91 protein-coding genes and 2 rRNA genes are annotated in these 96,765 nt (G+C 69.7%); 27 read left to right on the top strand and 66 right to left on the bottom strand.

What is annotated here, in order from left to right; genetic code table 11:
• From AC3A46_RS10705 to tyrS, 4 genes are all read right to left on the bottom strand, one after another.
• A 23S ribosomal RNA gene (locus AC3A46_RS10705) occupies positions 1-2,178 on the bottom strand; the annotation flags it as partial.
• Positions 2,179-2,611: 433 nt separating this feature from the next.
• Positions 2,612-4,133, bottom strand: a 16S ribosomal RNA gene (locus AC3A46_RS10710).
• 514 nt (positions 4,134-4,647) lie between these two features.
• Positions 4,648-5,469: a DUF4184 family protein gene (locus AC3A46_RS10715; RefSeq protein WP_487665158.1), complete on the bottom strand. Its 822-nt coding sequence runs from the start codon at positions 5,467-5,469 to the stop codon at positions 4,648-4,650.
• Positions 5,470-5,514: 45 nt separating this feature from the next.
• A complete protein-coding gene (gene tyrS, locus AC3A46_RS10720) occupies positions 5,515-6,816 on the bottom strand; it encodes a tyrosine--tRNA ligase (protein WP_487665159.1) in 1,302 nt (433 codons plus the stop codon).
• Positions 6,817-7,015: 199 nt separating this feature from the next.
• Here tyrS and AC3A46_RS10725 point away from each other — a divergent pair, with 199 nt between their 5' ends.
• Both AC3A46_RS10725 and AC3A46_RS10730 read left to right on the top strand, forming a co-directional pair.
• On the top strand, positions 7,016-7,615 hold the full coding sequence (locus AC3A46_RS10725; protein ID WP_487665160.1) for a DNA-binding protein: 600 nt from the start codon (positions 7,016-7,018) through the stop codon (positions 7,613-7,615).
• A 4-nt stretch (positions 7,616-7,619) separates the two neighbouring features.
• Positions 7,620-8,216, top strand: coding sequence for a hypothetical protein (locus AC3A46_RS10730; protein WP_487665161.1), 597 nt, complete (start codon positions 7,620-7,622; stop codon positions 8,214-8,216).
• A 27-nt stretch (positions 8,217-8,243) separates the two neighbouring features.
• Here AC3A46_RS10730 and argH read toward each other — a convergent pair whose 3' ends face one another.
• Positions 8,244-9,677 carry an argininosuccinate lyase gene (argH, locus tag AC3A46_RS10735; RefSeq protein WP_487665162.1) on the bottom strand — a complete coding sequence of 478 codons (1,434 nt, stop codon included), beginning with the start codon at positions 9,675-9,677 and terminating at the stop codon, positions 8,244-8,246.
• A gap of 817 nt (positions 9,678-10,494) precedes the next feature.
• Between argH and AC3A46_RS10740 the strand changes: the two genes are divergently transcribed.
• Entirely contained in the window at positions 10,495-11,076 is a 582-nt protein-coding gene (locus AC3A46_RS10740; RefSeq protein ID WP_487665163.1) for a hypothetical protein, read from the top strand.
• A 303-nt stretch (positions 11,077-11,379) separates the two neighbouring features.
• On the opposite strand, the gene AC3A46_RS10745 is transcribed toward AC3A46_RS10740, so the two are convergent.
• The 17 genes from AC3A46_RS10745 to infC form a co-directional block, all read right to left on the bottom strand.
• Complete coding sequence (locus AC3A46_RS10745) at positions 11,380-12,528, bottom strand: heparan-alpha-glucosaminide N-acetyltransferase domain-containing protein (RefSeq protein WP_487665164.1); 1,149 nt, start codon at positions 12,526-12,528, stop codon at positions 11,380-11,382.
• Positions 12,529-12,541: 13 nt separating this feature from the next.
• Complete coding sequence (argF, locus tag AC3A46_RS10750) at positions 12,542-13,465, bottom strand: ornithine carbamoyltransferase (protein WP_487665165.1); 924 nt, start codon at positions 13,463-13,465, stop codon at positions 12,542-12,544.
• Positions 13,462-14,673 (bottom strand): acetylornithine transaminase, encoded by a 1,212-nt coding sequence (locus AC3A46_RS10755; protein WP_487665166.1) that lies wholly within the window; start codon positions 14,671-14,673, stop codon positions 13,462-13,464. Before AC3A46_RS10755 ends, argF begins: the two co-directional genes overlap by 4 nt.
• The gene (gene argB / locus AC3A46_RS10760; RefSeq protein ID WP_310289958.1) at positions 14,670-15,569 is read right to left on the bottom strand and encodes an acetylglutamate kinase; all 900 of its coding nucleotides are present in this window, start codon (positions 15,567-15,569) and stop codon (positions 14,670-14,672) included. The genes AC3A46_RS10755 and argB overlap by 4 nt, the downstream gene beginning before the upstream one ends.
• Positions 15,566-16,723, bottom strand: a complete 1,158-nt coding sequence (gene argJ / locus AC3A46_RS10765) for a bifunctional glutamate N-acetyltransferase/amino-acid acetyltransferase ArgJ (protein ID WP_487665167.1) — start codon at positions 16,721-16,723, stop codon at positions 15,566-15,568. The genes argB and argJ overlap by 4 nt, the downstream gene beginning before the upstream one ends.
• Positions 16,720-17,793: an N-acetyl-gamma-glutamyl-phosphate reductase gene (argC, locus tag AC3A46_RS10770; protein ID WP_487665168.1), complete on the bottom strand. Its 1,074-nt coding sequence runs from the start codon at positions 17,791-17,793 to the stop codon at positions 16,720-16,722. Before argC ends, argJ begins: the two co-directional genes overlap by 4 nt.
• A gap of 340 nt (positions 17,794-18,133) precedes the next feature.
• The gene (locus AC3A46_RS10775; RefSeq protein ID WP_487665169.1) at positions 18,134-19,114 is read right to left on the bottom strand and encodes an NAD-dependent epimerase/dehydratase family protein; all 981 of its coding nucleotides are present in this window, start codon (positions 19,112-19,114) and stop codon (positions 18,134-18,136) included.
• Positions 19,115-19,250: 136 nt separating this feature from the next.
• Positions 19,251-21,785, bottom strand: a complete 2,535-nt coding sequence (pheT, locus tag AC3A46_RS10780; protein ID WP_487665170.1) for a phenylalanine--tRNA ligase subunit beta — start codon at positions 21,783-21,785, stop codon at positions 19,251-19,253.
• Positions 21,785-22,834: a phenylalanine--tRNA ligase subunit alpha gene (gene pheS / locus AC3A46_RS10785; RefSeq protein WP_487665171.1), complete on the bottom strand. Its 1,050-nt coding sequence runs from the start codon at positions 22,832-22,834 to the stop codon at positions 21,785-21,787. Before pheS ends, pheT begins: the two co-directional genes overlap by 1 nt.
• A gap of 76 nt (positions 22,835-22,910) precedes the next feature.
• The gene (locus AC3A46_RS10790; RefSeq protein WP_487665172.1) at positions 22,911-23,867 is read right to left on the bottom strand and encodes an amino acid ABC transporter permease; all 957 of its coding nucleotides are present in this window, start codon (positions 23,865-23,867) and stop codon (positions 22,911-22,913) included.
• On the bottom strand, positions 23,864-24,511 hold the full coding sequence (locus AC3A46_RS10795) for an amino acid ABC transporter permease (protein WP_487665173.1): 648 nt from the start codon (positions 24,509-24,511) through the stop codon (positions 23,864-23,866). The genes AC3A46_RS10790 and AC3A46_RS10795 overlap by 4 nt, the downstream gene beginning before the upstream one ends.
• Positions 24,512-24,579: 68 nt before the next feature.
• Complete coding sequence (locus tag AC3A46_RS10800; protein WP_487665174.1) at positions 24,580-25,449, bottom strand: glutamate ABC transporter substrate-binding protein; 870 nt, start codon at positions 25,447-25,449, stop codon at positions 24,580-24,582.
• Between the two features lie 84 nt (positions 25,450-25,533).
• On the bottom strand, positions 25,534-26,331 hold the full coding sequence (locus AC3A46_RS10805) for an amino acid ABC transporter ATP-binding protein (protein WP_487665175.1): 798 nt from the start codon (positions 26,329-26,331) through the stop codon (positions 25,534-25,536).
• An 88-nt stretch (positions 26,332-26,419) separates the two neighbouring features.
• Entirely contained in the window at positions 26,420-27,220 is an 801-nt protein-coding gene (locus AC3A46_RS10810) for a TrmH family RNA methyltransferase (protein WP_487665176.1), read from the bottom strand.
• 186 nt (positions 27,221-27,406) lie between these two features.
• Complete coding sequence (gene rplT / locus AC3A46_RS10815; protein ID WP_045297244.1) at positions 27,407-27,790, bottom strand: 50S ribosomal protein L20; 384 nt, start codon at positions 27,788-27,790, stop codon at positions 27,407-27,409.
• A 32-nt stretch (positions 27,791-27,822) separates the two neighbouring features.
• Entirely contained in the window at positions 27,823-28,017 is a 195-nt protein-coding gene (gene rpmI / locus AC3A46_RS10820) for a 50S ribosomal protein L35 (RefSeq protein WP_018172232.1), read from the bottom strand.
• A 71-nt stretch (positions 28,018-28,088) separates the two neighbouring features.
• Positions 28,089-28,796: a translation initiation factor IF-3 gene (gene infC / locus AC3A46_RS10825; RefSeq protein WP_487665177.1), complete on the bottom strand. Its 708-nt coding sequence runs from the start codon at positions 28,794-28,796 to the stop codon at positions 28,089-28,091.
• Positions 28,797-29,041: 245 nt separating this feature from the next.
• Between infC and AC3A46_RS10830 the strand changes: the two genes are divergently transcribed.
• Positions 29,042-29,458 (top strand): DUF1844 domain-containing protein, encoded by a 417-nt coding sequence (locus tag AC3A46_RS10830; protein WP_375872779.1) that lies wholly within the window; start codon positions 29,042-29,044, stop codon positions 29,456-29,458.
• A gap of 23 nt (positions 29,459-29,481) precedes the next feature.
• Here AC3A46_RS10830 and AC3A46_RS10835 read toward each other — a convergent pair whose 3' ends face one another.
• From AC3A46_RS10835 to AC3A46_RS10865, 7 genes are all read right to left on the bottom strand, one after another.
• A complete protein-coding gene (locus AC3A46_RS10835) occupies positions 29,482-30,873 on the bottom strand; it encodes a pyridoxal phosphate-dependent decarboxylase family protein (protein WP_487665178.1) in 1,392 nt (463 codons plus the stop codon).
• Positions 30,874-30,936: 63 nt separating this feature from the next.
• The gene (locus AC3A46_RS10840; RefSeq protein ID WP_056370049.1) at positions 30,937-31,728 is read right to left on the bottom strand and encodes an SseB family protein; all 792 of its coding nucleotides are present in this window, start codon (positions 31,726-31,728) and stop codon (positions 30,937-30,939) included.
• Positions 31,712-32,458 (bottom strand): bifunctional 1-(5-phosphoribosyl)-5-((5-phosphoribosylamino)methylideneamino)imidazole-4-carboxamide isomerase/phosphoribosylanthranilate isomerase PriA, encoded by a 747-nt coding sequence (gene priA, locus AC3A46_RS10845; protein ID WP_487665179.1) that lies wholly within the window; start codon positions 32,456-32,458, stop codon positions 31,712-31,714. The genes AC3A46_RS10840 and priA overlap by 17 nt, the downstream gene beginning before the upstream one ends.
• A gap of 72 nt (positions 32,459-32,530) precedes the next feature.
• Entirely contained in the window at positions 32,531-33,202 is a 672-nt protein-coding gene (gene hisH / locus AC3A46_RS10850) for an imidazole glycerol phosphate synthase subunit HisH (protein ID WP_487665180.1), read from the bottom strand.
• A complete protein-coding gene (hisB, locus tag AC3A46_RS10855; protein WP_310289914.1) occupies positions 33,199-33,807 on the bottom strand; it encodes an imidazoleglycerol-phosphate dehydratase HisB in 609 nt (202 codons plus the stop codon). Before hisB ends, hisH begins: the two co-directional genes overlap by 4 nt.
• Complete coding sequence (locus tag AC3A46_RS10860; protein ID WP_487665181.1) at positions 33,804-34,889, bottom strand: histidinol-phosphate transaminase; 1,086 nt, start codon at positions 34,887-34,889, stop codon at positions 33,804-33,806. The genes hisB and AC3A46_RS10860 overlap by 4 nt, the downstream gene beginning before the upstream one ends.
• Positions 34,890-34,956: 67 nt before the next feature.
• The gene (locus AC3A46_RS10865) at positions 34,957-35,367 is read right to left on the bottom strand and encodes a LysM peptidoglycan-binding domain-containing protein (RefSeq protein WP_487665182.1); all 411 of its coding nucleotides are present in this window, start codon (positions 35,365-35,367) and stop codon (positions 34,957-34,959) included.
• Positions 35,368-35,630: 263 nt separating this feature from the next.
• Between AC3A46_RS10865 and lexA the strand changes: the two genes are divergently transcribed.
• Both lexA and AC3A46_RS10875 read left to right on the top strand, forming a co-directional pair.
• Positions 35,631-36,311: a transcriptional repressor LexA gene (gene lexA, locus AC3A46_RS10870; protein WP_045297256.1), complete on the top strand. Its 681-nt coding sequence runs from the start codon at positions 35,631-35,633 to the stop codon at positions 36,309-36,311.
• Between the two features lie 114 nt (positions 36,312-36,425).
• On the top strand, positions 36,426-37,931 hold the full coding sequence (locus tag AC3A46_RS10875) for a hypothetical protein (RefSeq protein ID WP_487665183.1): 1,506 nt from the start codon (positions 36,426-36,428) through the stop codon (positions 37,929-37,931).
• Here AC3A46_RS10875 and metE read toward each other — a convergent pair.
• The gene (metE, locus tag AC3A46_RS10880) at positions 37,928-40,258 is read right to left on the bottom strand and encodes a 5-methyltetrahydropteroyltriglutamate--homocysteine S-methyltransferase (protein WP_487665184.1); all 2,331 of its coding nucleotides are present in this window, start codon (positions 40,256-40,258) and stop codon (positions 37,928-37,930) included. The two genes, AC3A46_RS10875 and metE, sit on opposite strands and share 4 nt — an antisense overlap.
• Positions 40,259-40,355: 97 nt before the next feature.
• A complete protein-coding gene (locus tag AC3A46_RS10885) occupies positions 40,356-41,318 on the bottom strand; it encodes a methylenetetrahydrofolate reductase (RefSeq protein ID WP_487665185.1) in 963 nt (320 codons plus the stop codon).
• Between the two features lie 274 nt (positions 41,319-41,592).
• Here AC3A46_RS10885 and AC3A46_RS10890 point away from each other — a divergent pair, with 274 nt between their 5' ends.
• Positions 41,593-43,533 carry a S9 family peptidase gene (locus AC3A46_RS10890; protein ID WP_487665186.1) on the top strand — a complete coding sequence of 647 codons (1,941 nt, stop codon included), beginning with the start codon at positions 41,593-41,595 and terminating at the stop codon, positions 43,531-43,533.
• Between the two features lie 24 nt (positions 43,534-43,557).
• On the opposite strand, the gene hflX is transcribed toward AC3A46_RS10890, so the two are convergent.
• Complete coding sequence (hflX, locus tag AC3A46_RS10895; protein WP_487665187.1) at positions 43,558-45,075, bottom strand: GTPase HflX; 1,518 nt, start codon at positions 45,073-45,075, stop codon at positions 43,558-43,560.
• 115 nt (positions 45,076-45,190) lie between these two features.
• Between hflX and AC3A46_RS10900 the strand changes: the two genes are divergently transcribed.
• On the top strand, positions 45,191-45,847 hold the full coding sequence (locus AC3A46_RS10900; RefSeq protein WP_487665188.1) for a class I SAM-dependent methyltransferase: 657 nt from the start codon (positions 45,191-45,193) through the stop codon (positions 45,845-45,847).
• 6 nt (positions 45,848-45,853) lie between these two features.
• On the opposite strand, the gene dapF is transcribed toward AC3A46_RS10900, so the two are convergent.
• The 17 genes from dapF to AC3A46_RS10985 form a co-directional block, all read right to left on the bottom strand.
• On the bottom strand, positions 45,854-46,726 hold the full coding sequence (gene dapF, locus AC3A46_RS10905; RefSeq protein WP_487665189.1) for a diaminopimelate epimerase: 873 nt from the start codon (positions 46,724-46,726) through the stop codon (positions 45,854-45,856).
• Between the two features lie 46 nt (positions 46,727-46,772).
• Positions 46,773-47,195 (bottom strand): GNAT family acetyltransferase, encoded by a 423-nt coding sequence (locus tag AC3A46_RS10910; protein WP_487665190.1) that lies wholly within the window; start codon positions 47,193-47,195, stop codon positions 46,773-46,775.
• Complete coding sequence (gene miaA, locus AC3A46_RS10915; RefSeq protein WP_487665191.1) at positions 47,192-48,133, bottom strand: tRNA (adenosine(37)-N6)-dimethylallyltransferase MiaA; 942 nt, start codon at positions 48,131-48,133, stop codon at positions 47,192-47,194. The genes AC3A46_RS10910 and miaA overlap by 4 nt, the downstream gene beginning before the upstream one ends.
• Positions 48,134-48,140: 7 nt before the next feature.
• Positions 48,141-49,706 carry a tRNA (N6-isopentenyl adenosine(37)-C2)-methylthiotransferase MiaB gene (gene miaB, locus AC3A46_RS10920; protein ID WP_487665192.1) on the bottom strand — a complete coding sequence of 522 codons (1,566 nt, stop codon included), beginning with the start codon at positions 49,704-49,706 and terminating at the stop codon, positions 48,141-48,143.
• A gap of 107 nt (positions 49,707-49,813) precedes the next feature.
• Positions 49,814-50,683 (bottom strand): regulatory protein RecX, encoded by an 870-nt coding sequence (locus AC3A46_RS10925; protein ID WP_487665193.1) that lies wholly within the window; start codon positions 50,681-50,683, stop codon positions 49,814-49,816.
• On the bottom strand, positions 50,683-51,732 hold the full coding sequence (recA, locus tag AC3A46_RS10930; RefSeq protein WP_487665194.1) for a recombinase RecA: 1,050 nt from the start codon (positions 51,730-51,732) through the stop codon (positions 50,683-50,685). Before recA ends, AC3A46_RS10925 begins: the two co-directional genes overlap by 1 nt.
• Positions 51,733-51,991: 259 nt before the next feature.
• Entirely contained in the window at positions 51,992-52,216 is a 225-nt protein-coding gene (locus AC3A46_RS10935; RefSeq protein WP_487665195.1) for a DUF3046 domain-containing protein, read from the bottom strand.
• A 21-nt stretch (positions 52,217-52,237) separates the two neighbouring features.
• Positions 52,238-52,546 carry a helix-turn-helix domain-containing protein gene (locus AC3A46_RS10940; protein ID WP_487665196.1) on the bottom strand — a complete coding sequence of 103 codons (309 nt, stop codon included), beginning with the start codon at positions 52,544-52,546 and terminating at the stop codon, positions 52,238-52,240.
• A 168-nt stretch (positions 52,547-52,714) separates the two neighbouring features.
• On the bottom strand, positions 52,715-53,200 hold the full coding sequence (locus tag AC3A46_RS10945; protein ID WP_487665197.1) for a CinA family protein: 486 nt from the start codon (positions 53,198-53,200) through the stop codon (positions 52,715-52,717).
• Entirely contained in the window at positions 53,197-53,769 is a 573-nt protein-coding gene (gene pgsA / locus AC3A46_RS10950) for a CDP-diacylglycerol--glycerol-3-phosphate 3-phosphatidyltransferase (protein ID WP_487665198.1), read from the bottom strand. The genes AC3A46_RS10945 and pgsA overlap by 4 nt, the downstream gene beginning before the upstream one ends.
• Positions 53,770-53,812: 43 nt before the next feature.
• Positions 53,813-56,557: an FtsK/SpoIIIE family DNA translocase gene (locus AC3A46_RS10955; protein ID WP_487665199.1), complete on the bottom strand. Its 2,745-nt coding sequence runs from the start codon at positions 56,555-56,557 to the stop codon at positions 53,813-53,815.
• A 98-nt stretch (positions 56,558-56,655) separates the two neighbouring features.
• Positions 56,656-57,150, bottom strand: coding sequence for an N-acetyltransferase family protein (locus AC3A46_RS10960; RefSeq protein WP_487665200.1), 495 nt, complete (start codon positions 57,148-57,150; stop codon positions 56,656-56,658).
• Positions 57,151-57,377: 227 nt separating this feature from the next.
• Entirely contained in the window at positions 57,378-59,054 is a 1,677-nt protein-coding gene (locus AC3A46_RS10965; protein WP_487665201.1) for a ribonuclease J, read from the bottom strand.
• 70 nt (positions 59,055-59,124) lie between these two features.
• Complete coding sequence (dapA, locus tag AC3A46_RS10970) at positions 59,125-60,102, bottom strand: 4-hydroxy-tetrahydrodipicolinate synthase (RefSeq protein WP_056370087.1); 978 nt, start codon at positions 60,100-60,102, stop codon at positions 59,125-59,127.
• A gap of 56 nt (positions 60,103-60,158) precedes the next feature.
• Entirely contained in the window at positions 60,159-60,923 is a 765-nt protein-coding gene (locus AC3A46_RS10975; RefSeq protein ID WP_487665202.1) for an SDR family NAD(P)-dependent oxidoreductase, read from the bottom strand.
• A gap of 21 nt (positions 60,924-60,944) precedes the next feature.
• Positions 60,945-61,469, bottom strand: coding sequence for a dihydrofolate reductase (locus AC3A46_RS10980; RefSeq protein WP_487665203.1), 525 nt, complete (start codon positions 61,467-61,469; stop codon positions 60,945-60,947).
• Positions 61,466-62,305, bottom strand: a complete 840-nt coding sequence (locus AC3A46_RS10985; RefSeq protein WP_487665234.1) for a thymidylate synthase — start codon at positions 62,303-62,305, stop codon at positions 61,466-61,468. Before AC3A46_RS10985 ends, AC3A46_RS10980 begins: the two co-directional genes overlap by 4 nt.
• Before the next feature lie 120 nt (positions 62,306-62,425).
• Here AC3A46_RS10985 and AC3A46_RS10990 point away from each other — a divergent pair, with 120 nt between their 5' ends.
• The 4 genes from AC3A46_RS10990 (at position 62,426) to AC3A46_RS11005 (ending at position 64,876) form a co-directional block, all read left to right on the top strand.
• Positions 62,426-62,863, top strand: coding sequence for a TlpA family protein disulfide reductase (locus AC3A46_RS10990; protein ID WP_056370097.1), 438 nt, complete (start codon positions 62,426-62,428; stop codon positions 62,861-62,863).
• Positions 62,856-63,398 (top strand): DUF4395 domain-containing protein, encoded by a 543-nt coding sequence (locus AC3A46_RS10995; protein ID WP_487665204.1) that lies wholly within the window; start codon positions 62,856-62,858, stop codon positions 63,396-63,398. Before AC3A46_RS10990 ends, AC3A46_RS10995 begins: the two co-directional genes overlap by 8 nt.
• Before the next feature lie 130 nt (positions 63,399-63,528).
• On the top strand, positions 63,529-63,954 hold the full coding sequence (locus AC3A46_RS11000) for an OsmC family peroxiredoxin (RefSeq protein ID WP_487665205.1): 426 nt from the start codon (positions 63,529-63,531) through the stop codon (positions 63,952-63,954).
• Positions 63,947-64,876 (top strand): TIGR01777 family oxidoreductase, encoded by a 930-nt coding sequence (locus AC3A46_RS11005; protein ID WP_487665206.1) that lies wholly within the window; start codon positions 63,947-63,949, stop codon positions 64,874-64,876. The genes AC3A46_RS11000 and AC3A46_RS11005 overlap by 8 nt, the downstream gene beginning before the upstream one ends.
• Before the next feature lie 13 nt (positions 64,877-64,889).
• Here the strand turns inward: AC3A46_RS11005 and AC3A46_RS11010 are convergent, their stop codons facing one another.
• Both AC3A46_RS11010 and AC3A46_RS11015 read right to left on the bottom strand, forming a co-directional pair.
• A complete protein-coding gene (locus tag AC3A46_RS11010; RefSeq protein ID WP_487665207.1) occupies positions 64,890-65,339 on the bottom strand; it encodes a hypothetical protein in 450 nt (149 codons plus the stop codon).
• Entirely contained in the window at positions 65,336-66,151 is an 816-nt protein-coding gene (locus tag AC3A46_RS11015; protein WP_487665208.1) for a 4-hydroxy-tetrahydrodipicolinate reductase, read from the bottom strand. Before AC3A46_RS11015 ends, AC3A46_RS11010 begins: the two co-directional genes overlap by 4 nt.
• Positions 66,152-66,223: 72 nt before the next feature.
• Here AC3A46_RS11015 and AC3A46_RS11020 point away from each other — a divergent pair, with 72 nt between their 5' ends.
• On the top strand, positions 66,224-66,697 hold the full coding sequence (locus tag AC3A46_RS11020) for a GNAT family N-acetyltransferase (RefSeq protein ID WP_487665209.1): 474 nt from the start codon (positions 66,224-66,226) through the stop codon (positions 66,695-66,697).
• A 12-nt stretch (positions 66,698-66,709) separates the two neighbouring features.
• Here the strand turns inward: AC3A46_RS11020 and AC3A46_RS11025 are convergent, their stop codons facing one another.
• The 3 genes from AC3A46_RS11025 to AC3A46_RS11035 form a co-directional block, all read right to left on the bottom strand.
• Entirely contained in the window at positions 66,710-67,312 is a 603-nt protein-coding gene (locus AC3A46_RS11025; protein ID WP_487665210.1) for a histidine phosphatase family protein, read from the bottom strand.
• 113 nt (positions 67,313-67,425) lie between these two features.
• Positions 67,426-68,478, bottom strand: coding sequence for an aldo/keto reductase (locus tag AC3A46_RS11030; RefSeq protein ID WP_487665211.1), 1,053 nt, complete (start codon positions 68,476-68,478; stop codon positions 67,426-67,428).
• Between the two features lie 289 nt (positions 68,479-68,767).
• A complete protein-coding gene (locus AC3A46_RS11035; RefSeq protein ID WP_487665212.1) occupies positions 68,768-71,047 on the bottom strand; it encodes a polyribonucleotide nucleotidyltransferase in 2,280 nt (759 codons plus the stop codon).
• 329 nt (positions 71,048-71,376) lie between these two features.
• Between AC3A46_RS11035 and AC3A46_RS11040 the strand changes: the two genes are divergently transcribed.
• Together AC3A46_RS11040 and AC3A46_RS11045 are read left to right on the top strand one after the other, a co-directional pair.
• Positions 71,377-71,559 carry a DUF5302 domain-containing protein gene (locus AC3A46_RS11040; protein WP_056370116.1) on the top strand — a complete coding sequence of 61 codons (183 nt, stop codon included), beginning with the start codon at positions 71,377-71,379 and terminating at the stop codon, positions 71,557-71,559.
• A 94-nt stretch (positions 71,560-71,653) separates the two neighbouring features.
• Positions 71,654-71,839, top strand: a complete 186-nt coding sequence (locus tag AC3A46_RS11045; RefSeq protein ID WP_487665213.1) for a hypothetical protein — start codon at positions 71,654-71,656, stop codon at positions 71,837-71,839.
• A 44-nt stretch (positions 71,840-71,883) separates the two neighbouring features.
• Here the strand turns inward: AC3A46_RS11045 and AC3A46_RS11050 are convergent, their stop codons facing one another.
• A complete protein-coding gene (locus AC3A46_RS11050; RefSeq protein WP_487665214.1) occupies positions 71,884-73,335 on the bottom strand; it encodes a cation:dicarboxylate symporter family transporter in 1,452 nt (483 codons plus the stop codon).
• 183 nt (positions 73,336-73,518) lie between these two features.
• Here AC3A46_RS11050 and AC3A46_RS11055 point away from each other — a divergent pair, with 183 nt between their 5' ends.
• Positions 73,519-74,784 (top strand): sensor histidine kinase, encoded by a 1,266-nt coding sequence (locus AC3A46_RS11055; protein WP_487665215.1) that lies wholly within the window; start codon positions 73,519-73,521, stop codon positions 74,782-74,784.
• Complete coding sequence (locus AC3A46_RS11060) at positions 74,781-75,473, top strand: response regulator (RefSeq protein ID WP_487665216.1); 693 nt, start codon at positions 74,781-74,783, stop codon at positions 75,471-75,473. The genes AC3A46_RS11055 and AC3A46_RS11060 overlap by 4 nt, the downstream gene beginning before the upstream one ends.
• Before the next feature lie 122 nt (positions 75,474-75,595).
• Here AC3A46_RS11060 and AC3A46_RS11065 read toward each other — a convergent pair whose 3' ends face one another.
• Positions 75,596-77,581: a GDSL-type esterase/lipase family protein gene (locus AC3A46_RS11065; RefSeq protein WP_487665217.1), complete on the bottom strand. Its 1,986-nt coding sequence runs from the start codon at positions 77,579-77,581 to the stop codon at positions 75,596-75,598.
• A gap of 31 nt (positions 77,582-77,612) precedes the next feature.
• Here AC3A46_RS11065 and AC3A46_RS11070 point away from each other — a divergent pair, with 31 nt between their 5' ends.
• Together AC3A46_RS11070 and AC3A46_RS11075 are read left to right on the top strand one after the other, a co-directional pair.
• Positions 77,613-78,329: a DedA family protein gene (locus AC3A46_RS11070; RefSeq protein WP_487665218.1), complete on the top strand. Its 717-nt coding sequence runs from the start codon at positions 77,613-77,615 to the stop codon at positions 78,327-78,329.
• Between the two features lie 45 nt (positions 78,330-78,374).
• Entirely contained in the window at positions 78,375-79,199 is an 825-nt protein-coding gene (locus AC3A46_RS11075; RefSeq protein ID WP_487665219.1) for a DNA/RNA non-specific endonuclease, read from the top strand.
• Between the two features lie 3 nt (positions 79,200-79,202).
• Here the strand turns inward: AC3A46_RS11075 and AC3A46_RS11080 are convergent, their stop codons facing one another.
• The 3 genes from AC3A46_RS11080 to AC3A46_RS11090 all read right to left on the bottom strand — a co-directional run bounded on the left by AC3A46_RS11080 (position 79,203) and on the right by AC3A46_RS11090 (position 82,341).
• Complete coding sequence (locus AC3A46_RS11080) at positions 79,203-79,853, bottom strand: FMN reductase (RefSeq protein ID WP_487665220.1); 651 nt, start codon at positions 79,851-79,853, stop codon at positions 79,203-79,205.
• A 1-nt stretch (position 79,854) separates the two neighbouring features.
• Positions 79,855-81,054: an LLM class flavin-dependent oxidoreductase gene (locus AC3A46_RS11085; protein ID WP_487665235.1), complete on the bottom strand. Its 1,200-nt coding sequence runs from the start codon at positions 81,052-81,054 to the stop codon at positions 79,855-79,857.
• A 171-nt stretch (positions 81,055-81,225) separates the two neighbouring features.
• Entirely contained in the window at positions 81,226-82,341 is a 1,116-nt protein-coding gene (locus AC3A46_RS11090; protein WP_487665221.1) for an ROK family protein, read from the bottom strand.
• A gap of 125 nt (positions 82,342-82,466) precedes the next feature.
• Between AC3A46_RS11090 and AC3A46_RS11095 the strand changes: the two genes are divergently transcribed.
• Genes AC3A46_RS11095 through AC3A46_RS11110 form a run of 4 tightly spaced genes read left to right on the top strand, consistent with a single transcriptional unit; the run spans position 82,467 to position 87,807 of the window.
• Positions 82,467-84,632: an alpha-galactosidase gene (locus AC3A46_RS11095; RefSeq protein ID WP_487665222.1), complete on the top strand. Its 2,166-nt coding sequence runs from the start codon at positions 82,467-82,469 to the stop codon at positions 84,630-84,632.
• Positions 84,633-84,666: 34 nt separating this feature from the next.
• A complete protein-coding gene (locus tag AC3A46_RS11100; RefSeq protein ID WP_487665223.1) occupies positions 84,667-85,953 on the top strand; it encodes an ABC transporter substrate-binding protein in 1,287 nt (428 codons plus the stop codon).
• A gap of 1 nt (position 85,954) precedes the next feature.
• A complete protein-coding gene (locus AC3A46_RS11105; protein ID WP_487665224.1) occupies positions 85,955-86,890 on the top strand; it encodes a carbohydrate ABC transporter permease in 936 nt (311 codons plus the stop codon).
• Positions 86,890-87,807 carry a carbohydrate ABC transporter permease gene (locus AC3A46_RS11110; RefSeq protein ID WP_376010651.1) on the top strand — a complete coding sequence of 306 codons (918 nt, stop codon included), beginning with the start codon at positions 86,890-86,892 and terminating at the stop codon, positions 87,805-87,807. Before AC3A46_RS11105 ends, AC3A46_RS11110 begins: the two co-directional genes overlap by 1 nt.
• Before the next feature lie 38 nt (positions 87,808-87,845).
• Here the strand turns inward: AC3A46_RS11110 and AC3A46_RS11115 are convergent, their stop codons facing one another.
• On the bottom strand, positions 87,846-88,727 hold the full coding sequence (locus tag AC3A46_RS11115) for an alpha/beta fold hydrolase (protein ID WP_487665225.1): 882 nt from the start codon (positions 88,725-88,727) through the stop codon (positions 87,846-87,848).
• Between the two features lie 180 nt (positions 88,728-88,907).
• On the opposite strand from AC3A46_RS11115, the gene AC3A46_RS11120 reads away from it, so the two are divergent.
• Together AC3A46_RS11120 and AC3A46_RS11125 are read left to right on the top strand one after the other, a co-directional pair.
• Positions 88,908-90,089: an acyltransferase family protein gene (locus tag AC3A46_RS11120; RefSeq protein WP_487665226.1), complete on the top strand. Its 1,182-nt coding sequence runs from the start codon at positions 88,908-88,910 to the stop codon at positions 90,087-90,089.
• A 125-nt stretch (positions 90,090-90,214) separates the two neighbouring features.
• On the top strand, positions 90,215-91,249 hold the full coding sequence (locus tag AC3A46_RS11125) for an isopenicillin N synthase family dioxygenase (protein ID WP_487665227.1): 1,035 nt from the start codon (positions 90,215-90,217) through the stop codon (positions 91,247-91,249).
• A gap of 84 nt (positions 91,250-91,333) precedes the next feature.
• Here AC3A46_RS11125 and rpsO read toward each other — a convergent pair whose 3' ends face one another.
• Both rpsO and AC3A46_RS11135 read right to left on the bottom strand, forming a co-directional pair.
• Positions 91,334-91,603 carry a 30S ribosomal protein S15 gene (gene rpsO, locus AC3A46_RS11130; protein WP_005048780.1) on the bottom strand — a complete coding sequence of 90 codons (270 nt, stop codon included), beginning with the start codon at positions 91,601-91,603 and terminating at the stop codon, positions 91,334-91,336.
• Positions 91,604-91,695: 92 nt separating this feature from the next.
• Positions 91,696-91,827, bottom strand: coding sequence for a hypothetical protein (locus tag AC3A46_RS11135; RefSeq protein ID WP_487665228.1), 132 nt, complete (start codon positions 91,825-91,827; stop codon positions 91,696-91,698).
• A 1-nt stretch (position 91,828) separates the two neighbouring features.
• Here AC3A46_RS11135 and AC3A46_RS11140 point away from each other — a divergent pair, with 1 nt between their 5' ends.
• Entirely contained in the window at positions 91,829-92,776 is a 948-nt protein-coding gene (locus tag AC3A46_RS11140; RefSeq protein WP_487665229.1) for a DMT family transporter, read from the top strand.
• Positions 92,777-92,810: 34 nt separating this feature from the next.
• Here the strand turns inward: AC3A46_RS11140 and AC3A46_RS11145 are convergent, their stop codons facing one another.
• The 3 genes from AC3A46_RS11145 to AC3A46_RS11155 all read right to left on the bottom strand — a co-directional run bounded on the left by AC3A46_RS11145 (position 92,811) and on the right by AC3A46_RS11155 (position 95,345).
• A complete protein-coding gene (locus tag AC3A46_RS11145; protein ID WP_487665230.1) occupies positions 92,811-93,374 on the bottom strand; it encodes a YceI family protein in 564 nt (187 codons plus the stop codon).
• 188 nt (positions 93,375-93,562) lie between these two features.
• Positions 93,563-93,931, bottom strand: a complete 369-nt coding sequence (locus AC3A46_RS11150; protein WP_056370156.1) for an FKBP-type peptidyl-prolyl cis-trans isomerase — start codon at positions 93,929-93,931, stop codon at positions 93,563-93,565.
• A 187-nt stretch (positions 93,932-94,118) separates the two neighbouring features.
• Positions 94,119-95,345 (bottom strand): PrsW family intramembrane metalloprotease, encoded by a 1,227-nt coding sequence (locus AC3A46_RS11155; protein ID WP_487665231.1) that lies wholly within the window; start codon positions 95,343-95,345, stop codon positions 94,119-94,121.
• A gap of 86 nt (positions 95,346-95,431) precedes the next feature.
• Here AC3A46_RS11155 and AC3A46_RS11160 point away from each other — a divergent pair, with 86 nt between their 5' ends.
• Positions 95,432-96,295 carry a fumarylacetoacetate hydrolase family protein gene (locus tag AC3A46_RS11160; protein WP_487665232.1) on the top strand — a complete coding sequence of 288 codons (864 nt, stop codon included), beginning with the start codon at positions 95,432-95,434 and terminating at the stop codon, positions 96,293-96,295.
• Between the two features lie 67 nt (positions 96,296-96,362).
• Here the strand turns inward: AC3A46_RS11160 and AC3A46_RS11165 are convergent.
• On the bottom strand, positions 96,363-96,765 hold a 403-nt coding region (locus tag AC3A46_RS11165), incomplete at its 5' end, for a DUF4190 domain-containing protein (protein WP_487665233.1).

The raw sequence follows: 96,765 nt of genomic DNA on the forward strand, positions 1-96,765 counted from the left end.
TTCGTGCAGGTCGGAACTTACCCGACAAGGAATTTCGCTACCTTAGGATGGTTATAGTTACCACCGCCGTTTACTGGGGCTTAAATTCTCAGCTTCGCCTTGCGGCTAACCGGTCCTCTTAACCTTCCAGCACCGGGCAGGCGTCAGTCCGTATACATCGTCTTGCGACTTGGCACGGACCTGTGTTTTTAGTAAACAGTCGCTACCCACTAGTCTCTGCGGCCACCACACCCTTTTCCAGGCAAGCTGGTATAAGTGGATGGCCCCCCTTCTCCCGAAGTTACGGGGGCATTTTGCCGAGTTCCTTAACCACGATTCTCTCGATCTCCTTGGTATTCTCTACCTGACCACCTGAGTCGGTTTGGGGTACGGGCGGCTAGAACCTCGCGTCGATGCTTTTCTCGGCAGCATAGGATCACCCACTTTTCATCCGCATCGTGTCTCAGCCTGTATGAGTCACGGATTTGCCTATGACTCGGCCTACGCACTTGCCCCGGGACAACCATCGCCCGGGATGGGCTACCTTCCTGCGTCACACCTGTTAATACGCTAACCGCACCAGAATGGGGTCGTACGCTAGGCCCCACGCCATCACCCGAAGGATCCGGTCATGGGGATTCAGATACTTAGCACTACTGGATTAGTTTGGGCGGTTCTTCGCCGGTACGGGAATATCAACCCGTTGTCCATCGACTACGCCTGTCGGCCTCGCCTTAGGTCCCGACTTACCCAGGGAAGATTAGCTTGACCCTGGAACCCTTGGTCTTTCGGAGGACGTGTTTCTCACACGTCTTTCGCTACTCATGCCTGCATTCTCACTCGTGTAGCGTCCACGGCTGGGTCACCCCGCCGCTTCACTCGCCACACGACGCTCTCCTACCCATCAACACGGCTGGACCACGAAGGCCTACCAATAATGTCAATGCCACAACTTCGGTGGCGTGCTTGAGCCCCGTTACATTGTCGGCGCGGAATCACTTGACCAGTGAGCTATTACGCACTCTTTCAAGGGTGGCTGCTTCTAAGCCAACCTCCTGGTTGTCTAAGCAACTCCACATCCTTTCCCACTTAGCACGCGCTTAGGGACCTTAGATGGTGGTCTGGGTTGTTTCCCTCTCGACTATGAAGCTTATCCCCCACAGTCTCACTGCTGCGCTCTCACTTACCGGCATTCGGAGTTTGGCTGACGTCAGTAACCTTGTAGGGCCCATCGGCCATCCAGTAGCTCTACCTCCGGCAAGAAACACGCAACGCTGCACCTAAATGCATTTCGGAGAGAACCAGCTATCACGAAGTTTGATTGGCCTTTCACCCCTATCCACAGCTCATCCCCTCAGTTTTCAACCTAAGTGGGTTCGGCCCTCCACGACGTCTTACCGTCGCTTCAGCCTGGCCATGGATAGATCACTTCGCTTCGGGTCTAGGACATGCGACTGAATCGCCCTATTCAGACTCGCTTTCGCTACGGCTACCCCACCCGGGTTAACCTCGCCACATATCGCTAACTCGCAGGCTCATTCTTCAAAAGGCACGCTGTCACACCTACCAGGGGTGCTCCAACGGTTTGTAAGCAAACGGTTTCAGGTACTATTTCACTCCCCTCCCGGGGTACTTTTCACCTTTCCCTCACGGTACTTGTCCGCTATCGGTCATCTGGGAGTATTTAGGCTTATCAGGTGGTCCTGACAGATTCACACGGGATTTCTCGGGCCCCGTGCTACTTGGGATACGCTCCACGTCAGAACACGCATTTCGACTACGGGGCTGGCACCCACTCTGGCCCGCCTTTCAAGACGGTTCGTCTATACGCTTCTGTCACGTCGACCACTCGGCAGAATGATCAGGAACGTCCCGCAACCCCCCACATGCAACGCCTGCCGGCTCTCACACACATGAGGTTTAGCCTGATCCGATTTCGCTCGCCACTACTCACGGAATCACGGTTGTTTTCTCTTCCTGTGGGTACTGAGATGTTTCACTTCCCCACGTTCCCTCTACCCGCCCTATATATTCAGGCGGGAGTCACTAGGTCGGCACGCCGCCCAGCGGGGTTTCCCCATTCGGACACCCTCGGATCAAAACTTGCTTATCAGTTCCCCGAGGCTTATCGCAGATTGCTACGTCCTTCTTCGGCTCCAGATGCCAAGGCATCCACCGTTTGCTCTTAAAGACTTGAAAACATGAGAATCAAAACTCAGCCACACTCCAAAAAGGAGCGCGACAGAAATTGACTAATGATCTTTAAGATCATCAACACAAAACAACCCCGAAGGGTCATCTTGCAAAGATGCTCGCGTCCACTGTGTAGTTCTCAAAGTACGGGCGGCACCCCCACCACACGACCAACCGGCCGGCAGCAGAAGCCCTAGAGAGTTGCACACCACCCACCCCCCAAAGAGGATCAAGCGGCGTCCGGTCCCTCAGGACCCAACAGCGTGCAGGCACCCCGCTCCCCAACCCCCACCCTCCAACCACACCCCCGAAAGGATGCGGCGTACTAGTAGGAATCAGCTGCGCTGATGCCATGTCAAATGTTCCACCCACGAGCCCCCGCAGAGACGTTCGCTCTGCTGAGGTTCCTGCAACCCCGAAGGGTTGAGGTGCTCCTTAGAAAGGAGGTGATCCAGCCGCACCTTCCGGTACGGCTACCTTGTTACGACTTAGTCCTAATTACCGATCCCACCTTCGACGGCTCCCTCCACAAGGGTTGGGCCACCGGCTTCAGGTGTTACCGACTTTCATGACTTGACGGGCGGTGTGTACAAGACCCGGGAACGTATTCACCGCAGCGTTGCTGATCTGCGATTACTAGCGACTCCGACTTCATGAGGTCGAGTTGCAGACCTCAATCCGAACTGGGACCGGCTTTTTGGGATTCGCTCCACCTCACGGTATTGCAGCCCTTTGTACCGGCCATTGTAGCATGCGTGAAGCCCAAGACATAAGGGGCATGATGATTTGACGTCATCCCCACCTTCCTCCGAGTTGACCCCGGCAGTATCCCATGAGTTCCCACCATTACGTGCTGGCAACATAGAACGAGGGTTGCGCTCGTTGCGGGACTTAACCCAACATCTCACGACACGAGCTGACGACAACCATGCACCACCTGTTCACGAGTGTCCAAAGAGTCCCCTATTTCTAGAGTGTTCTCGTGTATGTCAAGCCTTGGTAAGGTTCTTCGCGTTGCATCGAATTAATCCGCATGCTCCGCCGCTTGTGCGGGTCCCCGTCAATTCCTTTGAGTTTTAGCCTTGCGGCCGTACTCCCCAGGCGGGGAACTTAATGCGTTAGCTGCGTCACGGAATCCGTGGAAAGGACCCCACAACTAGTTCCCAACGTTTACGGGGTGGACTACCAGGGTATCTAAGCCTGTTTGCTCCCCACCCTTTCGCTCCTCAGCGTCAGTTACGGCCCAGAGATCTGCCTTCGCCATCGGTGTTCCTCCTGATATCTGCGCATTCCACCGCTACACCAGGAATTCCAATCTCCCCTACCGCACTCTAGTCTGCCCGTACCCACTGCAGGCCCGAGGTTGAGCCTCGGGATTTCACAGCAGACGCGACAAACCGCCTACGAGCTCTTTACGCCCAATAATTCCGGATAACGCTTGCGCCCTACGTATTACCGCGGCTGCTGGCACGTAGTTAGCCGGCGCTTTTTCTGCAAGTACCGTCACTCTCGCTTCTTCCTTGCTAAAAGAGGTTTACAACCCGAAGGCCGTCATCCCTCACGCGGCGTTGCTGCATCAGGCTTCCGCCCATTGTGCAATATTCCCCACTGCTGCCTCCCGTAGGAGTCTGGGCCGTGTCTCAGTCCCAGTGTGGCCGGTCACCCTCTCAGGCCGGCTACCCGTCGACGCCTTGGTGAGCCATTACCTCACCAACAAGCTGATAGGCCGCGAGCCCATCCCAGACCGAAAAATCTTTCCAACCCCCACCATGCGGTGAAAGCTCATATCCAGTATTAGACGCCGTTTCCAGCGCTTATCCCAGAGTCCAGGGCAGGTTGCTCACGTGTTACTCACCCGTTCGCCACTGATCCACCAAGCAAGCTTGGCTTCACCGTTCGACTTGCATGTGTTAAGCACGCCGCCAGCGTTCATCCTGAGCCAGGATCAAACTCTCCATAAAAAAATGATGCTGCAAACAATCGGAATAAGACCGAAAGCAGCGAGTTCAACCATGACCAAAAACGAATATCAAACTGACATCCATGAATTGATCCAAAAAAGACCCCCACCAACCAAAAAATGGTCGACAGAGAAAAAAATTGGCATTTGACAAGTGCACGCTGTTGAGTTCTCAAAGATCGGACGCACCCACGCTCCAGCTTCACAGCCATCACCGCAGGGCAACTTCACTATCTTATCCTGCCCGACCCGTCTGTCAAACCGACACGCCGTGATCTCCAGATCATCTGGCTCGACGGCGACCGCGGTCTCCGAGGCAGGACCCCATCCTCTACCCGCAAGCGGGACGCCCGAAAGAGCGTGGGAGGAAGGGAGTTTGTTCTCCGCGTGAGGGGGGAAGGCTCTCGGCCTCTCCGCTTCCCTGTGGGGCGAACGAGTAATACTCTACGTGCGCCCCGATGCCTCGTCGAATCGGGGCCGCGCCCCGGGCGTGTCGCACGCCCTCAGCCGCGGAATCACGCGGGAGTCGTCGCTGCCGCGGTGCGTCGCCGGAGTACCTGGACAACAGCGCACAGCGCGAGGGTGATCGCGCCCCACACCGCGCACGCCGGCGGAAGCACGCGGTAGCCCAGATGGGCGACGGTGAACTCCTCGTCGAGCGGGCCGAAGACGACGAGTCCCCACACCCAGGTGGCCAGCAGCATCACCGGCAGTGACACCCACCACACCCGGCGGACCCACGACGGCATCACACCCGCAGCGGGTGCCTCGGGGTCACGGCGTACCAGCCACATCAGCATCCATATCCCGAGGATCGCGAGCCCGATCGCGCTCGAGCCGTGCTGCAACCACTTGTAACCCGGGAGCGGTCCCCATTCGGACTCCAGAGCGGGGATCAGTGTCGTCCCCCACCGACCCTCGTGGGTGAACAGATCCCATGCGATGTGGCTCACGACGCCGATCGTGAGAGAGAGGACCAGCAGCAGCATCCCCGCCCACGACACCCGAGCGGGGGTCCCCGAGATCGCGAGCGTCTCACGGAGGGCTGGGCCGGCGCCGGCATCCCACTCCCCCGGCAGCCGCGCCGCCAGCCACTGCGGCGAGAGTTCGCGCACCGCCGGCCGCAGCAGCAGCCGCCAGACGAGGAGGAGGCCGAATGCCAGCACGATCGTCGCCGGCAGCCACCCGAGCGCATGCGTGACGCCGTAATGCAGCGGCAGTCCGCGGACGAACAGCGGCAGGTCCGGTGCCATCGCGCCGATCGCGACCGCCGCCGGCACCAGTGGCGTGCGCACGAACGGCAGCGCGACGACGGCATGGCTCGGGGTGAACGGCACCCGTCAGCCGTCCATCCGCAGAGCCACGCCGCTCGTCACTCGACGTCAGCCGACGAACACGCCCGCGAGCGTCTTCTTGCCGCGGCGCAGCACCGAGACTCCGCCGGGCAGAGTGCCCGACACGGTCGCCGACTCGTCCTCGACCTTGGAGCCGTCGAGAGACACACCGCCCTGGGCGATCGCCCGTCGGCCCTCCGAGAGGCTCGAGACGAGGCCGGTGTCGACCAGCGCCTGCACGACGCTCGTCCCCGAGGCGACGGTGGCGTGGGGCAGCTCTTCAAGCGCGTGGCGCAGCGTGTTCGCGTCGAGGGCGGCGAGGTCGCCCTGGCCGAACAAGGCCTCGGACGCCGCGATGACGGCGGCCGCAGCATCCGTGCCGTGCACGAAAGCCGTGACCTCGAGAGCCAGGCGCTTCTGCGCGGCGCGACGGAACGGCTCGTCGGCGACCAGGCGCTCGTAGTCCTCGATCTCGGCGCGCGTCAGGAACGTGAAGATCTTGAGCCGCTGGATCACATCGGCGTCATCCGTGTTCAGCCAGAACTGGTACATGCGGTACGGGCTGCACATCGCGGCGTCGAGCCAGATCGCGTTGCCCTCGCTCTTGCCGAACTTCGTTCCGTCGCTGTTGGTGATCAGCGGCGTGCCGATCGCGTGCACCGACACGCCCTCGACGCGGTGGATGAGGTCCGTGCCGCTCGTGAGATTGCCCCACTGGTCGCTGCCGCCGGTCTGCAGCACGCAGCCGTACTGACGGTAGAGCTCGAGGAAGTCCATCCCCTGCAGGATCTGGTAGCTGAACTCGGTGTAGCTGATGCCGGCCTCTGAGTTCAAGCGCGCCGCGACGGCGTCCTTCTTGAGCATCGTGCCCACGCGGTAGTGCTTGCCGATCTCGCGCAGGAAGTCGATCGCGCTCATGGGCGCGGTCCAGTCCAGATTGTTGACGATGCGCGCGGCGTTCTCGCCCTCGAAGCTGAGGAACCGCTCCACCTGCGAGCGCAGGTAGCCGACCCACTCGGCCACCGTCTCGCGCGGGTTGAGTGTGCGCTCCGCGGAGGGGCGCGGATCGCCGACGAGTCCGGTCGAGCCGCCGACGAGTCCGAGCGGCTTGTGGCCCGCGAGCTGCAGGCGGCGCATCGTCAGAAGCTGCACGAGGTTTCCGAGGTGCAGACTCGGCGCGGTCGGGTCGAAGCCGCAGTAGTACGTGATCGGGTCCCCGGCGAGAAGGGCGCGCAGCGCCTCCTGATCGGTGGACACATGCACGAGCCCACGCCACACGATCTCGTCCCACACGTTCTCGAACGTGGGGTCGATCGCGGGCGCAGTCGCGCTCACGACGGTTTCAGACACGCCCGCCAGGCTATCAGCGACGGATGCCTCGCCCCGCGCGCGCACGGCCGCCTCGGCGGTCCGCGCGTCCGACAGAAGCACGTGTGCTCGCTCTAGCCTCTGGGCTTAATATCTTTTGCATTTAGCATGCAGGCTTGTCTGACTGATGCCCTCAGGCTAAACTTCACATGATTTAAGCTCTCACGCATAAGGGACGACCATGTTCGTGATCACCAGCGACCAGCGCGACAGCCGGAGCAGCGCAGACCTCGTGCCGACGGCTCTGGCATCCGTCCACGCGAAGGGACATCAGGGCCTCGCGCTGGCTCCGGAGCGGACTGCGGGCGACGAGGTCCAGGTCGCCGTGGCCGACGCCGGAGCGCTGCTCGAGATCGTGCTCGACCTGACCCGCTCGGGTCGATGGAGCGTCGGGGTCGGCGTCGGAGAGGTCGAATCACCGCTGCCTGACAGCGTTCGGGCCGCACGCGGCGAGGCCTTCGTGAACGCGCGCGATGCGGTCGAGCGCGCGAAGAAGGCCGCCACCCGCGTCGCGATCACCGCGCCGGAGGGCGGGACGGACGCCGAGGCGCTCGTGCGCCTGCTGGTCGAGCTGCGCGATCGGCGCACTGCCGAGGGGTGGGAGATCTACGACCTGCTCGCCGAGGGGATCACGCAGCGCGAAGCCGCCGCGCGCCTCGGCATCTCGGAGGGCGCGGTCAGCCTGCGTGTGAAGGCGGCGGGCCTTCGGACCGAGGAGGCGGCGGCGCCTGCGCTCGTCCGCGTGCTCGCGCGGCTGAGTCCGGGGCCCGTGCCAGACTGACGCCATGGTCTCCCCGGACGTGATCCTCGTCGCCGCGCTCACGATCTTCCTGTTCCTCGCGCTCTGCGGCGCACTCGTGCTGGTGGTGATCAGCCTCCGGAAGCCCTCGACCATCCCGCTGGTGGTCGCGGGCGTGCTCGTCGTCCTGTGCCTGCTCGTGGTGACGGTGTCCCCCGTCGACGTGCCGCTGCTCCTCGGGCTGGGCATCGCCATGCTCGGCACCGCCCTCGGAGTGCTCGGCGGCAACCCGATCACGCGGCGGGTCCTCGAGATCGCCAGCCACGGGCGCGTCGAAGAGGGCGACAACGGCGGCATCCTCCTGCGCGCGCCCTCTCTGCCGGGAGCCGTCGCCGGCGAGGGCGCCGTGCGCGAGGTGATGCGCGGCGGCACCACGATCGGCTACCTCGAGCGGGTCGCGGTGACGCTGGGGATCATCGCAGGGTTCCCCGAGGCGATCGCCGTGGTCGTGGCGCTCAAGGGCATCGGCCGGTTCTCCGAGCTCGCGACCGCCGAGGCGCGCGAGCGCTTCATCATCGGCACGCTCTCGAGCCTCGTGTGGGCGTGCGTCGTCGCGGCCCTGGTGCGCCTCGCCATCTGGTGAGCGCGAGGGGACTTGCGCCGCTGAGCCTCAGAGCCCGAGGGCGTGCGCGGCGTCCTGCACACGCTGGACCAGCTCGGCCCGCTGCTCGGCGACCCGGACGGGAGCCGTGCCGCCGACGCCGGTGCGGCTCGCGACGGAGCCCTCCACGCTGAGCACCTCGCGGACCTCGGGCGTAAGGTGCCCGGAGACGCCGGCGAGCTGAGCGTCGGAGACCTCGTGCAGCTCGAGGCCGTTCTCCTCGCACACGCGGACCAGGTGCCCCGAGATCTCGTGAGCGTCGCGGAACGGGACGCCCCGCTTCACGAGCCATTCAGCGACGTCGGTCGCGAGCGAGAACCCCTGCGGAGCGAGCGCCGCCATGCGGTCGGTGTGGAAGCGCATGGTCGCGACCATGCCGGCGAACGCGGGCAGCACCGTCTCGAGGGTGCGGACGGAGTCGAACACCGGCTCCTTGTCCTCCTGCAGGTCGCGGTTGTACGCGAGCGGGAGGGCCTTGAGGGTCGCGAGGAGTCCGCTGAGGTTGCCGATGAGGCGGCCCGCCTTGCCGCGCGCGAGCTCGGCGATGTCGGGGTTCTTCTTCTGCGGCATGATGCTCGAGCCGGTCGAGTAGCCGTCGTCGAGGGTCACGAAGCCGAACTCGCGCGTGTTCCAGAGGATGATCTCCTCCGCGAAGCGCGAGACGTCGATGCCGATCATGGCCGTGATGAAGGCGAACTCGGCGACCACGTCGCGCGAGGACGTGCCGTCGAGCGAGTTCTCGGCCGGTCGATCGAGTCCCAGCTCACGTGCCACGAGCTGCGGGTCAAGCCCGAGCGTCGAGCCGGCCAGGGCGCCGCCGCCGTAGGGCGACACCGCCGCGCGCGCCGACCAGTCACGCAGACGCTCCAGGTCACGCACCAGCGGCCATGCGTGGGCCTGCAAGTGGTGCGCGAGGAGCACGGGCTGTGCGTGCTGCAAGTGGGTGCGGCCCGGCATGATCGCGTCGGGGTGGGCGTCAGCCTGGGCCACGAGTGCGTCGACGAGGCGGAGGATCTCGCGCGCGATCGTGCGCGAGTGGTCGAGCAGGTACATCCGCACGAGCGTCGCGATCTGGTCGTTGCGGCTGCGACCGGCGCGCAGCTTTCCGCCGAGCTCGGCGCCGACGACGCCGATCAGCGCCTGCTCGAGAGCACCGTGGACGTCTTCATCGGATGCCGCGGGCCGAAGCGTCCCGTCGGTCACGCCCCGTGCGAGCTCATCGAGGCCCTCGTGCATGGACTGCTCTTCGTCGGCCGTGAGGTACCCGGCCGCGGCGAGCGCCTTCGCGTGGGCGTGGGAGCCGGCGATGTCGTACAGCGCGAGATCCCAGTCGAAGTGGGTCGATCGGCTCAGCTCGGCGAGCGCTGGTGACGGCCCCGACGCGAAGCGGGCCCCCCACAGTGCGCCTTCGTTGGTCCCGCCGTCGCCCTTCGATTCACTCACTCGACCAGCCTACCGACGCGCCACCCGCCCGACCGCCGGTATGTCATCGTCTCCGATCGGGCAGCGGCGCCGCGTCCATCGGAATCGAGCGGCACCGAGTCGGCCCTCCGCGCCGCATCGGCCGCGCTTGACGACGTCAACGGCCGACCCGGCGTGGAGAATTCACCCGGTGTCGGCGCGGGACCGTGCCCAGTCGGCCCTCCGCGCCGCATCGGCCGTCCACAGCGACCACAGCGGCCGTCGAGCAGGCGTCGCCTGCTCCTCCACACGAGACCAGACGGGGTCGCTGTCCAGAGATACGGTCTGCCCGCGTCGTGCGGGACACCGCGCCAGGGACGATGACGATATGCCGCGCAAGCCCCGCCCCCTGCCCTCGTCGCTGGGTGACAGCTTCTCCGTCGCGACGGCGAGGGCGGCGGGACTGTCGTCGCGACGGCTTCGAAACGATGATCTCGACAAGCCTTTTCGCGGCGCACGAGCCCGGATGATCGAGCCAGAGCCCTGGGTGCCCGACGAGGGCACTGCTGCACGGGAGGCGAGGCTGCTTCGGGCTGCCATCGTGAGCCGGGCGCGCGCGTACCAGTCGATCGCTCCGTCCCACGCCTTCCTCTGGTCCGTCACCGCAGCCGTGATCTGGAAGTTCCCTCTCCCTCGCCATGTTCTGCGGGCGGCGGCATCGACGCCACGAACGGATGCTGCGACCACGGGTGTGGAGCGTTTGGGGCCTCGTCCTGTCGATGCAGGCGTGTTTCATCCGCACCGGTCCTCGAAGGCGACCGGAGTGCGAGCGCGGCAATTCCGCGCGGGAGTCACAGCCGTGACCGAGCGCGACGGCTTCCGGGTGACGGATGCCGCGACAACCTGGGCGCACCTCGCCGAGCTGCTCACGGTGGACGAGCTCATCGCCGTGGGAGACGCCATCGTCCGTATTCCCCGCGCGAGAGGCATGCGGCGCGGCCGCCCTTCGGACGCGCATGCGAGCATCGCCGACCTCGAATCGGTCGCCGCTCAGCCGCGCCGTGGGGCCGCCAAGCTACGGGATGCGTTGTCGCAGATCCGGGTCGGGAGCTCATCGGCGCGGGAGACCGAGCTGCGGCTCGCGCTCATCCGCGCGGGACTGCCCGAACCCGAGCTCGATGTGGACGTGATCGCCTCGGACGGCACGCCGATCGGCTACACGGAACTCGCGTACGCGAAGTACCGGGTGCTGATCGAGTACGAGGGCGATCACCACCGCAGGGATGCCGCGCAATGGGAGCGGGACATCCTCAAACACGCGGCGTGCGCCGCCGAGGGGTGGGAGGTGCTCCGGATCACGTCGGCGCAGATGAAGCCCACCCCCGCGGCGGCGGTCTCCCGGGTGCGCACCGCTCTCGCCCGCGCCGGCTGGCGGGGCTGATCACGCCCCGAATTCGCCGCCCCCTCGAGTCGGCCCGTCGCGCCGCAACCGGCGCGCGGACCGACCACAGCGGCCGACCCGACCCGCCTGCCCCGACCCCGGACGCCGAGCCGGCCCGCCAGCCCAGACCCCGGACGCGAGTCGGCCCGTGACGCCGCAACCGGCGCGCGGAACGACCACAGCGGCCGACCCGCCCGCGCAGCACCCGCCCCGCCAGCCCAGACCCCGGACGCGAGTCGGCCCGTGACGCCGCAACCGGCGCGCGGAACGACCACAGCGGCCGAACCGCCCGCAGGTGTCGCGTCAGCGGGGAACCCGATCGGCGGGAACGGCGAAGCGCGAGGCCGCGTCGAGAACCGTCTCGAGCGGGCCGCGGCCGACGAGGAGCGCCCACGCGGTGCACAGGACGACGGTGCCGATGGTGAGCGGCCAGAAGGGCAGCAGCGCGCGGAAGCCGATGAGGTCGCCGACCCGGTCGAGCACCGTGGCGGCGATGGCGGCCCACACCACGAGCTGCAGCGTGTACGCGGTCAGCGGCATCGCGCCTACGGCCCGCAGCGGCAGCACGACCCACACGAGGAACGTGCGGCATGCGAGCAGACACACCCCGAGGACGGCGAGTGCGAACCCGCCGGAGCCGATCACCTCGAGCAGTCCGGTGGAGTGCGGCCGGACGGTCCAGAGCGCTCCGAGATATGTCGATGCTTCGGCCTCGGGGTCTGCACCGGTCGCCGCCCCGAGCCCGTAGCCGAGCGCGGCGAGCAGGGTTCCGGCGACGACGAGCCGCACCTGCACTCGCAGCCGGGTCACGCCGGCACGCGCGACACCGAGGCCGGCCACGACGAACGCGATCCAGGTCGTGAACGGGTAGTGCCACCCGAGACCGAGCGACACCGGGCCGCCGATCGGGGTACGCCAGAACGGGAGCGCGTCGAGGACGATCTGGACGAACGGCATGACCAGTGCCAGCCCGGCGGCGAGCGGCAGCAGCACACGCGCCGGCAGGGACGTCAGCGGCAGCGCCAGCAGGAACATGAGCGCATAGGCCGGAAGGATCACGAACACGGGCACGCCGGTGGCGATGAGCAGGATGCCGAGCACCCAGAGCAGTCCTGCCCGCACGGCGAGCCGCCCTCGCGCGGTGCTCATCGCGTCTCCCGTGAGCGGCGCCCGCGCTCCGGTGACCAGGCCGACCGACACCCCGGCGAGCGTCGCGAACAGGATCGACGACCGGCCCGAGACGACGGCGATCCAGGTATCGGGCTCGAGCACGTCGAACGGCTCGGTGATCCAGAGCAGGTGCGCGGCGAACATGCCGAGCACCGCGAGACCGCGCGCGAGATCGACCCCGCCGATGCGCCGGGGACCGTTCAGACGTTCCCAGCGCGTGGCGAGCCAGCCGTCGGCGCGCGGCGCGGAGCGCGCGGTGTCACTCAGCTCTCGCCCGCTCACCGACCGGGCGCTCTCAGCCCTGGCGCAGGAGCCAGACCAGCAGAGCCTTCTGGGCGTGGAGCCGGTTCTCGGCCTCATCCCACACCACGCTCTGCGGACCGTCGATCACCTCGGCGTCGACCTCGTAGCCGCGGTCGGCGGGCAGGCAGTGGATGAAGATCGCGTCGTCCTTCGCGAGCCCCATGAGCTCCTGGGTCACCTTGTACCCGCCGAGGTCGCGGAGGCGCTCGAGCTTCTCCTCCTCCTTGCCCATCGACACCCACGTGTCGGTGACGATGACGTCGGCACCGGCCGCCGCCTCGTTGGCGTCGGTGTAGAGGGTGACCGAGCCGCCGGTCTCGGCCGCGCGGCGGTCGGCGTCGGCGATCACGTCATCGCGCGGGGCGTACGCCTCGGGTGACGCGACGCGCACATGCATGCCTGCGGTCACCCCCGCGAGCACGTACGAGTGCGCCATGTTCGACTTGCCGTCGCCGAAGAACGAGAGGGTGAGTCCAGCCAGTTCGCCCTTGTGCTCCTTGATGGTGAGCAGGTCGGCGAGCAGCTGGCACGGGTGGAAGTCGTCGCTCAGGGCATTCACGACCGGCACGCGGGTGCCCTCGGCCATCTGCTCGAGGCCGGACTGCGCGTACGTGCGCCACACGATGGCCGCCACCTGACGCTCGAGCACGCGGGCCGTGTCGGCGGGTGTCTCCTTGCCGCCGAGCTGGCTGTTCGCGGTGGAGATGATGAGCGGCGAGCCGCCGAGGTCGGCGATGCCGACCGCGAACGACACGCGCGTGCGGGTCGACGACTTGTCGAAGATGACCGCGACGGTCTGCGGCCCCTCGAGGGGCTTGAGCTTCCAGCGGTCCTTCTTGAGCGAGACCGCGAGGTCGAGGATCTCGTCCTGCTCGGCCTGGGTCAGATCGTCGTCGCGCAGCAGGTGGCGGGTCATGCGGGAACCTCCGAAGCATCGAGCACGAGCGCGTCCTGGACGGTACGGAGCGTCGCGGTGAAGAGCTCGATGAACTCGTCGATCTCCACGTCTCCGATCGTGAGGGCGGGGACGAGGCGGATGGTCTCGTCGTTCGGCGCGTTGATCACGAGACCATGCTCCTGGGCCGCGGCGACGAGGGCCTTCGAGACAGGATGCGTCAGCCCGATGCCGATCAAGAGGCCCGAGCCGCGGCATCCGTCGATCAGATCCGAGTCGATGCCCTCGATCGCCGCGCGCAGCTGCGCACCGCGCTCCGCGGCGTTGCGCACCAGCTCCGCCCGCTCGATCTCGCCGAGCACGGCGCCCGCCACGGCGGTGCCGAGCGCGTTGCCGCCGAACGTCGAGCCATGCGTGCCGGGGTAGAACAGCTCGCTCGCAGCGCCGAACGTGATGAGCGCGCCGATCGGGAAGCCGCCGCCGATGCCCTTGGCGACGGTGATCGCGTCGGGGGTGACGCCCTCGTGCTGGAAGGCGAACCACTCCCCCGTGCGACCGGCGCCGGTCTGGATCTCATCGACGATGAGGAGCGCCCCGTGGCGCTCGGTGATCTCGCGCGCGGCAGCGAGGTAGCCCTCGGGCAGCGGGATCACGCCGGCCTCGCCCTTGACGGGCTCGACGAACAGGGCGGCCACGCGGTCGTCGATCGCGGCCTCGAGCGCCTCGACCGTCGAGTCGATGAACTCGACTCCCGGCGTCATCGGGAGGAAGGGCTCCTGCATGTACGGCTTGCCGGTGAGGGCGAGCGTGCCCATCGTGCGGCCGTGGAACGCGTCCGTGAGCGCCAGGATGCGCGGACGCTCGGATCCGCCGTGCAGGCGGGCGAGCTTGAACGCCGCCTCGTTCGCCTCGGCGCCGGAATTGCCGAAGTACACGCGGCCCGCATCTCCGGTGCCGGCGAGGCGCTTCAGGGTCGCGGCGAGCGCGAGCTGCGGCGGCGTCGCGAAGTAGTTCGAGACGTGCGCGAGCGTCGCCGCCTGCGTGGCGATCGCATCGACGAACACCGGGTGCGCGTGGCCGAGCGAGTCGACCGCGATCCCCGCGAGGAAGTCGAGGTAGCGCTTGCCGTCGGCATCCCACAAGTACGAGCCCTCGCCCCGCACGAACATCTGCATGCGAGCACCGAAGCTCTTCACGAGGTCGCGCCCCGCATCGTCCTGCCACGTCATCCGAGCACCACCTCTGTTCCGATTCCCTTGCTGGTGAAGATCTCCACGAGTACCGAGTGCGGCACCCGCCCGTCGATGATGGCCGCGGTCTCGACGCCGCCCTCGACGGCCTCCAGGCACGCCGCCATCTTCGGGATCATGCCCGACTCGAGCGTCGGCAGCATCGCCTTCAGTTCCGTCGAGGTCAGGTGCGACACGAGCGAGTCGCGGTTGGGCCAGTCCGCATAGAGCCCCGCGACATCGGTGAGCACCACGAGCTTCGCTGCACCGAGTGCGACGGCGAGAGCGGATGCCGCGGCATCCGCGTTCACATTCAGCGAGTGTCCCGGGTGGTCGAGGTCGGGGGCGATGCTCGAGACGACGGGGATGCGGCCCGCCTCGATCTGATCGAGCACGGGCTGCGGATCGACCTCGACGACGTCGCCGACGCGACCGAGGTCGTGCTCGACCCCCTCGATGACGACTCCGCGGCGGCGGCCGCCGAAGAGGCCGGCATCCTCACCGCTGAGCCCGGTCGCGACCGGGCCGTGCGCGTTGATCTTCGACACCAGCTGCGGGTTGATCTGACCGGTGAGCACCATCCGCACGACCGAGATCGCCTCGGTCGAGGTGACGCGGTAGCCGCCCTTGAACTCGCTCGGGATCGCGAGACGGTCGAGCATCGACGAGATCTGCGGGCCGCCGCCGTGCACCACGACGGGCTTGACCCCGACGTAGCGGAGGTAGGCGATGTCTGCGGCGAAGGCGTCCTGCAGCTCTTCGCTGACCATCGCGTTGCCGCCGTACTTCACGACGACGATCTGGTCGCGGAAGCGCTTGAGCCACGGCAGCGACTCGATGAGGGTCACCGCCCGGGCGCTGGCTTCACCGGGATCGGTCTCTTGCAGGTCGGTCATGAGGAATACGCGCTGTTCTCGTGGACGTAGTCGTGGGTCAGGTCGTTCGTGAGGATCGTCGCCGTCGCCTCGCCGACCTTCAGGTCGATCACGAGGTGCGTCGCGCGCGGCGTGAGGTCGACCGCCTCGCGCGGCGCGTCGGGACCACCGGCGCTGCACACGCGCACGCTGTTCATCCACACATCGACGTCGTACGGGTCGAACGCGGCGCCGGTCGTGCCGATCGCGGCCAGTACACGACCCCAGTTCGGGTCGTTGCCGAAGATCGCCGCCTTGAACAGGTTGTTGCGCGCGACCGACCGGCCGACCTCGACCGCGTCGTCCTCGGACGCTGCGCCTGTCACCTCGATCGTGATGTCGTGGCTCGCGCCCTCGGCGTCGCCCTGCAGCTGCTGCGCGAGGTCCTGGCAGACCTCGGCGAGCGCAGCGGCGAACGCGTGAGGATCGGGGGTGACGCCGGAAGCCCCGCTGACCATGAGGGTGACCTGGTCGTTGGTCGACATGCAGCCGTCCGAGTCGAGCCGGTCGAACGTGCGGCCGGTGGCGGCGCGCAGCGCCGCGTCGGCCTGTGCCGAATCCAGCACGGCATCGGTCGTGATCACCACGAGCATCGTCGCGAGGCCGGGTGCCAGCATCCCGGCGCCCTTCGCCATGCCGCCGATCGACCAGCCGTCGCCGGTCGCGACCGCGCGCTTCGGCTTCGAATCCGTCGTCATGATGGCGAGGGATGCGGCGTCCCCGCCGTCGGCGGTGAGCTCGGCGATGCCCTGCTCGGTGCCGGCGAGCACCTTCGCGCGGAACACCTCGTCGCCGGTGCCGATGAGCCCTGTGGAGCACACCAGGATGTCGCCGGCGCTCACGCCGAGCAGCTCGGCGGCCTTCTCGGCCGTCTGATGCGTCGTCTGGAAGCCGAATGATCCCGTGAAGCAGTTCGCCCCGCCGGAATTGAGGACGATCGCCTCGACCACGCCGTCGCGGATGACCTCCTGCGACCACAGGATCGGATTCGCCTTCGCCCGGTTGCTCGTGAACACCGCGGCGCCGACCTTCAGCGGGCCTCGGTTGACGACGACCGCCACATCGGGCTTGCCTGTCGACTTGAGGCCGACGGCGACGCCGGCCGCCTCGAATCCCTGGGGCGCGGTGACGCTCACGGCGCGACTCCGTTCACGGTCAGCGCGGTGCCCTCGGCGAGCCCCAGCGCGATGTTCATGGACTGCACGGCGGCTCCGGCCGTGCCCTTGACGAGGTTGTCGACCGCCGTGACGACCGTCACGCGGTTCGCGGCCCGGTCGATGGCGAGGCCCATCAGCGCCGTGTTGGCACCCAGGACGTCGGCTGTTCGCGGGAACTGTCCCGCGGGGAGCAGCTGCACGAACGTCTCATCGCCGTACGCGGACTCCCACGCGGCGCGGATCTCATCGTCCGTCGCGCCCGGCGCGATCGGCGCCGTCGATGTCGCGAGGATCCCCCGCGACATCGGCACCAGGACCGGGGTGAACGAGATGCGGATTCCCTCGTCGGCGGTGCTGCCGGGGGCGGCGCCCGCAGCGCGCGCCGCGGCGAGCGCCTGGCGGATCTCGGGGATGTGCCGGTGCGACCCGCCCACCGCGTAAGGGTTCGCGGACCCCAGGATCTCGGCGGCGAGCAGGTTCGTCTTGAGGCTCTTCCCGGCACCCGAAGGGCCGACGGCGAGCACCGTCACGATGTCGGACGGATCGATGACACCCGCGGCCACGCCTGGCGCGAGGCTCAGGCTCACGGTGGAGGCGTTGCAGCCGGGTGCCGCGATGCGAGATGCGCCGACCAGCCTCTCGCGCTGCTTCGAACCCGCCACCGGCAACTCAGGAACGCCGTAGACCCAGGGGTCGTGGAAGTCGCCGCCGTAGAAGCGATCCCAGTCGGCGACCGATTCGAGGCGATGATCGGCCCCGGCGTCGATCACCAGCGGGGTGTCGCCGAGGGCGTCGGTGTACTGCCCGGATTGGCCGTGCGGCAGCGCCAGGAAGACGATGTCATGACCGGCGAGCACCTCGGGCGAGGTCTCGGCGAGGGTCAGGTGCGCGAGGGAGCGCAGGTGGGGCTGATGCTGGATGAGCGGCTGTCCCGCGTTGGAGTGCGCGGTCACGGTGCGGATCTCGACGTCGGGATGCGCGGCGAGGATCCGCAGGATCTCGCCGCCCGCATAGCCGGATGCGCCGGAGACGGCGACCGAATATGTCATGGATTCCACCTTAGAGTCTGGGGCTGAGGGCCGGAGACGGCGACGCCCACTCGCGACGGTCCATGACAGGACGGCGTGCGGGGTCGCCTAGAGTCGGCGCTCGCCCAGACGGCGTCGGCGCACGGGAACGACGCTCGGAACGAGCGTCGAGAGTCCCTGGGGCGCCGAAGGCATGGGCCGACGATAGCCGCCGGGTCGCAGCATCCGCAAATCGCGCTCGTCATGTTGCCCTTGACGCGACAGTGCTGTGCGCTCGAGGGCGGCTCAACCCCCGGCACGGCGGCGTCACGGCGACTCTGCCGACCGCGGTGTGGCTGTGCCGCCGTGCCGAGGGTCGCCGCTACCGCTGAAGCTCGCCGAGCAGCGCCAGTTCGTCGGTCCGGGTCAGCCCGGCCCGACGATCGCGGTCGAGGCCGCGGGCGCGCTCGTCGGCGAGCGTGCGGTCCAGTGTCTCGCTCACGGGACGGAGGCGGCCGCCGAGCAGGCGGTAGGCGGCGTTCGAGCGGGTCCAGAACCCCGGCATGCCGGCCGGCAGCCAGAGCGGCAGCGACCGCGCACCCATCCAGTAGGCGACCTCGTGCGCCGCGAGCCACTCGTCATCGGCCGCGGCGAGCGCGCCGGTGTGCCCGGCGACCTCACGCGCGTCCGCGAAGAGCCGGGCGAGTGCGACCGGATCGCCGACGGCATTCACGACGCCCGTCCATCGCTCGCGGCCGACGGCCCGCACGAAGTCCGCGAGGTCGTCGACATCGATCACCTGGGCGCCGCGATCGGCGGTGTCGGGCACCAGCACGTCGTCCGACCCGGCGAGGGCGAAGCGGCCCACCCAGTATCCGAACCGGTCGGTCGGATCACCGGGCCCCACGATGAGCCCCGGACGCACGATCGCCGCGCGGAACCCGAGGGTGGAGCGGACGGATGCCTCGGCCCGCACCTTCGCGCGACCGTAGTCCTCGTCGTCGTCGGGGCCGGCAGGCGTCAGCAGCTCGGCGGTCTCGTCGGCGCCCGGCACGTCGTCGGCGGCGTACACGGACACGGTCGAGATGTACGTCCAGTGCCGAGCGCGCTCGCCCAGCGCGGTGACCGCGGCGGCGACGTGCACCGGGTTCGACGAGACGTCGACGACCTCGTCCCACTCGCGTCGGGCGACCTCGTTGTACGCGTCCGGGCTGTCGCGATCGGCGACGACGAGCGTCGTCCCGTACGGCGCGTCACGTCCGCCTCGGGCGAGGCAGGTGACGGTGGCTCCGGCATCGGCCCACCGCGCGGCGATGCGCCCGCTCAGCCAGCCCGTCCCGCCCAGCACCAGTACGTCGGTCATGGCTCCACCCAACCAGACGCCCCGGGGCGAGGCATCCCTTCTCCGCCGACGGCAGAACGTCAGACCCGGCTGCGGATCAAGCCCGTGACGCGCTCCCCTGCGTCGGCCGCGTGTTCGAACACCTCCGCTGCGGATGCTACTCGCGCAGTGTCGCCCCGAAACGCTCGGTCGCGACGGCCACGCCCGCGAGCTTCGCCTCAGTCGCCTCGGCGGCCGTGAGCGTGCGGTCGGGGGCGCGGAATCGGAGCGCGAAGGTGAGGCTCTTCTCGCCCTCGGGAACGCCCTGGCCGCGATAGTCGTCGACCAGCCGCACCGACTCGAGCAGATCACCGGCACCCGCGACGAGGGCTTCTCGCACCTCCGCGGCCGGGACGTCGGCGCCGAGCACCAGCGACACGTCCTGCGTCGCAGCGGGGAAGCCCGACAGCGAAGCCGCGACGACCTTCTCCCCCGCGAGCGAGAGGACCACGTCGAGATCGAGCTCCGCGACGATGACGCGACCCGGAAGATCGGCTGCCTCGGCCACCGCCGGCAGCAGCTCGCCGACGTAGCCGACCTCGGTGCCGTCGACGGAGAGCACACCGGTGCGGCCCGGGTGCAGCGCGGCGCGCTGACCCTGGACGACATCGATCGTGACGCCCGCGGCGGCCGCGATCGTGCGGACCGCATCGAGCGCGTCCGCGAGGTCCGCCGTCACCGGCGCGACGCCGGGCTGCTTCGCGACCAGGGTGCCTGCGAGCAGCACGGCAACGTGACGGTGCTGCGGCGGGATCGAGGCGTCGAGCTCGGCAAGGGTCGCGGCATCCGGTCGCACCGCCAGCGGCGGTACGAACGGTGTTCCGTACTGCACGCCGACCTTCGGGAGGAAGACGACGCCGGTCTCGAAGAGCGACAGGTCGGTGAAGCCGCGCGACACATTGCGGTGCGCGACCTGGAGGAGTCCGGGCACGAGCGAGCGGCGCAGGAACGGCGCCTGCCCGTCCAGGGGGTTCACCAGCTTGACGCTGGGCAGGTGACCTCCCGACGCGGAGCCGTGGAGGTCGTTCTGCTCCTCGGTGGTGAACCCGAACGACGGCGTCTCGACGAAGCCCGCAGCGGCGAGCGCGTTCGCCACGCGACGGCGGCCCTGCTGCGCGGCGGTGAGACCACGGCCCGACGGCGGCAGGGGAAGCACCGACGGGATGCGGTCATAGCCCTCGATGCGGGCGACCTCCTCCGCAAGCGTCCACTTGTCGGTGAGGTCCGGGCGCCACGAGGGCGGGATGACCTGCCACCCTTCGCTGCCCTCGGCACCGACGACCTCGCAGCCGATGAGCCGCAGCGCGGCCTCGATCTGGCCCGGCGTGTAGTCGACGCCGATGAGGCTCTGCACGAAGGTCGGCGGAAGCTCGATGCCGGGGATGAACACCTCGGCGAACAGCGCTGCGCCGTACGCGTCGTCGCTGGTGCCGCCGGCGTACTCGACCATGAGGTCGGCCACGCGACGGGCGGCGACGAACGGCACGAGCGGGTCGACGCCGCGCTCGAAGCGGCGGGATGCCTCGCTCGGCAGCTTGTGCCGCCGGGCGGTGCGCGCGATCGACACGGTGTCGAACGTCGCCGCCTCGATGAGCACGTTGCGGGTCGCCTCGCCCATCTCGGTGGTGCCGCCGCCCATGACGCCGGCGAGGCCGATGGGTCCCGATTCGTCGGTGATGAGCAGGTCTTCGGGGTCGAGCGTGCGGACCTTGCCGTCGAGCGTCTCGAGCTTCTCGCCGGGCGTCGCCCGGCGCACGGTGATGCCACCCTGAAGCTTGTCGAGGTCGTAGCCGTGGATCGGCTGGCCGAGCTCGAGCATCACGTAGTTGGTGATGTCGATGAGGATGCCGAGCGACCGGATGCCCGCGAGCGACAGGCGCGAGATCATCCACGCGGGGGTCGGCTTCGTGGGGTCGACGTCGCGCACGACCCGGGCCACGAACTCGGTCACGCCCGCGCGGCCGCGGATGGGGGCGCGGTCGTCGGCGCTCACGGGGAAGCCGGCGCCCGGCGCGACGTCGTCCCACGTGCGATCCGCCGGGTCACGGAACGCCGCACCGGTGGAGTGCGAGTACTCACGCGCGACACCGCGGATCGACAGCGCGTAACCGCGATCGGGCGTGACGTTGATCTCGACCGCGACGTCGTCGAGGCCGAGCAGGGAGATCGCGTCGGTGCCGACAGGCGCGTCGATGCCGAGTTCGACGAGTCGGAGGATGCCGTTGTGCTCGTCGCCGAGGCCCAGCTCGCGCGCCGAGGCGATCATGCCGTCCGACACGTGGCCGTACGTCTTGCGCGCGGCGATCGGGAACGGGCCGGGGAGCACCGCGCCGGGAAGGGTCACCACGACCTTGTCGCCGACGAAGAAGTTGCGGGCGCCGCACACGATGCCGTGCACCGCCTCGCCGCCGTCCGCGGCGGTCTCGCCGTCGGGCGCGACGCGCACCTGGCACCAGCGGATCGTCTTGCCGTTGGACTGCGGCTCCTCGACGAACTCGAGGACCTCGCCCACGACGATCGGACCCTGCAGCTCGAAGCGGTGGACGTCCTCCTCTTCGAACCCGACGCGCACGAGCGCCGCGAGGACGTCCTCGGGCGCGGCATCCGCGGGGACGTCGACGTACTCACGAAGCCATGAGAGCGGGACGCGCATCAGACCACCATTCCGAACTGCTCGCTGAAGCGGACATCGCCCTCGGCCATGTCGCGCATGTCCTGGACGTCGCTGCGGAACATGAGCGTCCGCTCGATGCCCATGCCGAACGCGAAGCCCGAGTACTCCTCCGGGTCGATCCCCGCCGCGCGCAGCACGTTCGGGTTGATCATGCCGCAGCCGCCCCACTCGATCCATCGGGCGCCACCCTTGAAGGTGGGGTGCCACAGGTCGAGCTCGGCCGACGGCTCGGTGAACGGGAAGAAGTTCGCACGGAAGCGGGTCTTCGCCTCGGCGCCGAACAGCACCTTCGCGGCATGGTCGAGCGTGCCCTTGAGGTGCGCCATTGTGATGCCCTTGTCGACGACGATGCCCTCGAACTGGGTGAAGACGGGCAGGTGGGTCGCGTCGAACTCATCGGTGCGGTAGACGCGCCCGGGGCACAGGACGTACAGCGGCAGGTCGCGCTCGAGCATCGAGCGCACCTGGACGGGGCTCGTGTGCGTACGCATGACGAGGTGACGCTCCACCGGGTCGACGAAGAACGTGTCCTGCATCTGGCGCGCAGGGTGGTCGACGTCGAAGTTGAGCGCGTCGAAGTTGAACCACTCGTGCTCGAGCTCGGGACCCTCTGCGATCTCCCAGCCCATCCCGACGAAGATGTCGGCGATCTGCTCCTGCAGGAGGGAGATCGGATGCCGCGCCCCGACGCGCGCGCGAGCCGCGAGCGCCGTGATGTCGACGCGCTCCGCCTCGAGCTTCGCGGCGGTCTCGGCCGCGGCGAGCTCCTCCTCGCGGGCGGCGAACGCCTGGTTCACCCGGCCGCGGGCCTGACCGACGAGCTTGCCGAACTCGGCCTTCTTGTCGTTCGGCACGTCGCGCAGCCGCGCGTTGAGCTTCGCCAGCGGCGAGCCCTCCGCGGAGTGCGCGGAGCGCGCGGCCTTCAGCGCTGCGGTGTCGTCCGCGGCCGCGATGGCCTCGAGGGCGGCGTCGACGGCGGCGTTCACCGCCTCAGGCGTGATCTCGGTGGTTTTGGGAGCGTCGGACACGAGAGACGAGTCTACCGACGGCTCGCGTACGGCCCGGCCGCGAGGATCAGGTCGCGTGGGATCGGGCTCGTCGGGATCAGGTCGCGGTGCCGTCGTGCCGTCCGAGGCCCCGGTCCGCCGCTGTGCGCTCGGCTAGGTCCGCCCGCGCCTCGGCCTCGAGCAGCGCCGCCGGGTTCATGGGATCGACGGGCTTTCCGCGACGGACCTTGCCTCCGCCGCTCGCTGTCCGCCGAGCCAGCCAGCGCGCGAACCAGGACAGCGACAGGTTGATCGCGAGATAGATGACGAGAGTGACGACGAACAGCGAGAACAGGTACCTGTTGCCGTAGAACGAACCGAGGTTGTTGATGTTCGTGCGGATGATCTCGTTGTATCCGACGATGAACCCGAGCGACGTGTCCTTGAGCAGCACGACGAGCTGGGCGACGATGATCGGCAGCATCTGCCGGAACGCCTGCGGGAACTCGACGAGCATCTTCGACTGGAACTCGCGCATGCCGACGCTGAGCGCCGCCTCGCGCTGCCCGCGCGGGAGCGCCGCGAGCCCCGCGCGCAGGATCTCGCCGATCAGCGCCCCGTTGTAGAGGACGAGCGCGATGACCACGGCCCAGAACGCACCGGTGGATGCCACCAGCAGGATGAACAGCATCATCAGCAGCACAGGCATCCCGCGGAGGAACTCGAGGAGCCACGCGGTGGGCACCCGCACCCAGGCGATGAGCGAACTGCGAAGAAGCGAGAAGGCGATTCCGAGAGCGATCGCTCCGACGGCCGCGACCGCTGCGGCCTGGAGGGTGGCGACCACGCCGCGGCCGATCGCACCCCACACCTCGGGATCGGCGAAGATGTTCCACCGGGTCGGATCGAACATGCCGGGCAGGGTGATCCCACCCGATTCGCGGGGGGCGGCGAGGGTGAGGATCACCCAGATCGCACCGCCGATGATGAGCACGCTCGCGATGATCGACGCGATCAGCGAGGTGCGGCGCGCCCGGGGTCCCGGGGCGTCGAACAGAACACTTGCGCCGGTCATCGCTTCACCACGTACTTCTTCTCGAGCGCCCCGGCGATCAGCCCGAGCGGCACCGTCACGACCAGGTAGAGCGCAGCAGCGGTCAGAAGGATGGGTATGACCATGTTTCCGTTGTCATTCGCCAGCTGGCGGGTCGTCCCGAAGAGCTCCAGGACGAAGAAGCCGCCGGCGACCGAGGTGTTCTTGGTCAGCGCGATGAACACGTTGATGAGCGGAGGGATCGTCATGCGGAACGCTTGCGGCAGCACCACGAGGGACACCGTCTGGCCGAAGCCCAGCCCGATCGAGCGTGCCGCTTCGGCCTGCCCTACCGGAACACCGTTGATCCCCGACCGCAGAGCCTCTGCCACGAACGGAGACGTGTAGTACGTCAGCGCGACGAACGCGAGAACGATGAACGGCAGCCTGACTCCGAGCATCGGCATCACGAACGTCGTGAAGATGAAGACGAGGGTGAGAGGCGTGTTGCGCGCGATCTCGGTCCAGAATGCCGCGAACGCACGGAGCGCGCCCACGGGCGAGATCCTCATCGCCGCGATCAGCGTCCCGAACACGAGCGCGAGCACCCCGGAGACGGCGAGCAGCAACAGCGTCACCCGGAATCCCTCCAGGAACGTCGGCCACAGCGACAGGTACTGCTCCACTTCGCCTCCTCTCATCCCTCAGACGCCGTCCCGGACCCGGCCGGTGCCGGATCCGGGACAGCCTCGAATCAGTAGCGGTCCGGTGCCGGCGGCTCGACGAACGGCAGGACCGTCCCGGCCGTCGCATTCCAGGCCTCTTCGTAGCGACCGTCCTCGTACGCCTCCTCCAGCACGTCGTTGATCCACATCCGGAAGTCGGTGTCATCGAGCGCCAGGCCGATGCCGTACGGCTCCTCCGTGAACGGCTCGCCGACGACCTTGAACTCGCCCTCGTTCTGGGCTGCGAGACCCGCCAGGATCACGTTGTCGGTCGAGACCGCCACGACCGCACCGCTGCGCAGGGGCTCGAGGCAGTTGGAGTACGTGTCGGTCAGCACCGGCTCCGCGCCGATCTCGGCGAGCTTCGCGGCCGGGGTCGAGCCCGTGACCGAGCACACCGGCTGACCGACGAGGTCGTCTTCGCTCTTGATGTCGTCGTTGTCCGCGAGCACCAGGATCGACTGACCGGCCATGTAGTACGGCCCGGCGAACGAGACGACTTCCTTGCGCTTGTCGTTGATCGTGTAGGTCGCGATGACGATGTCGACCTCGCCGTTCTGGATGAACGGCTCGCGGTTGGCGGAGACCGACTCCTTCCACTCGATGTCGTCCTCGGCGATGCCGAGCTCGGACGCGATGATCTTGCCGATCTCGACGTCGAAGCCTTCCGGCACACCCGAGGGGCCCATCAGGCCGAACAGCGGCTGGTCGAACTTCGTGCCGATCGTGATCGTGCCCGCCTCGGCGAGCGCGGCCATCGTGGTGCCCTCTTCGAAAGTGGGGGCGGGCTCAGGAGCCGTCGTCTCCTCGCCGGCCGGCGTGCCGCCGGAGGCGCACGCCGACAGCGCCAGCGCGCCGGCGGCTGCCAGCGCGATCAGCGGAAGTCGCATTCGCTTCATGTCTTCATCCTTTGCTGTGAACGGACCGCTCGTGACGGTCCTCTCGGATCCCGACCCGCGTGGGGAGGCGGGCGGGAGTGTGTCTCAGTGCTCGAGGATCTTGGACAGGAAGTCCTTCGCCCTCTCGCTCTGCGGATTCGTGAAGAACTCTTCGGGCGTCGCCTCCTCGACGATCGCGCCGTCGGCCATGAAGAGCACACGATCTGCCGCCTTGCGCGCGAAGCCCATCTCGTGGGTGACGACGATCATCGTCATGCCATCGGATGCGAGGCCGATCATGACGTCGAGGACCTCGTTGATCATCTCGGGGTCGAGCGCGCTCGTCGGCTCGTCCATGAGGATGAGCTTCGGGTTCATCGCCAGTGATCGGGCGATCGCGACGCGCTGCTGCTGCCCGCCCGACAGCTGGTTCGGCATCTTCTTCGCCTGATTGGCCACGCCGACGCGGTCGAGCAGCTGCATCGCCTTCTCGTCGGCATCCTTCTTCTTCAGTCCCCGCACGCGGATCGGCCCGAGCGTGACATTCTCGAGCACCGTCTTGTGGGCGAACAGGTTGAAGGACTGGAAGACCATGCCGACATCGGCGCGCAGATGAGCGAGCGCCTTGCCCTCTTCCGGAAGGGGCACCCCGTCGATCGTGATCCTGCCCGAGTCGATCGTCTCGAGGCGGTTGATCGCGCGGCACAGCGTGGACTTGCCTGATCCGGACGGACCGATGACGACGACCACCTCGCCGCGGTTCACCACGGTGTTGATGTCCTTCAGGACGTGGAGATCGCCGAAGTGCTTGTCGACGTGGTCGACGACGACGAGCGGCTCACCGCGACGGACGTTGATGTTCGAAGTCCGGGGCGCCGGCGCCGGGGCATCAGGTGTCGCCATGCCCTCACACTAGGGGCGAGTCACGACACTCGGCCAGAGGCTCGATCGAGCCTTTACCGTTCCGTAACAGGGTGGGAACGAAGGGGCTTCACCGCGGCGCGCGCTGCGCGAACGCGGTCTCGTACAGGCAGACGCTGGCCGCGGTGGCCAGGTTCAGCGACTCGGCCGCGCCGTAGATGGGCAGGCGGAGCGACAGATCGGCGAGCGCCAGGGCGTCCTCCTCGAGGCCGCGGGCCTCATTGCCGAACAGCCACGCCGTGGGTCCCGCGAGCACGTCGCGGGACTCGAGGAAGTCCCCTCCGCCGACATCCGCCGCGATCACGCGCACACCCGCCGCGTGCGCCTTCTCGACCGCCGTCGTGAGATCGACGCCGACCGCGACCGGAACATGGAAGAGCGAGCCGGTCGTGGCGCGCACGACCTTCGGGTTGTAGGGGTCCACGGTGCGGCCGGTGAGGATGACGGCGTCAGCGCCGGCGGCGTCGGCCGCACGGATGATCGTGCCGAGGTTGCCCGGGTCGCGCACCTCCTCGCAGATCGCGACGAGGCGCGGCGAGGCGGCGAAGATCTCGCGCACCGACGTCGGCGACTGGCGCGCGACAGCCACGATCCCCTGCGGGGTCACCGTATCGGCCATCGCGTCGAGCACGGCCTCGGTCGTGTAGACGACCTCGAGTCCGGCATCCTTCGCGGCGTCTCGCACGTCGGTGTGCTTCTCGAGCGCGGTGGGCGTGGCGAAGATCTCGACGAGGGTGTCGGGCCGGTACGCCAGCGCCTCGCGCGCGGCCTGCGGACCCTCCAGCAGGAAGAGACCGGTCTCCTGGCGGGCGCTCCGCTTCGTCAGCTTCGCGACGGCGCGGACACGAGGAGAGCGAGGATTCTCGAGCACGGGATCAGTCTAGAGTCGCGGCCGGGCCCACGCGCCCAGGGGCCCGGGCGACGCGCCAGCGGCGTCCGGCGAGGGCGTGGGGACGCGTATCCGGCATGCGCATCTCGCCACCTGCCGCCGCGTGGGCATGCGAAAGGGGCGCCCTCCGTGAGGAGGACGCCCCTTTCGAGACAACGGATGCCGAGGTCAGGCGCTCTTGGGAGCGTTGACGTTCTCGGGCAGCGCCTTCTTGGCGGTCTGGACGAGCGACGCGAACGTCTTGGGCTCGTTCACCGCGAGCTCGGCGAGCATACGGCGGTCGACCTGCACACCCGCGAGGCCGAGGCCCTGGATGAAGCGGTTGTACGTGATGCCGTTCTGACGGGCAGCCGCGTTGATGCGCTGGATCCACAGGCGGCGGAAGTCGCCCTTGCGCTTGCGACGGTCGCGGTACGCGTAGACGAGCGAGTGGGTGACCTGCTCCTTCGCCTTGCGGTACAGGCGCGAACGCTGGCCACGGTAACCCGAGGCGCGCTCGAGGATGACGCGACGCTTCTTGTGGGCGTTGACGGCCCGCTTGACTCTAGCCATTTCTTGATGTTCCTAACTTGCGTCGGCGCGCGTCAGCGGCCGAGGAGCTTCTTCGCGACCTTGGCGTCGCCCGGGGCGAGGACCTGCTCCTGCGACAGGCGGCGGGTACGGCGGCTGGACTTGCCCTCGAAGTTGTGGCGGAGGTTCGCCTGCTGCTTCATGAGCTTCCCGCTGCCGGTGACCTTGAAGCGCTTCTTGGCGCCCGAGTGGGTCTTCTGCTTCGGCATCTCTTCTTCCTTCGTTTCACTTCCCGCCCAGGCGGGAGTCGGTATCCCGCGGTGCGGGAGTCTGTGGGGCCCTACTCGGCCGGGGCTGCCTCAGGAGCGGTGGCCGGGGCGTCGGCCTCAGGGGCCTCTGCCGGGGCGCCGGCCTGCGTCGCGCCACCGGTGCGGGCAGAGCGGGCGGCTTCCTTGTTCGCGGCGCGCTGAGCGTTCTGCTCGGTCTTCACCTCGGACTTGTTCTTGTGCGGTGCGACCACCATCACCATGTTGCGGCCGTCGATCGTGGGGTTCGATTCGACCGTGCCGAACTCGGCGACGTCCTCCGCGAACTTGCGGAGCAGGCGCACGCCCTGCTCGGGACGCGACTGCTCGCGACCGCGGAACAGGATCATCGCCTTGACCTTGTCGCCGGACTGGAGGAAGCCCTCGGCGCGCTTGAGCTTGGTGATGTAGTCGTGGGCCTCGATCTTCAGGCGGAACCGGACCTCCTTGAGGACGGTGTTCGCCTGATTGCGACGCGCTTCCTTGGCCTTCTGCGCAGCCTCGTACTTGAACTTGCCGTAGTCCATGATCTTGACCACGGGCGGCTTCGAGTTCGGGGCCACCTCGACGAGATCGAGGTCGGCCTCCTGGGCCAGGCGCAGCGCCACCTCGATGCGGACGACGCCGACCTGCTCACCCGCGGGTCCGACGAGGCGGACCTCGGGGACGCGGATGCGGTCGTTGGTGCGGGGATCGCTGATGCGGAACTCCTTGGGTATATGGGCTGGACCACCGCGACACACAGTCGTATCGCGGGCGGAGGAAGATCCACTCCACCCGTCAGACGCTTCAGACGCCGACTTCCTGCACCCTCTCCGGTGACGGAGCTTCCGCCCGGTCGCCCCGACGGCTACCCCGGCCGCAGAACGGTCGGGGCGGAGTGCATGACCCGGTAGCCTGGAACGGCAAGCGCGGGTGGGATGTGATCCACTTTCCGATCCGGTACAGAACGCACCGGAGACCGCAGCAGTCTATCAGAGAGAACGGCGTGGACACGATTCGAGACCAGGACGGCGATCAGACCAGCGCGACGGCAGTGGATGCTGAGCGCCAGGCGCGCTGGGAGGAGCAGGAGCGGGCGGCCGCCTCGGCCTCGCGCGACATCGCCGATGTGCCGGCCGTCGAGGTCATCACGACAGCCGCGGTTCACCTGATGAGCGCCGCCGCGGTCAAGGTCGGGCTGGCCGACGACCCCGAGACGCAGACCGACCTCGACGAGGCCCGCAAGCTCATCAACGCGCTGGCGGGGCTCATCACCGCCGGTGCGCCCGAGATCAGCGACATGCACGCGCGGTCGCTCCGCGACGGGCTGCGCTCGGTGCAGCTGGCCTTCCGCGAGGCCTCGGTCATCCCCGACCCGATCGGCAAGGGTCCCGGCGAGAAGTGGACCGGTCCGGTCACCTGACGATCCGAGCCTCACGCCCGACGCTAGGCCGCCACGCCGAGTGCCGCCGCACCACGGGCGACGGCATCGACGGTGCGCCGCACCGCCTCGGCGTCGGTAGCGTAATTGCTCACCGCGAATCGGATGACCGGGCGGCCGCGCCACGTCGAGGACGACGCCCAGATCGTCCCCTCCGCCCGCAGCCACTCCCCCAACGCCGCGGTCGCCGCGTCGTCGCGCGTCGCCAGGCATACCTGTGTGAACGGCACGTCGTTGAGCACCTCGAGCCCGGGGATCTCCGCAAAGCCGGCGGCGAGAGAGGCGGCGCCGTCCGCCAGCCCGTCGACCAGCCCGACGACGCCTTTGCGGCCCAGGGAGCGCAGCGCGGCCCACACCGGGACACCGCGCGCTCGGCGCGACAGCTCGGGCGTGCGGTCGTACGGATCCGATATCGTCTCGACGCTCGGCAGATACGCCGCGTGTGCGCCGAGCGCCGAGCGCATCGCCGCCTCGTCTCGTACGATCGCGACACCGCAGTCGTAGGGCACGTTGAGGGTCTTGTGCGCGTCCGTGGCCCACGAATCCGCGCCGGCCATCCCGTCGACGAGGTGCTGCAGACGGGGGCTGGCAGCCGCCCACAGACCGAACGCGCCGTCGACATGCACCCACGCACCCGCCCGGTGGGCGATCGCGATGGCTGAGGCGAAGTCGTCGAACGCGCCGGAATGCACGTCGCCCGCCTGCAGCGCGACGATCGCGGGGCCTTCCCCCTGCGCGAGCGCACTCTCCAACCCACCGACGTCGATGCGTCCCTGATCATCCGCACCGACGGTCTGCGGTGAGCCGAGCCCCGCCAGCCGACCGGCGAGCACCATCGAGGTGTGGACGGCGTCGCCGGCGAGGAACCGGATCACCGGCGCGCGCTGGATCCCCTCCGACGGGTCCGCACCCTCCCTCCGCAGCACGGCATCGCGGGCCGCGACGAGACAGGTGAAGTTCGCCATGGTGCCGCCGGTCACGAATCCCACCCCGCTCTCGGCGGGCAGACCCAGCAGGTCGAGCAGCCAGGCCGCCGCCACTTCCTCCACCGCCGCGGTCGCGGGGGTGGGCTGACGGGAACCCGTGTTCTGATCCCAGGCCGTGACCAGCCAGTCCGCGGCGAGGGCCGCCGGATACGTGCCCCCGATGACGAAGCCGTAGAAGCGCGGCGATCCCATCGCCATGAGACCGGGCGCGGATGCCGCGGCCAGCTCTTCGACGACGGTCGCAGGGTCGGTGCCCGCTTCGGGCAACGCGCGGTCGAGCCTTGCCAAGACGCCGTCGACGTCGACCTCGGGTCGGATGGGGCGATCCGCGAGCGTGCCCAGCCAGTCCAGCGCATGCCCGTGCGCGACCTCGAGAGCCGCCCGGTACTGCTCCTTCGCCAACTCGCCCATACGAGCCCCCTTCGCCGAGCCGATCCTCCGCCGAGCGGTCGCCCGGACGCAAGGGCTCGTCCGTCAGGCGCGGACGAGCTTGACCGTGAGGGAGTCGACCAGAACCGCGATGCGGTCGTCGGCCGCCCAGCGCTTCGCGAGACGCGCGAGCACCGCGTCGAGCTCGGCCTTCTCGAGTCCGTCCATCAGGTGCAGGCGCACCACGAGCTCGGGGCCCCGCAGCCGCGCGTCGGGGTCGCCAGCCTCGACGGCGAGGTCGATGACCGACAGCTCACCGCCGATGCTCTCGTGGAGTCCCGCCACCACTTCGGGCGACAGGAAGCTCGGCTCCCACGGGAGGCCCTGCCCGATCGCCCACACGGCGGGGCGCCGGATGACGAACTCGGTCTCGGACGCCGGGTCCACCACGATGAGGTCGGTGTCGTCGGCCGCAGCAGACAGAGCGGTGCGGACGCCGTCGGCCGGAACCGGCCGGGCCGCGGCATCCCATCGCCCCATGGCATCGACCGACGTGAACACGGGCAGCACGCGACGGCCGTCGGGGGCTGCCACCGTGACGATGGAGAGCTCCTGCGTCTTGTCGACCTCGAGACCGTGCGCCCCGATGCCGTGGTCGCCCTTCTCGGCGACGAGCGGGATCAGCAGGCGCGCCGTCCGGTAGGCGTCGACGACCTCGCGCTGCCCACCCGTTCCCGCGCGGAACGCCGTGAGCGCGGCGAGCAGCGCCGGATCGGCGGAGCCGTCGTCGGAGGAGTGCGGGTTCGCCTGGAAGCTGCGACCCTCCCAGGGGACGCCGGCGGAGTCGCCGCCGTGCGCGTGGCCGTGGTGGCCGTGGGGGTCAGTGTCCGGCGACATCCAGCGCCTCGGCGAGCGTGAAGGCTCCGGCGTACAGCGCCTTGCCCACGATCGCGCCTTCGACGCCGAGCGGGACGAGGTCGCGCAGCGCCGCGATGTCGTCGAGGCTCGACACGCCGCCCGAGGCGACGATCGGCTTCGGGGTGCGCGTGGTCAGTTCCCGCAGGAGGTCGAGGTTCGGGCCCTGGAGGGTGCCGTCCTTCGTGACGTCGGTGACGACGTAGCGACTGCAGCCGGCCGCCTCGAGACGGTCGAGCACGGTCCAGAGGTCGCCGCCCTCGCGCGTCCAGCCGCGTGCGGCCAGCGTCGTGCCGCGCACGTCCAGACCCACCGCGATCGCGTCGCCGTAGCGGCCGATGACATCGGCGGCCCACTCGGGGTTCTCGAGCGCCGCGGTGCCGAGGTTGATGCGCGAAGCGCCGCTCTCGAGGGCCGCCTCGAGCGTGCGGTCGTCGCGGATTCCGCCCGAGAGCTCGACCTGCACGCCGCGGACCTGCTTGATGACCTTCCGCAGCACGCCGGCGTTGCTGCCACGACCGAAGGCGGCGTCGAGATCGACGAGGTGGATCCACTGGGCGCCCTGTCGCGCGAAGTCGAGGGCTGCGTCGACGGGGTCGCCGTAGCTGGTCTCGGTGCCGGCCTCGCCCTGTGTCAGGCGGACGGCCTTGCCGTCGGCGACATCGACAGCGGGCAGGAGGACGAGCTTGGGTGTGGACGCGAAATCGTTCATGGATCCTGACTCAGACGTGGGGAAGCTGTGGGGCGGATCACGGAAGCACGCGCTCCCGCAGACGGCACGGTCTCAGAGGGTAGCCCTGCCGAGGCCGTCGATCCAATTCGTGAGGAGACGGATGCCGGCATCCCCGGACTTCTCCGGGTGGAACTGCGTGGCCGACAGCGGCCCGTTCTCGACCGCGGCGAGGAACGGCGTGCCGTACTCGCACCAGGTGAGGACGGGCTCGGGGAACGGTGGCTGCACATCGAGCAGCCACTTCTGCGCGCCGAATGAGTGGACGAAGTAGAACCGCTCGTGCTCGATGCCCCGGAACAGGCGCGAGCCCTCGCCCGGCTCGACCGTGTTCCACCCCATGTGCGGCAGCACCGGGGCATCGAGCTCGGTCACGACGCCCGGCCACTCCCCCATGCCCTCGGTGTCGACGCCGCGCTCCACGCCGCGCTCGAAGAAGATCTGCATGCCGACGCACACGCCGAGCACCGGCCGGCCGCCGGCGAGGCGGCGCTCGATGAGCTCGTCGCCGCGGCTCGCGCGGAGCGCCTCGGCCACCGCGCGGAACGCGCCCACACCGGGTACGAAGAGCCCGTCGGCGTCCATGATCAGTCCGCGATCGGAGGTCAGGCGCGCGTCGGCGCCCGCCGCGACCAGTGCCTTGACCGCGGAGTGCACATTGCCCGACCCGTAGTCGAGGACGGCGACGAGCGGCTTCTCCCGCTCGGCGGGAGCGCTTGCGGTCACAGGGCGCCCTTCGTGCTCGGGATGCCCTCGACGAGCGGGTCCAGCGCCTTCGCCTGGCGGAACGCGCGGGCGAACGCCTTGTACTCCGCCTCGGCGATGTGGTGCGGGTCGCGCCCCGACAGCACGCGCACGTGCACGGTCAGTGCCGCGTTGAACGAGATGGCCTCGAAGGTGTGGCGCACCAGCGATCCGGTGAAGTGGCCGCCGATGAGGTGGTGCTCGAAGCCTGCGGGCTCGCCGGTGTGCACCAGGTAGGGGCGGCCGCTGATGTCGACCACGGCCTGCGCGAGCGCCTCGTCGAGCGGCACCAGCGCGTCGCCGTAGCGCGAGATGCCGGACTTGTCGCCGAGGGCCTCGCGGATCGCCTGGCCGAGCACGATCGAGATGTCCTCCACGGTGTGGTGGGCGTCGATGTCGGTGTCGCCCGACGCCCGAACCGTGAGGTCGGTGAGCGAGTGCTTCGCGAACGCGGTCAGGAGGTGGTCGAAGAACGGCACCGTGGTGTCGATGCGGCTGCGGCCGGTGCCGTCGAGATCGAGCTCCAGCTCGACGGTCGACTCGCTCGTCGCCCGGCGGAGCGAGGCGGTACGTGGTGCGGCGCTCATGCCGCCGATCCTACCGAGGCGAGGGCGTCGAGGAAGGCGGTGGTCTCATCCGCGGTGCCCGCGGTGACCCGCAGGTGGGATGGGATGCCGACGTCGCGGATGAGCACACCCTCGTCGTACAGTGCCTGCCAGGTGGCCGCCGGATCGGCCACACCGCCGAACAGCACGAAGTTCGTCCACGACTCGTGGGGCGTGTAGCCGAGCGCCTCGACGGTGGCCGAGATGCGGTCGCGCTGGGCCACGATCTCGTCGACCATGCCCAGCATGACCGGAGCATGACGCAGCGCGGCGGATGCCGCCGCCTGGGTGAGCGCACTGAGGTGATACGGCAGGCGCACGAGACGCAGCGCGTCGATGAGCGCGGGATCCGCGGCCAGGTAGCCCACGCGCGCTCCGGCGAACGCGAACGCCTTGCTCATGGTGCGCGAGACGACGAGGCGCTCCCGCCCGGGCAGCAGCGTCAGCGCCGAGCGCTCGTCGTGCGGGGCGAACTCGAAGTACGCCTCGTCGACGATGACGATTCCGTCGGTCGCCTCGTAGACGGCCTCCACGACGTCCAGGCCGAGAGGGGTGCCGGTGGGGTTGTTCGGCGAGCACAGGAAGATCACGTCGGGCGCGGCGTCCGCGATCTGGGATGCCGCGTCTTCGGCGTCGATCGTGAAGTCGGCCGATCGGGTGCCTGAGATCCACTCCGCGCCGGTGCCGCGCGTGAGCAGCGGGTACATCGAGTACGTGGGCGTGAACCCGAAGGCGGTGCGCCCCGGGCCCGCGAAAGCCTGAAGGATGTGCTGCAGCACCTCGTTCGAGCCGTTCGCGGCCCAGATCTGGTCGCGGGTGAGACCGTGACCGAGATAGTCGGCGAAGCCTTCCCTCAGTCCGGTGAACTCGCGGTCGGGATAGCGGTTGACGTCGCGCAGTGCGAGTGCGATCGAATCCAGGATGTCGTCGGCGACCTCGCCCGGCACCGGATGCGTGTTCTCGTTGACGTTCAGGGCGACCGGAAGCGGCGCCTGCGGGGCGCCGTAGGGCTTCTGCCCCCGGAGATCGGCGCGTAGGGGGAGATCTTCGAGACGTACACTCACCCATCCCATGGTAGGCCCGCCCATCGGGGCACTCTCGCCGCGTGACGCCGCGCGACGCGCCGGGCGATCAGCGATCGTACGCCGCGGGGACAGCGAGGCGCTGGCCCGCCTCGACGAGGACGGTGTCGAGGGCGTTCAGCCGCACGAGCTCGTCGACCACGTCGCGCGGGTCACGGCCGGGGGCGACCTCTTCCGCGATCGTCCACAGCGAATCGCCGGGCGCGACGGTGACGGTGGTGAACGAACCGGCGGGAGCGCCTGCGTCGCGCGAGGCGAGCGCCGCGCCGCCGCCGATCACCGCGACGCTCAGAGCGATCCCGGCCGGAAGAGCGGCCAGCACGGCGAGCACGCGGCGACCGCGCACGGTCAGCCGCAGACGCGTGGATCGCTCGGCCACGGCGCGCGTGGCGCGCTCGGCTGCAGCGCCGGCGGCGCGGGCAGGCGACGGGACGGACGTCGTGAAGTCGATCGCGGTCATGCTCATCTCCTCCTGATGGGGAGAGATTCGCATTCTCCACTCGGCCGGGAGTGGGGAATGCGAACCTCTCTTCCGAAGCTATCTTCGAGTCTGTACGATGTCAATACCGGATTCCGACGTCGATCTCTCGAACGCGACACGCGGCGAGGTTGCCACCTCAACGCCTGCGATCCGGATACGGTTTCGATACGAGAACCCCACCACGGGCCTCCGACATTCGAAGAAACAGCGCTCGGCGGCCGAGCGCAGGACGGAGCCGGAAGATGAGCGACGCGGCCGGGCGAGAGAAGCCCCAGACCCGCCGGCGCAAGAGCCTGAGCGACAAGCAGCTCGCGATCCTCGAAGTGATCCAGCGCTCGATCGCCCGTCACGGCTACCCGCCCAGCATGCGCGAGATCGGCGATGCCGTCGGCCTCAAGTCGCTGTCGAGCGTGACGCACCAGCTCAACCAGCTCGAGCTCAGCGGCTACCTGCGGCGCGACGCCGGGAAGACCCGCGCCATGGAGGTCCTCATCGACCTGCCCGGCACCGCCACCGAGAGCCCCGCCGACGCGGCGCCGTCGGTCGGCGACGCCGCACTGGTTCCGCTGGTCGGCCGCATCGCCGCGGGCGTTCCCATCACGGCCGAGCAGCAGGTGGAGGAGATCTTCCCGCTCCCGCGCCAGCTCGTCGGCAAGGGCGACCTGTTCATGCTCAAGGTCTCCGGCGAGTCGATGATCGACGCCGCGATCTGCGACGGCGACTGGGTCGTGGTGCGATCGCAGGCCACCGCCGACAACGGCGACATCGTCGCCGCGATGCTCGACGGAGAGGCGACGGTGAAGACGTTCCGTCAGCGCGACGGGCACACCTGGCTCCTCCCCCGCAACTCCGCGTTCGAGCCGATCCTGGGCGACGACGCCACCGTGCTGGGCAAGGTCGTCGCCGTGCTGCGCGCGGTCTGATTCCCCTTTTCGAGCGCGGCAACGCCGATCTCGTCGCCGTTCGTTCAGGCACAGTTCGACACCAACTGGTGCGCCGAGTGGCGGTGGATCACGGCCACGCGCTATAAGGGGGGAATGACCGACGTCACCGCCGCGGACGAGACCGCCGTGCTCCGCGCCCGCCTCGACGCCCTCGAGGCAGAGAACGCCAGACTGCGCGCCGGATCGCCGCCGCCGGCAGCTCCTTCCGAGAAGGCGCACGGCAACCGCTGGCGGGCGTTCCTGTCGGCCCTGTGCATCGTCGTCGCGACGATCCTGGTGCCCGTCTCGATCGTCGCGGCCTGGGCGCGGGTGGAACTGGTCGACGAGACCCAGTTCGTGGAGACCTTCGCCCCGCTCGCCGAAGATCCGCAGGTGCAGGCACTCGTTGCCGACCAGGTCGCCACGGCCATCGAGGACTCGCTCGACCTCGAGGGCCTGACCAACGACCTGTTCGACGGCATCCAGCAGCTCGATCTGCCGCCGCGGGCTCTCGCCGCGCTCGATCTGCTGCGGGCACCCGCCACCCAAGGTCTGCAGAACCTCGTCGACACCACCGTGACGCGTCTGGTGCAGTCCGACGCGTTCGCCGATGTGTGGGAGACGGCGCTGCGGGCCAGCCACAAGTCGCTGGCGGCCGTCGCCGCGGGGGGCACCTCCGGCGGCGCCGTGGTGATCAGCGACACCGGCGAAGTGGGCATCGAGCTCGGCCCGATCATCGAGGAGGTCAAGCAGCGCCTCGTGGATCGCGGCATCGGGTTCGCCGAGTCCATCCCGGTCATCGACAAGACCATCGTCGTCGCGCAGAGCGACGCCCTCACGGTCGTCGGCACCGTCTACAACCTCGCCGTCGCCGCGGGCTGGTGGACCCCGATCATCGCGCTCGTCCTCTTCCTGTCCGGCATCCTGATCGCGCGGCGGCGCTCCACCGCCGTCCTCGGCACGGGGATCGGGATCGCCGTCGGCGCGGGCCTCCTCGCGATCGCGCTCGGCATCGGCGGCTCGGTGCTGGCGCTCAGCGCCCCGAACCTGGGGGTACCGGCAGGTGCCCTCGCGTCGATGTACGAGCAGATCACCGCCGCGATGCGCGATACGGCCATCGTTCTGACGCTCCTGGGCGTCGTGATCGCCGTGATCGCATGGATGTCCGGTCGCTGGCGCGGTGCCACGGCGGCGCGCAGCGGCGTGGCCTCGGTGAATGCAGGGCTGCGGGGAGCCGCGCTGAAGCGCGGCATCGACACCGGCCGCTTCGGAACCTGGCTGTACGCGCAGCGGATCCTCGTGCGCATCGTGCTGGGAGCTCTGGCGATCCTCTGGCTCATGCTCCTGCGGCCGCTCAGCGTGGGCGAGGTGTTCCTCGTGCTGATCGTGTGGCTCATCGTGTGGTGGGTCTTCGAGTTGCTGCAGCGTCGCCCGGACGAGGCTGCGGCCGCCGCGGAACACGAGATGGACGCCGCCGAAGCCGATGTCGCCGACGACGAGGCGGGCGACGCGGAGACCGCCGTCCTGGAGCCGCTGAACGACACCGAGGTCATCCCGGACGCGACGGATGCCGCGACCGATGTGGCCGCGGCATCCGGGTCGAAGAAGAAGGGCTCCTAGGCCGGCACGCTCGCGCGCACCGCCTCGGTCGCCTCCACGAGGTTCTTCAGCGATGCGACCGTCTCGTCGTACCCGCGGGTCTTCAGCCCGCAGTCGGGGTTGACCCAGACGCGGCGCAGCGGGAGTTCAGCGACCGCACGGTCCAGGAGGTCCGTGATCTCGTCGACCGACGGAACGCGCGGCGAGTGGATGTCGTAGACGCCCGGGCCGATGCCGGCGGCGAAGCCCGACGCCCGGATGTCGCCGATCACCTCACCACGGCTGCGGGCGGCCTCGATCGAGGTCACGTCGGCGTCGAGCGCCGCGATCGCGTCGATGACCACGTCGAACTCCGAGTAGCAGAGGTGGGTGTGCACCTGCGTCGCCGGCGCGGCACCCGCGGTCGCGAGGCGGAACGAGCCGACCGACCACGCGAGGTAGGCGGGCTGGTCCGCCGCCTTGAGGGGAAGGAGCTCCCGCAGCGCCGGCTCGTCGACCTGGATGACGCGGATGCCCGCAGCCTCGAGGTCTGCGATCTCATCGCGCAGCGCCAGTGCCAGCTGGTTCGCCGTCTCGCCGAGCGGCTGGTCGTCGCGCACGAACGACCACGCCAGGATCGTCACCGGCCCCGTCAGCATCCCCTTCATGGGCTTGTCGGTGAGCGACTGCGCGAACGCCGACCACGCGACCGTGATGGCCGTCGGTCGTGACACGTCGCCCCACAGGATCGACGGACGCGTGGCACGCGAGCCGTACGACTGCACCCAGCCGTTCTCGGTCACCGCGAAGCCGTCGAGGTTCTCGGCGAAGTACTGCACCATGTCGTTGCGCTCGGCCTCGCCGTGCACGAGGACGTCGAGGCCGATGTCCTCCTGGAGCGTCACGACGCGCGCGATCTCGTCGCGCAGGAACCGCTGGTACTCGTCGGCGGTGAGCTCACCCCGGCCGTGACGAGCACGCGCCCGGCGGATGTCGCCGGTCTGCGGGAACGATCCGATCGTGGTGGTGGGCAGCACGGGGAGAGCCAGCTCGGCGTCCTGCGCCGCGACGCGAGCGTCGTAGTCGCCGCGCTCGAAGTCGCCGGCGTCCAGCACCGCGGCCCGCTCGCGCACCGCGCCGTCGCGCACGCCGGGGGCGCTCCGACGGTCCGCGAGGGCGGCGGATGCCTCGGCCAGCGGCGCGGCGATGGCGTCTCGCCCCTCGACCAGGCCGGTGGCGAGCGTCACCACCTGCGCGACCTTCTGGTCGGCGAAGGCGAGCCACGACGCGAGCCGCTCATCGAGCGCGGACTCGTCGGCGACGTCGTGGGGCACGTGCTGCAGCGAGGTCGAGGTGCCCGCGCTGATCTCCGACGCACCCACCGCGCTCAGCGCCTGCAGGCGCTCCCATGCGGCGTCGAGGTCGCCGCGCCACACGTTCCGTCCGTCGACGACGCCGCCCACGAGCGTCTTCCGGTCCAGGCCCGGCACGGCGTCCGGCACGGCGCCGCGGGTGAGGTCGATGGCGATGGCCTCGATCGGAGCCTCCGCGAGGGCCGCCCAGGCCTCCCGCGACAGCTGCGCGTAGCCCGCCGCGACGAGGATCGCCGGCCGGTCGCCGCGAACGCCCAGTGCGGCATAGGCGCGGGCCGCGGCATCCGCCAGCACGGCTGCGTCCGCAGGCAGGCTCTCGCTCACCAGGGCCGGCTCGTCCAGCTGCACCCACTCGGAGCCCGCGGCGCGGAGAGCGGACAGCAGCTCGGCGTACACCGGCAGCAGGTCGTCGAGACGGCTGAGCGGGTCGAAGCCCTGAGGGGAGGCATCCGACGCCTTCGCGAGGGCGAGGAGGGTCACCGGGCCCACGATCACCGGTCGGACGGTGAAGCCGTCGGCCTTGGCCTCGGCCACCTGGCGCGCGAACCGGTCGCTCGAGAGGGAGAAGACCGTCTCGGGACCGATCTCGGGCACGAGGTAGTGGTAGTTCGTGTCGAACCACTTGGTCATCTCGAGGGGCGCGTCGTCACCCGCCCCGCGCGCGGCCGTGAAGTATGCGTCGAGGCCGATCGCGCCGTCGGCATCGCGCCGCGCGGCGAACCGCTCGGGCAGCGCCCCGACGGTCACGGCCGCGTCGTGCACCTGGTCGTAGAACGAGAAGGACTCGGGGATCGACGAGTCGTCGCGGCCGAGGCCGAGCGCGGCGAGCCGCTCGCGCGTCGCACGGCGCAGGCCGGCCGCCGTCTGCTCCAGGGTCTGCGCGTCGGCCGTGCCGGCCCAGTACGCCTCGACCGCGCGCTTGAGCTCGCGGCGGCGGCCGATCCGGGGATAGCCCAGGATCGTGCCATGCGGGAAGGTGCTGCGAGGTTCGGTCATCGTGCTCTCTCTTTCGCTTCGTTCATCTCGGATTGGGGGGGTCTTCAGGGGTCGCCGAAGAGACCCGTCGGTCATCCGACGGATCGCGGCGTCCGCGTCAGCGGACGCCGTCGGGCATTCGCGTGGAGGAGGCGAGCACGCCGGCTTCGCTCAGCACGTCCAGGACCGTCTCGTGGTTGTTGAACGCGTACAGGTGGACGCCGGGGGCGCCCCCGTCCACGACCTCGCGGGCGAGTCGCGCGGCGTGCGCGACGCCCACCTCGCGCTGCCCCTCGGCGGTGGGCTCGAGGTCGAGTGCGACGGCGAGGTCCACCGGCAGCTGCTCCCCTGTCAGCTCGAGCACCCGGCGCAGCCGAGTGGGCGAGGTGATCGGCATGATGCCGGGGAGGATCGGGATCGTGACGCCCGCTTCGCGCGATCGCTGCACGAACGTCAGGTAGTCGTCGGCGTGGAAGAACAGCTGCGTGATCGCGAGCGTCGCGCCGGCCGCCTGCTTCGCGAGCAGCGCGTCGATGTCTTCGAACGGATGCCTCGACCGCGGGTGACCGTTCGGGAACGCCGCCACGGCGATGTCGACGCGGGGGCGCTCTGCGAGCCGCACCGCACCCGGCACGCCGGGGATGGGCGTTTCGCTGTAGGGCTCACGCTCCGCCTGCACGCAGTCGATGAGCTGCACGAGCTGGGCCGCGCTGTCGAGATCGCCGAGGAAGACGTCGTCCTCCGACACGCCCGCCGGCGGATCCCCTCGGAGTGCGAGGAAGCTCGTGATCCCGGCATCCAGGAATTCCCGGATCAGCGCGTTCGCACCGGCGTAGGTGTTCCCGACGCACGTGAGGTGGGCGAGAGGCTCGACGTGGGTCTCGCGCAGGATGTGGGTCAGCAGCTCGAGGGAGCGGCCGCCGGTGGAGCCGCCCGCGCCGTAGGTCACCGAGATGAACCGCGGGTCGACCGATGCCAGGTGGCGGATCGTCTCGTGGAGAGCGGCGACGCCCGCGTCGGAGCGCGGCGGGTACACCTCGAAGGAGATCGGCACGGGAGGAGTGCTCAGGTCGATCGACATGGCCTGCTTCTCAGGGATCGGCGGACAGGGCTGAGCCGTACGGGAAGGCCCGATCGGCCGCGGCACCTCCACCCGCCGGACGGCGGAGGGGGTGTCATTCGCGGGCGGGTGCCGGGCTCGGCTGTCGCTCCTGCCCGGGCCCCGAGGTTCGGGGCGTCCGTGAGGACGACCGGGCGACGATTCGTCCACGGTAGCGGAGCGCGCCGCGGTGGTGTCTCCTGTGACGTTCTGTTTCGATCGCGATTCCCGCGGCCTTCGTCGTACCGTGGTGTGCGTGACGACACCGGACGTGCGCCCCTACGGCAGCTGGCCCTCCCCCATCTCCGCCGCGGAGGTCTCCGCAGCCTCTCCGCGTCTGGAGGGAGCGCGCTTCGTCGGTGCGGACGAGCCGGAGGTGTGGTGGGGCGAGTCCGTGCCTGAAGAGGGCGGCCGCTCCGCAGTGCGCCGGAGGGCAGCATCCGGCTCCGTCGTCGATGTGCTCCCCGCGCCGTGGAGTGCCAGGTCACGCGTGCACGAGTACGGCGGCGGCTCGTGGACGGCCGACGACGACGGCGTGCTGTACTTCGTCGAGAAGAGCGACCAGCGCGTCTGGCGGCTCGAGCCGGGCGGTGAGCCGCGCCCGCTCACACCCGAGGCCGGCGACGTCCGCTTCGGCGGCCTGACGCTGCAGCGCGGCCGCCTGCTCGCCGTGCGCGAGGACCACACCGCCGGCACCGCAGTTCCGGCTCGCGACATCGTGGAGGTCCCGCGGGGCGGCAGCGGAACCAAGGATGCTGCGCGCCTGAGCTCGCTCGCAAGCGGAAGCGACTTCGTCGCCCACCCCGCGCTGTCGCCCGACGGCTCGCGGCTCGCCTGGATCGCGTGGAACCACCCCCACATGGCCTGGGATCGTGCGGAGCTGCGCGTCGCGCGCCTCGAGGGCGGCGAAGGCCCGGAGTGGACCACGGTCGCGGGCGGCGGCTCCTCGCCGCTGCAGCCCGAGTGGGTCGACGACGACGACCTCGTCTACGCCGACGATCCGACCGGCCGCTGGAACCTGTGGCGGCTGCGGCTCACGGCCGACCTGCGCCATGAGCCGATCGCGGCTGTCGACGCCGACAGCGGCGGTCCGCTGTGGGTGCTCGGCACGCGGTGGTTCACGCTGCTCGCCGACGGGCGCATCGCCGCTGTCGAGGCGAACGGCGCGGAGGAGCTCGTCGTGCGCGACGCCGCCGGCGAGCGCCGCGCGGTGCCCGTCGACGCGGTCACGCGCCTGTCGATCGAGCACGCCCGCGGCACCCGCGTGGTCCTCTCCGGCGCGGGCTCCGGCGGCGCAGGGCTCTGGGAGGTCGACGTCGACGATCCCACGGCGACACGGCTCATCGTCGGCGGTGCCTCGCCGTGGGGAGCCGAGTGGATGCCGCGCTCCCGCCCGGTCACCGTGCCCGGACCCCATGGTCCTGTCCACGCTTTCGACTACGCGCCGGCGAACCCGGGAGTCGTCGGGCCCGACGGCGAGCGACCCCCGTACGTGGTGTTCGCGCACGGCGGTCCGACCGATCACGTGGGCGGCGCAGCATCCGGGAAGATCGCGTACCTGACCAGCCGCGGAATCGGCGTGCTCGACGTCAACTACGGCGGCTCCAGCGGCTACGGCCGCGCCTATCGCGAGCGCCTGCGCGGGCAGTGGGGCGTCGTCGACGTCGACGACGTCGTGGCGGCGGCCCGCGGGCTCGCCGAGGCGGGCGCCGCCGACGGGGCCAGGCTCGCGATCGCGGGCGGCTCGGCGGGGGGCTGGACGGTGCTGTGCGCACTGACGAACTCCGACGCGTTCGGCGCGGGCATCAGCCGCTACGGCGTGGCGGACCTCCGCAGGCTCGCCGAGGACACGCACGACTTCGAGGCCCGCTATCTCGACGGCATGGTGGGGCCGCTGCCCGAGGCCGAGGCGCTGTATGTCGAGCGGTCGCCGCTGTCGCACCTCGACCGGCTCCGCACGCCGCTGCTGATCGAGCAGGGTCTCGACGATCGCGTCGTGCCGCCGTCGCAGTCCGAGGCTGTGCGCGACGCCCTCGCGGCGAACGGCGTCGCCCACGCCTACCTCGCGTTCGAGGGCGAAGGGCACGGCTTCCGCAGCGCGACGACGCTCGTGCGCACCATGGAGGCCGAGCTCGCGTTCCTCGGCCAGGTGTTCGGCTTCGAGACGCCGGGAGTGCCGCCGCTCGAGCTCGCATAGCGGCTCGAGCGGCGGCTCGCGGTCTCAGACCGCGAAGGGGGCGAGGCGTGCGGCGAGGTGCTCGCCCACACGGGCGTGCACGGCGGTGCCGCCCTCCTCGTGCGCCTGCGCGAGGATCATCCCCTGCTCGTGGATCGCCGAGACGAGGTCGCCGCGGTCGTAGGGCACGAGCGCGCGCACCTCGACCGCCGGCAGCGGCAGCGTCTGTTCGATGAGGGCCCGCAGCTCGTCGATCCCCTCGCCGGTGCGGGAGGAGGCGAACACCGCCTTGGGCTCGAGTCCGCGCAGCAGCAGACGCGCGTCGTCGTCGATCAGATCGGCCTTGTTGAAGACGATGATCTCCGGGATGTCGCGCGCGCCGACATCGCCGATCACATCGCGCACCGTCGCCAGCTGGGCGGCGGGGTCAGGGTGCGAGCCGTCGACGACGTGCACAATGACGTCGGCGTCGCCGACCTCCTCGAGCGTCGACCGGAACGCCTCCACCAGCTGGTGAGGCAGGTTGCGCACGAAGCCGACGGTGTCGGTGAGCGTGTAGATCCGGCCGTCGTTCGTCTCGGTGCGCCGCACCGTGGCGTCCAGCGTCGCGAACAGGGCGTTCTCGACGAGCACGCCCGCGCTCGTGAGGCGGTTCAGCAGCGACGACTTGCCGGCGTTGGTGTACCCGGCGATCGCGACCGACGGGATCGTGTTGCGCTTTCGCTCGGCCCGCTTGGCGTCGCGCGCCGGGGCGAAGTCGCGGATCTGCTTGCGCAGCTGGGCCATGCGCGTGCGGATGCGGCGACGATCGAGCTCGATCTTCGTCTCACCGGGACCGCGCGAGCCCATGCCCGCGCCCCCCGCACCCACCTGGCCGCCGGCCTGGCGGCTCATCGAGTCACCCCACCCGCGCAGGCGCGGGAGGAGATACTCGAGCTGCGCCAGCTCGACCTGGGCCTTGCCCTCGCGGCTCTTCGCGTGCTGGCTGAAGATGTCGAGGATCACCGTCGTACGGTCGATCACCTTGACCTTGACGGCGTCCTCGAGGGCGCGCCGCTGGCTGGGGGCGAGCTCGGTGTCGGCGATCACGGTGTCGGCGCCGACCGAGGCGACGATGTCGCGCAGCTCCTCCGCCTTGCCGCGACCCACGTAGGTCGCGGGGTCCGGGTGGGGACGCCGCTGCAGCACGCCGTCGAGCACGACGGCGCCGGCCGTCTCGGCCAGCGCCGAGAGCTCGCGCAGCGAGTTCTCGGCATCCTCCGTCTCGCCCTGCGCGTGCACGCCGACCAGCACGACGTTCTCGAGTCGCAGCTGCCGGTATTCGACCTCGGTGACGTCCTCGAGCTCTGTGGAGAGCCCGGGGACGCGCCGGAGCGCGGCGCGCTCCTCGCGGTCCCACTGCTCGCCGTCGCTGTCGGCGCGCCCGATCGTTGCCTCGTCCTGGAGCGCCTGAGCGGCCCCGAAGACGTGCACCCCCGAGCGCGCTTCGGCGCGCGCCAGCACGCGATCCACCGGGTCCACCGGCGTCTCGTCGGTGCTCTGGGGTGTCGTGGTATCCGTCATGTGTTCCTTCGCTTGTTGCGGTGGATGCCGTTTTCCCGCGTTCATCGGCCGGTTCGCGGCATCCGTGAATTCTAGCTTCCCGTTGTGCGGAGCACCTCCGCTAGGCTCGTCAGCCATGGGGAGTGACCACTATTTCAGTGCGACGCCCGCCAGCCCCGAGAACCTGCGCCGCATCCGGGTCACACTCGCCGGTCGCGATCTCGAGGTCACGACTGCCGGGGGCGTCTTCAGCCCCGACCACGTGGACTCGGGAACCGCGGTGCTGCTGTCGAACACTCCCCCGCCTCCGGCGAGCGGGAACTTCCTCGACCTCGGGTGCGGGTGGGGACCGATCGCCCTCAGCCTTGCCCTCGACGCGCCGCACGCGACCGTGTGGGCCGTCGACGTGAACGAGCGTGCACTCGACCTGGTGCGTCGCAATGCGGCGGCACTCGGGCTCGACAACGTCAACGCATCGCTGCCCGATGATGTTCCCGACGACATCCTGTTCCGCACGATCCGGTCGAATCCCCCCATCCGCGTGGGCAAGAACGAGCTGCACGGCCTGCTCGAACGCTGGATCCCCCGGCTCGACGAGCGCGCGGACGCCTGGCTCGTGGTGCAGCGCAACCTCGGTTCCGATTCGCTGCAGCGCTGGCTCGCCGCGACGCTCGACCGGCGCTTCGCCGTGCACCGCGCGGCGACGGCCCGGGGCTTCCGCGTGCTCAAGGTGCGCCGCCACGGCTCACCGCCGAGCGAGCCGATCGACCTGCCCGAGCTGCCCGAGGGCTGAGCTGAGCTACGCGAGCGTGACCTCGCCGGTGTAGACGAGCGTCGCGGGGCCCGACAGGAGCACGTGCCGCCCCCCGTCGACCTCCGGCATCCGCACGCCCAGCGTGCCGCCGGGGACCTCGACGACCCAGTGATCCGGGGCCGCGGGACCGGCCCAGTGGCGCACCGCCAGTGCAGCGGCCGCGACACCCGTGCCGCAGCTCAGCGTCTCGCCCACGCCGCGCTCGAACACGCGCATGCGGATCGAGCCGACGCCCTCGTGCACGAGCGGGTCGCTCGGGACGACGAACTCGACGTTCGCGCCGTGGGGAGGTTCGGGCTGCAGCAGCGGCTGCGCGGCGAGGTCGAGTGCCTCGAGCTCCGCGTCGTCGGGCAGCGCCACGACGACATGGGGGTTGCCGACGTCGATCCCGACACCCGGACGAGGAGCGCCCCCGCCGCGCGTGCGCACCAGCACACCGGAGTCGTCGACGACGAACGGGCCGAGGTCGACCTCGTACCCACGGTCGCTGCGCGTGACGGTCTTGATGCCCGCACGGGTGCCGACCTTGAGCGGCTCACCGTCGACGTCCGCCCAGCCGACGTCGACGAGATAGCGCACGAAGACCCGCACGCCGTTGCCGCACATCTCCGCCTTCGAGCCGTCGGCGTTGCGGTAGTCCATGAACCATTCGGCTCCGGATTCCGCCGCCTCGGCGCCCTCGTCGATGGCGCTCGCGCGCACCACGCGCAGGATGCCGTCGCCGCCGATCCCGAAACGCCGGTCGCACAGCACCGCGACCTGGTCGTCGCTGAGGTCGAGTGCGCCGTCGGGGTCGGGGACGATCACGAAGTCGTTGCCGGTGCCGTGGCCCTTGGTGAACGCGATCGTCTGCGGCATCGCACCAGTCTACGGGCGGGATCCGAGACTCCGGCCCCGGCCCGGCTCAGTCGGCGATGAGGCGCTTGCCGGTGTTCCACGTCTCGAACGGCTCGTAGCCGAGCGAGTCGTAGAACCCGCGCGCGATCCCGTTCTCGGGCCGCACCATGAGCTGCACCTTCGGGCAGCCCATCTCGGTCAGCAGCTCCTCGGCTTCGCCGACCAGCTTGCGTGCGATCCCCTCGCCGCGCCGGTCCGGCGCGCTCGCAAGGTAGTAGAGCCAGCCGCGGTGGCCGTCGTAGCCGGCCATGACCGTGCCGACGATCGTCCGGTCGTCGACGGCGACCAGGAACAGCTCCGGCTGCACCGAGAGCTTGCGGCGGATGTCCTGGTAGGGGTTGTTCCACGGCCGCGTGAGCCCCGCCTGCTGCCACAGCGAGACGACGGCCTCGGTGTCGGGGAGATCGAAGGCCCGGATCGCGATGCTCATGACCACGAGTCTGCCAGGGCGGTGGCATCCGTCTCCGGATCCACCCACCTGAGATCGTCGTAGCGCTTGAACCACGACACCTGGCGGCGGGCATAGCGGCGCGTCAGCGCCTGGGTCTCGGCGATCGCCTCGGCCTCGGTCATCTCCCCCGTCAGCTGCGCGAGCGCCTGCGCGTAGCCGATGGCTCGACGCGCCGTCACGCCGCGTTCGAGGCCCTGCGCGCGCAAAGCCCTCACCTCCTCGAGAAGCCCGTCCCGCCACATCGCTTCCACGCGCGCATCGAGGCGGAGCACGAGCTCGTCGCGAGGCACGGCGACGCCGACGATGCGGGTGTCGGGGTACCAGAGGACGGGAGCCTCGGGCAGCATCGCGCCGTGCGTGCGCTCACCGAGCTCGAGAACCTCGAGTGCGCGCACGATGCGCCGGCCGTTGCGCGGATCGACCTTGGCCGCCGTCGCGGAGTCCCGTTCGCGCAGGCGGGCATAGAGGGCGCCGGGGCCGTGCTCCTCGAGCTCCGCCTCGAGCCGGGCGCGGAGCTCCTCGTCCCGCGGCGGGAAGCGGAAGTCGAAGAGCACGCTCGACACGTACAGTCCGGACCCGCCGACCAGCACCGCGTCGGCGCCGCGACCGTGGATCTCGCGGATCGCGGTGCGCGCCGCATCCTGATACCAGGCGACCGCGGCGTCGTCGGTGACGTCGAGCACGTCGAAGAGGTGATGACGGATGCCTCGCCGCTCGGCCTCGGGAAGCTTCGCGGTGCCGATATCCATGCCGCGATAGAACTGCATCGCGTCGGCGTTCACGATCTCGGCTCGGCGGCCGCCGGCCGTGAGCGCTTCGGCGAGCTGGAGCGACAGCGCGGTCTTACCCGTCCCCGTCGCGCCCACCACGGCCCACAGGCGCGGCGGCCAGGCGGCGTCGTCGGTCGGGGTGTTCACGGTGGGGTCAGACGCCGACGCGCAGCGTCGGCAGCCCGAGCGAGACAGCGCGGGGCGCCCCGGCGGAGGCCGTCGACGCGTCGCCCGCGGACGCCGGGATGCCGCACGACTCGGCCTGCGAGCGATCCCACGCGTCGCCGGAGCGCGTCCGGCGGATGCGCAGCGGCGCGCCGTCGGTAGAGTCTGCGAGCAGGTGGAACGGCGCGGCGTGCGTCACCACGACCGAGACGACGTCTCCGGGGCGCGGGATCTCGGAGCCCTCGGGCACCTCGAAGTGCACGAGCCGGTTGTCTTCGGCACGGCCCGTGAGGCGGTGGGTCTCGGCGTCCTTCTTGCCCTCGCCGGTCGAGACGAGCACCTGCAGCTCGCGGCCGAGCTGCTTCTCGTTCTCTTCGCGCGAGATGCGATCCTGCAGGGCGGCGAGGCGCTCGTAGCGCTCCTGCACGATCTCCTTGGGCACCTGGTCGGGCATGGTGGCCGCCGGTGTGCCTTCGCGGATCGAGTACTGGAACGTGAAGGCACTGGCGAAGCGCGCCTGCTCGACGACGCGCATCGTGTCTTCGAAGTCCTCGTCGGTCTCGCCCGGGAAACCCACGATGATGTCGGTCGTGATGGCGGCGTCGGGCATCCTGTCCCGCACGCGATCGAGGATGCCGAGGAACTTCTCGCTGCGGTACGACCGGCGCATCGCCTTGAGGATACGGTCGCTGCCCGACTGCAACGGCATGTGGAGCTGCGGCATGACGGCCGAGGTCTCAGCCATCGCGTCGATGACGTCGTCGGTGAACGCAGCGGGGTGCGGGCTCGTGAAGCGGATGCGCTCGAGGCCCTCGATCTCGCCGGCGGCGCGCAGCAGCTTGCCGAACGCCTGGCGGTCGCCGAACTCGACGCCGTACGAGTTGACGTTCTGGCCGAGGAGGGTGACCTCCATCGCGCCGTCGTCGACGAGGAGGCGGATCTCGTTCAGGATGTCGCCCGGGCGGCGGTCCTTCTCCTTGCCGCGCAGGCTCGGCACGATGCAGAACGTGCAGGTGTTGTTGCAGCCGACCGAGATCGAGACCCAGCCGCTGTAGACGCTGTCGCGCTTGGTGGGCAGCGTCGACGGGAAGATCTCGAGCGACTCGAGGATCTCGAGTTCGGCGTCGCCGTTGTGGCGCGCACGCTCGAGCAGGCTCGGCAGCGATCCCATGTTGTGGGTGCCGAAGACGACGTCGACCCAGGGCGCCTTCTGCTGGACGACGTCCTTGTCCATCTGCGCGAGGCAGCCGCCGACGGCGATCTGCATGCCCTCGTGCTTGTCCTTGCGGGACTTGAGGTGACCGAGCGTGCCGTACAGCTTGCCGGCGGCGTTGTCGCGCACGGCGCACGTGTTGATGACGACGACGTCGGCCTCTTGGCCCGCCTCGGCGCGGACGTAGCCGGCGCTCTCGAGCGAACCGGAGAGGCGCTCGGAGTCGTGCACGTTCATCTGGCAGCCGAACGTGCGCACCTCGTAGGTGCGCGCACGCCCGTCGACATCGTGCGCGGCCTCGGAGGGCGCGATGAGAGTCGGGGTGGCGGAAGGGGAAGACATGATCCCGCCATTCTACGAGCCGTCCGCATGCAGGGAGGCTGGTAGTGGATGCTGCGCGTCCGGGCCCCGTGCCGGGGCATGACACGGACGTACCCGGGCGGTGGGCGTCAGTCGAATCGCACCCGTCCTGTGGGACGCGACGACTCGTCCAGCGCCTGCCGGGCGGCGTTGAGCGCCGCCGAGCCCCCGTAGCCCCGTCGCGCCAGCTGGCCGGCGAGACGACGAAGCGCGACGTCGGGCTCGAGCCCGCGCATGGAGCCCGCCTTGGACCGCGCGAACTCGAGCGCCCGTTCTGCGTCGTCGTCGGGCAGCTCGGCCAGCGCTGCGTCAGCGACATCGCGTGGGATCCCCCGCTTCGCAAGGCTCTGCGAGAGCGCCTGGCGCCCTTGCCCCTTGCGATCGACGCCGGCATGCACCACCTGCTCCGCGAGCCGGGCGTCGTCGAGGTAGCCGCGTTCGAGGAAGGCCTCGAGGATCGCGTCGACGCCTTCACGGCCGAGTTCGTACTGACCGAGGTATGTCTTCGCCTCCGATACGGAGACCTGCCGAGCACGCAGCTTCTTCAGCAGGCCGAGCTCGGCCGCCTCGGCGGGATCGGTGGCCTCCGGCGCACCTCGCCGACTCACCCCGGAACGGGCCCTGCCGGCGCGCTCGGCGTCGAGGTCGATGGGGCGCTCTTCACGCTCATCGCGCTCGGGTCCGCTGCGAGCGCTCGCGGTCGTGCTCGCGCCGGGGCCGTCGTTCCGCTCGGTCCGCCACTCGGCTGCAGCCCGTGCCGACGGTGCGGAAACAGGCTCGGCCCACGAGTCCTGGTCTCCTCGACCCACAGGGATCCGGTCCTCGAGCTCTTGCCGGACGTCTGCCACCGTCTTCGGGTACGCCTTCGCGTTGCGGTCGCCGAAGAGCGATGTCACGGGGGCGAGTCCGTCGCCGTCGTATGCGTCGGACTCGCCGCTGCTGTCGACGAAGCGGACCATCAGGCCGGGCGGCGCGCCGCCAGCTCGTCCGCGACTTCGCCCGTGGCCTTGGGCACACCGATGCCGAGCTTCGTCTTGATCTTCGTCTCGATCTCGGCCGCGACATCCGGGTTCTTCAAGAGGAAGTTGCGGGCGTTCTCCTTGCCCTGCCCGAGCTGCTCGCCCTCGTAGGTGTACCAGGCTCCGGACTTCTTGACGATGGCGTGCTCCACGCCGAAGTCGATGAGGCTGCCCTCCCGCGAGATGCCCACGCCGTAGAGGATGTCGAACTCCGCCTGCTTGAACGGCGGCGCCATCTTGTTCTTGACGACCTTGACGCGGGTACGGTTGCCGACCGCTTCAGTGCCGTCCTTCAGAGTCTCGATGCGACGGATGTCGAGACGGACCGACGCGTAGAACTTGAGCGCCTTACCACCGGCGGTGGTCTCGGGCGAGCCGAAGAACACGCCGATCTTCTCGCGCAGCTGGTTGATGAAGATCATCGTGGTGTTGGTCTGGTTGAGACCACCCGTGAGCTTGCGCAGCGCCTGCGACATCAGGCGCGCCTGCAGACCCACGTGGGAGTCGCCCATCTCGCCTTCGATCTCTGCCTTCGGCACGAGGGCGGCGACGGAGTCGATCACGATGAGGTCGATCGCGCCGGAGCGCACGAGCATGTCCGCGATCTCGAGCGCCTGCTCACCCGTGTCGGGCTGCGAGACGAGCAGCGCGTCGATGTCGACACCGAGCTTCTGCGCGTAATCGGGGTCGAGCGCGTGCTCGGCGTCGATGAACGCCGCGATGCCGCCGGCGCGCTGCGCGTTCGCGATCGCGTGCAGGGTGAGCGTCGTCTTACCCGACGACTCCGGTCCGTAGATCTCGATGATGCGGCCGCGCGGGAGACCGCCGATGCCGAGCGCCACATCGAGGGCGATCGATCCGGTGGGCACGACCTCGACAGGAGCGCGCTCGTCGCTGCCGAGGCGCATCACCGAGCCCTTCCCGAACTGCCGGTCGATCTGGGCGAGGGCCGACTCCAGGGCCTTCTCGCGGTCAACGGTTGATGGCATGACGTGCTCCTCAGTGCTCGCGTTCCGTCGCCTGTAGGCTGTCGCGCTCCACCCCGGTGGGACGGATGCTGCGACAAGGCGTGAGGTGTCGTTCGACGCTGTTCACGTTAGGGAGGGGCTCCGACATCCGTCTTCGCTCCTTCCCGGTGCGTGGAAAACACGCCCTCGACACCTGCTGTGCAGGAGCCTACGCGGATCTCGAACACTTCTTCGATGACACGCCGGATCGCGGCGACCGGAACGCGCACCGCGGAGCGGGTCAGCGGCGGCGCGGCTCGAGTCGTCCGACGCCGTATCGGCGCTCGGCGGGCACATCGAGCTCTTCGCACAGAGCGAGCCACACGTCGCGCGGGTCGACCCCGGCATCGATCGCCTCGGCGGCCGTGCGACCGCCCACCTTCGACAGGTACAGGTCGGTCACGACGGCGTTCGCGCGCACACCGAACTCGTCCACAACGGCACGCTGGAACTCACTGCGGCGCATAGAAGAACTGCGAAGAGGCGATCAGCGCAGCGAGAACTCGGCGTCAACCGAGGCCACGAGCTCGTCGGGAACCACATCGGGGAAGGGCTGGATGCCCTCGAGCACCGAGATGCGGTCGCCCACCTCGCGCATGATCGTGGAGATGGGGACGTCCAGGGCTTCGGCGACCGACGCGAGGATCTCGCTCGACGCCTCCTTCTGGCCGCGCTCGACCTCGCTCAGGTACCCCAGCGCGACGCTCGCGCGGCTCGCCACCTGGCGGAGGGTGCGCCCCTTCTGCTGGCGGAAATCACGAAGCACTTCGCCGATCTCTTGACGTACCAAGATCATCAGGGCCCCTCCTCACTTCTGATTCCACCGTCGTCCGGGTGCCCAACAGTACAGCACCGGATGATGCCAATCTAATCCCGACAACTGGGCAATGGGTGGGAATCACCGAATGTAACCGAGACGAAACACCATCTGTTCCCGGACCGGATGTCACCATTCGCGGATGCCTCACAGCACGGCGAGGGCCAGCTCCAGCACGCCCCGCACCGTCGCGGTGCGGATCTCGTCGCGCGTTCCCGACAGAGCGAGGGCCGACACGATGGCCGTCTCGGGCGTGGCGACCGCTATGTAGACCGTGCCCACGGCATGCCCGTCCTGCGGCTCGGGGCCGGCGACGCCCGTCGTCGAGAGCCCCACGTCTGCGCGCAGCACACGTCGTGCGCCCTGCGCCATCTCCTCGGCGACCGTGGGATCCACGGCACCGCGGGCCGCCAGCAGGTCCGCTTCGACACCGAGCGCGGTCGTCTTGAGGTCGGTGGCGTATGCGACGATCCCGCCCCGCACGTGGGCGGACGCGCCCGGCACGTCGATCAGCGTGGCAGTGACCCGGCCACCGGTCAGCGATTCCGCCGCGGCGATCGACCACCCGCGGATCTGGAGGGCGCGCAGCACGGCGGCTGCGGCATCCGTCCCCTCCGAGGGCTCGTCCGTCACGAGTCCCTCCGCTTCGCGCGAGCAGCGCGAAGCTCGGTCACGATGTAGTCGATGCCGCTCGCGATCGTCAGGATCACCGCGATCGTCATCAGCACGCCGTTGACCCAGAAGATCCAGTCGCCCACAAGGGTCCACAGCGGCAGCAGGGCGAACGAGAGGGCGAGACCCTGGGCGAGGGTCTTGAGCTTTCCCATCCAGGCGGCGGCCAGCACGTGGTCGCTCACGACCATGAACCGGTACACCGTGATCCCGATCTCGCGGACGAGCACGATGATCGTGATCCACCACGGCAGCTCGCCGAGGATGGACAGCCCGATGAAGGCGAATCCGGTGAGCACCTTGTCGGCGATGGGGTCCAGGAGCTTGCCGAGATCGGTGACGATCTCGTGCTTGCGGGCGAGGTAGCCGTCGATCCCGTCGGTCGCGATCGCCACGATGAACAGCGCGGCCGCCCACCACCGCAGGGCGCCGTCCGCTCCCCCGTCGGCCAGGAGCATCCACAGGAAGACCGGCGCGCACAGGATGCGCACGATCGTGATCGCGTTGGGCAGCTGCCGGGGGATCGCCATGGAGCCGAGCCTATCGGCGCGCCCGGCCGCGCGGAGCCGGCGGTCAGTCGCGGCCGGTGAGACCCCATGCGTCTTCGGATCCGTCGTCGTCACTCTCGACCACGGGGTAGCCGTCGTACTGCGATGCCACGGCATCCGTTCCGTAGCGGTCGTCCTCCGCCGCGGCGGGGGCCGCCGGAGTGGGCGCAGTGTCGGGCACATCCTCGCCGCGCAGGCGCGCCAGGACGGACGGCAGCTGCTCGACGGTCACGAGCACGTCGCGGGCTTTGGAGCCCTCGGAGGGGCCGACGATCTCGCGGGACTCCAGCAGATCCATCAGACGGCCCGCCTTCGCGAAGCCGACCCGGAGCTTGCGCTGGAGCATCGACGTCGAGCCGAACTGGCTCGACACGACGAGTTCGGCCGCCGCGAGGAGAAGCTCGAGGTCGTCCCCGATGTCGGCGTCGATCTCCTTCTTCTCCGCCACCGCCGCGACGTCGGCCCGGTACTCCGGTCGCGCCTGGTTGGTGACGTGCTTGACGACGTCCTCGATCTCCTTCTCGCTCACCCAGGCACCCTGCACGCGGAGCGCCTTCGAGGCGCCCATCGGCAGGAACAGGCCATCGCCCTGGCCGATGAGGCGGTCGGCGCCGGGCTGGTCGAGGATGACGCGGGAGTCGGTGACGCTCGTCACGGCGAACGCGAGACGCGACGGCACGTTGGCCTTGATGAGGCCCGTGACGACGTCGACCGAGGGTCGCTGCGTCGCGAGCACGAGGTGGATGCCCGAAGCGCGTGCGAGCTGCGTGATGCGGACGATCGAGTCCTCGACGTCGCGAGGCGCGACCATCATGAGGTCGGCGAGCTCGTCGACGACCACGAGCAGGTACGGGTACGGCTTGAGCACACGCTCGCTGCCCGGCGGAAGCGTGATCTCGCCGGCGACGACGGCCTTGTTGAAGTCGTCGATGTGTCGGAAGCCGAACGACGCGAGGTCGTCGTACCGCATGTCCATCTCTTTCACGACCCACTGCAGCGCCTCGGCGGCCTTCTTGGGGTTCGTGATGATGGGCGTGATGAGGTGCGGCACGCCCGCATACGACGTCAGCTCGACGCGCTTCGGGTCGATGAGGACCATGCGCACGTCGGCGGGCTTGGCGCGCATCAGGAGGCTCGTGATCATCGAGTTCACGAAGCTCGACTTGCCCGAGCCGGTCGAGCCGGCGACGAGGAGGTGGGGCATCTTCGCGAGGTTCGCGACGACGTACCCGCCCCCGACGTCCTTGCCGACGCCGATGGTCATCGGGTGCGTCTGGCTGGTGGCGGTCTGCGAGCGCAGCACGTCGCCGAGGGTGACGATCTCGCGGTCGGTGTTGGGGATCTCGACGCCGATGGCGCTCTTGCCGGGGATCGGCGCCAGGATGCGCACCTCGTTGGAGGCGACGGCGTACGCGAAGTTGTTCGTGAGCGCGGTGATGCGCTCCACCTTCACGCCGTGACCGACCTCGATCTCGTACTGCGTGACGGTCGGTCCGCGCGAGAACCCGGTGACGCGGGCGTCCACGTTGAACTGCTCGAGCACACTCGTGATCGCGCGGACGGTGTCGTCGTTGGCTTGAGAGCGCGCCACGTGGGGCGATCCTGCGGCCAGCGAGTTGACGGACGGCAGCCGGTACGGCGCGGACGGCGAGTCGAGGGCGGTGTCCGAGCCGATGCCGTCGAGGCCGGGAAGCGTGCCGTCGTCCTCGATGACCTCGGCATCGTCGCGCAGCGACGTGCGCGACGAGGTCGCGGCCTTCGCCGCCGACAGCACGGCGGGGTCGATGACCTCGGTGAGCGCGTCGGTCGCGGGCGCCGGCGGAGGGGTCACGGGCGTGGCGATCGCCTGCTCGAACCCGCCCTGCGACGTGCCTGGCGTGAGCAGCTCGGTGAGGTCCTGCGAGCCGAGGCCGCCCTCTGGGTCCTTCTCGCGGCCGGTCTTGTTGCGACGCCAGAACGGCAGGGAGGAGTCGCCTTCGTCGTCCGCAGCGGCCGAGGCTGCAGCATCCGTCGCCGATCTCTCTTCCCGCGGCTCGGCGCCGAACATCCAGGAGTACAGCTCGCCGAGGCGGCGCGCGATGCGGTTCGGGGGCGTCTTCGTGATGATCAGGATGCTGAGCACGGCCAGCAGCGACAGCACGATGTACGCGCCGACGTCGGTGAGGACCATGGCCAGCGGCTCGCCGAGCATCCAGCCGAGGAGGCCGCCCGCCTCGCTCAAGGCGGGAAGTCCCTGGTTCGGCTGCGGGCGCCCGCCCGCGACATGGCAGAAGCCCGCGATCGTGAGGACGAGCAGGCCGAATCCGATGCCCACGCGGCCGTTGTCGTGCACGGACGACGGATGCCGGAACATCCAGCCCGCGAGCAGCAGCAGGAGCACCGGCATGACGAAGGCCTCACGGCCGATCAGCATTCCGACGGTGTACGCGCTGATCGTCTTCGCGACCGCGTTGCCGATGAAGAACCACTCGTTCACGGCGCCGGCGATCGCCAGCAGCACGAGAAGGAACGGGAAGCCGTCGCGGCGCTGGTCCTTCTCGAGCGCCTCGGGACCGAACGCGCGGAACAGACTGCCGGTGGCGTGCGCGAGCCCCATCCACGCCCGCGCGACGACCGGCGGACGATCGGGTTCGTTCACGTAGCGCTTGGGTGCGGGTGCCGGCTTGGCGGCCGCGGGCTTGCGCGCCGACGAGGGCGCGCTCGATCGCGCGTTCGTCGACGCGGTCGAAGACGCGCGCGACCGGCTGGTCGGGCTTGAGCTCCTGGCCATCCCCCCACGGTAGGCCGACACCCCGACATTTGCCCGCAACCACGCCGCCGAGCGGCCGCAGGCCCGGCGCGTGGCGAAGGCCGGCTTCGCCGGATGCCTCAGCGCAGGCGCTTGACCATCGTGTCGCGGCCCGACCCGCTCTGCGTGACGGCGAAGCCCTCGCTGCGATAGAGCGTCGAGGCGAAGTTGCCCCGCTCGACGCTGAGGCTGATGCGCGCGAACCCCTGCGCGCCCGCGTGCTCGCACAGTCTCTGCAGGAGTGTGCGACCCACCCCGTGAGCGCGCCAGATCGGGCGCACGCCGATGATGAGCTCGGGCACCCCGGTGCCGACGTACCCGAAGCCCGGGTCGTCGCGCGGGAGCATGCGGTACCAGGCGGCGCCCATCGGCTCCCCGTGGGCGTCCTCGGCCACGAAGCCGGCATCGCCCGGCCGCATCCAGCCCGCCACGTAACGCCGGTGCTCGGCGCCGCCGATCACCTCGTGGCGGGGTCGCGCCCCGCCCTGGCGCCAGTTCGCCGCCTCGACGACCATGTCGCCGAGGAAGGCGCCGTCGGCCGACACGGCGGGACGGATGCGGAACGAGGAGGCCACGACGCCGATGGTACGGCCCGCGTGTTACGCCTCGATACTCCGCGGATGGCGATCTCGCTACGCCTCGCCACTCCGCGTGATGGTCATCTCGCTACGCTTCGATACTCCGCTTGATGGTCATCTCGCTACGCTTCGATACTCCGCTTGATGGTCATCTCGCTACGCTTCGATACTCCGCGTGATGGTCATCTCGCTACGCTTCGATACTCCGCGTGATGGTCATCTCGCTACGCTTCGATGACGAGCGGGACGATCATGGGCCGGCGGCGCAGCGACTGGTTGACCCAGCGACCGATCGTGCGGCGCACGACCTGCGACAGCGCGTGCGGGTCGCGGACACCGGACTTGGCCGCCTCGGCGAGCGCCGCGGCGATCTTGGGCTTGACATCTTCGAAGACCGCGTCATCTTCGGCGAAGCCGCGGGCGTGCACCTCCGGGCCGGAGATGATCTTGCCGGTCGACGCGTCGACCACCACGATCACCGAGATGAAGCCCTCTTCGCCGAGGATCCGGCGATCCTTGAGGTCGGCGTCCGTGATCTCGCCCACTGTCGAGCCGTCGACGTAGACGAAGCCGAGGTCGAACTGTCCGACGACGCGCGCGTCGCCGTCCTTGAGATCGATCACGGTGCCGTTCTCGGCGAGAATGGTCCGCTCGGGCGCGATCCCGGTGTCCTGGGCGAGACGCGCGTTCGCCATCAGGTGGCGGTACTCGCCGTGCACCGGGAGCACGTTCTTCGGCTTCAGGATGTTGTAGCAGTACAGCAGTTCACCGGCCGCGGCGTGGCCCGACACGTGCACCTTGGCGTTGCCCTTGTGCACCACGTTGGCGCCGAGCTTGGTGAGCCCGTCGATCACGCGGTACACCGCGTTCTCGTTGCCGGGGATGAGGCTCGAGGCCAGGATCACGGTGTCGCCGGGACCGGGCTCGATCGCGTGGTCGAGGTTCGCCATGCGGCTCAGCACCGCCATCGGCTCGCCCTGCGACCCGGTCGACATGTAGACGATCTGGTCGTCGGGCAGGTCGCGCGCCTTCTTGTAGTCGATCAGCACGCCTTCGGGCACGTGCAGGTACCCGAGATCCTCGGCGATCGTCATGTTGCGCAGCATGCTGCGGCCGAGGAGGGCCACGCGACGGCCGTGGGCGGCGGCCGCATCCAGCACCTGCTGCACGCGGTGCACGTGGCTCGAGAAGCTCGCCACGATCACGCGCCGCGGCGCCTTGCCGATCACCTGGTCGAGCACCGGGCCGATGGAGCGTTCCAGAGGCGTGAAGCCGGGCACATCGGCGTTGGTCGAGTCGACGAGGAAGAGGTCGACGCCCTCCTCCCCCAGCCGCGAGAACGCGCGGAGGTCGGTCAGCCGGCCGTCGAGCGGGAGCTGGTCCATCTTGAAGTCGCCGGTGGCGAGCACGAGACCCGCGGGGGTGCGGATCGCGACGGCGAGCGCGTCGGGGATCGAGTGGTTCACCGCGACGAACTCGAGCTCGAACGGCCCGAGGTTCTCGGTCTGGCCCTCCGCCACTGTGAGGCTGTACGGCTTGATCCGGTGCTCCTTGAGCTTCGCCTCGGTGAGCGCGAGGGTCAGTCCCGATCCGATGATCGGGATGTCGCCCTTGAGCTTGAGCAGGTACGGCACCGCGCCGATGTGGTCCTCGTGGCCGTGCGTGAGCACGACGCCGACGATGTCGTCGAGCCGCTTCTTGAGCGGTTCGAAGTCGGGGAGGATCAGGTCGACGCCGGGCTGGTGCTCTTCGGGGAACAGCACGCCGCAGTCGACCACGAGGAGCTTCCCGCCGTACTCGAACACCGTCATGTTGCGCCCGACCTCGCCGAGGCCGCCGAGCGGGACGATCCGTAGGGTTCCTGCTGCGAGCTCCGGCGGGTCGTACGGGGTGGTGGGCATTGCGAAGCCTCCTCCGGGCGCCGAGACGCCCGTCATCTGCGCGCCGTCGACCGTTCGACGGCGCGATTCGTCATCTCGTGGTGCCTGAGACCTTCGGCAGCGCGCCGCCGGCGGCGGCGTTGCGGTCAGGACGGAAGTTCGAGAAGTCGGCGCCGGGCACGTCGTGCACGAGAGCGAGCTCGTCCTCGATCTTGGCGGCCTCCCACTCCTCCGGCCCGACGAGCGGCAGCCGCACGCGGGGGCTGCCGATGCGGCCGAGGCCGTGGAGGATGTACTTCGCCGACACGGTGCCGGGCACGTGCGTCATCACGGCGCGCACGAGCGGCTCGAGCTGCTGGTGCGCCGCGGTGGCCGTCTTGAGGTCGCCGGCGTTCACGGCGTCGACGATCGCACGGTAGGGCTGCGCCGCGATGTTCGCGGTGACGCCGATGAGCCCCGTCGCGCCGATCGCGAGGTGCGGCAGCACGTTGGCGTCGTCGCCCGAGAAGTACATCAGGTCGGTCTGGTTGAGCACGCGGCTCACCTCGCTGAAGTCGCCCTTGGCGTCTTTGATGGCGAGGATGTTCGGGTGCTTGGCGAGACGCAGGATCGTCTCGTACCGGATCGGCACACCGGTGCGGCCCGGGATGTCGTACAGGATCACCGGCAGGTCGGTGGCGTCCGCGACCAGGCGGAAGTGCGTCAGGATGCCCGCCTGCGTGGGCTTGTTGTAGTAGGGCGTGACGATCATGATGCCGTCGGCGCCGACCTTCTCGCTGGCCTTGTAGAGCTCGATCGCGTGCGCGGTCTCGTTCGACCCGCCGCCCGTGATGATCTTGGCGCGGCCGGCGGCGACATCCTTTCCGACCTCGACGAGGCGGATCTTCTCCGCGTCGGTGAGGGTCGACGTCTCACCCGTGGTGCCGGTCACGACGATGCCGTCGGCCCCCGCGGTGATGACGTCGTCGATGTGCTTCTCGACAGCGGGCCAGTCGACCTCGCCGTCGGCCGTCATGGGGGTGACGAGCGCGACGAGCACCTGTCCGAAGGGGTTGCCCGTATGCGTCATGCATTCAGGTTATCGGGATGCCGCGCCCCGGCGCGCCCGGTGACGCCGGGCTCGGCTCAGCGGCCGCGCTCTCCGATGCGCGCGGCGACCGACGGCGGGGCGAACCGGGCCAGGGCCACGAGCGCCTTGTACCGCAGCGACGGGATCGACACCGCCGCACCGCGTGCCGCATCGCGCAGCGACTCGGCGACGACGTCGCGCGCGTCGAGCCACATCCCGTCGGGGACGCCCTCCTGGCCCGGGGGCAGCCCGAGGCGTTCGTGGAAGTTCGTGTGGGTGTAGCCCGGGCACACCGCGGTCACCGTGACGCCTCGCGGACCATAGCGGCCGTTCGCCCAGCGGCTGAAGCTCACGAGCCACCCCTTGCAGGCACCGTAGGTCGAGCGCGGGATGAAGGCGGCGACCGATGCGACGTTGATGATGCGGCCGTGCCCGCGGGCGAGCATCGCGCCCAGTGCGGCGTGCGTGAGGCGCATCGGCACCTCGACGTGCACCTGGAGGTGACGGACCTCGTCCTCGATGTCGTTGCGCTCGAACGCCAGGGGCAGTCCGAACCCCGCGTTGTTGACGAGGATCTCGATCGGCCGGGCCTCGTCGGCGACGCGCGCCTCGACCCGCTCGCGCTGGCGGCGCTTCAGCAGGTCGGCCGCGAGTACCTCGACCTCGACCCCGTAGGTCGACCGCAGCCGGACGGCGAGCTGCTCGAGCGACTGCCGGTCGCGCGCGACGAGCACGAGGTGCGCGCCCTTCGCTGCGAGCTGGCGCGCGTACTCCGCACCGAGACCCGAACTCGCACCGGTGATGAGCGCCGTCTTCGCCATGCGCGCCAGCCTATTGCCGTGTCAGCGCGAGCCGTGCGCCGCCGGCCGCACCAGCCGCAGGAAGCGGTAGCGGATGCCGGAACCCGACGTGTGCCAGCCGTCGACCGGGTCCGTCGCGGCCGAGACCCAGCCGGCACGGTCGGGCGCCAGGGTGTCACCCTCGACAGCGACATCGAGTTCGGTGACCTCGAGGAGGTCGGCGAGCTCGATGGCCTCCTGGAACAGCTGCCCGCCGCCGATCACCCAGATGCGCTCGGGCTCGCCCTCGTCGGCGAGGGCCAGCGCGGCCCCGAGCGATGCGGTGCGCTCGGCGCCGGCATCCGTCCACTGCGGCTGTCGGGTGATCACGATGTTGCGCCGTCCCGGCAGAGGGCGCACGCGCGCGGGAAACGACTCCCAGGTACGGCGGCCCATCACGACCGGTGCGCCGAGCGTCAGCGCCTTGAAGTGGGCGAGGTCCTCGGGAACATGCCACGGCATGCCGCCGTCGGCGCCGATCACGCCGTCGTGCGCCTCCGCCCAGATGAGGCCGACCGGGGCCGTCATACCGCGACCGCCCCGCGGATCGCGGGGTGGTGCTGGTAGTCCTCGAGCACGAAGTCGTCGTAGCGGTAGTCGAAGATCGAGTCGGGCGTGCGCGCGATGCGCAGCGTCGGATACGGGTACGGCTCGCGCGTGAGCTGCTCGCGCACCTGCTCGAGGTGGTTGTCGTAGATGTGGCAGTCGCCGCCGGTCCACACGAAGTCGCCCGGCTCGAGCCCCGCCTGCTGCGCCACCATGAGGGTCAGCAGCGCGTACGACGCGATATTGAAGGGGACGCCGAGGAAGAGGTCGGCACTGCGCTGGTACAGCTGGCACGACAGCTTGCCGTCGGCCACGTAGAACTGGAACATCGCATGGCACGGCGCGAGCGCCATGTCGGGGATGTCGGCGGGGTTCCACGCCGACACGATGAGCCGACGCGAATCGGGGTTCGCGCGGATCTGGTCGAGCACGAGCGCGATCTGGTCGATGTGGTCGCCCGACGGCGTCGGCCACGACCGCCATTGCACTCCGTAGACCGGGCCCAGCTCGCCGGCGGCATCCGCCCACTCGTCCCAGATGGTGACGCCGTTCTCCTGCAGCCACGCCACATTCGACTCGCCGCGGAGGAACCACAGCAGCTCATAGGCGATCGACTTGAAGTGCACGCGCTTGGTCGTGATGAGCGGGAAGCCCTGCGACAGGTCGAACCGGATCTGGCGGCCGAACGCACTCGTCGTGCCGGTGCCGGTGCGGTCGTCCTTGTGGGTGCCGTGCTCGAGCACGTCTCGCAGAAGGTCTTCGTACGGGGTCGGGATCGGCGTCGTCACGGCTGCCACGATACCCGCGCCCCGGGACATCCCGGCCGTGCCCGCACCGCGTGCTCTCCTCACAGCGCCGAGTCGCCTTCTGTGACATCGATCGCGTCATATTCGCCGATTCGGCCTCCATTCAGGTGAAAGGGGTTAGCCTGATCTGCTGTGACCCTGGTCGGAGCCCTCATCGCCCTCGCCGTGCTGCTCGCGGCGACGGTGGCACTCGGCGTCTTCCTGAACTGGCGACAGTCGCAGGCCCGCCGCAACGTCGAGCACGAGGTCGTCGAACCTCACCGGCTCGGCGCCGACGGGCTCGGCGAAGTCGCCACCCTCCTGCAGTTCAGCACCGAGCTCTGCGCCCGCTGTCCGGGTGTGCACCGCACGCTCGCGGCCATCGCCGACGATCACGAGGGCGTGCGCCACCTCGACGTCGACCTGACCCACCGCCCCGACATCGCGAAGCACTTCCACGTCCTGCAGACGCCGACCACGCTCGTGCTCGACCGCAACGGCGTCGTGCAGACCCGCTTCGGGGGCGCCCCGGGTCGCGACGTGCTCGAGCTCGAGCTCAACCGCCTGATCGCGGAGGACGCGAATGTCTGAGCGACGGGATGCTGCGACCCCGCGCGGGATCGATCCCCGCGGTCCGCGCTTCGCGGCCGGCATCACCGCCGTGCTCCTGCTGATCGTCGTGTTCCTCGGGCTCACCGGCCTCTCGACGGCGCAGACGGCCGAGGGATGGGCGATCTCCGCGGCGAGCGTCGCCCAGCGGATCCTGGACCCCGCTTTTCTCCTGCTGCTCGTGACGACCCTGCTCTTCCTGTGGGGCGTCGTCTCGCCGCGCACCGCGCCGTGGGGCGCGCTCTACCGCGCGGCCGTGGCTCCGCGCCTGTCGGCTCCCACCGAGCTCGAGGACCCGCGCCCGCCGCGCTTCGCGCAGGGCGTCGGCCTGTTCGTGTCGGCTCTCGGTCTCGTGCTGCAGCTGTTCGGCGTGCCGTGGGCATTGACGATCGCCGCCGCGGCGGCCTTCATCGCCGCGTTCCTCAACGCCGTGTTCGGGCTCTGCCTCGGCTGCCAGCTCTACCTCCTCCTGCAGCGCGCCGGCATCGTCGGCCGCACCCGCCCGGCGTCGGCCTGACACCGCGTCGGCCGTCCGCACACCGAGGGGCGCGGCATCCGGTGTCAACCCATCGCGGTGCGCCAGCCCGACGCCATAGGCTGACGCGAGACGCCCGGCACGCGGGCGCCCCGCCAGCGAGGAGGCCCACATGACCGTCACGAGCGAAGCAACCACGGTATGGAAGGGCGGTCTGTTCGACGGCTCCGGCGAGACCACGTTCGTGTCGTCCGGCCTCGGGACCTTCCCCGTCAACTGGAAGGCCCGCAGCGAGGGATCCACGTCGGTCACGACGCCGGAGGAGCTGATCGCGGCCGCGCACGCGTCGTGCTTCAGCATGGCGTTCTCGCTCGCACTGGCCGAGAACGGCACGCCCGCGGAGTCGATCGACACGACCGCCTCGGTCACGTTCAAGCCGGGCACGGGCATCACCGGCAGTCACCTGAACGTCAACGCGGTCGTCCCGGGACTCGAGCCCGAGGACTTCGAGCGACTCGCCCAGAGCGCAAAGGCCGGATGCCCCGTCTCGCAGGCCCTGGCGGGCATCGAGATCACGATCGAGGCCACGCTTGCCTGAAGGCCCACCCGGCGATGACGACGGCCGGCGGATCGTCGTCGCCGGGGCGTCCGGCCTCATCGGCCGGGCGCTCGCCGAGAGCCTCCGCGCCGACGGCATCGAGGTGACGACCCTCGTGCGCCGCCCCGCCGAGGCCGCGCACGAAGTCGAATGGCTCACGACGGCCGAGCCGCTGGATCCCGCGGTGCTCGAGGGGGCGGACGCGGTCGTCGGGCTCAACGGTGCGAGCATCGGGCGCTTCCCGTGGACGCCGTCGTACAAGAGCACCCTGCTGTGGTCGCGCATCGCTCCGACGCGCGCGCTCGCCCGCGCGGTGCGCGAGCTCGGTGCAGCGGCCCCGCACTTCGTGTCGGCATCGGCCGTGGGCTACTACGGCTCGGCGCCGGGCGTGCGCCTCTTGGAGGACGCCCCACGCGGCGAGTCGTTCCTCGCGGATCTCTGCGGCGAGTGGGAGGCGGCGGCATACGGCGCGGGGACGGATGCTGCGGTCTCGGTGCTGCGCACGGCCCCGGTCGTGCACGCCGACGGCGTGCTGAAGCCGCTGATGGTCCTGACCAAGCTGGGACTCTCCGGCCCGATCGGCCGTGGGACGCAGGCCTGGCCGTGGATCTCGCTCGAGGACGCGGTGCGCGCGATCCGGCACGTGATCGACGCCCGCCTCACCGGTCCCGTGAACCTGTCCGGACCGACGCGCGCCACCGCGAACGACCTCGGGTTCGCGCTCGCGGTGCGGATGAACCGCCCGTTCCTTCTGCGCGCGCCGGTGTGGGGCATGAAGCTCGCGCTCGGCGCGGACGCCACAGAGGCGATCCTCACCGCGGATGCGCACGTGGTGCCACAGGCGCTCGAGGAGTCGGGGTTCGCGTTCTCCCACGCGACGGTCGAAGACGCGGTGGCGGCCGCCGTGCCCGCGGCATCCTGATCCGGCGCCAGGCTCAGCCGGCGCGGTCGGCCTTCTCGAGCCGGATGGCGGCCCGCACCGCCTCGCGTGCGCGACGGCGGTCGCCGGCGGCGTCGTAGGCGAGTCCGAGCCGGTACCACGCCCGCCAATCGTCGGGGTGGGCCTCGACGTCGGCGCGGTACGCGGGGAAGACGGCGTCTCCGTCCTCGCGCATCACGCGGCCGCTCGGACGCACGGCGACCTCCTCCCGCGGCAGGGCGTCCTCGGCCTCGAGCCGCTTGCCGAGCTGCTGCGCGCGTACGCCGAACCCCAGCTCCCGCCCGAGCGCCCACGCGGCGATGAGCGGCAGCACGACGAGCGCCGCGCCCATCGCGATGCCGACCGGGTCGCCGCTGGCGAGCAGGAGCCACGCCCGCTGCCCTACCAGCACGATGTACAGCGCGAGCAGCGCCGCCATGACGGCGACGCCGATGCGCGCGCTCATGCCCCGGTCGTGCGGGCGACCTGGCCGGGCACGCCGCCCTCGTCGACGGGCCGACCGTCGGACTGCGCCGCGCGGCGACCGATGCCGATGTCGATCAGGCTGTCGAGGCCGACGGTGACACCCGAGGCGTCGCGCGCAGCGGCGAGGGCGAGGCGGATGCCGGGACCGTACGCCTGTGCCGGCTCCACGGTGTCGTGCACGATGGTGAGCGACTCCCCTGCCCCCGACAGGATCGTCTCCTGCCGGGCGACGACGCCCGGGCGGCGCAGCGAGTGGATCGGCACGCTCGCGACCTGCTGGCCGCGGGCGCGCTGGTCGACGTGCGGCGACTCGACCGGGCCGACTCCGTCGCGCGCGGCGGCGATGAGCTCGGCCGTGCGCACGGCGGTGCCGCTCGGCGAGTCGATCTTGGTCTCGCGATGCGCCTCGACGATCTCGATCGACGGGAAGAACGGCGCGGCGGCGGCCGCGAGCGCCGAGCCCAGCACGGAGCCGAGCGAGAAGTTGGGGATGAAGACGGCACCCGTGCCGGCGGCCTCGACGAGAGGACGGACCAGCGCGATGCGCTCGGCCGACCAGCCGGAGGTGCCGATGAGCACGTTGATGCCACGCTCGATCGCGGCGCGGACCACGTCGATCGACACGGCGGGCGTCGACGCGTCCACCACCAGGTCTGCGCCGTCGAGCTCGGACAGTTCCGACCGGGACGACAGCACCCCGGCGACCTCGAATCCGGGTTCGACGTCGACCACGTCGCGGATGATCGCTCCGAGCTTTCCGGTGCCGCCCACGATGGCCACGCGTGTCGTCATGCCTCCATCCTAGGCGGGGGGCCGGCGAGCAGCCGGGCCTGCCGGCCGCGGCAGACGCCTACGCTGGAGGCCGTGGTGACTCTCCGACCCTCCCCTGTCGACGCGCCCGACGCCCACGACCTCCTCGCCGAGTACTTCCGGACCCGCACCGAAGGATTCGCCGACCAGGGCGTCGCGTACCGGACGACCTTCCCCGATCCGGCGGCCTTCGTGCCGCCCGCCGGCGTCTTCGTCCTGCTCGACGACGACGCGGGCGTGGCACAGGGCTGCGGAGGCATCCGTCTCATCCCTGAGGGGCCGCGCGGGCCGCGGTACGAGCTGAAGCACCTGTACCTGCGGCCGGTCGCACGCGGGCGCGGGTGGGGCCGCCTGCTCGTCGAGGACCTCGTCGAGCGCGCCCGTGGGTTCGGCGCCGCCGAGCTCGTGCTCGACACGCACCACTCGCTCGAGGCCGCCGGCGCGCTCTACGCGCGCACCGGATTCGTCGCGATCGAGCCCTACAACGACAACCCGAACGCGACCCGCTGGTACGGCAAGGTGCTCTGAACGCGAGGCGGGTCAGACGGGATAGACCTCGGGCAGACCGGTCCGCAGCTCGACCGGAAGGTGCGCGAGATCGTTGTGCGACAGGAGCGTCCACGGGCGCCCCTGCTTCTGCGCGATCACGGTCAGTCCGCAGTGCGCCTGATTGAGCGTCATCCAGCGCCAGTCGGGCGCCTGCAGCACCTCGCGCACGAACCACGCGATCACGAAGTTATGGGTGATCAGGAGTTCGTGCACCTCGCCGCGCTTGCGCGCCAGGAACTCGCTCGTCGCGTCGGACATCTGCGCACGGCCGGCCTCGACCTCGGCTTCGGTGACCGAACCGAAGAACGGCTCGAAGGCGGCGGGCGTCTCGTCGGTCATGCCCGTGGGCACGCAGTCGAACAGCAGCGCGGACGGTTCGGGCGTGAGCGACGGCATCCGTTCGGTGACCGCGCGAGCCGTCTGGCTGGCGCGTTCGAGCGGCGAATGCCACAGCGCGTCGAACGGCACCCCGGAGAGCCGATCCGCCAGCAGCGCGGCCTGCCGGCGACCGCGAGGCGACAGCGGCCCGTCGACGAGTCCGTGCTCGGCATCCTGATGTTCGCCATGCCGCACGAGGTAGATGTAGTGCGTCACGCAGTTCACTCCGTCGGGGATCTCGTGCCCTTGGGGAAGGCACGACATCCAGCCTACGACACGTCCCCGGGGCGATTCAGCGACTGTGGACGGCGAGTCCCAAGCGCGGGCGACTACTCCGAGGCGCGCCCGATGTCCGACAGCTGGCCGCGGCTGAGGCGCACGCCGACGCCCTGCACGAGCTCCTCGACGTGCTGCGGCGCGTACGCGTTCACGATGGGCGCGGTGACGAGCTTCTGCGAGAGCAGCCACGCGACGGCCACGGCCGCATCGGGGACGCCCAGCACGGCGCCGACGGCGTCGAGCGCGCGCAGGGTACGGCTCCCCCGGCGGTTGAGGTTGGCCGCGAGCTGCGCGCCGCGCACCGAGAGGGCGCCACGGATCTTCGAGCGCTGCCGGCCCGCGAGGAACCCGTGCTCCAGCGCGTGCGACGGGGTCACCGCCATGCCCTGCGCCCCGGCGACGAGACGCAGATCGGCGTCGAACTCGTGGCGGCGCAGCACGTTGAACGGGACGTCGAGCACGGCGATCCGGGGGTAGCCCGCCGACGCGAAGATGCGCGCTTCGACGAGCTGCGCGGCGCTGTAGCCGATCGCGCCGATCGCCCGCACCTTGCCGGTCTCGACGAGCCACTCCGCCGTGGCGAGCGTGTCTTCGAGCGACGACGCACGATCGGTGGTCGCGTCGAGGTAGAGGACGTCGATGCGGTCGGTGCGCAGGCGGGTCAGCGAAGCCTCGACGGCGCGCACGAGGTTGACCGGGCCGAGACCGGGGTTGTCGGCATGGCCGCCGACGCGGACGGCGAGGACGATATCGTCGCGGAGGCCGCGGGACTGCAGCCACTGGCCGATGATGTGCTCGCTGCGACCGCTCGAGTAGCTGTCGGCCGTGTGCACGGCGTTGCCGCCCAGTTCGGCATACGTGTCGAGGATCGCGTGGCTCGACTCGAGGTCGACGTTCCACCCGAACTCGGCGGCACCGAGGATCAGCGGGAAGATGCTCGAGCCGCTCTCACCGAGTGCGACGCGCACATTGCTGCCGATCGAAGGGCCCTGGACGGGGATCGGCGCGGAGGGATGCGGGCCGCGCACGACGGCGCCCGGCTGTGCGGACGCGGCATCCGGACTCGACGACGGGAGCGTCGAGTCAACGCCGAAGTAAGCCATGTGCCACCCCCTCACGAGATTCCCTACGGGAGTCGTGATCACTGTCTGCGCCCCCCGGCGCTTACACAAAGGGTAGGGCAGTCCGGACAGGGCGCTGTTACCTGAGGCGAACTATGGATAAACATTGCATAACGCTTTGGTCACGAAAGGCTGATCCCTAGGGGAGGCGTCCCCTGTTCGGTGGACAACATGCGCGAAGCACCTACCGGACGACGTACGACGGATGCCCGCCCCCTCTCGGGGACGGGCATCCGTGATTGCACGCCCGGTCTCACCGGACGGCGAGGCGTCAGCCTTCGGCGGGAGCCTCCGGGCCCTCGCTGGCCGCAGCGCGACCCTCCTGGTCAGCAGCCTCCTCGAGCACCGGCTCGAGCGAGAGCTTGCCACGGTCGTCGATCTTCGTGATCTTGACGAGCAGCTTCTGACCCACAGAGAGCACGTCCTCGACGTTCTCCACGCGCTTGCCGCCGGCGAGCTTGCGGACCTCGCTGACGTGCAGCAGGCCGTCCTTGCCGGGCAGGAGCGAGATGAACGCGCCGAACGTCGCGATCTTGACGACCGTTCCGAGGAACTGCTCGCCGACCTCCGGGTTGGTGGGGTTGGCGATCGCGTTCACCTGAGCGCGGGCCGCCTCGGCGGAGGGACCGTCGGTGGCGCCGATGTAGACGGTGCCGTCCTCCTCGATGGAGATCTGCGCGCCGGTCTCATCCTGGATCGCGTTGATCGTCTTGCCCTTCGGGCCGATCAGCTCGCCGATCTTGTCGACCGGGATCTGCACGCTGATGACGCGCGGGGCGGTCGGAGCCATCTCGTCGGGGCCGTCGATCGCAGCGTTGAGCACGCCCAGGATCGTGAGGCGCGCGTCCTTGGCCTGCGTGAGCGCCGCGGCGAGCACCGACGACGGGATGCCGTCGAGCTTCGTGTCGAGCTGGATCGCGGTGACGAACTCGCTGGTGCCGGCCACCTTGAAGTCCATGTCGCCGAGGGCGTCCTCGGCGCCGAGGATGTCGGTCAGCGCGGCGTAGCGCGTCTGGCCGTCGACCTCGTCCGACACGAGACCCATCGCGATGCCGGCGACGGGAGCGCGCAGCGGCACACCCGCGTTCAGCAGCGACAGGGTCGAGGCGCACACCGAGCCCATCGACGTCGAGCCGTTCGAGCCGAGAGCCTCGGACACCTGGCGGATCGCGTACGGGAACTCCTCGCGGCTGGGCAGCACCGGCACGAGCGCGCGCTCGGCCAGGAAGCCGTGCCCGATCTCGCGACGCTTCGGGCTGCCGACACGGCCGGTCTCACCGGTCGAGTAGGGCGGGAAGTTGTAGTGGTGCATGTAGCGCTTGCTCGTGACCGGCGACAGCGAGTCGATCTGCTGCTCCATCTTGAGCATGTTCAGCGTGGTGACGCCCAGGATCTGGGTCTCGCCGCGCTGGAAGATCGCCGAGCCGTGGACGCGCGGGATGACCTGCACCTCGGCGTCGAGCGGACGGATGTCGGCGAGGCCGCGACCGTCCATGCGGACGCCCTCGGCGAGGATGCGTCCGCGGACGATCTTCTTGGTGACCGACTTGTAGGCGGCAGAGAACTCGGTCGTCGCGACGGCCGGGAGCTCGCCCGACTCGACGGCGGCGAGAAGCTCCGCCTTGACGGCGTCCTTCAGCTCGTCGTCGGCGTTCTGGCGGTCCTGCTTGTCGGCGATCTGGTAGATCGGGACGAGCTTGTCGTACGCGCGGTGCGCGACGAAGTCGTACGTCTCCTGGCTGTACGGCAGGAAGACGGGGAACTCCTTGATCTCCTTCGCCGCGGTGTTGGCGACGACGTTCTGCGCCGCGACGAGCTCCTTGATGAAGGGCTTCGAGGCCTCGAGGCCCTGCGCGACGATCTCCTCGTTCGGCTTGGTGGCCCCCGCCTTGATGAGGTTCCAGCTGTGCTCGGTGGCCTCGGCCTCGACCATCATGATCGCGACGTCGCCGTCGGGCAGGACGCGACCGGCGACGATGAGGTCGAACACGGCCTCCTCGAGCTGGGTGACCGTCGGGAACGCGATCCACTGGTCGGCGTGCTCGCCGTGTCCCGGGATGAGAGCGAGGCGCACACCGGCGATCGGGCCCGAGAACGGCAGACCCGAGATCTGGGTCGACAGCGAGGCCGCGTTGATCGCGAGCGCGTCGTAGAACTCGCCCGGCGCGATCGAGAGCACCGTGACGACGATCTGCACCTCGTTGCGGAGGCCGTCGACGAACGACGGGCGCAGGGGGCGGTCGATCAGACGGCAGACGAGGATCGCCTCGGTCGAGGGACGGCCCTCGCGACGGAAGAACGAACCGGGGATCTTGCCCGCGGCATACGAACGCTCTTCGACGTCGACGGTCAGCGGGAAGAAGTCGAAGCCCTCACGAGGCGACTTGCCGGCGCTGGTCGCCGACAGGAGCATCGTCTCCTCGTCGAGGTACGCGGCGACGGCACCCTGTGCCTGCTGCGCGAGTCGTCCGGTCTCGAACCGGACGGTACGGGTGCCGAAGCGGCCGTTGTCGAGAACGGCCTCAGCGGCGGTGATTTCAGGACCTTCCAAGAGGTCTCTCCTTCTTTGTTTAGGCTCGCACGCGCGTTTCGCGCACGAGCTTGTGCGAAGGAGCAGGAACAGGCAGATCTCGGCGCGCGGGAGTGCCGCGGGATTCGCCAGCGCTGGTCACCAGTAGAAGATCACCCGACGTCGTCCGGCGGGGAATCCACCACAGGGGACCAGCTTCCTGCCGGCCTGCTCCACAGTGCCCATTTGAAGCACAGTGCTCACATGTGGAATTGAGCGGTTGCCACACGGCAACCCGCCCAAGCCTATCAGCAGCATGCCCATCGGCCCCCACTCTGGCGAGCGTCGGATGCCGCGCCTAGGGTGGGGGCATGAGCACCGACGAGAAGCCGGCGTCTGCGGCATCCGATGAGATGAAGCGCAAGTTCAAGGAAGCACTCGACAAGAAGAACGCGAACCACCGCGAGGGCGAGGCCCACATGGATGGCGACTCCGCGATCCACGGCACGCACGGCGCGGTCACGAAGCGCGAGTTCCGTCGCAAGAGCGGATAGGAGAAGGCCATGGTCTTCGACCCGGCGTTCCACGAGGTCGCGAACGAGGCCGACGAGCTGCCGCCGTACGGCGGGCAGTGATCGCGAGCAGGCCATGAGCGACTTCCGGGAGCGGATCCCCGACGACGAGCGCGATGTGCCCGTCGACGACAGCGTGGAGTTCGAGCTCCCGCCACCGACCATCGACCCGCTCGAGGCGGTCGAAGAGGATGTCGACGAGCTCGAACTCGAGGAGCGCGAGTCTGCCATCGAATCCGGCGAGATCGCGCCGGACGACTGAACGGGTGGGCGCGGGTCCGACCCGCGCCCACCCGTTTCGTCCGCTCAGCGCGACAGCAGCTGCTCGCGTTCGCGGGCGCGGCGCTCCTTGGCTTCCGCCTCAGTGACGGCCGCCTCTTCGAGTCCCTGCACGCCGACCGCGTCTGCGGCGCGCGACATCCCGTCGTGGCCCTCGCCCGACAGCGTCGTCTCATCGAACGGCAGCTCGCCGGCGAGCACTCGGCGCGCGCGGGGAGCGTCGAACTCCTTCGTCCACGTGCCGATCAGCACCGTCGCGACGGCATTGCCGGTGAAGTTCGTGAGCGCGCGGCCCTCCGACATGAACCGGTCGATGCCGACGATGACGCCGACGCCGTTCACGAGGTCGGGCCGGTACGCCTGCAGGCCGCCGGCGAGCGTCGCCAGTCCCGCACCGGTGACGCCGGCGGCACCCTTCGAGGCGATGATCATGAAGACGAGAAGGCCGATCTGCTGACCGATCGACATCGGGGCGCCCATGCCGCTCGCGATGAACAGTGAGGCCATCGTCAGGTAGATCGCGGTGCCGTCGAGGTTGAACGAGTAGCCGGTCGGCACGGTGATGCCCACCACCGGCTTCGAGACGCCGAGGTGCTCCATCTTCGCGATGAGGCGGGGCAGCGCCGATTCGGAGGAGGACGTGCCGACGATCAGCAGGTACTCGCGGGCCAGGTACTTGATGAGGCTGAAGATGTTCACGCGGGCGACGGCGTACAGCAGGGTGCCGAGAATGCCCACGATGAAGAGCACGCACGTGATGTAGAACGCGATCATCAGCGTGCCGAGTGCCCAGATCGCGGCGATGCCGGTGTTGCCGACCACGGCTGCGATGGCGCCGAACGCTCCGATCGGCGCGAGCCACAGGATCATGCCGAGGATTCGGAAGACCAGCGCCTGCAGGTGCTTCACCGCGTTCATGATCGGCGTCCCCTTGTCGCCCATCTGCTGCAGCGCGAAGCCGACGAGCAGTGCGATGAACAGGACCTGCAGCACGCTCTCGCCGGTGAAGGCCGAGAAGAACGTCGTCGGGATGATGCCGAGGATGAACTCCTGCGTCGTCTTCGCCTCGGCGGTCGCCTCGTAGGTGGCGTTCGCCATGTTCAGGCCCTCGCCCGGGTGCAGCAGGTTGCCGACGACGAGGCCGATGGCGAGCGCGAAGGTCGACATCACCATGAAGTACAGCAGCGCGAGACCGCCGATCTTGCCGACGGTGGCCGCTTTCGCGATGGACCCGACGCCCACCACGATCGTGCAGAAGATGATCGGCGCGATCATCATCTTGATGAGCGCGACGAAGCCCTCGCCGAGCGGCTTGAGCGCGACGCCGACGTCGGGCCAGACCAGCCCGACGATCGCGCCGAGGACGACGGCAGCGATGACCGAGAGGTACAGCCAGGTGTGCTTGTCCCACGCCTGCTTGCCACGTCTCCAGTTGAAGCCGGGGAGCGTGAAGGACGTGGTGCGGGTCGAGAGAGCCATCATTGCCTCCTGCGGGATGAAACGGCGGTGTTTCCGCTGTGCCGCTCGAGAGGGCGGCGTGTGACTCAGCGTGCGCGCCGCGGCGGCAGCCGGCGATTTGCGGTCGTATTGGTCGCACCCGAAGACTCCCGCGTGCGCCCTCGACGGGCGAGGATGGAGGCGGCGGCATCGACGAGGAGGGCCATGTCAGCGAAGACGCAGCACGGCAGCGCCGCATCGCGCGTGTTCGTGGTCGTCGCCGTCTCGGCGGCCGTGATCGTCGCCGCCCTCGCCGCCGTGCTCGTGCTCGACGCCGAGCGCTCCGAACGCAACGAAGCGGAGGAGGTGACGCGGGCCGTCGCGTCGTCCCTCGCGTCATTGCCCCAGGTGGCGCAGTCCCTGAGCGCGGCCGGCCCTTCGGCGGCGCTGCAGCCGCTGGCGGCCGACGTGATGGCACAGACAGGCCTCGACTTCGTCACGATCATGACCCCGGACGGCATCCGCGTCAGTCACCGCGACCCCGCCGAGATCGGCCGGCACTACCTCGGCACGATCCCGAGCACGCCGAGCGTCTTCACCGAGGAGTTCACGGGCACGCTGGGCCCGTCGGTGCGGACCATCGTGCCGGTGACCGCCGAGGGCGAGCTCGTCGGCTGGGTCTCGGTCGGCGTCACGATCGGCAGCATCTGGTCGAAGATCCTGCCACGGCTGCCCTTCGTCGTGTCGATCGCCCTCGCCCTCCTCGCGGCGGGTCTGGTGGGCGCGTGGCTCGCCCGTCGCACGACGCGACGCGTCGCGGGCGACCTGCCCGCCGGGGCGATCCGCGACGCGGTCGCCTCGTACGAGTCCGTGCGGACGCTCGGCGAGGCGCTGCGCGCGCAGACCCACGAGCACGGCAACCGCATGCACACCGCCGTGTCGCTGCTCGAGCTCGGCCGCACGGGCGAGGCGATCGAGATCCTCACCGAGACGTCTCGGCAGAGCCAGGAGCTCGTCGACCAGGTGGCCGCCCGGCGCGGCGGCGACCCCACCGTGGGGGCGCTGCTGCTGGGCAAGGCGGCCCAGGCGCGTGAGCGCGGCATCGAGTGGTCGGCCGAGATCGACCCGGATGCGCCGCGAAGCGTGCTGTCGCCCGTCGACGCGGTATCGGTGGTCGGCAACCTCATCGACAACGCGATGGATGCCGCGGCCGCAGCGGAGGCGCCTCGCTGGGTGCGCGTCGTCTTCGGGAGGACGCCCTCCTCCCCCGCCGCCCTGCGGCTGGAGGTGTCGGACAGCGGCACCGGCGTGCCCGAGGCGCTGCGCGAGCGCATCTACGAGCATGGCTTCACCACCAAGCCCGGCGGAGCCGAGGGGCGCGGGGTGGGCCTCGCGCTCGTGCGCTCGATCGTGGCGAGCGCCGGCGGTCACGTGGAGCTGCGCGACGACCCCACGGTCTTCGTGGTCACCCTTCCGGCGAGGGCGACATGATCCGCGTCCTCCTCGTCGACGACGACGCGCTCACGCTCGAGCTGCACCGGGACTACCTCGCTCGCCTGGACGACTTCGAGGCCGTCGCCGAGTGCACGGGCGCTCGCGCCGCGATCGAGGCCGTGCTGGAGCGCGGCAACGAGATCGACCTCGTGCTGCTGGACGTCACGATGCCGGACGGCACGGGGCTGGACGTGCTGCGGCACGTGCGCGCCCGCGGCGCCGCCGTCGATGTCATCGCGATAACCGGTGTCCGCGACGCCGACGTCGTGCGGCAGATGGTGTCGCTCGGCGTCGCGCAGTACCTCGTCAAGCCGTTCACCTTCGCGGTCTTCCGCGAGCGCCTGGAGCAGTACCGCGAGTTCCGTCGACGCGCGGCCGAAGCCGCGGGCGCGCCGACGCAGGCCGAGATCGACGCGCTCCTCGGGGCGCTGCGCCCCGCGGCGCCGGTCGCGCTGCCGAAGGGCCTCTCCGCCGACACGCTCGCCCGCATCAGCGACGAGGTGCGCGAGCGCGGCCCGGTCTCGGCCGCGGAGGCCGCGGAGCGGCTGGGGATGTCGCGCGTCGCCGCTCGTCGCTACCTCGAGCACCTCGTGGCCGAGGGTCGAGCGCACCGCGCGGCGCGCTACGGCACGCGCGGCCGGCCGGAGTCCGAGTACGCGTGGGTGCAGCATCCGTCCGTTCCGTAGGAGGACACCGACCGGACATCGCCCTCTCACGCGGTCCAGGAGCGATCTTTCTTCATCACAGCGGGTCCCTTCGAGCTCCTGCTGAGCGGGCGCCCCATGCCGGATGCGCGCGAACGGATGCCTCAGCCCGCGTGCACGCGGGCAGGCACGTCGCCAGGTCCACCGATGAGCACGTAGTCCGGGTGCTTGGCGACGAGCCCGTCGCCGGCCGTGCGTCCGTGGAGGCGTCGCCACACCCACGGCAGGGCGTCGCGGCGCAGCCACGTACCCGGCAGCACCGGGTCATCGTCGGCGTGCAGACTCGCGTCGAGCTCGCCGAGCGCCTCGGCGTCGGGCACTCCAAGCGCCTCGGCCGCGCGGTACGCGAGGTACCGGTGACCGCGCGGGCGAAGGTGCACCTTGTCGTCGGCCCAGAGGTCGAGATCGCCGATGGCGGGGAGCCCGCGCGCGTCGAGGAACGCGTCGGTGTCGAGCAGAACCGCGCCGGTGGATGCGGCGGTCCGGCGCAGTTCGGACGAGAACACCGCGAACCGGCGGGCGAACAGCCGCGCAGGGCGCCGACGCGGGAGGAAGGGCGTCACGAGCAGCACGTCGATGCCGGCCGCGCGCAGCTGCCTCACGGACTTCTCGAGGTCGCGCGCGACGGCGATCGGGTCGACGCGGCGCCCGACGAGGTCGTTGGCCCCGACGAGGATCGATACCAGCTGCGGCCGGAGTGCCAGCGCCTGCGGCACCTGCTCACTGACGACGTGCCGTACCCGACGGCTGCGCACCGCGAGGTTGGCGTAGCGGAACGGCTCGCCGGAGGCGCCGGCGTGCGCGAGCAGCTGTGCGAGCCGGTCCGCCCACCCGCGGTACTGCCCCGTCGGCATCCGGGAGGCGTCGCAGAGTCCTTCGGTGATCGAGTCGCCGAGCGCGACGAACCGCGACCACGAGCGCCGCGCAGCGGGCGTCGGCACCGCCGGGCGGGTCGCCGCGCGCTGAGGCTGCGCGTCGTCGATGGGCCGCAGCATCCGTGCCTCGCCGTAATGCTCGACCAGGCGGCTGCAGACGGCGTGCCAGGTGCGCTCACTCACCGACTCGCGGGCCGCCGCCGCGAACGCGCGGCGCTTGCCGTCGTCGCCGACGAGATCGGCGACCCGCGCGCGCAGGTCGACCAGGTCTCCGGGCCGGTACAGCCAGCCGTCGACCGACGATCGCACCAGGTCGACGGGTCCGCCGACGCCGGTCGCGACGACCGGCACGCCGCTGGCGAGCGCTTCCTGGATCGTCTGCCCGAACGTCTCGCTCTCGCCGGGGTGCACGAACACGTCGAAGCTCGCGAGCGCCTCGGCCAGCGCGGCTCCGCCGAGGTGCCCGGTGAAGACGGCGCCGGGCAGCGCGCGCTCGAGCGCCGGGCGTGAGGGTCCGTCGCCGACGATCACGAGGCGCGTCCCCGGGAGCCCGGCGAGCGCCGAGAGATCCTCGACCTGCTTCTCGGGGGCGAGGCGGCCGACGTAGCCGACGATCTTCTGGCCACCTGCCACCTGCTCGCGCCAGCCGTCGCTGCGGCGCCCGGGACCGAAGCGCAGGGCGTCGACGCCGCGTCCCCAGCGACGGAGGCGGTCGACGCCGAGGCTCTCCAGCTGCTGCAGCGACGCCGTCGAGGGCGCCAGCGTGAGCGTCGCACGTCGGTGGAGGCGCCCGACGTGGCGTCCGACGAGCGCGGCGGCCTGCGGCATCCCGTATTTCTCGGCGTACGCGATCACGTCGGTCTGGTACACGGCGACGGAGGGCACGCGCAGCGCGTCGGCGGCCGCGAGCCCCTGCCAGCCGAGGACGAACGGCGACGCCAGGTGCACGACGTCCGGCCGGAACTCGCGGAGGATCGCCGTCAGCCGGGCGGCGCGCGCGAACACCACGCGCACCTCCGGATACGACGGCAAGGGCGCCGAGCGCAGCAGCTCGGTGCGGGCACCGTGCAGATCGGTGGTGATCTCCCCGGCACGCGGTGCGATGACGAGCGTCTCGTGACCTTCGGCGGCCAGATGCCGGAGGACCTGGAGCACCGACCCCGTCACCCCGTTCATGTGGGGCAGGAACGATTCGGCGAGCAGTGCGACTCTCACGCCTCCAGGGTGACGGGGTGAAGGAGGACCGATGCCGCGAACCGGCGTCCGTGCGCAAGAGTTCACCGGATGCACCGCGGCGGGTCACCGGACGTGCCCCGTTCCGTCGCCGTTCACCGCGGGCGGCTACCAAGAAGACATGGTCGAGGACCTGCTGACCACCATCACGTCGAGCGCGTGGGCGTTGCCGCTGCTGTTCGTGCTCGTGCTGGGCGACGCGTTCCTGGTGGTGATACCGGGCGAGGCGGCCGTCACCGCGCTGGGGGCGCTGGCGGTGTCTCAGGGCGAGCCGGCGCTGGCTGCGATCGTGCTCGTGGCCGCCGCGGCCGCATTGACCGGCGACGTCGCGTGCTATCTCGTGGGCCGCACGATCGGCCTCGAGCGCTGGCGCTGGATGCGCGCACCCCGCACGCAGGCCACCTTCGCGTGGGCACGGCTGCGGCTCGAGCGCCGTGCGGCGCTCGTGCTCTTCACCGCCCGGTTCATCCCGTTCGCACGACTCGCTGTCAACCTGACAGCGGGAGCCACCCGGCTTCCGGGGCCGCGCTACCTCGCGGTGGCGGGCCTCGCCGCGCTCGCGTGGGCGATCTACCAGGCTCTGATCGGGGCGCTCGTGGCGACGCTGGTGCCCGGGGGCCCGGTCGTCGCGGTCGTCGTCTCGGTGGCCTTCGCGGTCGGCCTCGGACTGGGCATCGACGCGGTGCTCGCGCGCCGGCTGCGAGCCCGGCGGGCGACGGGCGATGAGTGACGCCCGGCGTCTCACGATGTCCACCGAGCAGACCAGGATGGAGTCGTGGCAGACGTGACCTCCGACGCATACGACGACGCCTTCCTCGGCATCCCGCTCCCCCTCCCGCATCCGGCGGACGGGCGCGCAGTGCGCGAGCTGACCTACCCCCGGTTCACCGTGCTCCTCGACCCGGAGCGCCGGCTCGCGGTCGTCACCGGCGTGAACATCGACGGTGCGACGCTGCAGGACCTCCCGCGCACCGGCGACTGGGAGCTCGACGCGCGCGTTCCCGCGACCGAGCAGGCCGGGCCTGCCGTCTACGCCTCCAACGACCTCGATCGCGGGCACCTGGTGCGCCGGCGGGATCCGGGCTGGGGCTCGGCCGCCGAGGCCAGGCGCGCGACCGAGGCCACGTTCACGTACCCGAATGCGGCGCCGCAGGCGAGCGGGTTCAACCAGTCCAAACAGCTGTGGCTCGGCCTTGAGGACCACGTGCTCGCGTTCGCCGAGACGACCGACGAACGCCTCAGCGTCTTCACCGCACCGGTGCTGCATGACGACGATCCGCCGTACCGCGGCATCCGTGTTCCGCGACGATTCTTCAAGGTCGCCGCGTGGGCGACAGCGCACGACGACGCCGAGCCGCGGCTTGCGGCGGCAGGCTTCGTGCTCGACCAGTCGGAGCTGATCGCCCTGAGCGAGGGCGTGCTCGCGGTGCCGGTGCTGGGCGGGTTCCGCACGTTTCAGGTGCCGATCGGCGACATCGAGGAGCTTGCGGGCGTCGATCTCGGCCCGCTCGTGGAGGCCGACGTGCTCCGGCGCACGACAGCGCGCGGAGAGGACGCGTGGCGTCCCCTCCGCGCTCCGGAGGACGTCGTTCTCGGCTGAGGGCTACTCCCCCGCGAGACCGCCGAGCAGGTGGCCGAACGAACGGCCCTCACCGAGGTAGTTGGCGGGATCGAACGGATCGGCGTCGGAGGCGGGCTCACGCCGCGCGATCGCGTCGGCGAGCTCCCGGGCGCCGCGGTCGATGCGCTCGCCGAGCGGAGCGATGTTGTCTGCCGACGCGCCCCAGTCGCTCGACGCGGCGAACACTCCGGTCGAGACGGGCTCGGCGTGCAGGTACGTGAACAGCGGCCGGATCGCATAGTCGATCGCGAGCGAGTGGCGCGCGGTGCCGGCGTTCGCGCCGATCAGCACGGGCTTGCCGGTGAGGGCATCGGGGTCGAGCACGTCGATGAACGACTTGAAGAGTCCCGAGTAGCTCGTCGAGAAGATCGGCGTGACCGCGATGACCGCGTCGGCCGACACGACCGCGTTGATCACCGATTCGAGCGCCGGAGGCGCGAAACCCGTGAGGAGGTTGTTCGTGATGTCGTGCGCGTAGTCGCGCAGCTCGAACACGTCGACCTCGACCGCGATGCCGCGCTCGGAGAGCTGCGTCGCGGTCGCTGCGGCGAGCCGGTCGGCCAGCATGCGGGTCGACGACGGGTTCGACAGTCCGGCCGAGATCACTGCGATGCGGCGTGCGGAGCTGGTCATGTCACGCCTCCTTCCGGGCGAGACCGAACGCGGCACCCGCGGGAGCGGGCGTGTCCTGGTAGGGGCTCGCGCCCACGAGGTTGTCGCCGCGGTTCGCGCCGGGGACGGCCTGCCGCGGCGCCTCGTCGCCGTACTTCGCGGCCACGAGGTTCGCGTGGGTCGGAGCATCCGGAACGTCCGCCGGCCGGTTCTTCTGCAGCTCCTTGCGCAGCACCGGCACCACCTCGCCGCCCAGGATGTCGAGCTGCTCGAGCACGGTTTTGAGGGGCAGGCCCGCGTGGTCCATGAGGAACAGCTGGCGCTGGTAGTCCCCGTACGTCTCGCGCATCGCCGCGTACCGGTCGATCACCTGCTGGGGCGACCCGACGGTGAGCGGCGTCATCTCGCTGAAGTCCTCGAGCGACGGGCCGTGGCCGTACACCGGCGCATTGTCGAAGTACGGGCGGAACTGCTTCACCGCGTCCTGCGAGTTCGCGGCCATGAAGACCTGCCCGCCGAGGCCGACGATCGCCTGCTCGGGCGTGCCGTGACCGTAGTGCGCGAAGCGCTGGCGGTACAGCTGGATCAGCCGCTGGTAGTGCTCCTTGGGCCAGAAGATGTTGTTCGCGAAGAAGCCGTCACCGTAGTACGCGGCCTGCTCGGCGATCTCGGGAGTGCGGATCGAGCCGTGCCACACGAAGGGCGCGACGCCGTCGAGGGGACGCGGGGTCGAGGTGAATCCCTGCAGCGGTGTGCGGAACTGGCCCTCCCAGTCGACGACGTCCTCGCGCCACAGACGGTGCAGCAGGTTGTAGTTCTCGATCGCGAGGGGCAGGCCCTGGCGGATGTCCTTGCCGAACCACGGGTACACCGGGCCCGTGTTGCCGCGGCCGATCATGAGGTCGGCGCGGCCCTGCGACACGTGCTGAAGCATCGCGTAGTCCTCGGCGATCTTCACCGGGTCGTTCGTGGTGATGAGCGTCGTGGCGGTCGAGAGGATGAGGCGCTCGGTCTGCGCCGCGATGTACGCGAGCGTCGTGGTCGGCGACGACGACCAGAACGGCGGGTTGTGGTGCTCGCCGAGCGCGAAGACGTCGAGGCCCACCTCCTCGGCGTGCTGGGCGATCTTCAGCGTCGCCTTGATCCGCTCCGCCTCACTGGGCGTGGTGCCGTCGGTCGGGTCCTGGGTGATGTCGGACACCGTGAAGATGCCGAACTGCATACCCGACCACGTGGTGCTCTCGCTCACGATCGCTTCTCCGCTCTTTCGCCGTGCGGGTTCTCCGTCGTGCGAATCCATGCAAATGAATGTATCTCGTGCAACGTGTGCGCACCAAGAATATTCCGGACCGTTTCGATACGGTCCCCGCCGCACCCCGAGCGCGGGAGCGCGTCAGTCGAACCGCAGGCGGTCGACAGCGGCCTGGATCGCGACGGCTGCGGCGCCCCGGGCCCAGGCCGTGAAGCCGGAGTCGTCGACGAACAGCTGCACGGGCTGCGCTCGCGGGTCCCGGCCCGCCGAGATCGCGGCACGGATCCGATCCTCGACGATCGGGAACAGCCCGATGCCGTCGCCCGCCAGCACCGCCGCGCTCTGGAACGTCAGGTTGGCCGCCAGCGCGATGAAGCGGCCCAGCGCATCGGCCGCGGCATCCACCACCGCGGCGGCAGCCGGCTCACCCGCGATCGCCAGCGCGAGGACCTCCTCATAGGCGACCGTGCGCTGCAGTGCCGCCGACACCTGTGCGGCGATCGACCCCGATGTCAGCATCGCCTGCGAGCATCCGCGGTGCCCCTCCTGGCAGAGCGGGCCGGTGTCGCTCAGCGGGATATGCCCCCCGAGGCCGAGCCCCGCCTCCGCGGAGTGGACCACCTCGCCATGGACGACGAGCCCGTAGCCGACGCCCACCCCGATCGTCAGGACGACGAAACCCGGAATGCCCCGGCCGAGGCCGAACCAGCGCTCAGCCTCGGTCAGCGCGACGAGGTCGTTCTCCAGCGTCACGGGAACGCCGACTTCACGCTCGAGGATCGACGCGAAGTCCACGTTCTCCCACCCGAGAAACGGGGCGTAACGCACCACGCCGCCGTCGACCGCACCGCCGAGGGCGGCACCGACACCGACGAGGGAGTCGTCGGTCATGGCGCGGAGCACTCCGGCGATCACTGCTGCGACAGCTTCGGGCTCATGCGTGCCGAGCGGGACCGTCCGCTGAGCGACGAGACCGGCACGGACGTCCGTCACCACCGCATGGACGGTGTCGCCGGTGATCTTGACGCCCGCGAAGACTCCGAGGCCGGGGGCGACGTCGAGCGGTCGCACCGGCCGCCCCACCGTGCCGTCGGCCAGATCGTCGAGCTCGACGAGGTAGCCGCGATCGAGGAACGGCTTCGCCAGCCGCGTGAGGCTCGCCGGCGACAGGCCGAGCCGGTTGGTGAGCGCGCTGCGAGCGATCGGGCCATGGATGAGCACGGCCCGCGCGAGGGCGCGCTCGCTGTCCGTCAGCATCGTCGGCAGTCTCCCCTCACGTCCCCAATGGTTTCATTCTGGCACGAATACAGCCCCAGAGACCGATCCCGCGCCCGGTCCAGACGCTCTTGTGAGACTTATTACTTCCGTGGTAGAACTAACTTATGCACAGCACCCACCGGCTGCTCGACGCCGAGCGCACCTCCCCCTCCGGCGAGCCTCGCGTGCTCCACCTCATCCGCGGGGGAACGAGCGTCGTCGTCGACCTCGACGCGACGCCGGGACCGGCGATCGTGCACTGGGGTGAGGCGCTCACGGGTTCCACGCCCGACACGCTGCGCTCACTCGCGGCGGCCGCGCGCGCCCAGCGGGTGTCCGGCGGCCTCGACACGACGCCTGCCCTCACACTCGTGCCCACCGGCGCCGACGGATGGTTCGCCGCCCCGGGACTCGAGGGCCACCGCGAGGGGTCGGGTGTCAGCATCCGTCTCTCCCTCGCCGACGTGCAGGCCGGGGATCACCGCGCGAGCCTGGCCCTCGTCGACGCCGAAGCGGGTCTCGCCGTGCGGGTCGAGGTGCGGATCGGGCCGAGCGGCCTGCTCCACCAGCGGGTGACGGTGCGCAACGCCGGAACGACGCCGTACACACTGCAGGCCGCGCATCCCACCTTCCCCCTCCCCTGGGATGCCACCGAGGTGCTCGACACCACGGGGCATCACCTCCGCGAGCGGTCGCCGCAGCGGCGCGACCTCGGCATCGGCGTGCATGTCCGCGAGAGCCGTCGCGGCCGGACCGGGGCCGACTCCACGATCCTCCTCGCGGCCGGACGGCCGGGGTTCGGCTTCGAGAGGGGCCGGGTCCACGGCATCCACGTGGCCTGGAGCGGCAACCACCGCGTGCTCGCCGAGCGCACGACCACCGGAGACGCCTTCCTCGCGGGGGGCGAACTGCTGCTGCCCGGAGAGGTGGTGCTGGCGGCCGGTGCGGCGTACAGCTCCCCCTGGGTGATCGGCTCGTGGGGCGACGGACTGACCGCACTGTCCGCGCGCTTCCACGACGAGTGGCGCGCCCGGCCGCAGCATCCGCGGCGGCCGCGGCCGGTCACGCTGAACACCTGGGAGGCGGTCTACTTCGACCACTCGCTCGATCGGCTCACCGCACTCGCCGACGCCGCAGCATCCGTCGGCGTCGAACGCTTCGTCCTCGACGACGGCTGGTTCGAGGGCCGGCGCGACGACACCGCGGGGCTCGGTGACTGGACGGTCGACACCGCCGTCTGGCCACGGGGCCTTCACCCCCTCGTCGACCACGTGCGAGGGCTCGGGATGGAGTTCGGCCTCTGGGTCGAGCCCGAGATGGTCAACCCCGACAGCGATCTTGCGCGGCGGCACCCGGACTGGATCCTCCGGGGACGGATGTCGCTGCCGCCGTCCGCCCGTCAGCAGCAGGTGGTGGACCTCTCGCAGCCCGAGGCGTACGCCCACATCGCCGGGCGTCTGCATGCCCTGCTGGACGAGTACCCGATCGCCTACCTCAAGTGGGATCACAACCGCGATCTCGTCGACGCCGCGAGCGGGCCCGCGGGGGGCGCCCGCGTGCACGAGCACACGCTCGCGGTCTACCGCCTGATCGACGAGCTCAAGGCAGCCCATCCCGGGCTCGAGATCGAGAGCTGCGCCTCGGGCGGGGCACGGGTGGATCTCGGCATCCTGGATCGCACCGACCGCGTGTGGACCAGTGACAGCCTCGATCCGCTCGAGCGGCTCGACAACCAGAAGCACACCGGCATCGTGGTGCCGCCCGAGATGCTCGGCATGCACCTGACGAGTCCTGTCGTCCACTCGTCGGGCCGCACCGTCTCGCTGGGGCTCAGCGGCGCGGTGGCGCTCTTCGGCCACTTCGGCATCGAATGGGACCTGACCACGCTCGACGACACCCGTCGCGCCGAGATCGCGAAGTGGGTCGCCCTCGCCAAGCGTCTGCGCCCCCTCATCGCTTCGGGCCGGGTCATCCACGTCGACGGCACCGACCCCGGGATCGACGTGCGCGGGGTGGTGGGAACGGATGCCGCATCCGCCGTCTTCACGATCGTCCAGACCGCGACCAGCGCCGCGTATCCGCCCGGTCGAGTCCGCATGCCCGGACTCGATCCCGCCCGGACCTACCGGCTCCGCGTGGTGAGGCGGGACGACGACGCCGGGCAGTCCGACCTCGAATGGGCCGACTCCGGCATCGTGCTGACAGGTCTTCAGCTGGCCGAAGTGGGCGTGCGCCCACCCGTGCAGCGCCCGCAGCAGGCGATGGTCGTCGAACTCATCGCCGAGAACTGAACACTCCCCACCCCTAGGCGCAAGGAGGCGCACGATGAGAACCATTCACCGACGATGGATCCGGCCGCTCGCGGTCGCGGTCGTCGCCGCGACAGCCGTCGCCGTCGGCGGCTGCGCCCAGAACCCCGACGACGGCGTGACGACCCTGAACTTCTTCCAGTTCAAGGGCGAGGCGCTCGAGGACTTCACCGAGATCATCGCGGGCTTCGAGGCGGAGAACCCCGACATCAAGGTGGTGCAGAACCAGGTCGCGGACGCCGACACCGCCATCCGCACGCTGCTGGTGAAGGATCGCATCCCCGATGTCATCACCCTCAACGCGAACGGCAACTTCGGCCGGCTCGCACAGGCCGGCGTGTTCCACGACTTCTCGAACGAGCCCGTGCTCGAGACCATCAACCCCGCCGTGCAGGACATCCTCGCCGACCTCGGCACCTACGGCGACGAGGTGAACGGACTCGGCTACGTCAACAACGCCAACGGCATCATCTATAACCAGGACATCTTCGAGGAGCAGGGTCTCGAGGTCCCCGAGACCTGGGACGAGCTCATCGCGGTCTGCGATGCGCTGGAGGAGGCCGGCGTCCAGCCGTTCTACGGGACGCTCGCCGACTCGTGGACCGGCATCCCGTCGTGGAACGCGCTCGGCGCCTACCCCGCCCAGGACGGCTTCTTCGACAAGATGCGCGAGGAGGGCGAGAACGTCGGACCCGACTCGGAGGTGTCGTTCGAGAAGGACTTCGCCGAGGCGATGGACCGCCAGTACCAGCTGTACTCGTACATGCAGGAGGGCTACCGCGGCAAGACGTACGACGACGGCAATGCCGCGTTCGCGCGCGGCGAGTCGGCCATGCTGCTGCAGGGCATCTGGGCGACGAACCCCATCAAGCAGGTGAACCCCGACATCCGGATGGGGATCTTCCCCTATCCCACCGACGAGCCGGGTGAGAGCCTCCTCGTCTCGGGCGTCGACGTCGTCTTCACCCTCGGCAAGGACAGCCCCACGCACGACGCGGCGATGCGGTTCATCGACTACGTGTTCCAGCCCGAGGTGATCGAGAAGTTCGCCGCGTCCCAGAACATGGTCCCCTCGGTCGAGGGCGCCGAGCTCAGCGATGATCCCGCGCTGCAGTCCGTGCGGCCGTTCTTCGAAGACCGGCGCATCACGGGCTTCATCGACCACCAGATCCCGCCTGCGCTCCCCCTCATCCCCACCGACCAGCAGTTCCTCTTCGACGGTGATGCCGAGAAGGCGCTCCAGACCCTCGACCGCGAGTGGGCCAAGGTGGCCGCCCGCACGATCCCCGTGACGGGAGAATGACATGACCACTCTCACCGAAGCCGTACGGTCCACCCCCGCGGGCGCTGCCCGCAAGCGGGCGACCCGCACACGCAGCGACGCCGCACGCGCCCTGCCCGCCTACTACTGGATGGTGTGGCCCGCGGTCATCGCATTCGCCGCGTTCCACACCCTGCCGGTCGTGGTGGGCATCTTCTTCAGCTTCACGAACTATGCCGGCTACGGCGCCTGGAACTTCGTGGGCCTGTCGAACTACCTCAATCTGTTCAAAGACGATCGCGTGCTGCAGGCCTACGGGTTCTCGTTCCTGTTCGCCATCGTCGCCACGATCCTGACGAACGTGTTCTCGCTGGCGATCGCCCTCGGACTGAACGCGAAGATCAAGGCGCGCAACTTCTGGCGCGGCGTGTACTTCGTCCCCTACATCCTGGCGATCCTCGTCATCGGCTACGTCTTCCAGTTCTTCTTCTCGAACTCGCTGCCGAAGATCCTCTCGGGCATCCCGCTGTTCCGCGACAACATCCTCACCAGCGAGACCTGGGCGTGGACCGCGATCGTCTCACTCGCCGTCTGGCAGGCCTGCGCCTTCGCGATCATCATCTATCTGTCGGGGCTGCAGACGATTCCGTCGGAGCTCTACGAGGCGTCGTCGCTCGACGGCGCCAGCCCGTGGCGGCAGTTCCGGTCGATCACATTCCCCCTGATCGGCGCCTTCTTCACCATCAACGTGGTGCTGAGCCTCAAGGGGTTCCTCCAGGTCTTCGACCCGATCGTCGCCCTCACCAACGGCGGCCCGGGCACGTCGACCGAATCGGTGACGCTGCTCATCTTCCGGGGCGGCTTCTCGGGCGGCGAGTTCGCCTACCAGACGGCCAACGCGGTGATCTTCTTCATCGTGATCACCGTCGTCTCGCTCCTGCAGTTCCGGGTCCTTCAGCGCAGAGAGGCCGACTTCTGATGACCACCATGACCAACACCGCGTCCCAGCTCGAGCAGGAGGTCGACGCCGTCACGGCGAACGATCGCCGCAAGCGTCGCAGGGAGCCTGACGACGACACGCGCAAGACCAACTGGTGGGCGACGGCGCTCATCGCGGTGTGCTCGCTCACCGTGCTGATCCCGCTGTACCTGGCGGTCGTCGTCGCTCTCAAGACGCCGGATCAGCTCACCGAGGGCACCGGGTTCGAACTGCCGAACCCGATCCGGTGGGAGAACTTCGCCGACGCGTGGGTGCGGACGAGCTTTCCGCAGGCGCTGCTGAACACGGCGATCATCACCGTCGGCTCCGTGGCGTTCACGCTGCTGACGAGCTCGATCGTGGCGTACGCGCTGGCACGCAACATCCACCGCCCGTTCTTCAAGGGCGTGTTCTTCTATCTGCTGGCGGCGCTGTTCATCCCGTTCCCGATCATCATGCTGCCGCTCGTCAAGCAGACGTCCATCCTGGGACTCGACAACCAGGCCGGCATGATCATCCTGTACACGATCTACGGGCTGTCGCTGAACATCTTCATCTACACGGCGTACATCCGCTCGATTCCGATCGAGCTCGAAGAGGCCGCACGCGTCGACGGCGCCTCGACGTGGCGGGTGTTCTGGCAGGTGATCTTCCCGCTGCTCATGCCCATGAACGCGACGGTCGGCATCCTCACGTGCGTGTGGGCGTGGAACGACTTCATCATGCCGCTCGTCGTGCTCACCGAGCCCTCGGCGCGGACGCTGTCGCTCGCGCAGTACGTCTTCCAGGGCCAGTTCAACACCGACTACACCGTGGCGTTCGCGTCCTACCTGATGGCGATGGCGCCGCTGCTCATCGTCTACATCTTCAGCCAGCGCTGGGTGATCTCGGGCGTCACGCGGGGCTCGATCAAGTGAGAGCGGGGAGGATGCCGCGGCCCGCGGCATCCTCCCCGTCACTGCGCGTCGGCGAAGAGCAGCAGCATGTCGCGTGCGAGCTGGTGCGGAGCGGTCTCGCAGGGCGCGTGCCCCGTGGGGTACGTCGCGAGCCGGGCGCCGATGCGCGCGGCGTAGGCCTCGTGCTGCGCCCGCGGCCAGAGGTCCTGGTCGCCGACGGCGATCAGCTTCGGGATGTCGACGTCCGCGACGGCGTCGGCGAAGTCAGGGGTCGACATCATGAGTCCGACCACGTCGTCGATGCAGGCGCGGCCCGTGATGCTGAGGCGCTCGCGAACGAAGGCGATGCGCCCCGGCCGTGTGCGGTTGAGGTTGTAGCGGATGCCCCAGAGGATGAGGCCCGCGGCGCGGTGCGGCGACATGTCGGAGATCGGCCCGATGTGCTTCACGCCACGGAAGACCTGTCCGGTCGCAGGCGGCGCAGCCATGAGCGTGAGGCTCCGGAAGAGATCGGGGCGCTCGACGAGCGCAAGCTCGGTGACCAGGCCGGCGAAGCTGTAGCCCAGCACGTGGGCGGGGCCGCCGTCCTCGAGGACCGCGATGAGATCGTCGACGAACAGCGCGTAGTCGTACGAGTCCCGTGGCGGATCGAGATGGTGCGGGCCGGCCTGCGCCGACTCGTAGTGGCCGGCGATGTCGTACGACTCGACGCGGTAGCCGGCGGCGGCGAGCAGGGGGAACAACAGGACGAAGTCCTCCTTCGACCCGGCCACGCCGGGGACGAGCACGACTCTCGGCGCGCCGTGGTCGCCCAGGCGCATCCGCGCGAGACCGCCGCTGGGAGCGCGGAACACGTCGCGCTCCGTGCCGACCGGGAACACATGCCAATCGAGGTCGGCGATGGCCTGGTCGCGCTGCAGCGCGTCGTCGATCGTCGTCATCGCGCCTGCGAGACTACCCCTCGCAAAGACCGTCGAGCTCGTTCTGGCGCGGCGCGTAGTCGATGTGCCCACCGCCGGCACGCTCGCAGTCAGAATCCGCCAGCGTGGGACTCGGTGTCAAGTGAAAGCATCGCGCGGTGCACGCGGCTAGTCTGGTCTGCGCCCCGGCGAGAGGTGACGATGACCGGCAGCAGCGTTCCGCCCACGGCGACGACCACCACCCCGACGGGATCCATCGCCCGTCCGCGGCGCCGCACGCCATTCTGGGACAACGCGCGCTTCGCGTGCATCGTCTTCGTCGTGCTCGGTCACGCCGTGCAGCGCCTGACGTACGACTCCGACATCGCGCTGGGGCTGTACCTGGTGATCTACGCCTTCCACATGCCGGCGTTCGCGATCATCTCGGGCTACTTCTCGAAGTCGGATGCCCCGACCAAGACGCAGATGGCACGCGTGATCACCGACATCCTGCTGCCCTACATCGTGTTCGAGGGACTGTGGACCCTGACCAAGTGGCTCGTCGAAGGCCAGGCGAACCCGAACATCACCCAGCCCTCGTGGACCCTGTGGTTCCTGCTCGCTCTGGGCATCTTCCGGGTCGTGCTCCCCTACCTCGGCCTGCTGCGCTGGCCGCTGCTGTGGACCGTCGTGATCTCGATCGGAGCGGGCTACCTCCCCAACATCGGCTCGACGTTCTCGCTGTCACGCACGCTCGGCCTCCTGCCGTTCTTCACACTCGGCTGGTGGCTGCGCGAGCACGACATCGTGGCGCGCCTGCGGCTGCTGGACCGCCGGCCATGGTGGGTGCTGGCCGGCGGGCTCGGACTCTTCGCCGCCGCGGGCTGGGCGGCCTGGTTCTTCGTCGACAACTGGCGCGCGATGAATCTGCGCGAGTGGCTCTTCTACGACGAGAACTACGCGTCGATCGGCGGGACGCAGTGGTGGGCGGGCGGCGTGCGCCTCGCACTCATGATCATCGCCGTGGTGCTCTCGACCGCGTTCTTCGCGCTCGTGCCGCGCGACACGCACTGGTGGACGCACTTCGGGCAGTACACGATGTACGTCTACCTGCTGCACTCGTTCGTGCTCTACCCGTTCCGCGAGAACGGCCTGCTGCGCAACGCCGAGCCGACGTGGCTGTGGCTGCCGCTCGTGATCATCGGATCCGTGCTGATCGCTCTCGGGCTCGCGACGAAGCCCGTGCGCCGCGTCTTCCGCCCGCTGGTCGAGCCGCGCCCCACGTGGCTGTTCGCCGATCGCACCCTCGCGCGCCGCGAGGGACGGCGCAACGACCCCACCGGTTCCCGCCGGCCGCGGGAGCAGCCGCGGACGCCACGACCCGATCCGCGCCAGAACGGCTGACGCCGTTCCGATGCCGGTGGAGCTGTTCAGCACACCGGACGACGGTCGCCGGCGCAACGGGGGAACCGCCGGTAACCCGCGGCAACAAACGGGACGGATGCTGCGCAGCCGCCTACTCTCGCACCATGACCGACCTCAACCTGCCGATCCTCGACCTCTCCCGGCTCGACGCGGGCCCGGAGGCGGCCGCGCAGTTCCGCGACGACCTGCGCGTCGCGACCCACGACGTCGGCTTCTTCTACCTGACCGGCACGGGTGTCTCCCCCGACCTGGAGGCGCGACTGCACCAGGCCGCGCGCGACTTCTTCGCCCTCCCCGAGGCCGACAAGCTCGCCATCGAGAACGTCAACAGCCCGCACTTCCGCGGGTACACCCGCGTCGGCGGCGAGCGCACGCAGGGCAAGGTCGACTGGCGCGAGCAGATCGACATCGGACCCGAACGCGAGGCGATCGCCGACCCGGCGGCCCCCGACTTCGCACGCCTCATCGGCCCCAACCTCTGGCCGGCCGCCCAGCCCGAGCTGCGCGAGGTCGTCTCAGAGTGGCACGACCACCTGTCGGGAGTCGCGCGCAAGCTTCTGCGCGCGTGGGCGCTGTCGCTCGGCGCCGCAGAGAACTACTTCGACGAGCACTTCGGCGAGCCCTCGACGCTCATCAAGATCGTGCGCTACCCCGGCAAGGAGGACCCGACGCCGCAGCAGGGCGTCGGCGCCCACAAGGATTCCGGCGTGCTGACGCTCCTGTGGGTCGAACCCGGCAAGGGGGGCCTCCAGGTCGAGAGGGACGGAGAGTGGGTCGATGCTCCCCCGGTGCCTGGTGCGTTCGTGGTCAACATCGGCGAACTCCTCGAGTACGCGACGCAGGGCTACCTCGTCGCGACGAAGCACCGCGTGATCTCTCCCCGCTACCCCGACGACCGCATCTCGGTTCCGTTCTTCTTCAACCCGGCCCTCGACAAGCGCCTCCCGCTCATCGAGCTTCCGGCCGAGCTCGCGGCGCAGGCCCGCGGCGTCACGCAGGATCCGTCCAACCCGATCCACGCGCTGTACGGCGAGAACGCGCTCAAGTCCCGCCTGCGCGCGCACCCCGACGTGGCCGGGATCCACCACGCGGATCTGGTCGCCGCCCGGGTCGAGGCATCCGCTCGCCCGTCGCAGTGAGCCTTCCGGGAACGATGAAGGCCTCCCCACACCGTGGGGAGGCCTTCCAAGAATGTTTTGCGCGATTGAACGCTGGTCGATGCCTTATCGACGGAGACCGAGGCGCTCGATGAGCGAGCGGTAACGGTTGATGTCGATGTCCTGAAGGTAGCCCAACAGGCGGCGGCGCTGACCGACGAGCAGGAACAGCCCACGACGCGAGTGGTGGTCGTGCTTGTGCTCCTTGAGGTGCTCGGTGAGGTCCTTGATGCGCTGCGTCAGCATCGCGACCTGCACCTCGGGGGATCCGGTGTCACCGGGGTGCGTCGCGTACTCTTCGATGATCGCCTTCTTGACGTCTGCTTCCAGTGCCATAGGTGATCCCCTCTCTGCTTGTTGCGCGGTGCTCGTCACCCGATGTGCGAGCTCTCTTTCTCCGCGGCCGATCCAACGGCAACCTGAAGAGTCTACCAGCAGACGGATGCTGCGGCGAACGGCTCGAACCCCGCGCCGTAGCCGGACGGCCGCACATCGGCGGATTTCGGACGACGCATCCCCTCCCCGGCCCGGGCGTCGGCGGGCGGGCGTACGGTGGCCACCGTGACCTCGACAAGAACGGCTCCGCCGGCTCTGCGTGCGCAGCGCCTGCCGTCCCCGCGCTGGATCACGGTGCAGTTCGTGCTCGCGGGGATCGTGTGGGGCGCGAGCTTCCTCTTCATGAAGGTGTCGCTCACCGGCATCTCCCCCGCTCAGGTCGCGTGGACCCGCATCCTGCTCGGCGCGCTGACCCTCGGCGCGCTCGTCCTCCTGAGGCGCAAGCACCTGACACGCAGCCTCACGGTGTGGGCGCACCTGACCGTGCTCGGGCTCACGTTCTGCGTCATCCCGTTCCTGCTGTTCTCGTGGGCGCAGCAGCACGTCAGTTCGGGCGTCGCCAGCATCTTCAACGCGACCACGCCGATCATGACCGCGATCATGGCGTGGCTGGTCTTCCGCGTCGAGCGGCTCAAGGCCGTTCAGGTGCTCGGGATCGGCGTCGGCATCCTCGGCGTCGTGGTGATCATCGCTCCCTGGCAGGGCATCGCCCTCGATGGAAGCCTCGTCGCCGAGCTCGCCATCCTCGGCGCGACCGCGAGCTACGGCTTCAGCTTCGCCTACATGCGGCGCTTCGTCTCGAACACCGGGATGTCGGCGCTCGCCTTCACATTCGGCTACATCGCGATGGCCGGCGTCGTCATGGCACTGCTGACGCCGCTGCTCGTGCTGACGCCCGTGCGCCTGGACGTCCCGATCGTGGTGAGCCTGGTGCTCCTCGGGTGCCTCGGCACCGGCGTCGCGTACGTGTGGAACCAGAACACCGTGCGCGCGTGGGGGCCGACGCGCGCCTCGACCGTGACCTACATCACCCCGGTCGTCGGCGTGATCCTCGGCATCCTGATCCTCGGCGAGACGATCACGTGGAACGAGCCGATCGGCGCGCTCGTCGTGTTCCTCGGCATCCTGCTCGCGCAGGATCGGCTGCGTGCGCGAAGAGCGGATGCCTCGTGATCGAGGCATCCGCTCTTCTTCCGCGCGCGGAAGGTCAGTCCTGCTGGAGCGCACCCTGCAGGTCGAGCGTGATGGTGACGTCCTTGCCGACCAGCACTCCGCCGGTCTCGAGGGCGGCGTTCCAGGTGAGGCCGAAGTCCTCGCGGTTCACGACCGTCTTGGCCGTCGCGCCCGCCTTGTAGTTGCCCCACGGGTCGGTGCCGAAGCCGCCGAACTCGAACTCGAACGACACGGGCTTGGTGATGCCGCGGATGGTGAGGTCGCCGTCCACGAAGAACTCGCCGTCCTTCACGTGGGCGCCGGTCGAGACGAACTCCATGGTGGGGTGGTTCTCGACGTCGAAGAAGTCGGCGGAGCGCAGGTGGTTGTCGCGGCCCTCGTCCTTGGTGTCGAGGGAGGTGACGTCGACGGATGCCTCCACCTTGGCGTCGAGCGGGTTCTCGGGGGCGACGAGGGTCGCGCTCTTCATGCCGAAGGTGCCGCGCACCTTCGAGATCATCATGTGGCGCACGCTGAAGGTGACCTCGCTGTGCGCGGGGTCGAGAACCCAGGTGCCCGCCTTGTAGCCGGGAACGTCGATCGTGGTGGAGTCGGTCATGGTCGTCCTTCGTGTTTCAGGTGCGTGTGGGGCGCCCGAGGGGACGGGCATACGTGGTCCAACACAGCCTTGCAGATGTTCTATTCCCGTGAATGCAAATTACGCGCGAACTCCGGGGAACGGAGAAGGGACGGATGCCGCAGCATCCGTCCCTCCGGACGATCGGGGTGGATCAGGCCTCGACGAGCTCAGCCGACCTTGATGAGGTCGATGACGAAGATGAGCGTCTTGCCGCCCAGGAAGTGACCGCCGGCCGGACCGTAAGCGAGGTGCGGCGGGATGACGAGCTCGCGGCGACCGCCCTCCTTCATGCCCGGAATGCCGTCCTGCCAGCCCTGGATGAGGCCGCGGAGCGGGAACTGGATGCTCTCACCGCGGTTCCACGACGAGTCGAACTCTTCGCCGGTCTCGTACTCGACGCCCACGTAGTGGACGGTCACGGTGTCGCCGGGCTTCGCCTCGGCTCCCTCGCCCACGACGATGTCGCGGACGACGAGGTCGGCCGGCGCCGGGCCGGCGGGTGCGTCGATCTCAGGCTTGGTACGGTCGTCAGTCATGCCTCCATCCAACCATCCGAAGTCCGCGAGCGCCGAGCGAGTTCGCCGTCAGGGGAACAGCCGGGGTTCTCTTGACACCTGCGCAGCCCGCCCGGCATGCTGGGGGGCAGACCAACTCAGCGCTCGGTTGACACGCAGGCATCGCCGCGGCACCGAGCGCTGAGTCTTTGTCTCCGAGGTTCTCCGGTCACGGCGCGAACATCGCGGTGCGGGTCGCGGCGGTCTTCGCGAGCAGGTCCCGTTCCTCGGCCGCCGCCTGCGGATCGCGCCCGGTGATCGCCCGTTGGCGCGTCGCGGCGAGGGCCGTGGCATCCGTGATGAAGGTCTTCATGAGCGGCGTGCGGTCCCCCCGCAGCGTCCGCGCCCACGCGAGGGCGGCCTTGCGCCCCGAAGAGGTGGCGAGCATGTCGACCTCCTGCGGGGTGAACCAGCCGGCGGACGCGTACTCGCCGAGCCGGCGTCGCGTGAGCCGGGACTCCTCTCGCCGGAGCGCGACGACACCGAGGATGAACCCGATGAAGAGCGGCACCTGCAGCGTCAGGTAGAGGAAGAAGAAGTCCCCGAACACGGCGGAGCCGTTCCAGAACGCGTGCAGCGCGATCGCACCGGCGAGACCGAGCAGCCCAGGGCCGATCGCCTGACCGGTCGACAGCCCGCGGCGCGCGGCGAGACCGAGTGCGAAGCCGGTGACGCTCGTGAACATGACATGGGCGAACGGCGACAGGATGCCGCGCAGGAAGAACGTCGTGGTGGTCTCGGTCGCGCCGCCCTCGATGAAGCTCACGGCGAAGTACTGGATGTTCTCGGTGAACGCGAAGCCGGCACCGACCAGCGCGCCGTAGACGATGCCGTCGATCGGGCCGTCGAACGCGCGCCGGGCGGTCGCGAAGATGAGGAAGACGCCGAGTCCCTTGGCGAGCTCCTCGACGACCGGTGCCTGGACGACGGCCTGCAGCACCTCGCGATACCCGGTCGCCGGGCCGAACACCATCGACAGCAGCAGGTCGACGCCGAGCGCGATGCCGACGGCGGCGATCGCACCCCACGCGATCGCGAGGATGAGCAGCCCGCGGGGCTCGGGTTCCCAGCGGTCGACGATGCGCACCGCGAAGAGGACGCCGACGAGCGGCACCACGGCCAGCACCATCCCGATGAGCGACGCCGCCGGGCCGAGCGCGGTCAGGAAGTACGCCACCAGCACGATCAGCACGAGCACGAGGATGCCGATGACCCAGACCGACGCGCTGCGTCCGCGACGCGACGCGGCGGCGGTCGGGATCTGCACAGGTGTGGGTGAGGACGACGGGGGCGTGATCGCCGCGGGTGCCGCGACGCGGGGCTGCGCGAGCGCGGAGGCGAACTCCGGCGGCGTGAGCGAAGGCCGGGGACGGGAGGCACCGGGATCGAGCGTCATGCGCACAGCCTATGGGTGCACGACGCTCACCCGTCATCCGGGCTGTGGACCGCCCGCGCGCCCATCCCGGCGGCTAGGTTGGGGGCATGCGCTTCGCCCATGTCGTGCCGCCGGAGTCGGGCGAGCCGCGGCTCGCGCTCGTCGATGGCGATGAGGTGGCGATCGTCGAGGAGCTGTTCGACGGGGCGCCCCGCGTGCTCGAGGAGCTCATCGCCGGCGGCGACGAGCTGCTCGCACGCGTGCGGGATGCCTCCGACCGCGGCACGCGGCATCCGATCGAGGGACTGGGCTTCGCGTCCGCGCTCCTCACGCCGCCGGTGATCCTCGCGATCGGGCTCAACTACGCCGCGCACTCCAGCGAGCTCGGGCTGAAGACGGACTCGACGCCGACGGTGTTCGTGCTCTGGCCGAACTCGCTCGCGGGGCACGAACACACCACGATCTGGCCGCGGTCGCTCAGCGAGTCCGTCGATTACGAGGCCGAGCTGGGCGTCATCATCGGCACTCCCGCGAAAGACGTCTCCCCCGAGGAGGCCCTCGACCACGTCTGGGGCTACACGGTGGTCAACGACATCACCGCGCGCGACATCCAGTACTCCGAGGCCCAGTGGTCGCGCTGCAAGTCCTTCGACGGCTTCACGCCGACCGGTCCTTTCGTGGTCACCGCCGACGAAGTGCCCGACCCGCAGGATCTCCACATCTGGACGGTGCTCGACGGCACCACGCTGCAGGACGCGAGCACCGGCCAGATGGTACGGCCGGTCGCCACGCTCATCTCGCATCTGTCGAAGTCGGCCACGCTGCTGCCGGGGACGCTCATCTCGACGGGCAGCCCGGGCGGTGCCGGGTACTCGCGGGACCCTCAGGTGTTCCTGCGCGACCGCTCGACCGTCACCGTAGGGATCGACGGCATCGGCGCGCTCACCACGCACTGCCGCATCCTCGACTGAGGTCCCGCCTCACGACGCGAAGGGCGGGCCCGCGCCGCGGACCCGCCCTTCGATGTCGACGCCTGCGTCAGTCGCAGGTGATGGTGCCGCCGCCCTGGAGTTCCCAGACGCCCGGCCCGAGTTCGGCGCACGCGGCCGCGAGGCCACCGAACACCACGCTGAGGATGATGATCGTCACGATGATGCCGACGACGAGCAGCACCGCCGAGATGATGATCGCCGCGAGGGCGAAGCCGTTCTTGACCCCGGCCTTGCGGCTCTGCACGAGCGCGACGATGCCGAGGATCAGCGCGACGAGCTGGACGAAGAACGACAGGATGAACGCGACGATGCCGAGCGTCTTGCCCGGGACGGGTGCGTCGGCCGGTGCACCGTACGCGGCGGGCGGCGCCGCGCCGTACGCCGGAGGCGCGGCGTCGTAGGCGGGCGCGCTCGCGGGGTACGCCGGCGGGGCTGCCGCGTATTCCGGC

The sequence above is a fragment of the Microbacterium sp. Soil_C_42 genome, from assembly GCF_057656735.1.

What these genes read in the sequence shown, in the direction of transcription:
- hflX (WP_487665187.1), bottom strand. Translation starts at nt 45,075, where the DNA reads ATGACGGATACCACGACACCCCAGAGCACCGACGAGACGCCGGTGGAC.
- AC3A46_RS11150 (WP_056370156.1), bottom strand. Translation starts at nt 93,931, where the DNA reads ATGACTGACGACCGTACCAAGCCTGAGATCGACGCACCCGCCGGCCCG.
- AC3A46_RS10800 (WP_487665174.1), bottom strand. Translation starts at nt 25,449, where the DNA reads ATGAAGCGAATGCGACTTCCGCTGATCGCGCTGGCAGCCGCCGGCGCG.
- AC3A46_RS11095 (WP_487665222.1), top strand. Translation starts at nt 82,467, where the DNA reads ATGCACAGCACCCACCGGCTGCTCGACGCCGAGCGCACCTCCCCCTCC.
- recA (WP_487665194.1), bottom strand. Translation starts at nt 51,732, where the DNA reads ATGCCATCAACCGTTGACCGCGAGAAGGCCCTGGAGTCGGCCCTCGCC.
- AC3A46_RS10935 (WP_487665195.1), bottom strand. Translation starts at nt 52,216, where the DNA reads ATGCGCCGCAGTGAGTTCCAGCGTGCCGTTGTGGACGAGTTCGGTGTG.
- AC3A46_RS11105 (WP_487665224.1), top strand. Translation starts at nt 85,955, where the DNA reads ATGACCACTCTCACCGAAGCCGTACGGTCCACCCCCGCGGGCGCTGCC.
- dapA (WP_056370087.1), bottom strand. Translation starts at nt 60,102, where the DNA reads ATGACGCATACGGGCAACCCCTTCGGACAGGTGCTCGTCGCGCTCGTC.
- AC3A46_RS10955 (WP_487665199.1), bottom strand. Translation starts at nt 56,557, where the DNA reads ATGGCCAGGAGCTCAAGCCCGACCAGCCGGTCGCGCGCGTCTTCGACC.
- AC3A46_RS11010 (WP_487665207.1), bottom strand. Translation starts at nt 65,339, where the DNA reads ATGAGCGCGCGCATCGGCGTCGCCGTCATGGCGGCGCTGCTCGCGCTG.
- AC3A46_RS10875 (WP_487665183.1), top strand. Translation starts at nt 36,426, where the DNA reads ATGACCGACGTCACCGCCGCGGACGAGACCGCCGTGCTCCGCGCCCGC.
- AC3A46_RS11155 (WP_487665231.1), bottom strand. Translation starts at nt 95,345, where the DNA reads ATGACGCTCGATCCCGGTGCCTCCCGTCCCCGGCCTTCGCTCACGCCG.
- AC3A46_RS10910 (WP_487665190.1), bottom strand. Translation starts at nt 47,195, where the DNA reads ATGAGCATCGCGATCCGGGCCTTCGATCTCCCCGACACCGAGGCCGTC.
- AC3A46_RS10995 (WP_487665204.1), top strand. Translation starts at nt 62,856, where the DNA reads ATGTCTGAGCGACGGGATGCTGCGACCCCGCGCGGGATCGATCCCCGC.
- AC3A46_RS11110 (WP_376010651.1), top strand. Translation starts at nt 86,890, where the DNA reads ATGACCACCATGACCAACACCGCGTCCCAGCTCGAGCAGGAGGTCGAC.
- rpmI (WP_018172232.1), bottom strand. Translation starts at nt 28,017, where the DNA reads ATGCCGAAGCAGAAGACCCACTCGGGCGCCAAGAAGCGCTTCAAGGTC.
- AC3A46_RS10775 (WP_487665169.1), bottom strand. Translation starts at nt 19,114, where the DNA reads ATGACCGACGTACTGGTGCTGGGCGGGACGGGCTGGCTGAGCGGGCGC.
- AC3A46_RS10835 (WP_487665178.1), bottom strand. Translation starts at nt 30,873, where the DNA reads ATGGGCGAGTTGGCGAAGGAGCAGTACCGGGCGGCTCTCGAGGTCGCG.
- AC3A46_RS10900 (WP_487665188.1), top strand. Translation starts at nt 45,191, where the DNA reads ATGGGGAGTGACCACTATTTCAGTGCGACGCCCGCCAGCCCCGAGAAC.
- metE (WP_487665184.1), bottom strand. Translation starts at nt 40,258, where the DNA reads ATGACCGAACCTCGCAGCACCTTCCCGCATGGCACGATCCTGGGCTAT.
- AC3A46_RS10980 (WP_487665203.1), bottom strand. Translation starts at nt 61,469, where the DNA reads ATGACGGCCCCGGTCGGCCTCATCTGGGCGGAGGCGCACGACGGCGTG.
- AC3A46_RS11085 (WP_487665235.1), bottom strand. Translation starts at nt 81,054, where the DNA reads ATGCAGTTCGGCATCTTCACGGTGTCCGACATCACCCAGGACCCGACC.
- AC3A46_RS10885 (WP_487665185.1), bottom strand. Translation starts at nt 41,318, where the DNA reads ATGTCGATCGACCTGAGCACTCCTCCCGTGCCGATCTCCTTCGAGGTG.
- AC3A46_RS11145 (WP_487665230.1), bottom strand. Translation starts at nt 93,374, where the DNA reads ATGACCGACTCCACCACGATCGACGTTCCCGGCTACAAGGCGGGCACC.
- AC3A46_RS10840 (WP_056370049.1), bottom strand. Translation starts at nt 31,728, where the DNA reads ATGTCGCCGGACACTGACCCCCACGGCCACCACGGCCACGCGCACGGC.
- AC3A46_RS11090 (WP_487665221.1), bottom strand. Translation starts at nt 82,341, where the DNA reads ATGCTGACGGACAGCGAGCGCGCCCTCGCGCGGGCCGTGCTCATCCAT.
- AC3A46_RS11000 (WP_487665205.1), top strand. Translation starts at nt 63,529, where the DNA reads ATGACCGTCACGAGCGAAGCAACCACGGTATGGAAGGGCGGTCTGTTC.
- AC3A46_RS11060 (WP_487665216.1), top strand. Translation starts at nt 74,781, where the DNA reads ATGATCCGCGTCCTCCTCGTCGACGACGACGCGCTCACGCTCGAGCTG.
- AC3A46_RS10790 (WP_487665172.1), bottom strand. Translation starts at nt 23,867, where the DNA reads ATGACCGGCGCAAGTGTTCTGTTCGACGCCCCGGGACCCCGGGCGCGC.
- AC3A46_RS10975 (WP_487665202.1), bottom strand. Translation starts at nt 60,923, where the DNA reads ATGGCGAAGACGGCGCTCATCACCGGTGCGAGTTCGGGTCTCGGTGCG.
- AC3A46_RS11055 (WP_487665215.1), top strand. Translation starts at nt 73,519, where the DNA reads ATGTCAGCGAAGACGCAGCACGGCAGCGCCGCATCGCGCGTGTTCGTG.
- AC3A46_RS11115 (WP_487665225.1), bottom strand. Translation starts at nt 88,727, where the DNA reads ATGACGACGATCGACGACGCGCTGCAGCGCGACCAGGCCATCGCCGAC.
- pgsA (WP_487665198.1), bottom strand. Translation starts at nt 53,769, where the DNA reads ATGGCGATCCCCCGGCAGCTGCCCAACGCGATCACGATCGTGCGCATC.
- AC3A46_RS11125 (WP_487665227.1), top strand. Translation starts at nt 90,215, where the DNA reads ATGACCGACCTCAACCTGCCGATCCTCGACCTCTCCCGGCTCGACGCG.
- pheT (WP_487665170.1), bottom strand. Translation starts at nt 21,785, where the DNA reads ATGCGCGTCCCGCTCTCATGGCTTCGTGAGTACGTCGACGTCCCCGCG.
- argF (WP_487665165.1), bottom strand. Translation starts at nt 13,465, where the DNA reads ATGACCCGCCACCTGCTGCGCGACGACGATCTGACCCAGGCCGAGCAG.
- AC3A46_RS11100 (WP_487665223.1), top strand. Translation starts at nt 84,667, where the DNA reads ATGAGAACCATTCACCGACGATGGATCCGGCCGCTCGCGGTCGCGGTC.
- AC3A46_RS11015 (WP_487665208.1), bottom strand. Translation starts at nt 66,151, where the DNA reads ATGACGACACGCGTGGCCATCGTGGGCGGCACCGGAAAGCTCGGAGCG.
- rpsO (WP_005048780.1), bottom strand. Translation starts at nt 91,603, where the DNA reads ATGGCACTGGAAGCAGACGTCAAGAAGGCGATCATCGAAGAGTACGCG.
- AC3A46_RS10725 (WP_487665160.1), top strand. Translation starts at nt 7,016, where the DNA reads ATGTTCGTGATCACCAGCGACCAGCGCGACAGCCGGAGCAGCGCAGAC.
- AC3A46_RS10805 (WP_487665175.1), bottom strand. Translation starts at nt 26,331, where the DNA reads ATGGCGACACCTGATGCCCCGGCGCCGGCGCCCCGGACTTCGAACATC.
- AC3A46_RS11120 (WP_487665226.1), top strand. Translation starts at nt 88,908, where the DNA reads ATGACCGGCAGCAGCGTTCCGCCCACGGCGACGACCACCACCCCGACG.
- AC3A46_RS10865 (WP_487665182.1), bottom strand. Translation starts at nt 35,367, where the DNA reads ATGACCGCGATCGACTTCACGACGTCCGTCCCGTCGCCTGCCCGCGCC.
- AC3A46_RS11045 (WP_487665213.1), top strand. Translation starts at nt 71,654, where the DNA reads ATGAGCGACTTCCGGGAGCGGATCCCCGACGACGAGCGCGATGTGCCC.
- hisB (WP_310289914.1), bottom strand. Translation starts at nt 33,807, where the DNA reads ATGAGCGCCGCACCACGTACCGCCTCGCTCCGCCGGGCGACGAGCGAG.
- dapF (WP_487665189.1), bottom strand. Translation starts at nt 46,726, where the DNA reads ATGCCGCAGACGATCGCGTTCACCAAGGGCCACGGCACCGGCAACGAC.
- AC3A46_RS11040 (WP_056370116.1), top strand. Translation starts at nt 71,377, where the DNA reads ATGAGCACCGACGAGAAGCCGGCGTCTGCGGCATCCGATGAGATGAAG.
- AC3A46_RS10965 (WP_487665201.1), bottom strand. Translation starts at nt 59,054, where the DNA reads ATGCCCACCACCCCGTACGACCCGCCGGAGCTCGCAGCAGGAACCCTA.
- argC (WP_487665168.1), bottom strand. Translation starts at nt 17,793, where the DNA reads ATGACATATTCGGTCGCCGTCTCCGGCGCATCCGGCTATGCGGGCGGC.
- miaB (WP_487665192.1), bottom strand. Translation starts at nt 49,706, where the DNA reads ATGTCTTCCCCTTCCGCCACCCCGACTCTCATCGCGCCCTCCGAGGCC.
- AC3A46_RS10730 (WP_487665161.1), top strand. Translation starts at nt 7,620, where the DNA reads ATGGTCTCCCCGGACGTGATCCTCGTCGCCGCGCTCACGATCTTCCTG.
- AC3A46_RS10940 (WP_487665196.1), bottom strand. Translation starts at nt 52,546, where the DNA reads ATGATCTTGGTACGTCAAGAGATCGGCGAAGTGCTTCGTGATTTCCGC.
- AC3A46_RS10755 (WP_487665166.1), bottom strand. Translation starts at nt 14,673, where the DNA reads ATGACGTGGCAGGACGATGCGGGGCGCGACCTCGTGAAGAGCTTCGGT.
- rplT (WP_045297244.1), bottom strand. Translation starts at nt 27,790, where the DNA reads ATGGCTAGAGTCAAGCGGGCCGTCAACGCCCACAAGAAGCGTCGCGTC.
- AC3A46_RS11070 (WP_487665218.1), top strand. Translation starts at nt 77,613, where the DNA reads ATGCCGCGAACCGGCGTCCGTGCGCAAGAGTTCACCGGATGCACCGCG.
- AC3A46_RS11030 (WP_487665211.1), bottom strand. Translation starts at nt 68,478, where the DNA reads ATGGCTTACTTCGGCGTTGACTCGACGCTCCCGTCGTCGAGTCCGGAT.
- argB (WP_310289958.1), bottom strand. Translation starts at nt 15,569, where the DNA reads ATGACCGACCTGCAAGAGACCGATCCCGGTGAAGCCAGCGCCCGGGCG.
- AC3A46_RS10985 (WP_487665234.1), bottom strand. Translation starts at nt 62,305, where the DNA reads ATGTCCCGGGGCGCGGGTATCGTGGCAGCCGTGACGACGCCGATCCCG.
- AC3A46_RS10925 (WP_487665193.1), bottom strand. Translation starts at nt 50,683, where the DNA reads ATGGTCCGCTTCGTCGACAGCAGCGGCGAGTCCGACGCATACGACGGC.
- AC3A46_RS11160 (WP_487665232.1), top strand. Translation starts at nt 95,432, where the DNA reads ATGCGCTTCGCCCATGTCGTGCCGCCGGAGTCGGGCGAGCCGCGGCTC.
- priA (WP_487665179.1), bottom strand. Translation starts at nt 32,458, where the DNA reads ATGAACGATTTCGCGTCCACACCCAAGCTCGTCCTCCTGCCCGCTGTC.
- AC3A46_RS11050 (WP_487665214.1), bottom strand. Translation starts at nt 73,335, where the DNA reads ATGGCTCTCTCGACCCGCACCACGTCCTTCACGCTCCCCGGCTTCAAC.
- lexA (WP_045297256.1), top strand. Translation starts at nt 35,631, where the DNA reads ATGAGCGACGCGGCCGGGCGAGAGAAGCCCCAGACCCGCCGGCGCAAG.
- AC3A46_RS11080 (WP_487665220.1), bottom strand. Translation starts at nt 79,853, where the DNA reads ATGACCAGCTCCGCACGCCGCATCGCAGTGATCTCGGCCGGACTGTCG.